85 protein-coding genes and 3 pseudogenes (2 of these 88 running past the window's edge) are annotated in these 115,343 nt (G+C 71.4%); 47 read left to right on the plus strand and 41 right to left on the minus strand.

Features of this window, described 5'->3' with window-relative positions; all coding sequences use genetic code 11:
* Positions 1–1,191 carry the 3' portion of a PQQ-binding-like beta-propeller repeat protein gene (locus ACFYMU_RS23490; protein ID WP_388376375.1) on the plus strand. The gene continues 1,143 nt to the left of window position 1, outside the view, so 1,191 of the gene's 2,334 nt are visible here — the last part of the coding sequence; the start codon falls outside the window, past its left edge; the stop codon is at positions 1,189–1,191.
* A gap of 261 nt (positions 1,192–1,452) precedes the next feature.
* On the opposite strand, the gene ACFYMU_RS23495 is transcribed toward ACFYMU_RS23490, so the two are convergent.
* Genes ACFYMU_RS23495 through ACFYMU_RS23505 form a run of 3 tightly spaced genes read right to left on the minus strand, consistent with a single transcriptional unit; the run spans position 1,453 to position 3,881 of the window.
* Complete coding sequence (locus tag ACFYMU_RS23495; RefSeq protein ID WP_388376377.1) at positions 1,453–2,241, minus strand: enoyl-CoA hydratase/isomerase family protein; 789 nt, start codon at positions 2,239–2,241, stop codon at positions 1,453–1,455.
* On the minus strand, positions 2,238–2,654 hold the full coding sequence (locus tag ACFYMU_RS23500) for a Zn-ribbon domain-containing OB-fold protein (protein WP_388376666.1): 417 nt from the start codon (positions 2,652–2,654) through the stop codon (positions 2,238–2,240). Before ACFYMU_RS23500 ends, ACFYMU_RS23495 begins: the two co-directional genes overlap by 4 nt.
* 24 nt (positions 2,655–2,678) lie before the next feature.
* Positions 2,679–3,881: a lipid-transfer protein gene (locus ACFYMU_RS23505; protein WP_388376380.1), complete on the minus strand. Its 1,203-nt coding sequence runs from the start codon at positions 3,879–3,881 to the stop codon at positions 2,679–2,681.
* A gap of 107 nt (positions 3,882–3,988) precedes the next feature.
* On the opposite strand from ACFYMU_RS23505, the gene ACFYMU_RS23510 reads away from it, so the two are divergent.
* Positions 3,989–5,602 carry a FadD3 family acyl-CoA ligase gene (locus ACFYMU_RS23510; protein ID WP_388376383.1) on the plus strand — a complete coding sequence of 538 codons (1,614 nt, stop codon included), beginning with the start codon at positions 3,989–3,991 and terminating at the stop codon, positions 5,600–5,602.
* A gap of 73 nt (positions 5,603–5,675) precedes the next feature.
* Here ACFYMU_RS23510 and ACFYMU_RS23515 read toward each other — a convergent pair whose 3' ends face one another.
* Positions 5,676–6,302 (minus strand): TetR/AcrR family transcriptional regulator, encoded by a 627-nt coding sequence (locus ACFYMU_RS23515; protein WP_388376385.1) that lies wholly within the window; start codon positions 6,300–6,302, stop codon positions 5,676–5,678.
* A 252-nt stretch (positions 6,303–6,554) separates the two neighbouring features.
* Here ACFYMU_RS23515 and ACFYMU_RS23520 point away from each other — a divergent pair, with 252 nt between their 5' ends.
* The gene (locus ACFYMU_RS23520; protein ID WP_388376388.1) at positions 6,555–7,688 is read left to right on the plus strand and encodes an FAD-dependent oxidoreductase; all 1,134 of its coding nucleotides are present in this window, start codon (positions 6,555–6,557) and stop codon (positions 7,686–7,688) included.
* Between the two features lie 1,078 nt (positions 7,689–8,766).
* Here ACFYMU_RS23520 and ACFYMU_RS23525 read toward each other — a convergent pair.
* The 3 genes from ACFYMU_RS23525 to ACFYMU_RS23535 all read right to left on the minus strand — a co-directional run bounded on the left by ACFYMU_RS23525 (position 8,767) and on the right by ACFYMU_RS23535 (position 10,987).
* Positions 8,767–9,558: a hypothetical protein gene (locus ACFYMU_RS23525; protein WP_388376391.1), complete on the minus strand. Its 792-nt coding sequence runs from the start codon at positions 9,556–9,558 to the stop codon at positions 8,767–8,769.
* 387 nt (positions 9,559–9,945) lie between these two features.
* Positions 9,946–10,158, minus strand: a complete 213-nt coding sequence (locus ACFYMU_RS23530) for a DUF397 domain-containing protein (protein ID WP_388376393.1) — start codon at positions 10,156–10,158, stop codon at positions 9,946–9,948.
* Complete coding sequence (locus tag ACFYMU_RS23535; RefSeq protein WP_388376396.1) at positions 10,094–10,987, minus strand: Scr1 family TA system antitoxin-like transcriptional regulator; 894 nt, start codon at positions 10,985–10,987, stop codon at positions 10,094–10,096. The genes ACFYMU_RS23530 and ACFYMU_RS23535 overlap by 65 nt, the downstream gene beginning before the upstream one ends.
* A gap of 151 nt (positions 10,988–11,138) precedes the next feature.
* On the opposite strand from ACFYMU_RS23535, the gene ACFYMU_RS23540 reads away from it, so the two are divergent.
* Together ACFYMU_RS23540 and ACFYMU_RS23545 are read left to right on the plus strand one after the other, a co-directional pair.
* Positions 11,139–11,357 carry a hypothetical protein gene (locus ACFYMU_RS23540; RefSeq protein ID WP_388376399.1) on the plus strand — a complete coding sequence of 73 codons (219 nt, stop codon included), beginning with the start codon at positions 11,139–11,141 and terminating at the stop codon, positions 11,355–11,357.
* Positions 11,354–11,758, plus strand: a complete 405-nt coding sequence (locus ACFYMU_RS23545) for an ATP-binding protein (RefSeq protein ID WP_388376402.1) — start codon at positions 11,354–11,356, stop codon at positions 11,756–11,758. Before ACFYMU_RS23540 ends, ACFYMU_RS23545 begins: the two co-directional genes overlap by 4 nt.
* 96 nt (positions 11,759–11,854) lie before the next feature.
* On the opposite strand, the gene ACFYMU_RS23550 is transcribed toward ACFYMU_RS23545, so the two are convergent.
* Together ACFYMU_RS23550 and ACFYMU_RS23555 are read right to left on the minus strand one after the other, a co-directional pair.
* Positions 11,855–12,067, minus strand: a complete 213-nt coding sequence (locus ACFYMU_RS23550; RefSeq protein ID WP_388376404.1) for a hypothetical protein — start codon at positions 12,065–12,067, stop codon at positions 11,855–11,857.
* A 211-nt stretch (positions 12,068–12,278) separates the two neighbouring features.
* Positions 12,279–15,221 (minus strand): BTAD domain-containing putative transcriptional regulator, encoded by a 2,943-nt coding sequence (locus ACFYMU_RS23555; RefSeq protein WP_388376407.1) that lies wholly within the window; start codon positions 15,219–15,221, stop codon positions 12,279–12,281.
* 217 nt (positions 15,222–15,438) lie between these two features.
* Here ACFYMU_RS23555 and ACFYMU_RS23560 point away from each other — a divergent pair, with 217 nt between their 5' ends.
* The 6 genes and pseudogenes from ACFYMU_RS23560 (at position 15,439) to ACFYMU_RS23585 (ending at position 23,038) form a co-directional block, all read left to right on the plus strand.
* Positions 15,439–16,695 (plus strand): amidohydrolase family protein, encoded by a 1,257-nt coding sequence (locus ACFYMU_RS23560; protein ID WP_388376410.1) that lies wholly within the window; start codon positions 15,439–15,441, stop codon positions 16,693–16,695.
* A 20-nt stretch (positions 16,696–16,715) separates the two neighbouring features.
* Entirely contained in the window at positions 16,716–17,621 is a 906-nt protein-coding gene (locus tag ACFYMU_RS23565; protein WP_388376669.1) for an LLM class F420-dependent oxidoreductase, read from the plus strand.
* An 8-nt stretch (positions 17,622–17,629) separates the two neighbouring features.
* Positions 17,630–18,406, plus strand: a complete 777-nt coding sequence (locus ACFYMU_RS23570) for an SDR family NAD(P)-dependent oxidoreductase (RefSeq protein WP_388376413.1) — start codon at positions 17,630–17,632, stop codon at positions 18,404–18,406.
* Positions 18,407–18,513: 107 nt separating this feature from the next.
* Positions 18,514–19,632: an LLM class flavin-dependent oxidoreductase gene (locus tag ACFYMU_RS23575; protein WP_388376416.1), complete on the plus strand. Its 1,119-nt coding sequence runs from the start codon at positions 18,514–18,516 to the stop codon at positions 19,630–19,632.
* A gap of 224 nt (positions 19,633–19,856) precedes the next feature.
* Positions 19,857–21,590: pseudogene (locus tag ACFYMU_RS23580) on the plus strand (amidohydrolase family protein); the annotation flags it as partial.
* Entirely contained in the window at positions 21,587–23,038 is a 1,452-nt protein-coding gene (locus ACFYMU_RS23585; RefSeq protein ID WP_388376419.1) for an aldehyde dehydrogenase family protein, read from the plus strand. The pseudogene ACFYMU_RS23580 and the gene ACFYMU_RS23585, both read left to right, overlap by 4 nt.
* Positions 23,039–23,212: 174 nt before the next feature.
* On the opposite strand, the gene ACFYMU_RS23590 is transcribed toward ACFYMU_RS23585, so the two are convergent.
* A complete protein-coding gene (locus ACFYMU_RS23590; RefSeq protein ID WP_388376422.1) occupies positions 23,213–23,608 on the minus strand; it encodes a nitroreductase/quinone reductase family protein in 396 nt (131 codons plus the stop codon).
* 85 nt (positions 23,609–23,693) lie between these two features.
* Entirely contained in the window at positions 23,694–25,214 is a 1,521-nt protein-coding gene (locus ACFYMU_RS23595) for a CehA/McbA family metallohydrolase (protein ID WP_388376424.1), read from the minus strand.
* Positions 25,215–25,417: 203 nt separating this feature from the next.
* Here ACFYMU_RS23595 and ACFYMU_RS23600 point away from each other — a divergent pair, with 203 nt between their 5' ends.
* The 3 genes from ACFYMU_RS23600 (at position 25,418) to ACFYMU_RS23610 (ending at position 31,930) form a co-directional block, all read left to right on the plus strand.
* A complete protein-coding gene (locus tag ACFYMU_RS23600) occupies positions 25,418–28,003 on the plus strand; it encodes a bifunctional FO biosynthesis protein CofGH (protein WP_388376427.1) in 2,586 nt (861 codons plus the stop codon).
* 26 nt (positions 28,004–28,029) lie between these two features.
* Positions 28,030–30,582, plus strand: a complete 2,553-nt coding sequence (locus tag ACFYMU_RS23605) for a tetratricopeptide repeat protein (protein ID WP_388376430.1) — start codon at positions 28,030–28,032, stop codon at positions 30,580–30,582.
* Between the two features lie 232 nt (positions 30,583–30,814).
* Positions 30,815–31,930 carry an ADP-ribosylglycohydrolase family protein gene (locus ACFYMU_RS23610; RefSeq protein ID WP_388376433.1) on the plus strand — a complete coding sequence of 372 codons (1,116 nt, stop codon included), beginning with the start codon at positions 30,815–30,817 and terminating at the stop codon, positions 31,928–31,930.
* A 154-nt stretch (positions 31,931–32,084) separates the two neighbouring features.
* Here ACFYMU_RS23610 and ACFYMU_RS23615 read toward each other — a convergent pair whose 3' ends face one another.
* The 5 genes from ACFYMU_RS23615 to ACFYMU_RS23635 form a co-directional block, all read right to left on the minus strand.
* On the minus strand, positions 32,085–32,870 hold the full coding sequence (locus ACFYMU_RS23615; RefSeq protein ID WP_388376436.1) for an SDR family oxidoreductase: 786 nt from the start codon (positions 32,868–32,870) through the stop codon (positions 32,085–32,087).
* Between the two features lie 186 nt (positions 32,871–33,056).
* Positions 33,057–34,142, minus strand: a complete 1,086-nt coding sequence (locus ACFYMU_RS23620) for a DNA helicase (RefSeq protein WP_388376439.1) — start codon at positions 34,140–34,142, stop codon at positions 33,057–33,059.
* Positions 34,139–35,989: a DrmB family protein gene (gene drmB, locus ACFYMU_RS23625; protein WP_388376442.1), complete on the minus strand. Its 1,851-nt coding sequence runs from the start codon at positions 35,987–35,989 to the stop codon at positions 34,139–34,141. The genes ACFYMU_RS23620 and drmB overlap by 4 nt, the downstream gene beginning before the upstream one ends.
* Positions 35,986–39,111, minus strand: coding sequence for a helicase-related protein (locus ACFYMU_RS23630; RefSeq protein WP_388376445.1), 3,126 nt, complete (start codon positions 39,109–39,111; stop codon positions 35,986–35,988). Before ACFYMU_RS23630 ends, drmB begins: the two co-directional genes overlap by 4 nt.
* A 41-nt stretch (positions 39,112–39,152) precedes the next feature.
* Entirely contained in the window at positions 39,153–42,002 is a 2,850-nt protein-coding gene (locus ACFYMU_RS23635; protein ID WP_388376448.1) for a sigma-70 family RNA polymerase sigma factor, read from the minus strand.
* A gap of 517 nt (positions 42,003–42,519) precedes the next feature.
* Here ACFYMU_RS23635 and ACFYMU_RS23640 point away from each other — a divergent pair.
* The 6 genes from ACFYMU_RS23640 to ACFYMU_RS23665 are packed head-to-tail and all read left to right on the plus strand — an operon-like array spanning position 42,520 to position 59,119.
* Positions 42,520–48,807, plus strand: coding sequence for a protein kinase (locus ACFYMU_RS23640; RefSeq protein ID WP_388376450.1), 6,288 nt, complete (start codon positions 42,520–42,522; stop codon positions 48,805–48,807).
* 29 nt (positions 48,808–48,836) lie between these two features.
* Positions 48,837–51,791 carry a helicase-related protein gene (locus tag ACFYMU_RS23645; RefSeq protein WP_388376453.1) on the plus strand — a complete coding sequence of 985 codons (2,955 nt, stop codon included), beginning with the start codon at positions 48,837–48,839 and terminating at the stop codon, positions 51,789–51,791.
* Entirely contained in the window at positions 51,791–55,951 is a 4,161-nt protein-coding gene (locus ACFYMU_RS23650; RefSeq protein WP_388376456.1) for an Eco57I restriction-modification methylase domain-containing protein, read from the plus strand. The genes ACFYMU_RS23645 and ACFYMU_RS23650 overlap by 1 nt, the downstream gene beginning before the upstream one ends.
* Before the next feature lie 33 nt (positions 55,952–55,984).
* The gene (locus tag ACFYMU_RS23655) at positions 55,985–57,127 is read left to right on the plus strand and encodes an EcsC family protein (RefSeq protein WP_388376459.1); all 1,143 of its coding nucleotides are present in this window, start codon (positions 55,985–55,987) and stop codon (positions 57,125–57,127) included.
* Positions 57,128–57,156: 29 nt separating this feature from the next.
* Complete coding sequence (locus ACFYMU_RS23660) at positions 57,157–57,423, plus strand: hypothetical protein (RefSeq protein ID WP_388376462.1); 267 nt, start codon at positions 57,157–57,159, stop codon at positions 57,421–57,423.
* 49 nt (positions 57,424–57,472) lie between these two features.
* Entirely contained in the window at positions 57,473–59,119 is a 1,647-nt protein-coding gene (locus ACFYMU_RS23665; RefSeq protein WP_388376465.1) for a coiled-coil domain-containing protein, read from the plus strand.
* Between the two features lie 15 nt (positions 59,120–59,134).
* Here the strand turns inward: ACFYMU_RS23665 and ACFYMU_RS23670 are convergent, their stop codons facing one another.
* Complete coding sequence (locus ACFYMU_RS23670; protein ID WP_388376468.1) at positions 59,135–59,329, minus strand: DUF397 domain-containing protein; 195 nt, start codon at positions 59,327–59,329, stop codon at positions 59,135–59,137.
* Complete coding sequence (locus ACFYMU_RS23675; RefSeq protein WP_388376672.1) at positions 59,326–60,192, minus strand: Scr1 family TA system antitoxin-like transcriptional regulator; 867 nt, start codon at positions 60,190–60,192, stop codon at positions 59,326–59,328. The genes ACFYMU_RS23670 and ACFYMU_RS23675 overlap by 4 nt, the downstream gene beginning before the upstream one ends.
* A gap of 196 nt (positions 60,193–60,388) precedes the next feature.
* Here ACFYMU_RS23675 and ACFYMU_RS23680 point away from each other — a divergent pair, with 196 nt between their 5' ends.
* The 3 genes from ACFYMU_RS23680 (at position 60,389) to ACFYMU_RS23690 (ending at position 62,614) form a co-directional block, all read left to right on the plus strand.
* On the plus strand, positions 60,389–60,826 hold the full coding sequence (locus tag ACFYMU_RS23680; RefSeq protein WP_388376470.1) for an ATP-binding protein: 438 nt from the start codon (positions 60,389–60,391) through the stop codon (positions 60,824–60,826).
* Positions 60,827–60,978: 152 nt separating this feature from the next.
* Complete coding sequence (locus ACFYMU_RS23685) at positions 60,979–62,271, plus strand: PIN-like domain-containing protein (protein ID WP_388376473.1); 1,293 nt, start codon at positions 60,979–60,981, stop codon at positions 62,269–62,271.
* Between the two features lie 79 nt (positions 62,272–62,350).
* Entirely contained in the window at positions 62,351–62,614 is a 264-nt protein-coding gene (locus ACFYMU_RS23690; RefSeq protein ID WP_388376476.1) for a hypothetical protein, read from the plus strand.
* A gap of 30 nt (positions 62,615–62,644) precedes the next feature.
* Here the strand turns inward: ACFYMU_RS23690 and ACFYMU_RS23695 are convergent, their stop codons facing one another.
* Together ACFYMU_RS23695 and ACFYMU_RS23700 are read right to left on the minus strand one after the other, a co-directional pair.
* Entirely contained in the window at positions 62,645–62,872 is a 228-nt protein-coding gene (locus ACFYMU_RS23695) for a hypothetical protein (RefSeq protein ID WP_388376479.1), read from the minus strand.
* Between the two features lie 211 nt (positions 62,873–63,083).
* Positions 63,084–63,752, minus strand: a complete 669-nt coding sequence (locus ACFYMU_RS23700) for a tellurium resistance protein (protein WP_388376482.1) — start codon at positions 63,750–63,752, stop codon at positions 63,084–63,086.
* Positions 63,753–63,967: 215 nt separating this feature from the next.
* Between ACFYMU_RS23700 and ACFYMU_RS23705 the strand changes: the two genes are divergently transcribed.
* From ACFYMU_RS23705 to ACFYMU_RS23725, 5 genes are read left to right on the plus strand one after another with little or no spacing between them, the layout of a single operon-like run.
* Complete coding sequence (locus ACFYMU_RS23705; protein ID WP_388376485.1) at positions 63,968–65,395, plus strand: hypothetical protein; 1,428 nt, start codon at positions 63,968–63,970, stop codon at positions 65,393–65,395.
* Positions 65,392–65,895, plus strand: coding sequence for a hypothetical protein (locus tag ACFYMU_RS23710; protein WP_388376488.1), 504 nt, complete (start codon positions 65,392–65,394; stop codon positions 65,893–65,895). Before ACFYMU_RS23705 ends, ACFYMU_RS23710 begins: the two co-directional genes overlap by 4 nt.
* Positions 65,896–65,934: 39 nt before the next feature.
* Positions 65,935–66,600: a VWA domain-containing protein gene (locus tag ACFYMU_RS23715; RefSeq protein WP_388376490.1), complete on the plus strand. Its 666-nt coding sequence runs from the start codon at positions 65,935–65,937 to the stop codon at positions 66,598–66,600.
* Between the two features lie 8 nt (positions 66,601–66,608).
* A complete protein-coding gene (locus tag ACFYMU_RS23720; protein ID WP_388376493.1) occupies positions 66,609–67,772 on the plus strand; it encodes a protein phosphatase 2C domain-containing protein in 1,164 nt (387 codons plus the stop codon).
* Positions 67,769–68,722, plus strand: coding sequence for a hypothetical protein (locus tag ACFYMU_RS23725; protein ID WP_388376496.1), 954 nt, complete (start codon positions 67,769–67,771; stop codon positions 68,720–68,722). Before ACFYMU_RS23720 ends, ACFYMU_RS23725 begins: the two co-directional genes overlap by 4 nt.
* Before the next feature lie 197 nt (positions 68,723–68,919).
* Here the strand turns inward: ACFYMU_RS23725 and ACFYMU_RS23730 are convergent, their stop codons facing one another.
* On the minus strand, positions 68,920–69,183 hold the full coding sequence (locus ACFYMU_RS23730) for a hypothetical protein (protein WP_388376499.1): 264 nt from the start codon (positions 69,181–69,183) through the stop codon (positions 68,920–68,922).
* Positions 69,180–69,533: a DUF6247 family protein gene (locus ACFYMU_RS23735; RefSeq protein ID WP_388376502.1), complete on the minus strand. Its 354-nt coding sequence runs from the start codon at positions 69,531–69,533 to the stop codon at positions 69,180–69,182. Before ACFYMU_RS23735 ends, ACFYMU_RS23730 begins: the two co-directional genes overlap by 4 nt.
* Positions 69,534–69,868: 335 nt before the next feature.
* On the opposite strand from ACFYMU_RS23735, the gene ACFYMU_RS23740 reads away from it, so the two are divergent.
* From ACFYMU_RS23740 to ACFYMU_RS23760, 5 genes are all read left to right on the plus strand, one after another.
* The gene (locus ACFYMU_RS23740; RefSeq protein ID WP_388376505.1) at positions 69,869–72,286 is read left to right on the plus strand and encodes an AAA family ATPase; all 2,418 of its coding nucleotides are present in this window, start codon (positions 69,869–69,871) and stop codon (positions 72,284–72,286) included.
* Complete coding sequence (locus ACFYMU_RS23745) at positions 72,283–72,690, plus strand: hypothetical protein (RefSeq protein ID WP_388376508.1); 408 nt, start codon at positions 72,283–72,285, stop codon at positions 72,688–72,690. The genes ACFYMU_RS23740 and ACFYMU_RS23745 overlap by 4 nt, the downstream gene beginning before the upstream one ends.
* A gap of 101 nt (positions 72,691–72,791) precedes the next feature.
* Positions 72,792–74,618 carry a DUF4357 domain-containing protein gene (locus tag ACFYMU_RS23750; RefSeq protein ID WP_388376675.1) on the plus strand — a complete coding sequence of 609 codons (1,827 nt, stop codon included), beginning with the start codon at positions 72,792–72,794 and terminating at the stop codon, positions 74,616–74,618.
* Positions 74,615–75,826 carry an McrC family protein gene (locus ACFYMU_RS23755; protein ID WP_388376511.1) on the plus strand — a complete coding sequence of 404 codons (1,212 nt, stop codon included), beginning with the start codon at positions 74,615–74,617 and terminating at the stop codon, positions 75,824–75,826. Before ACFYMU_RS23750 ends, ACFYMU_RS23755 begins: the two co-directional genes overlap by 4 nt.
* 40 nt (positions 75,827–75,866) lie before the next feature.
* The gene (locus tag ACFYMU_RS23760) at positions 75,867–78,002 is read left to right on the plus strand and encodes a UvrD-helicase domain-containing protein (protein WP_388376514.1); all 2,136 of its coding nucleotides are present in this window, start codon (positions 75,867–75,869) and stop codon (positions 78,000–78,002) included.
* Between the two features lie 28 nt (positions 78,003–78,030).
* Here the strand turns inward: ACFYMU_RS23760 and ACFYMU_RS23765 are convergent, their stop codons facing one another.
* The 5 genes from ACFYMU_RS23765 to ACFYMU_RS23785 all read right to left on the minus strand — a co-directional run bounded on the left by ACFYMU_RS23765 (position 78,031) and on the right by ACFYMU_RS23785 (position 83,438).
* Positions 78,031–79,692, minus strand: a complete 1,662-nt coding sequence (locus tag ACFYMU_RS23765) for an N-6 DNA methylase (protein ID WP_388376517.1) — start codon at positions 79,690–79,692, stop codon at positions 78,031–78,033.
* 115 nt (positions 79,693–79,807) lie between these two features.
* Positions 79,808–80,665 carry a hypothetical protein gene (locus ACFYMU_RS23770; RefSeq protein WP_388376520.1) on the minus strand — a complete coding sequence of 286 codons (858 nt, stop codon included), beginning with the start codon at positions 80,663–80,665 and terminating at the stop codon, positions 79,808–79,810.
* A gap of 374 nt (positions 80,666–81,039) precedes the next feature.
* Complete coding sequence (locus ACFYMU_RS23775) at positions 81,040–81,231, minus strand: DUF397 domain-containing protein (protein ID WP_388376523.1); 192 nt, start codon at positions 81,229–81,231, stop codon at positions 81,040–81,042.
* A 228-nt stretch (positions 81,232–81,459) separates the two neighbouring features.
* Positions 81,460–82,317, minus strand: a complete 858-nt coding sequence (locus ACFYMU_RS23780; RefSeq protein ID WP_388376525.1) for a helix-turn-helix domain-containing protein — start codon at positions 82,315–82,317, stop codon at positions 81,460–81,462.
* 377 nt (positions 82,318–82,694) lie between these two features.
* The gene (locus ACFYMU_RS23785) at positions 82,695–83,438 is read right to left on the minus strand and encodes a GPP34 family phosphoprotein (RefSeq protein ID WP_388376528.1); all 744 of its coding nucleotides are present in this window, start codon (positions 83,436–83,438) and stop codon (positions 82,695–82,697) included.
* A 227-nt stretch (positions 83,439–83,665) separates the two neighbouring features.
* Here ACFYMU_RS23785 and ACFYMU_RS23790 point away from each other — a divergent pair, with 227 nt between their 5' ends.
* The gene (locus ACFYMU_RS23790) at positions 83,666–86,182 is read left to right on the plus strand and encodes a serine hydrolase (RefSeq protein WP_388376531.1); all 2,517 of its coding nucleotides are present in this window, start codon (positions 83,666–83,668) and stop codon (positions 86,180–86,182) included.
* Between the two features lie 260 nt (positions 86,183–86,442).
* Positions 86,443–88,383 (plus strand): MFS transporter, encoded by a 1,941-nt coding sequence (locus tag ACFYMU_RS23795; protein WP_388376534.1) that lies wholly within the window; start codon positions 86,443–86,445, stop codon positions 88,381–88,383.
* Between the two features lie 43 nt (positions 88,384–88,426).
* Here ACFYMU_RS23795 and ACFYMU_RS23800 read toward each other — a convergent pair whose 3' ends face one another.
* The 3 genes from ACFYMU_RS23800 to ACFYMU_RS23810 form a co-directional block, all read right to left on the minus strand.
* Positions 88,427–89,284 carry a MerR family transcriptional regulator gene (locus ACFYMU_RS23800; protein WP_388376536.1) on the minus strand — a complete coding sequence of 286 codons (858 nt, stop codon included), beginning with the start codon at positions 89,282–89,284 and terminating at the stop codon, positions 88,427–88,429.
* Between the two features lie 84 nt (positions 89,285–89,368).
* Positions 89,369–89,878: a glutathione peroxidase gene (locus ACFYMU_RS23805; protein WP_388376539.1), complete on the minus strand. Its 510-nt coding sequence runs from the start codon at positions 89,876–89,878 to the stop codon at positions 89,369–89,371.
* A gap of 57 nt (positions 89,879–89,935) precedes the next feature.
* A complete protein-coding gene (locus ACFYMU_RS23810) occupies positions 89,936–90,901 on the minus strand; it encodes an ArsR/SmtB family transcription factor (RefSeq protein ID WP_388376542.1) in 966 nt (321 codons plus the stop codon).
* Between the two features lie 77 nt (positions 90,902–90,978).
* On the opposite strand from ACFYMU_RS23810, the gene ACFYMU_RS23815 reads away from it, so the two are divergent.
* Complete coding sequence (locus ACFYMU_RS23815) at positions 90,979–92,244, plus strand: MFS transporter (protein ID WP_388376545.1); 1,266 nt, start codon at positions 90,979–90,981, stop codon at positions 92,242–92,244.
* Positions 92,245–92,306: 62 nt separating this feature from the next.
* On the opposite strand, the gene ACFYMU_RS23820 is transcribed toward ACFYMU_RS23815, so the two are convergent.
* Together ACFYMU_RS23820 and ACFYMU_RS23825 are read right to left on the minus strand one after the other, a co-directional pair.
* A complete protein-coding gene (locus ACFYMU_RS23820) occupies positions 92,307–93,410 on the minus strand; it encodes an SPFH domain-containing protein (protein ID WP_388376548.1) in 1,104 nt (367 codons plus the stop codon).
* 224 nt (positions 93,411–93,634) lie between these two features.
* Positions 93,635–96,088 (minus strand): SpoIIE family protein phosphatase, encoded by a 2,454-nt coding sequence (locus ACFYMU_RS23825; RefSeq protein ID WP_388376551.1) that lies wholly within the window; start codon positions 96,086–96,088, stop codon positions 93,635–93,637.
* A 321-nt stretch (positions 96,089–96,409) separates the two neighbouring features.
* On the opposite strand from ACFYMU_RS23825, the gene ACFYMU_RS23830 reads away from it, so the two are divergent.
* Complete coding sequence (locus tag ACFYMU_RS23830; protein ID WP_388376554.1) at positions 96,410–97,468, plus strand: Gmad2 immunoglobulin-like domain-containing protein; 1,059 nt, start codon at positions 96,410–96,412, stop codon at positions 97,466–97,468.
* Positions 97,469–97,555: 87 nt separating this feature from the next.
* On the opposite strand, the gene ACFYMU_RS23835 is transcribed toward ACFYMU_RS23830, so the two are convergent.
* Both ACFYMU_RS23835 and ACFYMU_RS23840 read right to left on the minus strand, forming a co-directional pair.
* Positions 97,556–97,771 carry a hypothetical protein gene (locus ACFYMU_RS23835; protein ID WP_388376557.1) on the minus strand — a complete coding sequence of 72 codons (216 nt, stop codon included), beginning with the start codon at positions 97,769–97,771 and terminating at the stop codon, positions 97,556–97,558.
* A gap of 283 nt (positions 97,772–98,054) precedes the next feature.
* A complete protein-coding gene (locus ACFYMU_RS23840) occupies positions 98,055–98,273 on the minus strand; it encodes a hypothetical protein (protein ID WP_388376560.1) in 219 nt (72 codons plus the stop codon).
* Positions 98,274–98,570: 297 nt separating this feature from the next.
* Here ACFYMU_RS23840 and ACFYMU_RS23845 point away from each other — a divergent pair, with 297 nt between their 5' ends.
* From ACFYMU_RS23845 to ACFYMU_RS23855, 3 genes are all read left to right on the plus strand, one after another.
* Positions 98,571–99,902 (plus strand): phosphatase PAP2 family protein, encoded by a 1,332-nt coding sequence (locus tag ACFYMU_RS23845; protein ID WP_388376563.1) that lies wholly within the window; start codon positions 98,571–98,573, stop codon positions 99,900–99,902.
* 324 nt (positions 99,903–100,226) lie between these two features.
* Positions 100,227–102,200: an Ig-like domain repeat protein gene (locus ACFYMU_RS23850; RefSeq protein ID WP_388376565.1), complete on the plus strand. Its 1,974-nt coding sequence runs from the start codon at positions 100,227–100,229 to the stop codon at positions 102,198–102,200.
* A 150-nt stretch (positions 102,201–102,350) separates the two neighbouring features.
* A complete protein-coding gene (locus tag ACFYMU_RS23855; protein WP_388376567.1) occupies positions 102,351–102,878 on the plus strand; it encodes a hypothetical protein in 528 nt (175 codons plus the stop codon).
* A gap of 103 nt (positions 102,879–102,981) precedes the next feature.
* Here the strand turns inward: ACFYMU_RS23855 and ACFYMU_RS23860 are convergent.
* Positions 102,982–103,468, minus strand: a pseudogene (locus ACFYMU_RS23860) (TetR/AcrR family transcriptional regulator).
* Positions 103,469–103,609: 141 nt separating this feature from the next.
* Here ACFYMU_RS23860 and ACFYMU_RS23865 point away from each other — a divergent pair.
* The 4 genes from ACFYMU_RS23865 (at position 103,610) to ACFYMU_RS23880 (ending at position 107,232) form a co-directional block, all read left to right on the plus strand.
* Positions 103,610–104,113 carry a hypothetical protein gene (locus tag ACFYMU_RS23865; RefSeq protein WP_388376569.1) on the plus strand — a complete coding sequence of 168 codons (504 nt, stop codon included), beginning with the start codon at positions 103,610–103,612 and terminating at the stop codon, positions 104,111–104,113.
* Between the two features lie 74 nt (positions 104,114–104,187).
* Complete coding sequence (locus ACFYMU_RS23870; RefSeq protein ID WP_388376571.1) at positions 104,188–104,394, plus strand: hypothetical protein; 207 nt, start codon at positions 104,188–104,190, stop codon at positions 104,392–104,394.
* Between the two features lie 1,017 nt (positions 104,395–105,411).
* A complete protein-coding gene (locus tag ACFYMU_RS23875) occupies positions 105,412–106,284 on the plus strand; it encodes a hypothetical protein (protein ID WP_388376574.1) in 873 nt (290 codons plus the stop codon).
* A 294-nt stretch (positions 106,285–106,578) separates the two neighbouring features.
* Positions 106,579–107,232, plus strand: a complete 654-nt coding sequence (locus ACFYMU_RS23880; protein ID WP_388376577.1) for a class I SAM-dependent methyltransferase — start codon at positions 106,579–106,581, stop codon at positions 107,230–107,232.
* Between the two features lie 168 nt (positions 107,233–107,400).
* On the opposite strand, the gene ACFYMU_RS23885 is transcribed toward ACFYMU_RS23880, so the two are convergent.
* Together ACFYMU_RS23885 and ACFYMU_RS23890 are read right to left on the minus strand one after the other, a co-directional pair.
* Positions 107,401–108,624 carry a PP2C family protein-serine/threonine phosphatase gene (locus ACFYMU_RS23885; RefSeq protein ID WP_388376580.1) on the minus strand — a complete coding sequence of 408 codons (1,224 nt, stop codon included), beginning with the start codon at positions 108,622–108,624 and terminating at the stop codon, positions 107,401–107,403.
* A 491-nt stretch (positions 108,625–109,115) separates the two neighbouring features.
* Positions 109,116–110,021 carry an alpha/beta hydrolase gene (locus ACFYMU_RS23890; RefSeq protein ID WP_388376583.1) on the minus strand — a complete coding sequence of 302 codons (906 nt, stop codon included), beginning with the start codon at positions 110,019–110,021 and terminating at the stop codon, positions 109,116–109,118.
* Between the two features lie 108 nt (positions 110,022–110,129).
* On the opposite strand from ACFYMU_RS23890, the gene ACFYMU_RS23895 reads away from it, so the two are divergent.
* Positions 110,130–110,576: a MarR family winged helix-turn-helix transcriptional regulator gene (locus ACFYMU_RS23895; RefSeq protein WP_388376586.1), complete on the plus strand. Its 447-nt coding sequence runs from the start codon at positions 110,130–110,132 to the stop codon at positions 110,574–110,576.
* Between the two features lie 70 nt (positions 110,577–110,646).
* Here the strand turns inward: ACFYMU_RS23895 and ACFYMU_RS23900 are convergent, their stop codons facing one another.
* The 3 genes and pseudogenes from ACFYMU_RS23900 to ACFYMU_RS23910 all read right to left on the minus strand — a co-directional run.
* On the minus strand, positions 110,647–111,186 hold the full coding sequence (locus tag ACFYMU_RS23900) for a GNAT family N-acetyltransferase (RefSeq protein ID WP_388376589.1): 540 nt from the start codon (positions 111,184–111,186) through the stop codon (positions 110,647–110,649).
* Positions 111,187–111,405: 219 nt separating this feature from the next.
* On the minus strand, positions 111,406–111,843 hold the full coding sequence (locus tag ACFYMU_RS23905) for an antibiotic biosynthesis monooxygenase family protein (RefSeq protein ID WP_388376678.1): 438 nt from the start codon (positions 111,841–111,843) through the stop codon (positions 111,406–111,408).
* A gap of 33 nt (positions 111,844–111,876) precedes the next feature.
* A pseudogene (locus ACFYMU_RS23910) lies at positions 111,877–112,188 on the minus strand (RidA family protein); the annotation flags it as partial.
* A 72-nt stretch (positions 112,189–112,260) separates the two neighbouring features.
* On the opposite strand from ACFYMU_RS23910, the gene ACFYMU_RS23915 reads away from it, so the two are divergent.
* Complete coding sequence (locus tag ACFYMU_RS23915; protein WP_388376591.1) at positions 112,261–113,235, plus strand: LysR family transcriptional regulator; 975 nt, start codon at positions 112,261–112,263, stop codon at positions 113,233–113,235.
* A gap of 145 nt (positions 113,236–113,380) precedes the next feature.
* Here ACFYMU_RS23915 and ACFYMU_RS23920 read toward each other — a convergent pair whose 3' ends face one another.
* Entirely contained in the window at positions 113,381–114,268 is an 888-nt protein-coding gene (locus ACFYMU_RS23920) for an SDR family NAD(P)-dependent oxidoreductase (protein WP_388376594.1), read from the minus strand.
* A 256-nt stretch (positions 114,269–114,524) separates the two neighbouring features.
* Here ACFYMU_RS23920 and ACFYMU_RS23925 point away from each other — a divergent pair, with 256 nt between their 5' ends.
* Positions 114,525–115,343 carry the 5' portion of a helix-turn-helix transcriptional regulator gene (locus ACFYMU_RS23925; protein ID WP_388376596.1) on the plus strand. The gene runs 87 nt beyond the window's last position, so the window shows 819 of its 906 coding nt (coding positions 1–819); it begins with the start codon at positions 114,525–114,527; its stop codon lies off the right edge, out of view.

Consider the following 115,343-nt stretch of genomic DNA (forward strand, 5'->3'; position numbering starts at 1 on the left):
GGCGTCAACGGTATGGCCGGGGCCGCCGTCGCGCCGCCGGCCGCGCCCCCCGAGACCGCCTCCGGCTGGCGCCCGTGGCGCTTCCGCATGTCGAACGACGTCTGGGGCACGCCGTCGGTCGCCGACGACCTCGTCTACGTCACCTCCTTCGAGGTGCACGCCCTGGACGTGGCCACGGGCCGCCGCCGCTTCAAGACCCGGGACGTGGCCTGGTCGATGGCGGTCGCGGACGGCCGCATCCACGCCTCCGACGGCCCCACCCTCTTCGCCCTGGACGCCCGGGAGGGCACGGACCTGTGGCGGCTGTCGACGGACGGCTGGGTGTACTCCCTCAAGGCCGACCGCGGCACGGTCGTCACCGGGACGCGCGGCGGCGGCGTACAGGCGTGGGAGGCGTCGAACGGCCGGCGGCTCTGGGAGGTCACCGGCGCGCAGACGGACTTCGAGACGCCGGAGGCCGGACCGGTGCTGCAGGACGGCACGGTGTACGTGTGGCGGGACGCGCGGCTGCGGGCCCTGGAGGCACGCACCGGCGAGGAGCGCTGGTCGTACCCGATCGGGGACGCGGCCTCCTGCGGCGGCGTCCCCGTGCGCCTGACGCCGGCGCCCGACGGCTACGTCTACGTCTCGGCCGGCACCCGGGTCCTGGCCATCGAGGTGTCCAGCGGCCTGGTGCGCTGGCACTTCGAGGCGCCGGCGGTCTTCCTGTGCCCGCCCACCTTCGTCCCCGGCCCCGCCGTCGCGGGCGGCGGCATCTACCTGGCGGACTACCTGGGCACGGTGTACGCCCTGGACGCGGCGGACGGCCGGGACCGCTGGCGCATCGCGACGGAGTCCCGGGCCTCCACCGAGCCGGTGCTGGTGGCCGCCGGGCACGTCCACGTCGGCAGCGGCAAGGGCCTCTACACCCTGGACGCGGTCACGGGCACCCCGAAGTGGCGCTTCCAGGCCGGTGGCGACCTCGTGGGCTCCCCCGCGGTCGCGGAGGGCCGCATCCACTTCGGCTCCATGGACCACCTGCTGTACACGCTGAAGGCCGACGACGGCCGGCTGCGCTGGAAGCTGGCGACCGGCGGCGAGATCACCGGCGCGCCGGTGGTCAAGGACGGCGTGGTGTACGCGTGCAGCAAGGACCGCTGCGTGTACGCCCTGGACGCGGAGAAGGGGACGGGGACGGCGCGGACAGCCTGAGCGGCACGGCCCTGGACGGCCGCCGTGCGGACCTCACGGAAGGGGTTCCGGACGGCGGCCGTCTTCCCTCGACGCTACGCCCCGTACACACGACGTGCCACACGGTGGCGGTTCCCGCCGGCCGACCGAGATACGGGGACGCGGGGAACGCGGGATACGGGGCGTGGGCACGGGGACGCGGGGAATGCGGGAACGGGGACGCGGGGACGCGGGGATACGGGGATACGGGGATACGGGGATACGGGGATACGGGTCCGAGGTCTACCGCAGCCGGAACTCCCCCGCGGCGCCCGCCCGGCGTCCGGCGAAGAGCTCCGCCTGCTTCTCGGCCGGCAGGTTCCCGAGCGCGATGAGCGACGGCGCCTGCGCGAAGGCGTGCGCCCGCGCCGCCTCCTGCGCCGCCCACAGGGCCCGCACGGTGCCCTGCACGCCCTCGGGCGGGTAGGAGGCGATGACGGCGGCGCAGCGCACCGCCGCCTCCACCGCACCCCCCGGCTCGGTCAGCTCGGACACCAGGCCGATCTCGTACGCCCGCCGGGCCGAGACCCGCTCGGCGGTACCCATCAGCGCCATCCGCGCCGCCTCCCCGTACGGCATGCGGTGCGCCATGTGGACGGACTCGTACGCGCTGACCATGCCGTAGGCGGTGTGCGGGTCGAAGAAGGCCGCCGTGGTGTCCGCCACGACGAAATCGCTCTCGCCGAGCAGGTAGAAGGCGCCGCCGCAGGCCATGCCGCGCACGGCGGCGATCACCGGCTTCCACAGGTCGTTCGCCTTCGGGCCGATCCGCAGCAGCGGATCGTCCACCATGTACGGGGAGGTGGGCTGGGGCACGTCCGCGTCGCGGTCGATGCCGGTGCAGAAGGCCCGCTCACCCGCACCGGTGAGCACCACGGCCCGTACGGTGTCGTCGAAGCGCAACGCGCGCCAGCAGTCGGCGAGTTCGGCGGCCAGCGACAGGTCGATGGCGTTCAGCCTCGCCGGCCGGTCCAGGGTGACGACCGCGACACCGGTGTCCCGGTCGGCGGCGATTCGCAGCCCCCCGCTCACGGCCGCTCCAGCACCCACCGGGGCGTTCCGTCCCCGTCGAAGACGACCTGGACCTTCGCGCCGATGCGGACGCGGTCGGGGGGAACCGAGTTCAGGGGCGCGTCGGGACCGGTGACGAGGTTCCCGACGAGCCGGATGCGTGGCGCCTCGGCGAGCTCCACCACGATCACGTTGTACGGCGCCTGCGCCGCGTACGCCGGAAGCAGCGGTGGATGCGGCACGACGTACGACCAGATCCTCCCCTTCCCGCTCGTCGGCTGCCACTCGCTCGCGAACGACTGGCAGTGCGGGCAGCAGGGCCGGGGCGGGAAGCGCGGCTCGCCGCAGTCGGCGCACGCCTGGACGCGCAGTTCGCCCCGGGCGGCGTACTCCCAGAACGGCGCTCCGTCGTCGTCATGGACGGGCGCGAGCAGGGTGTCGGACATGGCTCGGCTCCTTCAGTTCCTGAGCAGGAGGGCGGAGGTGGGGACCCCCTCGCCGGCGGTGACCAGACAGGTGGCGGCGCCCGGGACCTGGGCGGTGCTGGTCCCCCTCAGCTGCTTCACGCCCTCGGTGATGAGGTTGAAGCCGTGGACGTACGCCTCGGACAGCCCGCCGCCCCCGGTGTTGATGGGCAGCCGCCCGCCGATCTCCAGGGCGCCCCCCTCGGTGAACGCCCCGCCCTCCCCCTTGCCGCAGAAGCCGTAGCCCTCCAGGGAGAGCGGTATGAGGGGTGTGAACGCGTCGTAGATCTGTGCCACGTCCACGTCGTCCGGGGTGAAGTCGGCGTGCTTCCACAGATGCCGGGCGGCCGTCCAGGCCGGTCCGGTCAGCGGGTCGTCGTTCCAGTAGTTGACCATGCCGTGGTGCTGGGACGGCAGCCCCTGAGCCGCGGAGTGGACGTAGACGGGGCGGTGCCGGCCGTCGCGGGCCCGCTCGGCGGACACCACCACGCACGCCAACGCCCCGTCCGTCTCCAGGCAGTTGTCGAAGAGGCAGAGCGGCTCGCTGATCCACCGGGAGGTCATATACATGTCCCGGGTGAGGGGCCGGTCGTACATGATCGCGGCGGGATTCTGGTTGGCCCGGTTGCGGCAGGCGAGGGCGATGTTGAACAGATGGTCCCTGGTCGCCCCGTACTCGTGCATGTACCGCCGGGCGAGCATCCCGATCTCGTCCACCGGCCGCAGCAGCCCGAAGGGCCGGGTCCACTGGGCCGGGGTGGGCAGTTGGACGGCCGTGTTCTTCCACGGCCGCGGCCCGCTGCCGCGCTTGCGCGACCGCCAGGCGACGCCGACGGTCGCCTGCCCGGCGGCGACGGCGGCCGCGAGGTGCGCGACGGTGGCGCAGGAGCCGCCGCCCCCGTAGCCGACCTTGCTGAAGAAGGTGAGGTCGCCCAGCCCGAGCGCCTTGGCCACCTCCACCTCGTCGGTCTCCTCCATGGTGTACGAGGCGAGCGCGTCGACCTCGCCGGGCGCGATGCCCGCGTCGTCGAGGGCGGCGAGGATCGCCCGGCACGCCAGCGTCTTCTCGGACCCGTCGAGCCGGCGGGCGAAGGGGGTCTGCCCGATACCGACGATGGCGGTGGCGTCCTTGAGCCCTCCTGCCGCACCTCCTGCCGCACCTCCTGCCGCCCCTGCCGCTGCCCTTGCCGTTGCCATGGAGCACACCTCCGCGCTGGAGTCCTGGCGGCTGACAGGGCGTCAGGTTACAGCTAATCTGACGGACAGTCAGCTATACGTCGGTCGTCATGTGCCGGGAGGTCGTTGTGCGCGGTGACGTCGAATGGGGCAGCATTCCGGCGCTGGTGCGCGGAGCGGCCCGTCGCTACGGCGACACCGAGGCCGTCGTCGAGGGCCGTACCCGGGTCTCCTACGCCGAACTGGGCGCCCGCGTCGAGCGCGCGGCGGCGGCCTGCATCGCGAGCGGCGTCGGGATCGGCGACCGGGTGGCGATCTGGGCGCCCAACACCCTCGACTGGATCGTCTCGGCGCTGGGCGCGGTCTCGGCGGGCGCCGTCCTGGTCCCCCTCAACACGCGCTTCAAGGGCACGGAGGCGGCGTACGTACTCGACCGGAGCCGCGCGAAACTCCTCTTCGTGACGGGCACGTTCCTCGGCACGTCCTACGTGGCCTCGCTGCGGCGCGCGGCCGGCCAGGGACCCGGCGACGGCCCCCTCCCGGCCCTCCCGCACCTGGACCGGGTGGTCGTCCTGTCCGACGACGCCCCGGCCGACTTCCGCACCTGGAAGGACTTCCTGGCGAGCGGGGAGGAGGTCGGCGGAGCGGAGGTCCGGGAGCGTGCCGCGGCCCTCACCGGCGACCTGCCGTCGGACATCATCTTCACCTCGGGCACGACGGGCCGCCCGAAGGGCGCGGTGATCACGCACGCGCAGACCCTGCGGGCGTACGCGATCTGGAGCGACCTCGCGGGCCTGCGCCGCGGCGACCGCTACCTGATCGTCAACCCCTTCTTCCACACGTTCGGCTACAAGGCGGGGATCCTGGCCTGCCTGATGCGGGGCGCGACGATGATCCCGCAGCCGGTGTTCAACGTGGACACCGCGCTGGCGAACATGGCGGCGGAGCGCATCTCCGTCCTGCCCGGCCCGCCGACCCTGCACCAGTCCCTCCTCGACCATCCGTCCCGCAACGCCCACGATCTGTCCACCCTGCGCCTGGTGGTGACGGGCGCGGCCGTGGTTCCGCTGCGGCTGGTGGAACGGCTGCGCGTGGAACTCGGCGTGGAGACCGTGCTGACGGCGTACGGCCTGTCGGAGGCCGGCGGCTTCGTGACGATGTGCCGCCGGGGCGACGACCCGTCCGTGATCGCGTCGACATCGGGCCGGGCGATCCCCGGCACCGAGGTGCGGGTGGTGAACGCGAAGGGAGAGCCGCAGGAGCCGGGGATCCCCGGGGAGGTCGTGGTCCGCGGCTTCAACGTCATGCGGGGCTACTTCGAGGACGAAGCGGCCACGGCACGGGCCCTCACCCCCGACGGCTGGCTCCGCACGGGGGACGTGGGGGTCCTGGACACGTCCGGGAACCTCCGCATCACCGACCGCATCAAGGACATGTTCATCGTCGGCGGCTTCAACGCCTACCCGGCGGAGATAGAGCAACTCCTGGGCCTGCACCCGGACGTGGCGGACGCCGCGGTGATCGGGGTACCGGACGCGCGGCTCGGCGAGGTCGGCAAGGCGTACGTGGTCCGCCGCCCGGGCGCGGTCCTGACGGCCGACGACCTGATCGCCTGGTCCCGCCGGGAGATGGCGAACTACAAGGTGCCGAGGGAGGTCGAGTTCGTGCGGGAACTCCCGCGGAACGCGAGCGGGAAGGTGGTGAAGGCGGAGTTGCGGGCGGGGTCCTCGGCCCGGCGCTGAGACCGGGCGGCGGGGTGGCCCGCACGACTCGACGATCGGCCGTGGTGCGCGGCGGGGCGCCGTCGGCGCTGTGTCATGCCCCGGTCCGTGCCAGTGCGTTCCACCCGTTTTCCAGGAGCTCGAAGGCGCGGGTGATGGCCTGGCGGAGGTCCTGGTGGGTGTGGACCGCGCGGGGAGCCTCGAGGGCGAAGTGGGCCAGGGCGGTGCAGGCGGGGTCGTCCGCCGGGAGGCCGCTTTCCTGGGCGATGACCTCGGCCAGGGCCGCGGTGTGGCGCAGCCACATGTTCTGGACGTAGTCGCGCAGGGCGGGGGTGCTGTTCACCATGTCGGTGAAGGCGGCGAACCGGGCGTCGCCGTCGGCGGTGGCCAGCCGGGCGCGCAGGGCGTGTTCGCGCAGGGCCGCGGGGACGGACTGACCCTCGGGCCGCTCGCGTACGGCGGCGAGCAGGCGGGCCTCCTGCTCGGCGTCCTCGTCGAAGACGAGGGCTTCCTTGACCGGGAAGTGCTTGAACAGCGTCGTGGTGGACACGTCGGCGGCGTCCGCGATCTCACGGATGCCGACCTCGTCGTACCCGCGCTCGAGGAACAGACGCAGCGCGGCGTCGGCGATGGCCTGGCGGGTGGCGGCCTTCTTGCGCTCGCGGCGACCCATCGGTGCGGGGGAGGCGGCTGCCGCGGCGTCGGTCGTGGTGTCGGGCATACCGGGATGCTACCGCTTGGGTGGCCCGACTTCAAAAGTTGAGCTGTTGCACTTATTGGGCTGGTGTGCTTATCTGGCACTGCGGCCACGACGCACCGCCTGGCCTCCTGCCGCCCTCTGCCCGAAAGGCCCGCCCGTCGCGGCGCCGTCCGGCAAGGCCCGGCCGCCCCGGCCACCACGAGCGACCCACTGCCACTCACCTCAGCCGCACAGCGGGCACAGCCCTGCCGTGCGGCACGAACGGAGCCCTTCATGAACACCGCCCCCGCGCCCCGCATCGCCATCATCGGCGCCGGCCCCGGCGGCCTGACCTGCGCCCGCATCCTCCAGCGGCACGGCATCACCGCCACCGTCTACGACCGTGACGCCGGCCCCGACGCCCGCGACCAGGGCGGCACCCTCGACCTGCACGCCGACAACGGCCAGATCGCCCTGCGCGAAGCCGGCCTGCTGGAGGAGTTCTTCCAACTGGCCCGCCCCGAGGGGCAGGAGATGCGCCAGATGGACCCGGCCGGCACGATCCGCTCCCACCACGTTCCCAAGGAGGACGAGCGCTTCAAACCGGAAATCGACCGCGGCCAGCTGCGCCGGTTGCTGCTCGACTCCCTCAACCCCGGCACCGTCCACTGGGGACGCACCCTGAAGACCCTCGGCGGCCCCGCCGAAGGCCCCAGGCAGCTGCACTTCACCGACGGCTCCACCCTCGAGGCCGACCTCGTCATCGGCGCCGACGGCGCCTGGTCCGAGGTCCGCCGCGCCCTCTCCCCGGCCGTCCCCCGGTACACCGGCGTGAGCTTCCTCGAAGCCTGGTTCCACGACGTCGGCACCCGGCACCCCGACATCGCCGAACTGGTCGGAGGGGGCAGCGCCGCCGCAGCCGACGGCGACCGCGGCCTGTTCGCCCAGCGCAACAGCGGTGACCACATCCGCGTCTACATCATCCAGCGCGTCCCTGCCGACTGGATCACCGCCGGCGGCCTCGCTCCCGGGGACACCCACGGCATCCGCGCCCTCCTCTTGGAGCGCTACCGCGACTGGGCGCCCCGCCTGCGCCGGCTGATCGCCGACAACGACGGCCTCTACGTCGACCGTCCGATCTTCGCCCTGCCCGTCCCCCACACCTGGGAGCACAACCCCACGGTGACCCTCCTCGGCGACGCCGCCCACCTCATGCCGCCCCTCGGCGTCGGCGTCAACCTCGCCATGCTCGACGCCTGCGAGCTCGCCCTCGCCATCGCGCACCACGACACCCTCGACGACGCCGTCCGCGTCTACGAGAAGACCATGCTGCCCCGCTCCACGGAGGCGGCCCAGCTCCTCGACGGCGCCGCCGAGCACCTGCTGTCCACCGAGCGGCCCGACTTCGCCGACCACGGCAACCACTGACCGTCCCGCCCGCGCGATCGCCTCCTCCTGACAACCGAAGGTCCGCCCTGCCTCCTCAGGGCGTGCTGAGGGCAGACGAAGCTGTGGGCCAGCCGCATGGGAGAGGGAAAGCCGTGGCGGAGGCGCCCGGGGGTCGGCCGGGGGTTGGCCGGGCGGGACGCATGGTGGTGATGTGGCCGTCGGGGTCGCCCGCTTCTTTGCCAGTGTCGTGCTTCCGCGGCCCGAGTAAAGGGCGCTCCACTCCGCTGCGCTGCGTTGCGCGTCGGCTTCGCCGATCGGCCTCCGGCCGACCCTTGACTCGGCCCGCTCCAGCACGGGGGAGAAGCGAGCGGGCGACCGGGGGAGGAACGGGTGTCCAGGGGGGTGGCACGTCTGTGGGCTGGGCTGTGCCCGGGGGTAGGGGGCGCATCCTCGCCTCACCTGCACGCCGGGCCGTTTCGGCGGCTTGCGGTGGGTGGGTGAATGGGGGCGCGATCCGATCAGGGCGACACGCCGGGCGGTTCGGCGGCGCACGGTAGGTGGATGCCCGGGCCCGGCACATGCTCCCTCACTGGCCACACCAGCCTCATCCGTCGTCCGAATGGCGGTAATTGGAGCGTTTGTCCCATCAGGCGGCCTAGTGGCCATCGCCTTTGGGCCTCCTGCGTGGCACAAATCCTCCAATTGCAGCTCATCGCCACCGACTCAGCGGTCAGCGGTGCCATGTGGGGCACACTTCCGCTCACTCACCGCATGCCGCCGAACCGGCCCGGCGTGCCGCCCTCCTCCGATCGCGCCCCACCCACCCATCCACCGCAAGTCGCTGAACCCACCCGGCGTGCGGGCGAGGCGCAGGTGCGCGCCTCGCCCGGCTCCCGGGCACAGTGCGGCCAAGCAGGCCTGCGGCCTACCCGGGCACCCGTTCCTCCCCCGGTCGCCCGCTCGCTTCTCCCCCGTGCTGGAGCGGGCCGAGTCAAGGGTCGGCCGGAGGCCGATCGGCGAAGCCGACGCGCAACGCAGCGCAGCGGAGTGGAGCGCCCTTTACTCGGGCCGCGGAAGCACGACACTGGCAAAGAAGCGGGCGACCCCAACAGCCACATCACCGCCACTGGGGAGCCGGAGCATGCCCCCACCGGGCCTCGGGCGCCGGCCTGGATGCGTCGGCTGTGAGGGCGGCGCGGATGTCCCGGATCATGTGGGCGGGGCGGTGGAAGACGTCCTCGGCGGTGTAGCGGAGGAGGCTTCGGACCTCGGGGCACTGGAGGATCTGGTTGAAGCGGGCGACGTCGCGGCGGTGGGAGTCGCGGGTGCCGTGGTAGGCGTAGCCCTCGATCTCGATCGCCAGCCCTTTCTCCCGGAAGAGGAAGTCGAGGACGACTCGACGGCCGGCCGGAGTGAGGAGTTCGGCCTGGGACTCGGGGCGGAGCCCGGCGTCGTACAAGCGCAGCCGGGCCATGGTCTCGGCCGGCGAGCCGGCGCGTGGGTCGCACAGCCGAAGCCACGAGCGCGCCCGGACCGCCGCCCTCTTGGGCGTGACCTCGAGGGCGGCGGAGACCGAGTCGAGATCGATGAGCGGCGCTCGGCGGACGCTGCCGACCCGGCGATAGGTGAGGGCCGACTCCAAGGCGACGAGTGCGTCGTCCCTGGGGCCGGTCCGCAACAGGTCGGTGAGGGTGCGTACCGCGCCGGTGACCCGGAGTCCCCGTCGCTCCGTCACCTCTCCCGGGTGGAGGGACGCGCGGTGCACACGTACGTCCTTGGCCGCCGGCCGGTGGATGCGCTCGGTGTCGGTGAACTCCAGCGGCGTACCAGAGGCGGAGGCGGAGGCGGAGGCGGGGGCGGGGGCGAGGGTCTCGATCCGCCACAGTGCGGCCGCGGAACGGTGGCTCACGACGAGTCGGGGAGCCAGAAGCTGCACTGCCCGGAGTCGTGTGAGAAGGTCCGTGGCGCACTCCGGCTCGGTCCAGGCGCCGTTCCTGAGCCGAACCCAGCCCTCGCTCCTGAGCGCCCGCGCTAGGCTCTGCCGCGGCCATCCGGCGTCGACCGCACGCGAGGTGAGGAGGACTCCCCCCTCGGTGAGTTCCCGCAACGCCCTCCGCTCCACGTGCCCACGGTCGCAGAACAGCGGAACGGATCCCAGCCCTGTGGATAAGTGGCCCTTCGGGATGGGGCGGCCGGGAATTGGAGGGCCGGGGGCGGTGGAGGGTGCCCGGCGGAGGGGATTTGGGATGACGGAACGGACGGCCCCCATCCGTTCATGGCCGGCCCCGGGCGAGGGTCAGTGCTTGAGGGAGGCGAGGAAGGGGGCCCAGGCCGGGGTGCTGAAGAGGAGTACGGGGCCGTCCTCGGCGCGCTTCGAGTCGCGGACGGGGACGGCGTCGGGGAGGGCGGGGAGGGGAGCGGCGACCTCCACGCAGTAGCCGCCGTCACCGTTGCTGTGGCTGCTCTTCCGCCAGTGGGCGGTGCCCAAGTCCACGGTGGAGCTTGCCATCCCGGTAGTCCTCCGCTGCCTGTTCGATGATCTCGAGGGACGCGCCCGGTGGCAGAGCGGCGGCCCTGAGGCGATCGTATGCCTTGGAGTACTGCCTCACAGTGCCGGGATCGTCGATGACCTGACCGCTGTACATGCCCTCGGTGTACATGAGGGGCGGGGCGTCATGGAAGGTCAGGAGCCTCGTCGTGCCCATCATGAACGGGTGGGTGTCGCTGTTCCACGGAAGGATCTGTGGAATGAAACGTCGGTGTCGGGCGACTTCGACGATGTGGGCGAGCTGTTCGGCCATCTGCTCGGCGTCGAGGATGGGGCGCAGGAGCACCAACTCGCTCATGACCACCCAGGTTTCCGGACCCGTGGGGTCCTCGAACAACCAGGACCGCTCCCGCCGGGCGGATACCTTCTCCGCCGTCCGTTCCTCGGACTCGCTCGGGTGCGTTGCATGGATGACGGCGCGGATGTACGGCTCCAATTGCAGCGGGCCCGGGATCACGTCGGGCATCCACTCCTCGATGTCCTGAGCGCGATCCTCTAGTTCGAGGACCTCGACGTAGTAGTCGGCATGCCCCTTGGCTCGGGCCTTCCGCACGTCCTCGCAGCGTCGGGCGAAGAAACCGTCGCTCTTCAGTACTCGGTCCACGTGTTCGGCCAGGTCGTGAGGCATGCGCCGTTGACCCCGCTCGATCTCACTGAGGTGACTCAGCCCGTAGAAGCTGCCCTCCGCCAACTGCTGCAGCGTGAGCCCCGCCTGCTCCCGCTTCCACCGCAACTCCTTGCCGTAGAAGCTCGGCACGCTCTCCGAGCCGTCGATGTCCTTGCGCCGCACCCCGGTCCACCCGCCGATTCCACAACTGCCCTGCACACCGAGCCCGGTTCCGCTGTTCGCGTCCGGGAAGGGAAACCCTTTTCACGGTAGGCGACACCGCGTCACTGTGTGAGTGATTCGTCACAGAGAGCACAGGAAGGTGTACGTGACCGTGCCCCCGCAACCCACCCCCTACGACACGACCCTCTGCGTGGAGGAGTTGCGCGCCGCGCTCGCCGCGCACGGCATCACGCTGCCGTCCCTCCGCGTGGACCTGCCGAGCTTCGCGGCCGAGTACCGGGGACCGGCCGGCCTGATCGCGCTCGGCAACTGCAACACCGCCACCGCGCGCAAGCTGGCGGAGGTCCTGCGGAAGGCGGCCGTTCGTTGAACGCCCCCGCACTCCCGGTCCTCCGGCTCGACATGCTCGCCCTCCCGGGCAGCGTGCCCGGACTGCGCCGCGCCGTGCGCGACCACTTGGGCGTGCCGTGCGGCGACGTCCAGCTCTGCGTCACGGAGCTCGTCGGCAACGTCATCCGGCACGTGGGGGAGGGCACCCCGGTGCGGGTCCGCGTGGTCCGTGCCGACGGACGGGTGCGCGTGGAGGTCGACGACCCCGACCCTCGGGCGCTTCCCATCCTTCTCCACGCGTCGCAGGACGACGAGTCAGGCCGCGGCCTGGCGCTCCTGGACGCCGTGGCGCTGCGGTGGGGCGTGCGGCCGTGGGCCGACGGCAAGACGGTGTGGTGCGAACTTGTTCTGGACGGTGCGGCTCCCGGGCATGAGCGGTAGTCCCGCCGGACCGCCGGACCGCCGTGCGCCGGACACACCTCGGCCGCGGCGGCTCCCCTCCGCGCCGCCGCGGCCGATCCCCGTGTACAGGAAGGTCTAGCTGGGGTCGGACGTGATGTGGGTGTTGTCCGGCGTGGTCGTGCCGCCGTCGGCGTCGGTGATGTGCGTGTTGAGCGGTTCGACGTCGGTGCCGGCCTCGGCGTCCGTGATGTGCGTGTTCAGCGGCGTGACCGTGGTGCCGGCCGCGGCGTCGGTGATGTGCGTGTTGTCCGGCGTGGCGATCGGCTCGTCGTTGGTGGTGTCGCTCATGCTGGTGCCTCCCCTTGTTGTTGCTGTCGGACTGCGAGGGCCCACCCGGTCACTCCCCCGTGGGTGACCGGGTGGGCCGCTCGGGCCGCCCAACCCTAAACCGTGAGCGCGGCGGCCTCACCGGCGGTCCGTCTGCCCCCCGACGCGACGGATCGACAAACAGAAGAGTGCCTGATGGCGATAAACGAACGATGAACGTCCGGCGCGCGCGTCACGCGGCCGCGGCGGGAGCGAGCAGCGCCTGCACTTCGGCGGCTTCGGGCGAGTTCAGCCTCTCGAAGATCTCGAGTGCCTCGCGCCAGCAGACCTGGGCCCGCCCCGACTGGCCGACCCTGATCAGGGCCTTGCCGAGAACCGTGAGCACGTTGCCCCGGCGCCATTCTCCGCCGATGCCCCTGAGCATCGCCAAAGCCATCTCGGCGTTGGCCGCGGCCTGTGCGCTGCGGTGGGCGAGGAGGTCCACCTCCGCGAGGCGGAACAAGGTCATGCCCTCCCACAGCCGTTGGCGGCTGGCGCGAAAGACCTGGAGGGCGTCCCCGAGACGGGCGGTCGCATCGGACAGCCGGCCGTTCTTGCTGAGGGCCATGCCCAGCGCGTAGTGGCCGTTCGCCGCCTTCAGCGAGTGTCCGAGGGCCTCGTACATCTCCGTGCCCTGGTGGGCGAGGACCACCGCGCTGTCGGCGCGGTCGGTCGCCAGGTGCAGGCGTGAGAGGTTGCACAGGGCCGCCGCCGTGCCCGACAGGTCGCCGCACGCACGGAAGTCCTTGATGGCTCGTTCCAGGTACTCCTCCGCCTCCGTGTAGCGGTTCTGGTAGAAGGCGAAGGCCCCCAGGATGTTCGCCGCCCAGCAGCAGGGCAGCGGGTCCCCGGACGCCTCGGACAGCCGGAGGACCTCCCGCGCCTCCTGATTGGCCTGGTCGAAGTACCCCGACCAGTGCCGGGCGTTGGCCAGGACGAGGTTGGCCCGGCCCTCCGCGCGGCCGTCGGACAGGGAGCGCGCGGCGTTCCGCAGGGCCGTCGCCGCCGTCTCGTACTCCTTGGAGTTCGCCCCCGACTCCGCCAGGTCCACCGTGGCCCACAGCAGGTCGACGGCGCGCCTGAGCCGGGCACGGTCGGAGGACTGCCGGACGCAGGCGAGCAGGGACACCGCCTCGGAGTAGAGCCAGTCCTGTGCCGCGCGCCGGTCCGGGAAGACCAGCCCGGCCGTACGGGCCGTCTCCAGGTGGTCCACCAGCCGGTCACCGGGCCGCTCGATGGCGTAACCCTCGGCCGCGGTGGCCAGGTAGAAGTCCAGCAGCCGCGACATCGCCGCGTCCCGCTCGCTCGGCGGGTGCTCGTCGCGTTCCGCGCAGGCGCGCGCGTAGAGCCGGACCAGGTCGTGGTAGCGGTAGCGGCCGGGGGCGGCCGATTCCAGGAGGGAGGTGTCCACCAGGGACTCCAGTACGTCCTCGGTGTCCTCCACCGGCAGGTCGAGGACCGCGGCGGCCGCCGCCAGGGAGATGTCCGGGCCGTCCGCCAGGCCCAGCAGGCGGAAGGCGCGCGCCTGCGCCGGCTCCAGTTGGCCGTAGCCGAGTTCGAAGGTGGCCTTCACCGCGAGGTCGCCGGCCTGGAGTTCGTCCAGCCGGCGGCGTTCGTCCGCCAGCTTCGCCGCCAGGACCGACACGGTCCAGGTGCGGCGGGCGGCCAGGCGGGAGGCCGCGATACGGATCGCCAGCGGCAGGAAGCCGCATGCCGCCACCACGTCGAGGGCGGCCTCGCGTTCCGAGGCCACTCTCTCCTCGCCCACGATCTTGGTGAACAGCGCCAGGGCCTCGTCGGGGGACATCACGTCCAGGTCCACGAGGTGCGCGCCCGCCAGGTCCACCATCCGTACCCGGGAGGTGATCAGGGCGGCGCAGCCCTCCGTGCCCGGCAGCAGGGGGCGCACCTGGGCGGCGTCCTTCGCGTTGTCCAGCAGGACCAGGACGCGGCGGCCGTCCAGGACCGAGCGGTACAGCGCCGCGCGCTCCTCCAGCGAGTCCGGGATCGCCGAGTCCGGGGTGCCCAGGGCGCGCAGGAACGCGCCGAGGACCGTCTCCGGCTCGGCCGCCCGGGCACCCGCGCCCTGCAGGTCCACGTACAGCTGGCCGTCGGGGAAGGCGCCGCGGGCCTGGTGCGCCACGTGGACGGCGAGGGTGGTCTTGCCGACGCCCCCGATGCCGGCCAGTGCCGAGACCGCCATGACCCGGCCCTCGGCCGAGGCGAGGACGTCGCTCAGCTCGCCGACGAAGGACGCCCGGCCGGTGAAGTCGGGGACGGTGGCGGGGAGCTGGGCGGGGCGGACGGGGGCCGGGGCGGGCTCGGGTGCCGGGGCCGAGGGCTCCGCCAGGCCCGGGTCCGCCTGCAGGATCCGCTGCTGGAGCTCCTTGAGGCCCTGGCGGGGGTCGACGCCGAGTTCGTCGGCCAGCAGGCGGCGCGTGTCGGCGTACACCGCGAGGGCCTCCGCCTGGCGGCCCGAGCGGTACAGCGCCAGCATCAGCAGCTCGCGCAGCCGTTCGCGCAGCGGGTGCGCGGCCGTCAGGGCGGTCAGTTCCGAGACCGCCTCCGCGTGGCAGCCCTGCTCCAGGTCCATGTCGAGGCGGGACTCAAGGAGTTGGAGGCGCCATTCCTCCAGGCGGGTGCGCTGGGTGTCCGCGTAGGGGCCGGGCACGCCGGCCAGCGGCTCACCGTTCCACAGTGCCAGCGCGTCGTTCAGCGCCCGCCGGGCGTGGCGCAGGTCCCCGGAGTTCTTGGCCTTCTCCGCCTGCGTGGCCAGTTCCTGGGCCGCGGAGAGGTCGAGGGCGCGGGCGTCGTGCAGGCGCAGCGCGTATCCGCCCGACTCGCTGACCAGCACCCCGGGGGAGAGGATCTTGCGCAGCCGGGAGGCGTACGTCCGCACGGCCGCCAGCGCGCGCGGCGGCGGCTCGTCGCCCCACAGCGCGTCGATCAGCTCGGAGGCCGTCGCCGTGCGTCCCTCGCGCAGCAGCAGTGCGGACAGCAGGGCGCGTTGCTGCGGCGAGCCGGTGGCCAGCAACTCCTCCCCGCGCCAGGCGCGCACCGGTCCGAGCAGGCCGAAGCGCAGCGTCGCCGATTCCTCGGGACCCCGCTGCTCCGGCACTCGCGGTACACCGTCCATCGCTGCCCCCTGGCCCCCTGCCGAGACGTTCACAACCAAGAGGCCAGTTTGCCTTGTTCATGGCGGATACGTCAGCCGTGCGAGACGGCGATCACAGGCCGCCGTACGGTGCGTCACAAGGTTCACACATGCTCTCCCCACCTCGGCCGGGCCCTTGCGGAAGCCGAGGAGGCCACGATAGCTGACGGACCGTCAGATCAGCGCTACCGTGACCGGCATGGAGACCTCACGGACCAACGCCGCCTTTCCACGGATCATCTCCGTGGACGACCACACGGTGGAGCCCCCGAACGTCTGGCAGGACCGGCTCCCGAAGAAGTACCGGGACATCGGGCCGCGCATCGTCCGCGCGCCGCTGAAGGAGATGACCTTCCTCGGCGGCAGGTTCGCCCCCGTCATGGGCGGGCCGGGCGACGACGGCCCGCTCGGCGACTGGTGGGTGTACGAGGACCTGCACCGGCCCCTCACCCGGCTGGACACCGCCGTCGGCTACAGCAGGGACGAGATCAAGCTGGAGATCATCACCTACGAGCAGATGCGTCCGGGCTCGTACGACGTCCCCTCGCGCCTCGCCGACATGGACGTCAACCACGTCCAGTCCGCCCTCTGCTTCCCCACCTTCCCGCGCTTCTGCGGCCAGACGTTCACCGAGGCCCGGGACCGCGAGCTGGGTCTGCTCGGGGTGCGCGCCTACAACGACTGGATGGTGGAGGAGTGGTGCGGGCCCGAGGCGCACGGCCGGCTCATACCGCTCACCCTCGTGCCGCTCTGGGACGCCGAACTCGCCGCCGCCGAGGTGCGCCGCAACGCCGAACGCGGGGTGCGCGCCGTCGCGTTCTCCGAGATACCGCCCCGGCTGGAGCTGCCGTCCGTGCACACCGACGCCTGGGACCCGTTCCTCGCCGCCTGTGACGAGACCGGCACCGTGATCGCCATGCACATCGGCTCCAGCAGCACGATGCCGTCCACCTCCGCCGACGCCCCGCCGGCCGTGGGCTCCACCATCACCTTCGCCAACTGCTGCTTCTCGATGGTCGACTGGCTGATGAGCGGCAAGTTCGAACGCTTCCCGAACCTGAAGGTGATGTACGCCGAGGGCCAGATCGGATGGATCCCCTACATCCTGGAGCGCGCCGACGTCGTCTGGGAGGAGAACCGCGCCTGGGGCGGGGTCGCCGACAAGGTCCACCGCCCGCCGTCCGAGCTGTTCGCCGAGCACGTCCACGGCTGCTTCTTCGACGACGCCTTCGGTCTGCGCAACCTCGACGCCATCGGCGTCGGCAACGTGCTGTACGAGACCGACTACCCGCACTCCGACTCCACCTGGCCCAAGTCCCGGGAGGTCGGGGAGGCGCAGATGGAGCATCTGGACGCGGACGTGGTCGACCGGATCGTCCGGCGCAACGCCATCGAGCTGCTGGGACTGACGGAGGACGGCCTGTGGGCCGGGCCGGGCGGGGGTGGTCCCCGGTGAGCGGGCCCCTGCGGTACGGGATGCAACTGCCCGTCCAGTCCCAGAGCGCGATGTACGCCGAGCCCTGGGAGGCGGACGCGGGCGCGGAGGACCTCGTCGCGGTGGCCCGGGCCGCCGAACGCGCCGGGTTCGACTACATCGCGAGCTGCGACCACGTGGCCGTCCCGCGGCGGCTCGCGCCCGCCATGAGCACCGTCTGGTACGACCCCGTCGCCACCCTCGCCCACCTCGCGGCCGTCACCGAGCGCGTGCGGCTGCTCAGCCATGTCGCGATCGTCGGGCTGCGGCATCCGCTGGTGACCGCCAAGCAGTACGCGACCCTCGACCACCTCTCCGGCGGACGGCTCGTCCTGGGCGTGGGGGCCGGGCACGTGCGGGAGGAGTTCGAGGTGCTCGGGGTGGACTTCGGGCGGCGGGGCGCCGTGCTCGACGAGGCGATCGACGCCCTGCGGGCGGCGCTGGGGCCGGAGGAGTTCCCGGAACACCACGGCAAGGAGTACGACTTCGCGGGGCTGGGCCAGCGGCCCCGGCCCGCCCAGCCCCGTGTGCCCGTGTGGGTCGGCGGCTCCTCGCCCGCCGCGGTGCGCCGGGCCGCGCTCAAGGGCGACGGCTGGCTGCCGCAGGGCGATCCGCGCGAGCGCCTGCCCGAGCAGATCGGCCGGCTGCGGCGGCTGCGGGCGGAGGCGGGCATCGAGGACCCCCTCACCATCGGCGCGATCACCGAGCCGCTGTACGTCGGCGAGCCCGGCTGGGACGTCGGGCGGCGGACCGTCAGCGGTGCGCCGGAGGCGATCGCCGCGTCGCTGCGCGCGTACGGCGCGATGGGCGTGCACCAGATCCAGGTGCGGTTCCGCAGCTGCGGCCGCACCGAACTCACGGACCAGATAGCAGCGTTCGGGGCCGAGGTCGCCCCCCACCTTGACTGAGGAGAACCATGGGCAAGCTGGACGGGCGGGTCGTCATCGTCACCGGGGCGGCGCGCGGGCAGGGCGAGCAGGAGGCACGGCTGTTCACGGCGGAGGGCGCCCGGGTCGTCCTCGCGGACGTGCTCGACGACCAGGGCGAGGCGCTCGCCAAGGAGCTGGGCCAGCCGTACGTGCACCTCGACGTGTCGCGGGAGGCCGACTGGACGGCCGCCGTGGCCGCCGCGAAGGAGGCGTACGGGCGCATCGACGGGCTGGTCAACAACGCGGGGATCCTGCGTTTCAACGCCCTGCTCGACACGCCCCTGGAGGAGTTCATGAGCGTCGTCCAGGTCAACCAGGTCGGCTGCTTCCTCGGCATCAGGGCCGTGGCGCCCGAGATCGCCGCGGCCGGCGGCGGCACCATCGTGAACACCGCCTCGTACACCGCGATGACCGGGATGGCGGCCGTGGGCACGTACGCGGCGACCAAGCACGCCATCCTCGGGCTGACCAGGGTCGCCGCGCTGGAGCTGGCGCGGCAGCAGATCCGGGTGAACGCCATGTGCCCGGGAGCGGTGGACACGCCGATGTCCAACCCGGCCCGGCTGGATCCGGACGCGGACCCGGAGGAGACGTCCCGCGCCCTGGACGAGCTGTACCGCAGGCTGGTGCCGCTCGGCCGGGTCGGGCGGCCGGAGGAGGTGGCGAGGCTGGCCCTCTTCCTCACCTCCGACGACTCCTCGTACATCACCGGGCAGCCGTTCGTGATCGACGGCGGATGGCTGGCCGGCGTCTCCATTATCTGACTTGGCGTCAGCTATTGACGCTCCAACCGGGCGGTGCCACAGTCGGCGGCAGCTGGATCTGACGGTACGTCAGAAAATTTGGGATCTCGTGGGGACGGTGAACCTCCTTGGAATTCGGGCTCTTTGTACAGGGATACGTGGGCAAGCGGGCCGAGACCGATCCGCTCGCGGAGCACAAGGCGCTGATGGAGGAGACCGAGTACGTCATCCAGGCGGACAAGTCCGGCTTCAAGTACGCCTGGGCCTCCGAGCACCACTTCCTGGAGGAGTACTCGCACCTCTCCGCCAACGACGTCTACCTCGGCTACCTCGCCCACGCGACGGAGCGCATCCACCTGGGATCCGGGATCTTCAACCCGCTCGCCCAGGTCAACCACCCGGTCAAGGTGGCCGAGAAGGTCGCCATGCTCGACCACCTCTCCGGGAACCGCTTCGAGTTCGGCAGCGGGCGCGGCGCGGGCAGCCACGAGATCCTCGGCTTCCTCCCCGGCATCACCGACATGAACCACACCAAGGAGATCTGGGAGGAGACGATCGCCGAGTTCCCCAAGATGTGGCTCCAGGACGAGTACCAGGGCTTCCAGGGCAAGCACTGGTCGCTCCCGCCGCGCAAGGTGCTGCCCAAGCCGTACGGGAAGTCGCACCCCGCGATGTGGTACGCCGCCGGGTCGCCGCCCTCGTACGCCATGGCCGCGAAGAAGGGCCTCGGGGTGCTCGGCTTCAGCGTGCAGAAGGTCTCCGACATGGAGTGGGTCCTCGAGCAGTACAAGACCGCGATCGTCGAGGCCGAGCCCGTCGGGGACTTCGTCAACGACAACGTGATGGTGACGACCACCGCCGTCTGCGCGCCCACCCACGACGAGGCGATCCGGATCGCGATGAACGGCGGACTGCACTACCTGCCGTCCCTCGTCTTCCGCTACCACGACACCTTCCCGCGCCCGGAGGGCTTCCCCGTCTGGCCCGAGACGCTCCCCGAGTACACCGAGGAATTCCTCGAGCTGCTCATCGAGGAGGAGCTGCTCATCTGCGGTGACCCGGACGAGGTGCTCACCCAGTGCAAGAGGTGGGAGCAGGCGGGGGCCGACCAGCTCAGCTTCGGGCTGCCGGTCGGGATCCCCAAGGAGGAGACCCTCCAGTCGATCCGGCTGATCGGCGAGCACGTCATCCCGAAGATCGACACGGACCCGGTGCACCGCACGACCCGGTTCCGCCAGAGCGCCTGAGCGCCTGAGCGCTCCGCGGGAGGTCCAGTGCATCACCCGCGGGTCCGTCGTGGCCGGTCGCGCAGTTCCCCGCGCCCCCTTCGGGGCGCTGCCGAACCGCACCGGACTTCACCCGGCCCGCCCCGACCGGCCCGACCGGCCCGACCGGCCCGACCGGCCCGACCGGGCCGGGCCGGAGACCGGAGAAACCCACAAGCGGCGCAGAGCGGCCGAAGGAGGAAGGCGTCATGCTCGACCACGTCATCAGGGGCGCGACCGTCGTGGACGGGACGGGCGCGCCCGCCCACACCGCGGACGTGGGCATACGCGACGGCCGCATCGCGGCCGTCGGCCGGATCACGGAGGAGGCCGCGAGCAGCGAGGACGCCGGCGGCCTCGTCCTCGCCCCCGGCTTCGTCGACCCGCACACGCACTACGACGCCCAGCTGTTCTGGGACCCCTACGCGACCCCGTCCCTGAACCACGGCGTCACCACCGTCGCGGCCGGCAACTGCGGCTTCACGCTCGCCCCGCTGAACCCGGCGCGGCCCGAGGACGCCGACTACACCCGCCGGATGATGTCCAAGGTGGAGGGCATGTCCCTGGTCGCCCTGGAGGAGGGCGCCCCCTGGGACTGGCACACCTTCGGCGACTACCTGGACGCGCTGGAGGGGCGCATCGCCGTCAACGCGGGCTTCATGGTGGGGCACTGCGCGCTGCGGCGGTACGTGATGGGAGCCGACGCGGTCGGCGGGCAGCCCACGCCCGAGCAGCTCCGGGCCATGGTCCGGCTGCTCCACGAGGCCATGGACGCGGGCGCCTGGGGCCTGTCCACCACCCAGTCCTCCACGCACTCCGACGGCGACGGCGATCCGGTCGCCTCCCGGCACGCGCGGCCGGAGGAACTGCTGGCGCTGTCGCGTGCCGTCGGCGAGCACGAGGGCACCCAGATCGAGGCGATCGTCGCCGGCTGCCTGGACCAGTTCAGCGACGCGGAGATCGATCTGTTCGTCGAGATGAGCGCGACGGCGGGACGCCCCCTGAACTGGAACGTCCTGACCATCGACGCGGCCGTCCCCGAACGGGTGCCGCGCCAGCTGACCGCGAGCGAGCGCGCGCGGAAGGCGGGCGGCCGGGTGGTGGCCCTGACCATGCCGATCCTCACGCCGATGAACATGTCGCTCGGCACGTTCTGCGCGCTCAACCTGATCCCCGGGTGGGGGCCGATCCTGGGCCTGCCCGTGCCGGAGCGGATCGAGAAGCTGCGCGATCCCGGCGTCCGCGCCGAGATGCTGCGGCGCGCCGCCTCCAAGGAGGCGGGCGTCTTCCGGCGGCTGGCGAACTTCGGGCGGTACGTCATCGGGGACACCTACAGCCCGCGCAACGAGGGCCTCACGGGCCGGGTGGTGCAGGACATCGCGGCCGAACGCGGCCAGGACCCCTTCGCGTGCCTGGTCGAGATCTGTGCCGACGACGGGCTGCGCACGGTCCTGTGGCCGATGCCCCCCGACAACGACCCCGCCTCCTGGGCCCTGCGGGCCGAGACCTGGCGGCACGAGGACGTCATGCTGGGCGGCTCGGACGCGGGCGCGCATCTGGACCGCATGTGCGGGGCCCCGTACACCACCCGCTTCCTCGGGGACTGCCTGCGCGGGCGCGGGCTGGTGCCGTTGGAGCAGGCCGTGAAGATGCTGACGGACGATCCCGCGCGGCTGTTCGGGCTGCGCGGGCGCGGCCGGGTGCGGGAGGGCTTCCACGCGGACCTCGTCCTGTTCGACCCGGAGCGGATCGACGCCGGCCCGGCCACCCTGGTGCACGACCTGCCGGGGGACAGCCCGCGGCTGGACTCCCGGGCGATCGGCGTACGGGCGGTGTGGGTCAACGGCGTCGCGGCGATCCGGGACGACGTGGTCACCGGGGCCGTGCCCGGCAAGGTGCTGCGCTCCGGACGGGACACCAGGACGGTGGGCACCGCATGAGCGACCGGCAGCGGCTGTTCGTCGGCGGCGCGTGGACCGAGCCCGACGGCGGCCACTACGAGATCGTGGACCCGGCGAGCGAGGAGACCGTCGGGTGGGCGCCTCAGGCGTCGCGGGAGCAGGTGCACGCGGCCTGCGCCGCCGCCCGGGAGGCCTTCGGGCCGTGGTCGAGGACGGCACCGGAGGAACGCGCCGCCGTCCTCGCCCGCGCGGCGGACGTGATGCGGCGCAACCTGGTGCCGTACGCCGACCTCGCGCGGGCGGAGAGCGGCGCCACCACCGGTACGGCGCGCGGGATGCAGGTCGGCGTAGCGGTCGCCCGCTTCAGCCGGTACGCGCGCGTGGAACCGGCCGAGGTGCCGCTGCCGCCGCAGATCAACGAGGCGGGACCCTTCGGCCCGGCCGCCGTCATGGGTGCGCTCGCGGTGCGCCAGCCGGTCGGCGTGGTCACCTGCATCACCTCGTACAACAACCCGTGGGCCAACCCGGCCGGCAAGGTGGCCCCCGCGCTGGCCATGGGCAACACGGTGGTCGTGAAACCGGCGCCGCAGGACCCGCTGTCGGTCTACCGCATGGCCGAGGCGCTCCAGGAGGCGGGCGCACCGCCCGGCGTGGTGAACGTCGTCAGCGGCTCCCGTCCCGAGGTCGGCGAGGCGGCCGTGGACAGCCCCGACGTCGACATGGTCAGCTTCACCGGCTCCACCGCCGTCGGGCAGCGCATCGCCGAGGTGTGCGGCCGGTCCATGAAGCGGCAGCTGATGGAGCTGGGCGGCAAGGGCGCGGCCCTCGTCTTCGACGACGCCGACGTGGACGCGGCGGTGGCCGGGATCGGGACCACGTTCTCCTTCTACAGCGGGCAGATCTGCACGGCGCCGACCCGGGTGATCGCGCAGCGGGGCGTGTACGACCGCCTGGTCACCCGGCTCGCGGCCTACGCCCGCCGGCTGCCGGTGGGGGATCCGCGCGAGCGGGCGACGGTGGTGGGTCCGGTGATCTCGGCGACGCACCGGGACCGGATCGAGTCGTACGTCGAACTGGGCCGCAAGGAGGGCGCACGGGTGGTCGCCGGAGGCGAACGCCCGCGGTCGGACCGCGGTTTCTACGTCGCCCCGACCCTCCTCGCCGACTGCGGCCCCGACATGAGGGTGGTCCGCGAGGAGATCTTCGGGCCGGTCGTCGTGGTCGTCCCCTTCGACGAGGAGGACGAGGGGATCGCCCTCGCCAACGACAGCGACTACGGCCTGATCGACTACGTCTGGTCGGGGGACGTGGCCCGCGCCTTCCGCGTGGCGCGGCAGCTGCGGGCCGGGGGAGTGGGCGTGAACACCGTCGGCCGCAACATGGAGGCGCCGTTCGGCGGCTTCAAGAAGAGCGGCGTCGGCCGCGACGTCGGCTCGTACGCCCTGCACGCCTACAGCGAGCTGCAGGCGATCGTCTGGCCGGGGTGAGGGGGAGAGCCCGTGCGGGCCGAGCGGGCCCGGCGAAGTCCGGTGCGGTTCGGCGGCGCCCCGAAGGGACGCGGGGAACCGCGCGGCCGGCCTCCCCCAAGCTCTCCACCACGTTCGAGCAGGGGGCACCCCGATCGGACCCGCGGGTGATGCACCGGACTTGCCGCGGAGCGCTCAGCCGTCCAGGTCCACCCGCACCGTCAGCAGCCGTCCCCCCAGCGCCCGTACCGCCGTGCTGTTGAGGCGGGGCAGCGTCCTCAGCCGGGCCACGGGGTCGTCGTCGGGGAGCAGATGGGCCGTGCCCGTGTGCCAGTGGCCCCGGATGCGGACCCGGACCCGGGGGTCCGCCCGGATGTTGCGGACGTACTGGGACCTCTCGCCGTACTCGGAGACGAGCCAGAACGCGTCGCCGACGCGACGGCCGCCCACCGGGGTGGGCCGCGGCAGGCCCGAGACGCGGCCCGTCGTCTCCAGGAGCGTCTGGAACGGCAGCCGGCGCAGCAGCGGATTGCCGATCCGGCGCTGGAACGCCGAGACCACGCGGTACTTGCGGTCGGGGTTGCGCGTCATGGTCTCCCGCACTCCTCCGGGTCGGTTCCGGGCTCCCAGCAGCATCCCATCCACCCGCCGGGTGAGGTGACGGGCGGGCGCCGCCTCACGCCCCGCCCAGGAAGATCGGGTTGGTGAACGCGGCCAGCGCGCCCGGCAGCGGGCCCGCCGCCGTCTCGTGCCGCAGCTCGGCCCGGACATACGCCGCGTAGGCCGGCGTCGTGTGCCACTCGACGGTGCCCGTCCCGGACACCGGCAGCGGGTCGCCGGTGAACAGCACCCCCTGGTCGGTGACGAAGCGGACGGTGCAGCGGGGCGCGCCCTGCGCCTGGAGGCGGACCGTGACCGGGGTGTCGCGGTCCACCCGCAACCGCTCGCCGATCCCCGCGTGTTCGCCGCGGCCGCCGGACGCCGTGAAGGTCAGGGAGACGTTCTTCGACTCGGCGACGTACGAACGGCCCGCGCGGATGCCCTCCTGGACGGCCTGGCGCGTCAGGTCGTCGGCGAGGACCACGGTCTGCGGGCTGCCCACGGCGTCGGGGTCGCGGTGCGCGTCGCTGTTGCCCATCGCCGGCAGCCACCGGGCGTGCCCGTTGCGCACCGACGCCACCAGCGTGTTGTCCCACTCCGCCAGGGTCACCTCGTCGTCCGGCGTGTAGGGGCCGTTCCACACCTCGACCGCGTCGGCGTCGCCGAAGCCGAACTTCCAGCCGCAGCCGACACAGGTGGCGTGCGGATGGGCCGGCACCACCAGGCCGCCCGCCCGGTGGATCTGCCGGGCGAACCGGCCGAAGCGGTTGTCGCGGGCCCGGTAGCGCCAGTCGACGAACGTGCCGGGGTCGGTGCCCAGCGCCAGCACGTGGCCGTTCCGCGTGGTCACCTCCTCGCCCAGCATGATCAGCAGGTCGTCGCCCGCCTGGTCGGCCCAGTGCGGATGGGAGGAGTGGGTGTTGTGCTCGGAGGTGTTGATGAAGTCGAGGCCGGCCGCCCGGGCCAGCGCCGCGATCTCGGCGGGCGTGCGGCGGCCGTCCGAGTACCAGGAGTGCAGATGGCAGTCGCCGCGGTACCAGGCGCGGCCCCGGCCCTTCGCCCGGGGCGGCGGGTACACGGGTGTGGGCGTCACGCCCGGCTCGCCGTAGGTGAGCGTGACGGTGACCTCGTAGCCGAGCCCCTGGGGCGCCACCGTGTACGGGCCCAGCGCGACGTGCCAGGTGCCGGCGCCGACCGGGCCCGGGACGTAGCCGGGGGTCGCGTCGTCGGCGCGGACGAAGAACTCGGTGCGCGCCCCGCCCGACCAGCCGCGGAAGCCCTCGCCGCCCAGGCCGGTGCCGCGCTCGTCGAAGACGCCGATGTCGAGGGCGTTGCCCGGGGTGCCGGCCGGGACGGACGGCCTGTCGTAGGTGTAGGCGACCCTGATCTCCCGGACGCCCTCGGGGACCTCGACGGGAAGGTAGACGAAATCGGGCGAGCCGGGGGGAAGGGTGCCTCGCACCGTCCTCGTCTCCCGGCCGGCCCCGTCCGCCGCCGGCGTGCCGCTCGCAAAGCTCACGGGTCCCAACGTAAGCGCGGCGGCCGCTCCCGTCACGAACAGCGCGCGTCTGCCGATGCCGTGGTCGTCCTCGCACATGTCTGCCGCTCCCAACGTGTCGGATGACGAGGGTGGTGCAGGGGTGGTGCAGGAGTGCTGCAGGGTGGTGCGCAGCACTCTGGTATTCAGCCGTGAACTGCCGTGCAAGGGAAGTCGATCGGCAGCCACGTGTCGGGGGAACGGCGGGTTGCCGCACGGTTCGGCCCGGTGTGACCTGATCACCGCGAACGTATGCTCGGAGGATGACGACTTCCGCGACCTCCGGAACCGGCCCCACCGAGAACTCCCTGCGTCGCGCCCTCAAACGAGCCCGTGACGGCGTCGCCCTGGACGTCACCGAGGCCGCGGTTCTCCTGCAGGCCCGCGGCGCGGACCTCGAGGACCTCGCCGCGTCCGCTGCCCGGGTGCGGGACGCGGGCCTGGCGGCGGCCGGCCGGCCCGGTGTCATCACCTACTCGAAGAGCGTCTTCGTCCCCCTCACCCGGCTGTGCCGTGACACGTGCCACTACTGCACCTTCGTCACCGTGCCGGGCAAGCTGCGCCGTGCCGGGCACGGGATGTTCATGTCCCCCGACGAGGTGCTGGACGTCGCCCGCAAGGGCGCCGCGCTCGGCTGCAAGGAGGCCCTGATCACCCTCGGCGACAAGCCGGAGGACCGCTGGCCCGAGGCGCGCGAGTGGCTGGACGCGCACGGGTACGACGACACGATCGCCTACGTACGCGCCGTCTCCGTCCGGATCCTGGAGGAGACGGGCCTGCTGCCGCACCTCAACCCCGGCGTGATGTCGTGGACGGACTTCCAGCGCCTCAAGCCCGTCGCCCCGTCGATGGGCATGATGCTGGAGACCACGGCCACCCGGCTGTGGTCCGAGCCGGGCGGCCCGCACCACGGTTCCCCGGACAAGGAACCGGCGGTCCGGCTGCGTGTCCTGGAGGACGCCGGCCGCTCCTCGGTCCCGTTCACCAGCGGGCTGCTGATCGGTATCGGCGAGACGTACGAGGAGCGCGCGGAGTCCCTGTTCGCGCTGCGCAAGGTGGCGCGGGCGTACCACGGCATCCAGGAGCTGATCATCCAGAACTTCCGCGCCAAGCCGGACACGGCGATGCGCGGCACGCCGGACGCCGAACTGGACGACCTGGTCGCCACGGTGGCCGTGGCCCGGCACATCATGGGCCCGAGCGCCTGCCTCCAGGCGCCGCCGAACCTGGTCGACGACGCGTACGAGCGGATCGTCGCCGCGGGCATCGACGACTGGGGCGGGGTCTCGCCCCTCACCATCGACCATGTGAACCCCGAGCGCCCCTGGCCGCAGATCGAGCTGCTGCGCGAGCGCTCCGCGGCGGCGGGCTTCGAACTGCGCGAGCGGCTGTGTGTGTACCCGGAGTTCGTGCGGCGCGGCGAGCCGTGGCTGGATCCGCGGCTGATGCCGCACGTACGGGCGCTGGCGGACGGGGAGACGGGCCTGGCGCGGGAGGACGCGGTCGTGGAGGGGCGCCCGTGGCAGGAGCCGGAGGAGGCGTTCCGGTCGTCGGGGCGCACGGAGCTGCACCGCACCATCGACACGGAGGGCCGCACGGGCGACCGCCGGGACGACTTCGACGAGGTGTACGGCGACTGGGGGGCGCTCAGGGAGGCGGCGGCCCCGGGAATGGCGCCGGAGCGCATCGACACGGACGTACGGGCGGCGCTGCGGACGGCCGCGGACGACCCGACGAGGCTGACGGACGGCGAGGCGCTGGCGCTGCTGCACGCGGACGGGCCGGCGCTGGACGCGCTGTGCCGGGTGGCGGACGACGTGCGCAGGACGGCGGTCGGCGACGACGTCACCTACATCGTCACCCGGAACATCAACTTCACGAACGTCTGCTACACGGGCTGCCGCTTCTGCGCGTTCGCGCAGCGCCGCACGGACGCCGACGCGTACACGCTGTCGCTGGAGCAGGTCGCCGACCGCGCCCGGCAGGCGTGGGGCGTGGGCGCGGTGGAGGTCTGCATGCAGGGCGGCATCCATCCGGACCTGCCCGGCACGGCGTACTTCGACATCGCCCGCGCGGTGAAGGAGAGCGTCCCCGGCATGCACGTCCACGCCTTCTCGCCGATGGAGGTCGTCAACGGTGCGACCCGCACCGGTCTGCCGGTCCGCGAGTGGCTCGCGGCGGCCAAGGAGGCGGGCCTCGACACGATCCCGGGCACCGCGGCCGAGATCCTGGACGACGAGGTCCGCTGGGTCCTGACGAAGGGCAAGCTGCCCGCGGCGACGTGGATCGAGGTGGTGAGGACCGCGCACGAACTGGGCATCCGCTCGTCGTCGACGATGATGTACGGCCATGTGGACCAGCCCCGCCACTGGCTCGGCCACCTCCGCACCCTCGCCCGCGTCCAGCAGGAGACGGGCGGCTTCACGGAGTTCGTGACGCTGCCGTTCGTCCACACCAACGCCCCGGTGTATCTGGCGGGCATCGCCCGCCCGGGGCCGACGACGCGCGACAACCGCGCGGTGACGGCGATGGCGCGGCTCCTGCTGCACCCGCACATCCCCAACATCCAGACGAGCTGGGTGAAACTGGGCGCGGAGGGCGCGGCGGAGATGCTCCGCTCCGGCGCCAACGACCTGGGCGGCACCCTGATGGAGGAGACCATCTCCCGCATGGCGGGTTCGTCGTACGGTTCGTACAAGTCGGTCAAGGATCTCGTCGCGGTGGCGGAGGCGGCCGGCCGCCCCGCCAAGCCCCGCACGACGCTGTACGGCGAGGTCCCGGAGGAACGGCAGCGCGCGGCGACGGCCTCGGACGGGCACCTGCCCCGACTGCTGCCGGTGCTGGACTGACACCCGCGCTGAGAGGAGGCGTACGGATGGCGCAGGCGCGGCCGTCGATGCAGCAGCTCATCCGGCAGCGCAGACGGCGCAACTTCGTCGGCCGCGGCGCCGAACGGGCCGCGTTCCGGGAGAACTTCGAGCTCCCGCCCGAGCACGAACGCCACCGGTTCCTCTTCCACGTGCACGGCATCGCCGGGGTCGGGAAGACCTTCCTCGTCCGGGAGCTGGAGCAGATCGCCCGGGAGCACGGGGCGTTGACGGCGTACGTCGACGAGGGCGTGGGCAGCGTGCCGGAGGCGATGGCGGAGATCGGCCGCCAATGTGCGGCGCAGCGAAGCCGGTTCAAGGAACTCGACCGGTTGCTCTCCGTGTACCGGGAACGGCGGCACGAGGCCGAGGCGGTCGCCCTGGTGGACCCCGAACCCGAGGATCCTTCGGCGGGGACCCTGGCACTGGCGCGCGCCGGGCTGGTCGGCCTCGGCATGGTGCCGGGAGTCGGCGCCTTCGCCGGCGCCCTGGACGCGACCCGGCTCGCCCAGGGCGCCGACCGGCTGCGGGCAAGGCTCAGCGCGCGCTTCCACGACCAGGAGGACGTGCAGCTGGTGCTGTCGCCGGAGCGGGTGCTGACTCCGGTGCTGATGGACGAACTGTCGGAGGCCGCGTCCGCCGTGCCGTGGATCGTCCTGTTCTTCGACACGTACGAGCGGACCGGCCCGTTCCTCGACGGGTGGCTGCACGAGGTGATGACGACCGACCGGTACGGCGCCCTGCCCGGCACGGTCGTCGTGGTGACCGCCGGTCAACGGCCCTTCGACACCGCACGCTGGGGCGGCTTCCGGGACTTCGTGGCGGACGTGCCGCTCGGGCCGTTCACGGAGTCGGAGGCGCGGGGGCTGCTCGCGGACAAGGGCGTGCGGGACGAGCCGGTGGTCGCCGAGGTGCTGCGGCTCACGGGTGGACTGCCGGTGCTGGTGTCGACCCTCGCTCAGACGCGGCCCGCCGACCCGGAGGACGTGGGGGATCCGAGCGCGGATGCCGTGGAGCGCTTCCTGAGGTGGGAGCAGGACCCGGTACGGCGGGGGATCGTGCTGGCCTGTTCGCTGCCCCGGCGGCTGGACGCGGACGTGTTCCGGGCGGTGGTCGAGTGCGACGCGCGGGAAGCCGACGCGCTCTACGGATGGTTGCGGCAGCTGCCGTTCGTCGACCAGCGCGGGGAGCGGGTGCAGTACCACGACGTCGTGCGGGCACCGATGCTGAGGTTGCAGCGGAGGCGGTCGCCGAGGGGGTGGGCGGAACGGCACGGACGGATCGCGGAGGTCTTCACCCGGTGGCGGGAGGAAGCCGAGGCCGGGCTGACCGGCGAGCCGTGGCCGGACGAGGGCTGGCGGGAACTGCGGCTCGCGGAGTCGTACCACTCGCTGTGCCGGATGCCCCGTACCGCGCTGCCCATGGTGCTGGGCGATGTCGTCGACGCCTGCGCCTACGGGGACGACGTGGTGCGGCGGTGGGTGCGGCTCCTGGCCGAGGCGGGCGAAGACGCGGCGGCGGAGACCGTGCGGACGTGGGGGAACGACCTGTCGGAAGCGCTCGTGGGCGGCGGCGTGGCCGACCTGCTCCGACTGCTGCTGAACCGTGCGCGGGGCGACGAGCCGTGGCGGGCGAAGGCGTGGGCGCTGCGGGGTGACGCCCTCGCGCGGGGCGGTGACCACGAGCGTGCGCTGGAGGACTACGAGCGTGCCCTCGCGCTCGACCCGGACCTGGTGCGGGCCCACCGCGCGAAGGCGGTCACCCGGGGTGCGACGGGCGACTACGAGGCCGCGCTCGACGGCCTCGACCGGGTGGTCGCGCTGGAGCCCGACAACGCCTACAACATCATCCTGCGCGGCGAGTACCACCGCGTCCTGCGCCACCACGACGAGGCGATCCGGGACCTGGACGAGGGCATCCGGCTCGACCCGACGAGCGACTTCGCCTGGGCCTCCCGCGGCGCGGCCCGGGAGCGCCGGGGCGAACTCGAGGCGGCGCTCGCCGACCTGAACCGGGCGCTGGAGCTCAAGCAGGACTACTCGTGGGCGTTCGCCCGCCGGGCCCGGGTCTGGCGGGGCCTCGGGGATCACGCCCGGCAGCTGGCCGACCTCGACCGGGCCCTCGCCCTGCAACCCGACTGGGCCTGGGGCCGCTGCGAGCGCGGCGACGCGCTCCGGGCCGCCGGCGACGACGAGGCGGCCCTCGCCGACTACGACCACGCGATCGCCCTCGACCCCGGCTACGCGTCGGCGTACGCCAGCCGGGGCGCGTCCCTGTCCCGCCTCGGCCGCCACGAGGAGGCGCTGGCGGACCTGGACCGGGCCCTGGAGCTGAGGCCGTCCTACGCCTGGGCGCTCGTCCATCGGGCGGCGGTCCACCTGGAGCTGGGCTCCCCCGAACGGGCCTCGGCCGACGCCGGCCGCGCGAGGGACCTGGAGCCGCGGACAGCGCACGGAGATCCCCTCGCCTCGCTCCTCGCCCGGGTCGACGCGGCGCGCGCCGCCGCGCGGACCCGGTCCTCGGAGCAGGCCCCACCGCCCGGCCGGCCGGCAGCGGACTGAACCAGGTCGCCGGACGACCGGCCACGCCGTGGGTCGCCCGGGATCGACGGGCGGCCGGGATCGACGGTCGCCCGGGATCGACGAGCGGCCGGGATCGACGGGTGGCAGCCCACCGGTGACGTACCGGGCATAGTGGTACACAGCTCGCTGACCGATCCGCTCCCTGAACTGACCGTTCCCGTTCGATTACAGTGCTGGACTGGTACCGAGCGGTAGGTGGGAGGAGGCTGTGGTGGCTGCTGCAGCGAACACCGTCTGGGGCCGTACCGAGCAGCAGGACTTCCGCAGCAGGGTGCGCGGGACACTGCTCGGCGTGGCCGTGGGTGACGCCCTCGGCGCACCGCTGGACGGGTTCACCCTGGCGGAGATCCGCGCGGCGCACGGTCACGAGGGGCTCGTCGGCCTCGGGGCAGGACACGGCGGGCGCGGCGCGATCACCCATCTCACCCAGCTCACCCTGTTCTCCGTCGACGGGCTCATACGCGCCCAGGTCCGCCGCGACACCGGCGCCTGGCATCCACCGACCGATGTGCACCGCGCGTATCTGCGCTGGGCGGCCACGCAGCGGGACTGGGGGCCGGACGAGCGCCGCAAGGACGACGGGTGGCTGGCCCGCGAGGAGTGGCTGTACGCCCGCCGGTCCCCGCCGCGCTCCTGTCTGCTGGGCCTCGGCGACGACATCATGGGCACGCTCGACGCGCCGAAGAACCCCGGCGAACCGGGCCCGGAGGCCGCCGCGCGCTCCGCGCCGTTCGGGCTGCTCGTCGGCTGGGAGCCGCAGCTGGTGCTGCAACTGGCGGTCGAGTGCGCGGCGCAGACGCACGGGCACCCCGCGGCGTACCTCGCGGCGGGCGCGTACGCGGTCGTCGTGCATGCCCTGGCGCGCGGCGAGACCCTGGACGGGGCCGTGCAGCGCGCTCTGGCGCTGCTCGCGCCGCGGCCGGGGCAGCTGCCGGTCGCGGACGCGTTGCAGCGCGCGCTGGGCGCGGTGCGGCAGGGCATGCCCACGCCCGAGCGGATCGAGGAACTGGCCGGGGACGGTGGGGCGGAGGGCGTGCTGGCCGTCGCGGTGTACTGCGCGCTGGTGGGGGAGGACGTCCGGCACGGCCTGCGCCTGGCCGTGAACCACGGTGGACCGTCGTCGGCGGCGGGCGCGCTGACCGGTGGGCTGCTGGGCGCCCTGCACGGCGAGACGGCCCTTCCGCCGGCCTGGCTGGCCGAACTGGAGGGCCGCCCCACGATGCTGGTGCTGGCCGACGACTTCGCCATGGAGATGACGCAGGGCGCCGCGCTGCACGGGCCGAGCGCATCGTCACCGGGGTGGCTGGCCAGATACCCGCGGGCGTAGGGGCCGTACCCGTGGGCGCCGCACCCGCGGGCGCGGGCCGCACCTGTGGCCGCGAGCCCGTCAGACCCCGGAGGGGCTGGAGGTGCCCGCTGCAAGGGGCGTACGGGATGCGGGTCCCGCGCGGCCCGGAGGGGAGCTCAGCGGACCGGCCGGGCTATCGCATCAGTTCGCCGGCGTTCACCAGCAGGGACTGGCCCGTGATCGCGCGCGCCCGGTCGGACGCCAGGAACACCGCGGCGTCCGCCACATCGCCGTCCGTGGCCAGGTCGGGCAGCGCCATCCGCTCGGTCAGCCGCTGCTTCACCTCCGCCTCGGGCACGCCCTCGCCGTGCGCCGTGAAGCGCACGTACGCCTCGACGGGCGGCCCCCACATCCAGCCGGGCAGCACGGTGTTGACCCGGATCCGGTGCGGTCCCAACTCCCGCGCCAGCGAGTACATCGCGCTGGTCAGCGCCCCCTTCGACGCGGCGTAGGCCGCCTGCCGCACCTGCGAGGGCGCGGCCACCGACGACTGTGTGCCGATGAACACGACGGAGCCGCCGCACTTCTTGAGGGCCGGCAGGCACGCCCGCGTCATCCGCAGGCTGCCCAGCAGGTTCACATCGATGACCGACTGCCAGGTCGCGAAGTCCGCGTCCTCGAGGCCGCCGAAGTAGCTGTCCCAGGCGGCCACCTGGACGACCGCGTCGATCCGCCCGAACCGCTCGACGGCCAGCGCGGCCAGCGCCTCGCACTGCGTCTCGTCGGTGATGTCCGTCGCCCGGTACGCCGTGTGCGCGCCGTCCGGGTCGAGTGCGGCGGCGGTCTCGGCGAGATGCGTCCGGGTGCGCGCCCCGAGCACCGCGTTGCCGCCGTCGCGCACGACGGCCGCCGCGACCTGGTGCCCGAGCCCCGCGCCGACCCCCGACACGACGACGGTCCTGCCCTGGAGCAGCGTCATCGGACACCTCCCCTTCTCCGCGGCCCGGCTCTGGCGCATTGGCTGACGGACCGTCAGAGTATGGGCGACCGGCCGAGGACGGAAGGGGAACGGCATGGGTGAGGACACACACAGCGAGGTGTACGCGGAACTGGCCGCAGCGGCCCCCGACCGGCGCGCTCGCGAACCCGTCGCGTTCCCGGCCTGTCAGCCGCGCAGCAACGCGCTTGGCCCCACCTGCGCCAACAGCGGCGGCTCGGATGCGCCTTCGTAGGCCAGATGCAGCTCGCGTCGGGCTCGCGTGGTCATGACGTAGTACTCCATGCGCAGCGCGGCCGAGGTGGGATCGGTGGCGGCGTCGGTGTGCGCGTCGGGGATGACGACGGTGTCGAAGCCGAGGCCCTTGGCGCTTCTCCGATGGACCAGGACGACGCCGGGACGGCCGAGGTCCAGGCGGTGGTAGCGGCCTCCCTTCGCATCGGAGGTGTAGAGCTGCGGTTTGAGCCTGGGTGCCTTGTTCTGCAGTGTGCCGAGCAGCGAGAACTGCGTGTGCTTGGAGTGGGCTATCACGCCGATGGTGTGCTGCGGGTGCTGCTTGGCGAGCAGCATCACCAGGTCGGCGGCCCCGCGCTGCGGAAGGCGGTGCAGTCGTGCGGGCGGGCCGTCCCGTTCGGGGATCGGAGGCAGACCGGTTCCGGTGTGGAAGTGGGCCGCGAAGGAGGCGATCTGCCGGGTGTTGCGGTGGTTGCCGTCGAGTTCGTGGCGCGCGCAGCGGCCCAGGCGCTCGGCGATCTCCGCGAGTGTGGAGTTGGTGTCGGTCAGACGCTGGCACTCGTCCGCGTACACCGTCGTGCGGGCTCCGAGCAGTCGGCAGAGGCGGTAGAACTCCGGCGGCAGGTCCTGGCCTTCGTCCACGACGAGGGTGAGTCCGGGCGGCGGGTCGGCGGCCGCGGCCCGCTCGTACAGGGCGGGCCAGTCGAACCAGCCGTCCGCACCGCTGGGCGGTTTCCCGCCGTACCACTCGGTGAGCCAGGCGTGCACGGTCCGCACCCGCACGCTGCGGTCCGCGGGACCCAGGGCGTGGACGGCTCCGGCCAGTGACTGGTGCAGGAGATTGGAATAGGTCAGCAGGACCACCGGCGTTCCGGTGAGGGCGAGCATGACGGCTCGCTGGGTTGCTAGGAGGCTCTTGCCGCTTCCGGGCGGACCGCTGACGAGGTGGTTGCCGTCGAAGGGCAGATCGTCGAGGCAGGAGCGCTGCTCCTCGGTGAGGTCGAGATAGGTGACGGTCACATCTTCTCCACGGCGTCGGCGGCCACGGCGCGGGCCGCGGTGACGATGGACTCCAGGTAACCGGGCACCCGTTCGCCGCCGACGACCAGGGCGCGGTCGAGGAGGGTGTTTCCGGTCTCACAGCTGGTCTCGGGGAGCAGCGCGCAGGCGTGGCAGGCCGCGCGGTTGAGGTTGCCGAAGCCCTGGCCGGTGTGCTCGGCGCAGAGCGGGTCGGCCGAGCACCACGCCGCGGCCTCCGTCATCCGGAGCAGGGTCTCGGCGAGCCGGGGCGGTTCACCTTGCCGGACGAGACCGCCGAGGGTTCCCTCCGCGTCTCCTGCGGCCGTGTAGACGAGGATGCCGTACTGATCCTGCTCAGGGCGCGCGTAGACACGTTCCCGCAGGCTCGCCGTCGTGTAGCCGGATTCGAAGGAGAGCTGGCGGATCAGCAGGTGCGCGAGGGTGTGCAGGAGTACGAATCGCGGGGACAGCTCAGGACCGGTCAAGGTCTCCAGACGGTCCTTCTGGAAGGAGCGGTCGAGGTCGGCTCGCATGCCGGAGATCCGGCGTCGGACCCGGGTGTCCGCTTCCCAGGCGGCGAGTTCGCTCTTGTCCAGGGTGAGGAAGATGCCCTCTCCGAAGACCTCCACGGCGGGCAGCCACCTCAGGAGCCGCGTGGTGTCGGCGGGGACGACGGTGGCATCCGGGGACACCCGGGTGAAGCCCGACAGGACGCGTACCTCCCGGAGCCGGTCGGCGAGGACGATCCGGCCGAACCGGCGGCTGAGGCCCGCCCAGGGGGCCGCGGTCTCGCCAGCCAGACCGAGCGTGGTCTCGCGCAGCGCGAAGTCGCGGGTGGCCGGCGGCGTCGGAGCGGTGAAGGCCGCCCATTCCTCCCGGCTCAGGTCGGGACGGTCGGGAGTACCGGTCCCGGTGGAGGTCGCGGAGGAGACGGGCCGGCCCGTCTCCTCCGCGAGGAGGGCGTCGAGGAGTTGGTCGTCGGCGCCGGTGTCCTCCTGGATCATCGAGCGGAAGACCCCGGCCCGCGGCGAGTCAGCCCCTCTGCACAGCGACACCCACAGATCGTGCCCGCGTATCCGTGCGGCGAGCGCCTCGTCGGTGACGGCCGGTGCGTCGGTCTCGGGGATGTCGAGCGCCGAATGCACGATCGGGTAGTACAGGTTCCCCGCGGTGCGCTGCACCACCTGCACCGGCTTCTCGCACTCCACGGCCTCGCTTGCCCGCTGCCAGGGGTTGCGTCCTGAGCAGCGCATGCCGTGCGTGCCGAGGATGTCCAGCAGGTCCCGGGCCGCTCCGCAGCCCTTCGCGGTGCAGGCCACGGAGAGCGCTTCGAGTCCTGAGGCGCGTTCGGAGACCAGGAAGCGCAGCTTGTCGCGGTCGCCGCACTGCCGGCGCTCGCCCGCGTCCTGCCGGGAGTGGGCCCAGAACCACCAGTCGACATCGCTGAGGTGTCCGGCCTGACAGATCTGCACGAACCGCATGGGCGCGAGTGCCCGCCCCGGCGAGCAGGACGCGCAGCGCGGCGGACGCCCGGGTTTCTCGTCCGCGATGCGCCACCTGGTCATGCGCCGGCAGGAACCGCAGAAGAGCCAGGACGGGAAACGGATGTACGGCGCCCCGGGCGCGTCCGGCGTGTCGAACCGGTCGTTGGCCGTTGCCGGGGCGGCGTAGAAACCGGTCACCCCGAGCCGGGAGGCCAGCCGGGGCGAGTCGACCCGCTGCCTGCCGCGGCTCGGCCAGTCGCCGATTCCGGTCGCGACGAACGACTCGCCCTGGGTGTCGAAGACGGCTCCGACTCCGAAGGGCACCACCGTCTGGGACTGGCGTACCCGCAGTGTGCGGCTCACAGGTCGGCTCCCTTCACCATCACCTGGCATTCCCGGTCGACGTTGCGCATCGAGTTGGGTGTCTCCCAGAGCCCGTATCTCTGCTCGAAGCTCTTGATGAGGTTGGACTGGCCTTTGCCCTGACTGCGGTAGTACAGCTCGCGGCCGTCCTTGCGTGCTGCGCGTGCGGCTTCCTCCCACTCGGCGAGGAGGTCCGACAGCTCCTTGCGGACGGCGTCGCCCGCAGCGGGTTCGCAGGCCTCGGCGCGCGCCGCCAGTTCCGCCACGAGGGCCTCCGCGTCGGGCAGGTGGTGCAGGATCGCCCCCGCCTGGTTCTCCGCGGCGAGGCCGAGGCGGTGCCGGACGAGGATGACGAGAGCGGCGTGCAGGGCGCGGCGCCGCGAGGGCACGGACCACGGAGTGACACTGGTCGGTTCGACATGCCGGTACAGCGAGCGGTGGTACACGTCGAAGGTCTCGTAGTGCGAACGGTCCCGCGGCCTGGTGGCGTTGAAGAAGGTGACGACGAGGCCGGGGACGGCATGCCGGCCGACACGGCTGGTGGCCTGGATGTACTCGGCCGTCGTCTTTGGCTGTCCCTGCATGAGCATCAGTGCCAGCCGCTTCACGTCGACGCCGACGGACAGCATGTTGGTGCAGGGCAGGAAGGACACCGACTCCGGATCGCCCCACGGCCTCTCCAGCCGGTCGAGCAGGACGGGTTGTTCCGCACGCGGCAGGTTGCTGGTCAGCTCTTGCACTTGGTGATCCGTCAACTTCCTCGTCCCCGTGCCGGAATCAAGTCCGGCGAGCTGGGCGGGAATGTCATCGGCCGCGGCGGTGACGGTCCGGCCGAGTTCGCGCAGGCTGTGGTGGTAGGCGACAAGCGTCCAGTAGGCGTCCCGGTGTTCCTCGGGCAGCTCCCACGCGCCCTGCAGCATGGCGGCGGCCACGGCGACGGCGGCGCGGCCCGCCGTGTGTCCCTGGGCCATGACGCCGAGGTAGCGGCGGCCGGGCCGGGAGGTGTCCGGTTCCGCGAAGTACGAGTGGCGGGCGTCGAGCCCGGCGGGCGGGAAGAGCTGGACGCCACCGCCGTAGAGGGCGCGGATCTGTTCCCCCGAGCGGCGGATGGTGGCCGTCGAAGCCACGACCTTGGGTCCGATGCCGTCGGCCCTGGTGCACAGCCCCAGCACGGCGGACTCATACAAGCCGACGGTGGTACCGAGGGGGCCGGTGAGCAGGTGCAGCTCGTCCTGGATGACGAGGGACGGCGGCAGCTGCGTGCCGCCCGCCGCGAAGAGCCGTCCGGCGCGGGGTTCCCATGCCAGTCGGGCGAACTTGTCGACGGTGCCGAGGACGAACGTGGGCGGCCGGTCGTACAGGTGCTCGTCCACCACGGCGACGGGCAACTCGTCGTGGAAGACGCACTCCTCGCGCGGGCAGAAGAAGGCGAAGGAGTCCGCTCCGGCGCGCACGCCGTAGTCACCGATGTCGGGTGACTTGTGGGCGGGCAGGATGCGGGTGCCGCACCAGGGGCAGCGGTCGAGGATGAACACGTCGTCGGGTCGGGCGGCGGCGCGCACGTCGTCGAAGGCCGCACGGGCTCGTTCGTACGTGTTCGGGGTGGTCGTCTCGCCCACCCACAGGCCGATCGAGAAGGGCTCCTCACCGTAGACGGCAGGGTCCGCCCGGCGGAGGGTTTCGAGGGCGCAGACGGTGGTGGCCGCGCGCTGGAACTGTTGCGTGGTGAGCAGGCTCAGGGTGTAGCGGCTGAGGACAGCTGTGCCGCCGCCGTCGGGTTCGCGTCTGCGCAGTGCCATGGTGAAGGCCGCGAGCAACAGGTACGCCTCGGTCTTGCCGCCGCCGGTCGGGAACCAGATCAAGTCGGTGACGGTCCGGTCCCGGTGCCGAGGGTCGGCCACTCCGTCCAGGGCCAGCAGGAAGAACGCCAGCTGGAAGGGGCGCCAGGCGGCGTCCGGAGCCGGTGCCGGGTCCGGGGGTACGGCGTCGCGGCGGGACCGGCGCGTTCCCGCCAGATCCGGGGCGGAGTGGCGCATCTGAAGCGCCATGACGTGGTTGGCGGTGCGGAAGGCGCGCAGCAGTTCGGGCCGGGACGGGTCGCAGAGGGTGCGCACGCCGGACTCGATGCGGGTGACCGCGGCGGCGATACGGTCCAGGACGCGGTCTGCGGCGGCGCGTCCCCACTCGGGGATGTCAGCGTTCAACTGCCCCACGTACCAGGCCCGGTAGTCGGCGGCGAACTCCCAGAGTTCCTCGCGAAGTTGATCGACAGAGACGTCAGCGTCGGCAAGGTGTCCGAGGTTCAGCACCGGGGTGCCGCTGAGTCCCGCTGCCCGTACACCGGGGACTTCCGCCTCCGGCATGACGGCCGCGCGCAGCGTCGTGACCTGCTCTCCCGTGTCGTCGTACCGCTCCTCCACCGCGCAGCCGTGCCCGACGGCGTGGGTGCGCACGTGCCGGTACTGCAGGCGCAGTTCCTGCTCCTCCGGGTCGCGGCTGGCGAGACGGACACTCGGGTACTGGAGCACCCTGCCGTCCACGGGCCGTACCTCCAGTTCCACTTGGAACAACATGCGGTCCCACTGGGCGGCCTTACCGAGGGCCGGCTCGTGCCGGGCCGCGTTGACCAGCGCCACGGTCACCAGCTGGCCGGTTCCGAACGTGCGCCGCCTGACGCGGAGTTCGGCACGCGCGTCGAAGACGGTGACCTCGACGTGGTCGGGGCCGAGGGTGTGCGTCTCGGTCGGCAGCGGGATGCGCTGCCAGCTCCGGCCTCGTTCGCTCGTACCGGAGCGGGTCTCGTAGCGGGCACCGGAACAGCGGATCTCCACGGTGGTGGCGTCGGTGTAGAAGCTGAGGCCGAGCGAGGAGGGCAGCCAGGAATTCACCTCCGGAACCGGGTCGGCGGCGGGAGCGGTGTCCTCGGCCGGCCGCTCCGTGCCGGCACCGTCCGGTTCCTCGGCGGCCAGGTCCAACTGGCGCCGCAGATCGGCGTCCTGGGGATACAGGGTGCCCATCAGGTACTGCCGGTCCGGCGGGGCGTCGAGCGTCTCCTCGGCGCCCCCCGCCGGGCCGACGAGCTGTCTGTGCAGGTAGGCGACGAGTTCCTGTCTGGGGTCCATGCTGTTCCTTCGGAGGTACGGGGAGGTGGGCTGCGCGCGCTTCAGGTCCGGCGCCAGCGGTCCCGGAAGGTAGTGCGGCCGGCGGCGGCTTCCCGCTCGGCGGTGAGCTGTGCCTGGAGTTCGGTGATGCGGGCCCAGGCATCGTGTTCGGCCTGGGCTAGTCGCTGGGCAGCCCGCTGTTCCGCCGCCTCCACCTGTGCTGCTGTGTCCCGGCGGGCCGCGATGAGGGCATGGTCTCGTCGGCTCAGCTCGGCTTCGCCCAGTTGCAGCCGCTCCTCGAGCACCTCGATGCGTGCATCGGTCTCCTCGCGGTAACGACGCAGCCGTCGGTCGCCCTCGTATCCTCGTTGCTCGGCCCGGTCCGCCCGCTGCTCGGCAAGGGTCGCGCGGCGATCCGCTTCCTGCGCCCGCTGGTTCGCTTCGGCAGCCCGCCGCTCGGCCTGATCGGCGCGCAGACGTGCCACGGCCACCTGCTGCTCATCCCGGGAGGCGGAGAGCGTCTCCGCCGCGACGCGCTCCACTCGCTCGGCCATGATCCGCTGTGCCTCGCGGTGTTCCTCCCTGAGCTGCGCGAGCCTCTCCTCGCTCTGCCCTCGCAGATGCCGCTCCTGTCGGAGCAAAGCGGTGTCCAGGCGGCGCAGCAGCGTCTCTTCGAGGGCGTCGAGCTGCCTCTCCGTCTCCGCCTCGGCAGCGGCGACCCGGTCGTCGGCGGTCTGCCGCTCCTCGGCCAGCCGCTCCTGGTGCTCGTGCCGCACGCGTGCCAGCTGCGCCTCGTACGCGTGGCGCAGCTCGGCGAGGCGGTGATCCGCTTCGGCGCGGAGCTTCGCGGTGTTCTCTTCGTCTTCCGGTGACGGGACGCCGTCGGATACAAGGGCCTGTCGCACAGGCTGGTCGTCCGAGGGGCTCGACGAGTCGCCGTCCGCAGACTTCTCTGTCACGCGCGGCACCTCCGCGGCCTCCTCGCGCCTCGGCATTCCGGCGACGAACTCCCTCAGTGCGTCACGTACGGCAAGGCGGGACTCCGTGTTCACCAGCGGCTTCCTGGCCAGGTACGCCGAGGGCGTCAGCCCGACGAGTGCCTCGGACGGCCGTTCGAAGAAGTCCTCGGGTCGGAGCCGGGCGTTTCTCAGCGCGTCGAAGATGCGCTGCAGGACTTCCAGAGCCGTGAGCACCTGGCGGTCCGGCGTCCTACGAGCCCGCGCAGCGCGTACGACGTCCGCCGTGGCCCGCGGACCGAGGATCACCGTCAGCTGGTCCTGTCCGAGCGCCATCAGGGCGTATTCGGCCAGCCAGTCGATTCCTCCATCGAACGTCGTCGACATGTGCACCGCCTTGTCCCAGTCCGCCGTGTACTGCACGGGCTGAAGCTCGCGGGATGCCGCACTCGAAGCCTCGCTCGGCGGGGCAGCCTCAGGAGGAGAAGGCACGCTCGACGGCGAGGGCACCGGAGGCGCCGGCACTGCCGAGGGCGGTGCCGACGCCGCCGTGGGCACCGGAGCCGCCGGCTCGGCGGTAGTGCCGGGCGTCCCCTTTCCCCTGCTCTCCTCTGCCACCGTTGTCTCCTCCTCGGTCCGGGATGGCCGCTCCTCATCCGGCGTGAGCGAGGACAGGGCCTCGAGTTCCGCCTGCGGCTCCTCGCCTCGCTGCGGTTCGTCGACGGCAGCGGCGAGGCCCGCAGCGCCGACGACGGCTGGGTCCGCGCCACGGGCGCGCAGTTTCGTCGGCACGGCCTGCCTCTTGCCCGCGGCCTCCTGCGCGATCCTGCCCTTGTACGCACTGGTGACCCCGGCCATCCGCAGGCGCGCTCTGAATGCCGAGAGGGCCTTGCTCTCCACCTGCCGGATACGCTCCCGGGTCACGCCGAACTCCCGCCCCAGTTCGTCGAGCGTCGAGGGCTCGTCGCCGTCGAGTCCCAGGCGCCGGACGAGGACACGGGCGTCACGCTCGGAGAAGGTGTCCAGGACAGCCATGGCGTCTTCCAGCAGGAGCGTGTTCACCACGTCCTGCTCGACAGACGGCTGGGCATGGCTCTCCCCGATGAAGTCGCCGAGCGTGGTGCCGTCGCCGATGACGCGGTCGAGCGAGTCGGTGCGTCGGCTCAGCTTCCGTATCTCCTCCACCCTCTGCAGGGTCATGTCGCACCGCACCGCCACGTCGGTGGCCGACGCGAGCCGCCCCTGCGAGGCGAGGGCGCGTTCCGCAGCAGCCACCTTGCGCATCTGCTCGTGCATATGGACCGGGATGCGGATGAGGGCGCCCTCGTCCGCGATGGCCCGGGCGAGCTGCTGCCGTACCCACCAGGTCGCGTACGTCGAGAACTTGTTGCCCATCGTCGGGTCGAACTTGCGGGCCGCCCGCATCAGTCCGAGCACCCCTACCTGGAACAGGTCTTCGTAGTCCAGCCCCTGCTCCAGGTAGGAACGGGCGAGCGAGTGCACCAGCCGCAGGTTGTGCAGGACGAGGCAGTCCCGGGCCCGGATCCTGAGGTCGCCGGGCGGCAGCGCGCACAGTTCCGCCTCCTCGGGCTCCTGTGCGACGCGGTCCGCACCGCCGCGCACGAGTACGGCCAGCCCGACCTCGGCCTCCGCGCTGAGGAGGCGACTGTCGGGCCGCGGCTGAACGCGGTCCACGCGCAGCACGGACATGGCGGCCGCCACGGCGTCGGCGAATTCCCCGGTTTCCGGCGGGACCCCCTGCTCAGCCGCCCCCCGCCCACCCTCCGGCAGCGACGAGACCACCTTCGCTGTGGGCTCTTCGGCCCGGGTTTCGGCATCCCTCACCCTTGCCCCGGACCGAAGCTCGTCCGCTTCGCGTGCCGTCAGCCCGGCCAGCCGGATCACTCCGTCGAGCGCCTGGGACGTCACATATCCGTCGACGTCCGTATAGCGCATCAGAAGCGCTAGCACCCGCCCGACACGGGCAGACACATTTTCTTCACGGAATCCTGCAACCTTTTCCGCATCTGGCGAGTCCGCGTCTACATGCACACGTGCGTCACGGACATGCAGACCCAGTCGGGCCAGCTCGCTTCGCAGCCGGTCCTGCTCGACCTGGCCGAGCCCCAGGGGGCGCACGTGCCGTGCGAAGGCCGACTCCGGCACGACGCCGTCCACGGCCGCATGCCTCAATCGAGCCAGCAGCTCCCCGATCGCGACCTTCAAGGCAGGCCCGCCCGCCCCGCCGGCGACTCGATCCTGCATGCCACCCACCCCCCTTCGTTCACGGCGAGATTAAGGGTGCCATGTTGACAATGTCAACGGATGAGCGCCTGTGCAACGCAAGGTGGTTCGTGTACTGTGACGACTGCCTCACTGTCCGTTCTGCCACGATGGGCCGTGCGGCAGCAGACCAGGGGACGCGTTCCGTTCCGGAACCGAGAGAACGCGAGCAGTAGGCAGAGGAGCGGCAGTGAGCCACGAGCTCGTCGACGGCAGATTCCGCATCGGGCGCGTCATCGGCAGGGGTAACATGGGGGAGGTCCACCGGGCCGAGGACCTGCACGCTCCCGAGAGCTCGCCCGAGCGCACCGTCGCCGTGAAGACGATCCTGCGTCGCCGCACCGGAGGCCGGATCGACACCGGCGGCGACACCAAGGCCGTGGAGCGCTTCGCCCGCGAAGTGAACATCATGCGCCTGCTGGAGCACCCCAACCTCACCCGGCTCGTCGCGGGCGGCATCGCCACGGACTGCGACGACCTGCCCTATCTCGCCATGGAGTACCTGGACGGCGAGTCGCTGCGCGACCTCATCGAGGAGGAGTCACAGCTCCCGGTCGCCTGGGCTGCCGCCATCGGCGCCCAGATCGCCGCCGGCCTCGCCGCCGCGCACGCGAAGGGCGTGGTCCACCGCGACCTGAAGCCCGCCAACGTCATGCTCACGCGCGGCGGCACCGTCAAGGTGCTCGACTTCGGCATGGGCAGCATCGTCGATGACCCGGACCAGACCCGCCTGACCAGCACCGGCGTCAGTGTGGGCACCGCCCGCTACATGGCGCCCGAGCAGTGCCAGGCCAAGCAGGTGACCCAAGCCGCCGACCTGTACGCGCTGGGCTGTGTGCTGTACGAGATGCTGGTCGGCGTCCCTCCGTTCACGAGCGAGTCGGCGTACGAGCTCGCCGAGCGGCATGTCCACCAGGAGCCCAGCCCCGTCCGCGCGATCCGCGGCGACGTCCCCGCCGAGCTCGCCCGTCTCGTCGACCGGCTGCTGGCCAAGGACCCGGCGAACCGCCCCGCTGATGCCGTGACCGTACGGGACGCCCTGCTTCCCCTCGCCGTACCGGCGGACGAAACCTGCCTCGTCCCCTCGTGGAGCCAGCAGGACCCGACACTCCCCCTGCGCGAGGCCGCCCCGGCCCCGGTGACCGTCCCGCCGCAGCAGCCCGCCCCGGTGACCGGCTCCGGCGCCGGCATGGACGTCTTCGGGGTCCACCAGAATCTGATCCGCGACTACCGCTCCTTCACCGAGGGCGGCACCGTCATCCGCGACGAGCGCATCAAGGTCTACGTCGAGAAGGACCTGGACGACAAGTCCCAGTGGCCGAACCCCTGGCTGTCGCTGAACCCGTTCTTCCAGGGCGGTGGCACGGTGGTCGAGCTCGCCCAGCAGAAGGTGCTGCACCCCGAGTGCGCCCGCATCTTCCAGGCCAAGAAGACCGAGGGCGGCACCGTCTGCGACGGCAGGCCGCTGCTCCTGCACCGGCACCAGCGCGACGCCATCGACGCCGCCGCCTCCGGGGCGTCGTACGTCCTGACGACCGGCACCGGCTCCGGCAAGTCGCTCTCCTACATCGTCCCGATCGTCGACAAGGTGCTGCACGAGCGCGACGAGGAAGGCCCGAACGCTCCGAAGCGCGTGCGGGCGATCATCGTGTATCCGATGAACGCTCTCGCCAACAGCCAGTTGCGCGAGCTGGAGAAGTACCTTCGCGACGGCTACGGCGCGGGCCGCGAGCCGGTCACCTTCGCCCGCTACACCGGCCAGGAGGACGACGAGAAACGCAAGGAGATCCGCGACAACCCGCCGGACATCCTGCTCACCAACTACGTGATGCTGGAGCTGATGCTGACCCGCCCGGCCGACCGGGCGAGCCTCATCAGGATGGCGCGTGGCCTGGAGTTCCTCGTCTTCGACGAACTGCACACCTACCGCGGCCGCCAGGGCGCCGACGTCGCCCTGCTGATCCGCCGGGTCCGCGAGGCCTGCCAGGCGGAGAAACTGCAGTGCATCGGCACCTCGGCCACCATGTCGACCGAGGGCACGCTGGAGGACCAGCGGCAGGTGGTCGCCGGTGTGGCCAGCACGCTGTTCGGCACCACGGTCCGCCCCGAGCACGTCATCGGCGAGACCCTGGTCCGTGCGACGGGCGAGGCGCCCGACACCGTACCGGCCGAGCGCCTGACTTCTCCCGCCCCGCGCGCCTACGACGACCTGGCGCGCGACCCGCTGGCCCGCTGGATCGAGGACCGCTTCGGCCTCGTCGCGGACGACGCCACAGGCCGCCTGGTACGCCGGTCGCCGACCCAGATCGAGGTCGCGGCACGCGAGTTGCACGAGACGTCGGGCGTCGACGAGGAGAGGTGCGCGAAGGCGATCCGTGCCACCCTGGAGGCCGGCTCGCAGGCGCTCAACCCGCGGAACGAACGGCCGCTGTTCGCGTTCCGCCTGCACCAGTTCCTCTCCAAGGGCGACACCGTCTACGTCACCCTGGAGGACAAGTCCTCCCGTCACCTGACCCGCTCCTACCAGCTCGAACAGCCCGGCAGCGGCGGCAAGTTGCTGATGCCGCTGGCCTTCTGCCGGGAGTGCGGCCAGGAGTACCTGACCGTGTGGCGCACGGAGAAGGACGGCGAGGTCCGCTACGAGGCGCGCCGCGACACCTCGGCGACCGGCGGCCGCCAGGGCGACGGCTACCTCTACGTCGACCACGAGCGCGAGTGGCCGTCCAACGTGCAGTACGCGGTGGACGACCGCCGACTGCCCGAATCCTGGCTGGAGTTGGACGACAAGGGCCAGGAGGTCGTCAAGCGCGCCTACCGCGACCGGGTGCCGAGGGCCGTCACCGTCGACACGTTCGGCCGCGAGGGCCAGGGCGAGCTGAAGGCCGCGTTCATCCCGTCGCCGTTCCTGTTCTGCCTGCACTGCGGTGTGGCGTACGAGCAGACGCGCGGCCGGGACTTCGCCAAGCTGGCGACGCTGGACCAGGAGGGCCGCTCCTCCGCGACCTCGCTGGTCTCGGCGTCGATCGTCCGCTCGCTGAAGTCGGTGCCCGAGGAGGCTCTCGACAAGAAGGCGCGCAAGCTCCTCACGTTCGTCGACAACCGGCAGGACGCCTCCCTCCAGGCGGGCCACTTCAACGACTTCGTGCAGATCACCCAGCTGCGCGGGGCCCTGTACCGGGCGGCCCTGGACGCCGGCGACGACGGCCTGCACCACGAGGAACTGGCTTCGGCGGTGACCAACGCGCTCGCCGTCGCCCCCGCCGACTACACCGGGGAGAGCGAGCTGCCGCCGTCGCTGGCCCGCAACGCGGCCCGCACACTGCGGGACGTGATCGCCTTCCGGCTCTACCTGGACCTGGAGCGCGGCTGGCGCATCACCATGCCCAACCTGGAACAGACGGGCCTGCTGGAGATCGACTACGAGGACCTGGACTGGGTCGCCGCCAAACAGGACCGCTGGGAGGGCACGCACCAGGCGCTGCGGGACGCCGACCCGGCACTGCGGGCCGAGGTCATGAAGGCCCTGCTGGACGACATGCGCCGCTCCCTCGCCATCGACGTGTCGTACTTCCGTGACGACGCCTTCGACTCCCTCCAGCGCGCCAGTGAGGAGCGGCTGGTCGGCCCGTGGGTGCTGTCCTCCGCCGACAAGCCCCGGGTCGGCACCGCCTACCCGCACCCCTCCAGGCGGGGCACGGACCGTTCGAGCCTGTTCCTGTCGGCGCGGGGCAGGTTCGGCAAGTTCCTGCGGCGCACCGACCGTACCTTCCGCGACCTGGACCAGGACGACCTGCAGCTGATCATCGCGGAGCTGCTGAAGGTGCTGACCAAGGCGGGCCTGGTCAAGGAGGTGGAAGTCGCCCCGCAGCGCGCCGGCCGTTACGGCAGGGCGTCTTCCGCGGCCATGACCGGCTACCGGGTGGCCGCCCAGTCGCTGGTGTGGCGCGCCGGCAAGGGCGAGTCGGGCGCGCACGACCCGCTGACCCGCACCTACCAGAGCGGCGACGGCCCGCGCATCAACACATTCTTCCTCAAGCTGTACCGGGAGACCGCCGACGCCCTGTCCGGCCTGTACGCCCGCGAGCACACCGCCCAGGTGTCCCCGGAGGACCGCGAGGCGCGCGAGGAAGCCTTCCGCAAGGCGGAGTTGAAGCTCCTGTACTGCTCTCCCACGATGGAGCTCGGCGTCGACATCTCCGAGCTCAACGCGGTGATGATGCGCAACGTGCCCCCCACGCCCGCCAACTACGCCCAGCGTTCGGGCCGCGCGGGCCGCAGCGGCCAGCCCGCGCTGGTGACGACGTACTGCGCGACGGGCAACAGCCACGACCAGTACTACTTCCGCCAGCCCTGGCGGATGGTGGCGGGCGCGGTGGCTCCGCCCCGTCTGGACCTGGCCAACGAGGACCTGGTCCTCTCCCACCTCCAGGGCATCTGGATCGCCGAGGCCGGCCTGCGCCTGGGCCGTTCCGTCCCGGACGTGCTCGACGTGTCGTACCCGGATTCCGGCGACCGCCCGGACCCGGCCCTGCACCTGCTGCCGGACATCCGGGACGCGGCCCACGACGACGGCGCCCAGCGGCGCACGGTCGACGCGGCACTGCACGTCCTCGGCCCGCTGTTCAGGGACTTCGCGGACACCACGTGGTGGCACGACGACTGGATCGACGACAAGGTCCGCACCGTCGCCGAACGCTTCGACCGCGCCTTCGACCGCTGGCGCAGCCTGTTCCGGGCCGCCCTGGACGACCAGTACGTCCAGAACAAGCGCCGCCTCGACTACAGCCTCACGGAGGGCGACCGCAACCGTGCCAACGCCCGCCGCCGCGAGGCCGAGACCCAGCTGAACCTCCTCATGAACGAGAGCGTCGACAGCAAGTCGGTCCTCTCCGACTTCAACCCCTACCGCTACCTGGCCTCCGAGGGCTTCCTGCCCGGCTACAGCTTCCCGCGCCTGCCCCTCGCCGCGTACATCCCGACGATCGGCCGCCGCCGTGGCGATGGTGACTACCTGCAGCGCCCCCGCTTCCTCGCCATCCGCGAGTTCGGCCCCGGCTCGCTGATCTACCACGAGGGGGCCCGCTACCAGGTCACCCGCATCCAGCTGCCGCCGGACTCCTCCGGCGAGCTGACCACGGGCGAGGCCCGCCGCTGCGCGAACTGCGGCTACCACCACGAGCCCAAGGAACGCGAGGACCGCTGCGGCTTCTGCAACGAGCCGCTGGGCGCGGCGACCTACGGCCTGCTGCACCTGCACACCGTGTACACCACCCGCCGGGAGCGGATCTCCTCGGACGAGGAGGAGCGGCGCCGGGCCGGCTTCCGGCTGGAGACCTCGTACCGCTTCCACGACCACGGCATCCGCAAGGGCCGCCTCAACGCGACGATCGCCGCCCCGGACGGTCAGCTGGCGCAGATCACCTACGGCGACTCCGCGACCGTCCGCATCACCAACACCGGCCGGGTGCGCGCCCGTACGGACGAGCCGCCGGGCTACTGGCTGGACCTGGCCGACGGCCGCTGGATGAAGGACAAGGACGCGGCCGAAGCCGTGGGCGACTTCAGCGAGTTGCCGCCGGTCGACGAGGACGGCAACGAGCGGCGCCGCAAGAAGCGGGTCATCCCGTTCGTGGAGGACCGCCGCAACATCGTCGTCGTCACCCTCGACGAGGCGCTGCCCGAGCCGATCGCGCTCACCCTGATGTACGCCTTGGAACGGGGCATCGAGGCCGCCTTCGAGCTGGAGGATGCCGAACTGTCCAGCGAGCTGCTCCCGCCGGACGACGGCCCCAGGCGCCGCATCCTCTTCATGGAGGCGGCGGAGGGCGGCGCCGGCGTGCTGCGCCGACTCCAGGCCGAGGACGACGCCCTCGCCAAGGCGGCCCGCCGCGCCCTGGAGATCTGCCACTTCTCGGCGGACGGCAAGGACGAGGGCGACGAGGAACACCGCCCGGGACGGGCCTGCGCGCGCGGCTGCTACGAGTGCCTCCTCACCTACGGCAACCAGCTCGACCACGCCCAGATCGACCGGCACACGGTGGCCGGGCTGCTGGTGCGGTTCGCGTCGGCGACGGCGCGGCGGGAGTCGCGCGGCGAGTCCCGGTCGGAGCAGTACCGGCGGCTGCTGGCCGAATCCCCGGCCGCTCCCACGGCCGTCGAGGCGTCGGCGGCCGAACTGGCCGCGCAGGGCGACTTCCTGGGCTGGGCGAAGGTCCGCGGCCTGCGGCTTCCCGACGAGAAGGACGTCTTCCTGACCGACGCGAACGCGGCACCGGACTTCGTCTACCGGCTCCCCGGCGCCAACGTCGCGGTGTTCGTCGACGGCCCTGACACCGAGGCGAGCGCGCTGCGCGACGCCGACGCCGAGGAGCGGCTGTTCGACGCCACCTGGGACGTGGTCCGCTTCCCGCACGGCGGCGACTGGGACGCCATCGCCGCCGCCAACACCCGCTACTTCGGCTCCCCGGCCGCCCACTAGTCACCCATCCAGAGGATTTGAAGATCGCTATGGCATTCACGTACTCCGCCGGATCCCTGGTGAAGGCCCGTGGCCGCGAGTGGGTGGTACTCCCCGAGAGCGAGCCCGACCTGCTCGTCCTGCGCCCGCTCGGCGGCTCGGACGACGACATCGCGGCGGTGTTCCCGTTCGAGCCCGTCGAGGAGGCCCGCTTCGCCCCGCCGGAGCCGACCGACCTCGGTGACCAGCGGGCGGCAGGCCTGCTGCGCACGGCCCTGCGGGTGGGCTTCCGCTCGGGCGCGGGCCCGTTCCGCTCGCTGGCCGGCATCGCGGTGGAGCCGCGCGCGTACCAGCTGGTGCCGCTGCTGATGGCCCTGCGCCAGAAGACCGTCCGCATGCTGATCTCCGACGACGTCGGTATCGGTAAGACCATCGAGGCGGGCCTGATCGCGAGCGAGCTCCTGGCGCAGGGCGAGGCGAGTGGCCTGGCCGTGCTCTGCTCCCCGGCCCTGGCCGAGCAGTGGCAGCAGGAGCTGCGCGGCAAGTTCGGCATCGACGCGGAGCTGGTCCTGTCCTCGACGGTGTCGCGCCTGGAGCGGGGCCTGGATCTCGGCCAGTCCCTCTTCGACCGCTACCCCAACGTGATCGTCTCCACGGACTTCATCAAGTCCACCCGCCACCGTGACGACTTCGTACGCCACTGCCCCGACCTGGTGATCGTCGACGAGGCCCACACGTGCGTGGCGGCCGACGACACCTCGGCGAGCGCCCAGAGCCAGTTGCGGTACGAGCTGCTACGCCGGGTGGCGGAGGACGCCGAGCGTCATCTGCTCCTCGTGACCGCGACCCCGCACAGCGGCAAGGAGTCGGCTTTCCGGAACCTGCTCGGCCTGGTCAAGCCTGAGCTGGCGCACGTGAACCTGGAGTCGGAGACGGGCCGGAAGCTGCTCGCCCAGCATTTCGTGGCCCGCAAGCGGGCGGACGTACGCCAGTACCTCACGAAGGAGGACGGCCTGGCGGACGACTCCCTCGCCGAACGCACCGCCTTCCCCTCGGACCGCTTCTTCAAGGACGAGACGTACAAGCTGTCCCCCGAGTACCGGGCCCTGCTGGACGACGCGATCGCCTACGCGAGCGAGCGAGTCGAGGAGGCGGGCGGCCAGGGCAAGCGTGAGGCCCGTATCGCCTGGTGGTCGGCGATCGCCCTGCTGCGCTCACTGGTGTCGTCCCCGGCGGCAGCCGCGCAGACCCTCACCACCCGCTCGGCGGCGGCGATCGCGGCGTCGGCGGAGGAGGCCGACAAGCTGGGCGCCCCGCTGAACAGCGACGCGGCCGACAGCGACGCGCTGGAAGGCATGGACGTGGCGCCGGGCGCGGAGACGGACGAGGGCCCGGTGAAGTCGCAGCTCGCCGAACTGGCCGAACTGGCAGCGCAGTTGAAGGGCCCGGAGAAGGACCTCAAGCTGAAGGCGCTCATCAAGCACCTCAAGGCGCTGCTGGCCGACGGCTACAACCCGATCGTCTTCTGCCGCTACATCCCGACGGCCAAGTACCTGGCCGAGCAGCTCGCGAACGACCCGGAGACCAAGAAGCGCGGCCCCCTGGGCGCGAAGACGGTCGTCAAGGCGGTCACCGGCGAGCTGTCCCCGCAGCAGCGCATCGAGCGGATCGAGGCGCTGGCGGCGGAGGCCGGCGAGGACGCGGCGGCCCGCCGGGTCCTGATCGCCACCGATTGCCTCTCGGAGGGCGTCAACCTCCAGCACTACTTCGACGCCGTCGTCCACTACGACCTGGCCTGGAACCCCACCCGCCACGACCAGCGCGAGGGCCGCGTCGACCGCTACGGCCAGCGCCGCGACGAGGTCCGCGTCATCACCCTCTACGGCGACGACAACGGCATCGACGGCAAGGTCCTGGAGGTGCTGATCAAGAAGCACCGCCAGATCAAGAAGGACCTCGGCATCTCGGTCTCCGTCCCCGACGAGCTGTCGACGGGCGTGACGGACGCGATCGTGGAGTGGCTGCTGATGCGCGGCCGGGAGAACGAGGACGCGCTGTTCAGCGCGGACGCGTTCAAGGTGAGCACGGCGAAGCTGGACAGCGACTGGAACTCGGCGGCGGAACGCGAGCGGCAGTCCCGCTCCCGGTTCGCCCAGCGTTCCATCCACCCGGAGGAGGTGGCCCGCGAGGTCGCGTCGATCCGGGAGGCGCTGGGCGGTGCGGGGGAGATCCGGACGTTCGTACGCGAGGCACTGGGCGCGCTGGGCGCGGTACTGCGGGGCGCCGACGGCGGTGGCCGCGAGTCCGGGGACTTCACCGCCCAGGTCGGCGGCACTCCCGCGGGCCTGCGGGACGCGCTGGCGCCGGTGGTGGGCGCGGAGGTCGTGGAGAAGGACCGCGAGATCCCGTTCCGCGGCGACCCGGCGGTGGCGCGCGGCGAGGCGGCCCTGGTCCGCACGGACCTGGTGGTCGGCGCCCTCGCGTCCCACGTCCTCAACGCAGCCCTGGACACCCAGGCGGAGGGCGCCCGCCCGGCCCGCCGCTGCGGCGTCATCACGACGGACGCGGTCAGCACGAGGACGACCCTGCTGCTGGTCCGCTACCGCTTCCACCTCACGCTGCCGTCCCGGAGCGGCGAACGGCAACTGGTGGCGGAAGACGCCCGCCTGCTGGCCTTCGAGGGCGCCCCGAAGAACGGGGCGTGGCTGACACCGGAGCAGGCGGCGGCCCTGCTGGAGGCGACGGCGTCGGAGAACACCGACCCGCACTTCGGTGAGCGCACGATGACGCGTATCCTCGGCCAACTCCCTGACATCAACGGCTATCTGGAGACGTACGGCGATGAACTCGCCGCCGAGTTGGACGCGGCCCACCGCCGGGTGCGGGCCGCCTCCGGCGAGATCGTCCGGGGCCTGTCGGTCACCGCCCAGAAGCCCGCCGACATCCTCGGCGCCTACGTCTACCTGCCCGCCGCCGCTTCTGTTCCGGTTGGAGTGTCCGCCTGATGTCCGCCACCACCCGCAACCAGGTGTTCACCGCCGTCCACACGGTCGGGGGGCTGCTGCCGGCTGACATGCTGCTCAGGATCTCGGCGGACGGGGACGTGCCCGCCTCCTCGTCGGCCGACTACGGTCTGCCGTCATCGCGTTCGGTACGGGACGAGGCGGAGCGCAGCTGGGAGTACCTCAAGCCGCTGTGGCGGGAACTGCGCAAGCAGCTGCCGGAGAACCGCGACACGGGCGTGCCCGCCGCCGACCCGACGGGCATCGCCGACACCGACTGGCTGGCCCCGCTCTGGCACGAACTCGGCTTCGGCCGGCTCACTCCCGTGGGCCCCGGGGGCATCGCCGCAGACTCCGACCCGGAGAAGAAGTTCCCCGTCTCTCACCGCTGGCAGCACGCCCTCATCCACCAGACGGCCTGGAACGCCGACCTGGACAAGCGGCCGGGCGGCGCCGGCACGGTCCCGCCGCAGTCAATGCTCCAGGAGTGCCTGAACCGCACCGAGGCCCACCTGTGGGGCGTCCTGACCAACGGCCGCCAGGTCCGCCTGCTGCGCGACTCCAGCGCGCTCGCCACGGCGTCGTACGTCGAGTTCGACCTCGAAGCGATCTTCGATGGTGAGCTGTTCAGCGAGTTCGTGCTGCTGTACCGGGTGCTGCACGCGTCGCGTTTCGAGGTCGCGGAGGGCGCCGCTCCCTCGACGTGCCCGCTGGAGGCGTGGCGTACAGCGGCGATCGAGTCGGGTACGCGGGCCCTGGAGCACTACCGCGACGGCGTCCAGCAGGCGCTGGCCGCTCTCGGCACGGGCTTCCTCCGCCACCCCGACAACACGGAACTGCGAGAGAACCTCGACCCGGCCGCACTCCAGTCGGCGCTGCTGCGCCTGGTCTACCGCCTGATCTTCCTCTTCGTCGCCGAGGACCGCGAGGCCCTGCTGACACCGGACCCGGACGAGCAGGCCCGTGACCGCTTCACCCGTTACTTCTCCACGGCAAGGCTGCGTGAGCGGGCCGTACGCCGTCAGGGCACGGCGCACAGCGACCAGTACGAGGCCCTCCAGCTCGTCCTGAACGCGCTGGGCGACGAACAGGGCCGCCCCGAACTGGCTCTACCGGGCCTCGGTGGCCTCTTCAACACCACCGAGGCCGACGCCCCGCTCCGTGGCGCCCGCCTGGCCAACCGCCACTTCCTGGAGGCGGTACGGCACCTCGCGCGCGTCCGCGACGCGAACTCCGCGCGCTGGCGGTCCGTCGACTACCGGCACATGGGCGCCGAGGAGCTGGGGTCGGTGTACGAGGCACTGCTGGAGCTGGTGCCCAAGTACAGCGCGTCGGAGCGCACGTTCGAACTGGTCGACCGCGCGGGCAACGACCGGAAGAAAACCGGGAGTTACTACACACCCACCGCGCTGACCGAGGCACTGCTCGACTCCACCCTCACGCCCGTGATCGACGAGGCGGTGCGGCGCGGCGAGCGGCGGGCCCAGGACGAGGGCCACGCCGACCCGGCGGACACGATCGTCGAGGAACTGCTCTCCCTCACGGTCTGCGACCCGGCCTGTGGCTCCGGCCACTTCCTCGTCGCGGCGGCCCGGCGCATCGCCAAGCGGGTCGCCTCCGTGCGGGAACGCAACCCCGAGCCCACGGTCGAGGCCGTACGACACGCCCTGCACGAGGTCGTCGCACGCTGCGTGTACGGCGTCGACCTCAACCCCATGGCGGTGGAGCTGGCCAAGGTGTCCCTGTGGCTGGAGGCCATGGAACCGGGCCGCCCGCTCGGCTTCCTGGACGCGCACATCCGCCACGGCAACGGCCTCATCGGGGCCACCCCGGCCCTGATGCGGGACGGCATCCCCGATCGGGCGTTCAAGAAGACCGAGGGCGACGACGAGGGCTGGGCGAAGCAGCTCCTCTCACGCAACGAGCAGGAACGCGCAAACCAGGGCAGCCTGTTCGACCTCGAACCGGAGACCAGGGTCGCCAACACGACCTTCGCGAGGGGCCTGCGCCGCATCACCTCGGCACCGGCGCGGACACTGGCGGACGTGCGGCGCAAGGAGTCGGCGTTCAAGGAGTGGTCGACGTCCGCCGAGTACCTGCGGGCACTGCACCTGGCCGACGCGTGGTGTGCGGCGTTCGTGTGGGTGAAGCGGGAGGACGCACCGCCGGCCATCACGCACCGGGTGTTCCGGGGCCTTGAGGACCCCGAGGGCGACGCGGCCCCGCAGTCCACGCACGACGAGATCGTCCGGCTGCGAGAGCAGTACGCGTTCTTCCACTGGCACCTGGAGTTCCCGGAGGTATTCGGCGTGCCGGAGGGCGATGCGGGCGCGGGTGCCGAGGGCGGTGGGGTCGATCCGGCCACGGGGTGGGCGGGCGGCTTCTCGTGTGTGGTGGGGAACCCGCCGTGGGACAAGGTCGACTTCGAGGACAAGAAGTACTTCAGCGTGGTCGATCCGGAGATCGCGGCAATCTCGGGTACGGCTCGTCGGACGCGGATCGTGGCGTGGGAGGAGGAGCATCCGGTCGAGGGGGCACGGTATCGGGAGGCCCGGCGCACGGTGAAGGGGACGTTTCACTTCGCGGGGGACTCAGGGGTTTTCCCCTTGTGCGGGAAGGGGTTGACGGTCAAGGGCGTCAACTCCCTGCAGACGGATGTCCTATTCGCAGAGCGGATGTCGAACGTCGTTGCATCGGACGGGCGGTTCGGCGTCATCCTCCCCACGGCGATCGCCACCGGCGCGGGCTCGCAGTACCTGTTCTCCGACTTCACGCGGCGCGGGGTTCTGGTCTCGCTGTACGACTTCGAGAACCGGCGGCCCAAGAGTCCCGCGCTACCGAAGGGCGGCAAGTGGTTCGAGAGCGTGCACTCCAGCTACAAGTTCTGTCTACTCTCCCTCACCGGCCGCGCTGCACGGGTGCCCGCCGCTCGTTTCGGCTTCTTTCTTTCCGAGATCACCGACCTCGACAACCCCGAGCGCGTGTTCGCTCTGAGCCCCGAGGATCTCGCCCTCATCAATCCCAACACGGGCACGCTTCCGGTGTTCCGGACTCGCCGGGATGCGGAGCTGACGGCGGCCATCTATCGCCGGATGCCCGTGATGTGGAACGAGGAAAACCGGGGCGGGAATCCATGGGGGATTAAGTTCAGCAATCACTTCAACATGACAGATGACTCGGATCTCTTCCACACTCGTGAGGGCTTGGAGCGGGACGGGTGGCACCTTGATGGCAACGTGTTCGTTCGCGACGATGACCGAATGATGCCGGTTTTTGAAGGCAAAATGGTCCACCACTTCGATCACCGCTGGAACTCCTACCACGGCCTCGGCAACGACGAATACCAACGCGTTCCGATCGACGCCAAGCAGGCCCCGCAAGTCGTGGCTCAGCCTCGCTACTGGATCCAGGAGAAGGGGCTAGTCGCTACCCAGCGAAAGGGAAAGGAATTCAGGGTCCCCGGCGTGTTGGCCCGGCTCGAAGAGCTTCAGTGGCGACACGGCTGGGTGATCGGTTCACGTGATGTCTGCCGCACAACCGACGAACGAACAGCGATCCCGGCGTTCCTTCCCGTGTCCGCCGTGAGCTACACGTTTCCTCTTATGCTGCCGTCGTCATCTCCAGGGCTCGCCGCCGCCTTGGTCGCAACACAGAGCTCGCTGGTGTACGACTACGTTGCTCGTCAAAAAGTCGGCGGGATCCACATGAACCGAATGGTGGTAAAGCAACTCCCCATCCCCACCCCTACCACCCTCGAACCCCACCTCCCCTTCCTCCTCCCCCGGGTACTCGAACTCGTCTATACGGCTTACGACATGACCCCTCTCGCGCGCGACCTGGGCGACGAGGGCGAGCCGTTCCGCTGGGGCGAAACGCGACGTTCCCAACTGCGCGCGGAGTTGGACGCGTACTTCTTCCACCTGTACGGCATCTCGGCCGAGGACACCGACTACATCCTGGAGACCTTCCAGTCGGAGTCGGGCGGTCTGAAGAACAACGAGATCTCCAAGTACGGCGAATTCCGCACCAAGCGGCTCGTGCTCACCGAGTACGACCGCATGGCCACCGCCGGCCTGAGCCTGGAGAAGCCCCTCGTGGACGGCGAGACGTACACCTCGCCCCTCACCCCGCCCCCGGGCCACGGCCCGCGCCACCCCGCCTGACCACTCGCCCCAGCGACAGGAGCGCCACGGACCATGAGTAACCCGCAGGACTCGCAGCAGCCCAGACCGCTGCCCTCGGACTACGAGCTCGACGCATGGCGTGCCATCCAGCAGTTCAAGGGCCGCCCGCTGTCACGGGCGATGAGCAACGCCGGCGAGCAGGTGGCGAACGGCGTCTCGGCTCTCGGCAAGCGTGCCGCGAAGCAACTGGAGAACCACCCCAGGGCGAAGTCGGCGCTTTCGCGTGGACAGGACATCGTCGCCAAGGGCGCTCAGAAGGTCGGCGCCGGAGCGCGCGGAGCCGCCGACGCCCTGCCGGACTGGAGCGGCACTGCTGTTCAGTCCATACGGCAGATGGTGGGGCGGGTCTCACGAGCGGGACTCTCCCCCAAACGCGTGGTGGCGCTCCACACGAAGCGCGGGCACGACGTCGCGTCGCTCTCCGACCTGCGCCGCCTCGACCTCAAGCAGATCGACGCTGTCCGGGGACGCGGGGCGAGCTGGTACTACCCGGCCGCCGCGGCGCTCGCGGGAGCGGGTGCGGGGCTGGTGATCTCCGGAGGAGAGCTCGTCATCGCCGCCTCGGCCGGCGCGGCGTCAGCGCCTTCGGGCGGTGCGATCGCGGGCGCTTTCGCCGCCGATACCGTGGCCGTCCTCGGGCTCGCGTCCCGCGCCGTCGGCCATGTCTCGCTGTTCTACGGCTACGACCCCGAAGAGCCTGCCGAGAAGCTCTTCGTGATGTCTGTCGTCAACGTCGGGACGGCGAGTTCGGCCACCGCCAAGAACGCCGCGATGGCCGACATCTCGCGACTCACCCAAGCACTCTTCCGTGGCAAAGCGTGGAAGGAACTGAACGACGCGTTTGTCACCAAGGTCTCTCAGCAGTTCGCGAAGGCCTTCAGCTTCCGCCTCACCAAGAAGGGGCTCGGCAAGGCCGTACCGGCGTTCGGGATCGTCATGGGAGGCGCCTTCAACTGGACCACCCTGGAGGGAGTCGTCGACGCCGCCGACATGGCATACCGGCGGCGGTTCCTGCTGGAGAAGTACCCACATCTCGCCGACGATGAGGCATCCGTGTCGTTCCCCGACACCGACCCGGACGTCCCGGACGACGCCGACGAAGCGATCAGCCTGCTCGACGAGATAGCCGAGGCAGGCGGACCCGACCTCCACTGACGCGGTGTCCCGGCGGCGGACGTCGCCATGTGACCGCCGGAACGAACGCGATTCAGGCCCCCACCGCGAACCCCACGAACCGCGAACACTCCTCACGTCACCGTAAGGACTGGGCCCAGTACGGCGCGTACCCCACCAAGGAACTGATCCTCGCCGAGTACGACCGCATGACCGCTGTCCGCCTCACCCTGGTGACCCCGCCCGTCGAAAGCGAGAACTACACCTCTCCCGCTCACCCCACTCCCGAGCCACGGGCCCCGCCACCCCGAAAGCCGATCCACAGCCTCTCCAAGTAGCAACCAGGCGGCCGGCCAGCGTTGACCGACCGTGTCGAAGGGACCGCCGATGGAACCTCGCGGCTACCGCATGGTCGTGTCGACCCCGCAGGACTACGTGACCACCTCCGCCCTCACCGAACGCCAGCTGTACGCCTGGCTGGAACAGAAGCGCTACGACACGTCCGCGCTGGACGAGGGCCGCAACGACATAGCCGTGAACGTCACGCTCGACCGTGACTCGGCATCAGGCCTGCGTGGCGCATACACCCGCTGGCGCATGCGCGAGACTCCGTCCCCGCAAGTCGGGACCTGGCAGTCCACGCTCACCATCCGCCGGGACCATCGGGACACCGAGGACCGCACCTGGCTGCAGGTTGACATCGAGCACATGCCGCTGTCTCCCGACAGGCCGCCGACCCGCGCCAACACGCCCGGTATCGCACGCCTCCTCCTCGATTCCCTCGACGCCAGGGACGGCCTCGCCGAGGTGAAGGCGAAGCCCACCTTCATCGAGCCGGAGGACGTCCAGGAGGTCATCGAGGAACTCTGCGACGAGCAGCGCCGCCTCCCCGTCGTCGTCGCCACCGTCCCGTATGGTGCCGACGCCGACGGCTACGCCGAAACCACAGTGGAGACCGCCTGCAAGTACCTCCCCGGCCTCGCCATCCTTTACGTTCTCTCGCCCGAGGCCCAGCCCGCCTTCAACAGGGCTCTCGAATTCCACCCTGTGTTCGGCGGTGGCATCCGCACCTACCTCCCCGGCATAGACCCCGCCTGGAAACCGGACGCCCAACGCCACCCGGTGATGTCACGGCGAACCCTTGAGGCGGACGTACACCGAGCCGCGAAAACCCTCGCTCTCCTTCCTCAACGCCTGGCGTTGCGACAACAGTTGCCCGGCGCACTCGCATCGCTGCCCATCCAGCGCACCAGACCGCGTCAGCAAGCCCACGGCTCCGACCTCGACAAGCTGACCGTCGAGAACAGGACCCTCAACGCACTCCTTGATGAGGCCGAACAGATCGAGGCGACCCGAACGCAGGAGATCAGCGGACTCAACGCGGACCTGGAGAAGGCGGACCGTGCCGCAGATGAACTCCGTGGCGAGAACGAGGAGTTGTACGAGCAGTTCCAGGCCGTCCAGCGCCGCGTCCGCTTCCTGCAGGAACAGCTCAGGAATACCGGCGAGTTCGGAGCCGCCAACGCCGAGCCCCCGGCTCCCGACATCGTCTACCCGGAAACCTTCTCCGACCTGCTCGACCGCCTCGGCGAACTCCCGCACCTCTCCTTCACCGGCAAGCAGAAGATCACCCGCGACCTCGACAGCCAGTCCGTGGACAACTGGCTTCACGTCGCCTGGGACGCTCTCCTCGCCCTGAACCACTTCGCCAAGGCCTCGGCTGACGGCACCGCGGGCGGCGACTTCCTCAGCTGGTGCAAGAGCGAGAAGTCACACGCCTACCCGTTCCCGGCGGCCAAGGTCGCGATGCGCGAGTCGGACACCGTCGCCCGCAAGGACAAGCTCCGCCGGGAACGCATGCTTCGCGTACCCACGTCGGTGGACCCCGCCGGCGAGGTCTTCATGCAGGCTCACCTGCGCATCGGCTCGGGCAACACCATCGCTCCGCGCCTGCACTTCTACGACGACGGACCGGGGACAGGCCTGGTGTACGTGGGGTACCTCGGCTCGCACCTACGCAACACCCTGACCTGACGGGCGCGGTAGGGATCAGGCCTCGGCCACGGAACCCACGAATGCCACGAACTCCGTCCAGTGATCTCGCCCCACGGCGAAGTACGGGCGAGTCACGTCCTTGGAGTCTCGAACGCATATGGCCTGTCCGGTGACGGCGATCTCGATGCAGCTGTCACCCGAGCTGCCGCTGTAGCTGGACTTGAACCAGACGAGTTCCGTCGTGCTCATAGCTCTCCTCGCAGTCGCTCCAGCAGGCCCCGCGAGTCCTGGGGGTTGAGGGCCTGCGAGCGCAGTGTGTCATAGCGCTGCTGGAGGACGCGCACCTCTTTGTGGTCGGAGATCAGCCGGCCGTTCTCCTGTCCTTCGGAGTACGCCAGCCGCCGCCCCTCAGGCGTCTCCAACAGTTGCACCGGACCGTCCATGCAGGCATGGAACTCAGCCTCGGTCCGCATGACCTGGAGCATCACGTTGGGCGGCGACGTCAGCTCCAGCACGAGATCCAACTGTCCCCGCAGCACCTCACGACCCCCCAGCCTGCGCCGGAAGACGGCCTCCTCCACGATGAAGTGAAACGGCACCGTCAGCCGGTCGCGAAGCATCCGCTGCCGCTCCAGTCGCGCCTCGATCTGGGCCTTCGTCTGCTCCTCGGTCAGCAGCGGCAGCCGGTTCTCGAACAGGGCCCGCGCATACCCCTCCGACTGCAACAGCCCCGGCACCAGCCTGCACTCGTACGTGTACAGACTCACCGCCACCCGCTCCAGCCGAGCCCACTGCCGGAACCAAGCCGCAAGCCCCACATCCCCCCGCCCTCGCGTCACGTACTTCGACGACTTCCGTAACGCCCCGGTGTTCCCGAGGAGTTCCTCCGACCGCACCACGTACGACTCGTCGGGCATCCTCCGCCCCAGCTCCACCGACTCCACGGTGTGCCTGGAGAAGCGCACCAGGTCCGCGAACTCGGCCCTGCTGTATCCCGCGTGCTCTCGCAGCGCCTGCTGGACGGCACCCCAGGTCCGCAGACTGTCCGAGGGGTCGGGCTCACGATCCTGCTCACCGCCGACCGACTCCCCGTCGCCGCCGCCGTCGGTCATGATGTCGATGCCGCCCGTCATACGCGGCCACCTCCCGTTCCGTACACGCAACACGCACTGTCTGTCGCCCCACGCCTGACGGCACCCAGCGTGACGGAAGACCTTGCGTACCGTCCACAGAATGTGTCCGTACGCTGACGCACCGTACGGGCGTCACTCCTGGAGCGCGCCCCCACGCGCCCGCCACGGTGGCCCCATGAGCGCAATCCTTCCCCAACCACCTGGCACCGTGGCCACGTTCGCCCAGCGCCTGTCCTCCACCCGTCGAGGAGCCCGTCTCGCACGCCTCCTCGCCACCACTCAGCTCCGCGCCTGGGACCTGTCACCCGAAGTGGCCGAGAGGGTCGAACAGATCGTCGCCGAGCTTGCCGCCAACGCGGCCCTGCACGGCCACGTCCAAGGCCGCGACTTCCGCCTCTCCCTCACCCTCGACACCACGACCGGACTCCTCCACATCGCGGCCACCGACGCCAAGGGCGGGCAACTCTCGGTCGTGCCAACCGACTCGGCGACAGACGGGGAGAGGGGCCGCGGTCTGCTCATGGTCGGCGCGCTGGCCGACCGGTGGGGCACCGAACCGCATCCGCCGGTTGGCAAGACCGTTTGGGCCGAGGTGAGCCAGCGGTCCAGCTGACACGGGACGCCCAGCCCGGCCAACAGAGCGGCGAGAGTTCCGCGTTCACTCCCTCTGGTCGTCTGCGACGCGCTACGGTCCCGGCAGGCGAACACGAAGGGGACGGACCGGTACGCCCCTCGGACGCGGCACACGGCGACGGCGGGGGCGCAGTGACAGAGGACACGACGGCCGGGGCGGACAACCGAGGTCTCTTCGACGACTTCGGTGCCTTCCGGACCCCGACCACCGACGACTTCACCTCCGTGCTGACCCACGGTCTGGTCGCCCCCGACGCCAACGTCCTGCTGAACCTCTATCGGTACACCGAGCAGGCGCGCGGCGACCTGCTGCGCGCACTTGGCGCCGTGGAGGACCGGTTGTGGGTGCCTCACCAGGTCCTTGTGGAGTTCTGGCGCAACCGTGAGAGCACCCTCAGCGACGCACGGTCCTCCGGCGCGCAGGCCGCCGAGGACATGGCCGGTCATGCGGCCCAGGCGGAGCGCACTCTGCGTACCTGGGCCAATCGCGTGGCCCTGCCGGAGGAGGAGACCGACCGTCTGCGCGGTCAGCTGAACGAGGTCTTCGACGACGTGCAGGAGACGATCGTCAAGGTCGGCGAGGGCGAGTGGCAGAACATCACCCACGACACGAGCACCGATCCCGTCATCGCGGAACTGGAGCCCGCGCTCGACGGCCGGGTCGGCGCTCCACTGAGTCCGCAGGACCACGACAAGGCGATCGCGGAGGGCATGCGCCGCGTCGAGAAGCGGCTGCCTCCAGGCTACATGGACAAGACGAAGGAAGGTGTGGGAGCCGCCGCCGACTATCTCGTGTGGGAGCAGATCCTCCGGGAGGCCGGCCGCCGCCAGTGCGACGTGCTGTTTGTGACGGCGGACGTCAAGGAGGACTGGTGGCGAAAGGAGCAGGGTTTCAACCGCGGCCCCCGGCCGGAACTGACCGAGGAGCTCAGGACCCGGGGCGGCGGGCGGCTGTTCATGCTCACTCCCAAGCGGTTCCTGGAGGTCGCCGCGCCGATCCTGGAGTTCGGTCTGCGTGAGGGGTCCGTCGAGGACATCGAACGCGTCGAACGGATCGGGACCGACGACGGAACCTACGGCGGCTGGACGACCGACACGCTCCAGGAACTCTTCGACCGGTTGACCTACGAGAACTACGAGGACAGGGTCGCCGTCATCAAGTACGCCGCCGAGATGGACGGTGTCGCGGACGCCAAGCGCATCTACGACATCTGTCACTACCCCGAGGGCCGCTCCCTCAGAGGCTTCACCAAACCCGTCACCCGCATCACCGGTCTGCTGCGCAACCTGGGCAAGATCCCGGAGTCGGCCGTCCAGGTCCTGAAGGCCGAATACGACGCGGGCCCTGGCCCCGCGTCCGGCTTCTCCGTCCACCCGCTCCTCGTACCACTCGTCAACGAGCTGGGAGACGAGGACGAGTCGTGACCGCCGACCGCCGACCGCCGACCGCCGCATCGCACGGCGCGTAAGCGGCCGGCGAAGCCGCGTTGTTACGCTCCACGCCATGCCTCATGCAGCAGCGCGGGAGATGCGCTCTCCGATCCTGTCGATCCACCCGTACATACCGGCCATTGAGCAACAGGGCGATGTGATCTGCTCCATGGCGTCACGTGGCGATTGCGACCACAAGCTCGTCGCGGAGGTACGCCCCGAGTTCAGCGACGGCACCTCTCCCCGCTGGCGGGTGTGCGGTGAGTGGCTGACCAGCCATCCGTCAGCCATCGCCCACATCACCGCGAACGGCTTCCAGGAATCCGCCACCCCTTGACGGGGCAGCGCCGGAGCCCTGTGCCGGCGACTACGCCAGCCGATATACGGCCTGGCCCGGGTCGGGCCTCACGATCAGACCGTCGTTGGCGAGCTCACGCAGGTTGTGGCGTGCTTCCTTGCCCGCGGCCTCGTCGTTCGTCGGCCGGTACCCGGCGACTCGCAAGGCCAGTACGGCACGTTCGGTGTCCCAGGTGCCGCCCAGTGCCTGGATCACCGCGGCGAGCGCCTGCTTGTGCGTCAGCGGCTTCTCGGTCATCTCACCCTCCCCTTTGAAGACCGTCACAGCATGACACGCGGTGGTAGGGCTCCTGCTGGCCGGGACCGGCTCAGAAGCGGAAACCGAAGAGACCCCCTCCTCGTCACGGCCCTCGCCGACCGCTGAGGCACGGAGCCGTACCCGCTCCCGGGCAAGACGGTCTGGGCGGAACTCGACGGTTGCCGCCCTCATCAGCAGGCGAACCGCCCGCTTACAGAGGGGGCTTGACCCCCGGTACCCACTCGAAGCCGAAGCCGTAGGCCTGGTCGATGAGCTGCTGGTTCGACGACCACGGCCGGGCGGTGAACCAGCGGACCTCTCGCCGCAGGTCGAGGGTGTCGTGCCCCGGGGTCAGCAGGGCGATGGCGCACGAGGTCGCTCCGGCCGGGGAGTCGTCGAGGTGGATCCGCCAGGTGCCGCTCGGCGCGCTGATGGTGACGACGCCTCCGAGGGTCCGGAAATCGGCCGCGCCCTCGTAGATGTACACATAGACGAGGAGCTTGGTGAACTGGCGTCGGTGCTCCAGGCTGACGCGCAGCGTCTCCCCGTCTGAGGTCTCGCCGGTCCGGTCGTCCTGGTCGAGGCTGACGTAGGGCCAGGCGTCGAGATCGCCGAACGCGGCTCCGAGAGGCTGCACGGCGGTACCCATGCCGTCGTGGGTGAGAACCATGCAGCCCAGATCGAGATCGGCCTCGGAGGCGACTGACCAGTTGAGGTTGACCTGGAGGACACCCCGCCCCGCGATCTCGGCTCGTGGTGTCCGCCGGGTGAGGTCGACCGTGTGTGGCGCCGGCTCCCGCGCCGTCCGCCTCTCGGACTCGGCGGGAGACCCGCCTCCGGTCAGCTGGATGACACCCCGCCGCCTGCCGTCACCGCTCAAGGAAGCCCCCCTGGTCCAGCGCTCCACATGACCGCTTCATGCCACGCCGTCCGCCGATGAGATCGTCGTCTATTATGGCGCGCCTGGTGAAGAAGATGTGAAAGTCTCCATCAGTTCGTTCTGCGCGGCAGGGGGCACGCGCCGCTGGTCCCGGCCCGACCGTCGCCGCACTTGGATACGCAAGAACGACCCGGCGTCACCGGGCAGGGGTGGGAATGTTCACGGCGACACAACTCGACAAAGGGGTGACGGCACGTCACCTCGAGGACCTGGCGCAGGATCCTGCGCTCGCACCGCGCGCCGAGGAACTGCGCGCGCTGGCACAGGCTCTCGACTCCACCGACACGCAGGCCCTGGACGCATGGGCCGATCTCGACTTGATGGGGCACTTCGCCCGCCCCGAGAGCGTTGCCAGGCCCGTGGCGGAAGGCCGGGGCGCACGGTTCGACTCCGTGCTGGACTGGGTGCTCGGAGCCCTGGTCTTCCTGCCGCTGCTTTTCACCTGGTTCGGCCTGTGGCAGGCGTCCAGTGCGTACGGGGCGCTCACGGGTGACGACCCCAAGGCCGCGGGCCGGCCGTTCCTGCAGCTCTGGCAGTCCGGGTTTGACGGACACCTGGGAGAGGTCTTCCGGTTCGGGCACGTCGCCGTGGGCGGGTGCCTGACCCTGGCGATGCTGTTCGTTCTCACCGCCGTGCACGGCTACCGGCGTACCGCGGCCGAACGCAGTGCGGAGGAGGCTCGCGGACGCACCCGTGCGGCCCTTGCCCGCCTGGTCCCGGTCCTCACCAGGGCGCAGCTCTCGCTCAACGAACATCGATTCGCCTCCCCGCAGCGCTTCGCGGCAGAGCTCAACTCGGCGGCCGGCCGGCTCCAGCGTATGCAGACCAAGGCCATCGCCACGCAGGAGAAGCTGACCCAGGCCGCCCAGGTGGTGGGTGAGGCCATGGACAAGGCGGAGCAGCGTCTTGCCCAGGCGGAGGCGTACGTGCGGCCGATCGAGCAGGTGGTGTTGCGCATCGAGGAGACCGTGCGGGACAGCGGGACGGCCATCCGGACCGCCGTACAGGGCTTGGACGACCCGGTGACGCAGGCGGGCCGACGGCTTGCCGACGCGGTCAACGGACAGACAGGTGTGCTCGACAAGGCGGCGGGAGAACTGCGCGGGGCTGGTGACGCGATGCGCGATCTCCTCGCCCGTACCGCGGACCGGCTGGAGGCCGCGGTCGGCGCCAACGGCACCAGCGTCCACAAGGCGCTGACCGACGCGGCTCAGCAGGTCGAGGACTCCCTGACGGTACTGGCCGCCTCGCAGCGCGGTTTCACCACCGGCATCGAGGTCGTCGCGGATGTCAACGGCCGGCTGCTGAACGACCTCGGTGCGGTGGCCGAACGCACCGGTGAGGCCGCGGAGGCCTCCCGCGAGGCCCTGCTCGGCATCGAGACCCGCAGCCTCGCCCTGCACGAAGCGGCCGGCCGTTTCACCGACGTCACCGACGCCTTGGTCCGGGCCCTGCGCGAGACCGAGGCGGCGCGGGTCGGGGCGGAGGCGGCGCGGGCGGGGGCCGAGGCGGCCCAGAGGCAGGCCGAGGACGAGCTGCGGCAGGCGAAGGAACTGCGGGCCGGAATCGGATCCGGACGGTGAGCCCGGTGAGAAGAGGGTTCCGCTTCACTCCGCTGCATCTCGCCGGGTGGCTCTTCGCCGACATGCTGCTCGTCCTCGCCCTCGTGTCCATGGGAGACCGGGGCGATCCGCTGGCCGCGCAGGCCGCCACGCGTCCTTCCCCGTCCACCGCGTCCCCCGACGCGGAGCCGTCACCCGGCCCGAGTCCGACTCCGCAGGGTCCTCGGTCGGTGGAACGCAAGCCGGTGAAGGTCCATGTGACGGCGACGGTCGGTGACACGGCAGGCATGGTGGAGCAACTACGAGCCGCCACCGCTCGCTACCAGGGCCGCGCCGCCGCCTTCGTGCTGACCTTCGGCCAGGCCCCCGAGCCCGGTGACGGTCAGGCCTACGCGCGCGAGATCAACAAGTCGCTGCGCAAGGCACGACCCGACATGTTCACCGACGCGACGACGCGGGACTTCTGGAACGGCGGTTCCGCGGGTTCGGCCGACCTGGAGATCTACTTCTACACCCGTTGACGGCTGAGCCGTCACCTACGCCCACGCTCGGGAGAGCTCATGCAGATCCTGCCTTTCTACATGGTGTGCGACGAATCCGGTTCCATGGCGGGAACCGGCGTGGACGCCATCAACTCGGCCCTGCCCGACCTGCACCACGAGATCAGCACCAACCCCAGTGTCGCGGACAAGACCCGCTTCGCCCTGATCGGGTTCTCCACTCAGGCGTCCGTGCTGCAACCGCTCGCGGACCTGAGCGAGCTGACACAGCTGCCGTCTCTGTCGGCGGGCGGAGTGACCTCCTTCGGAGCCGCCTTCGGTCTGCTGAAGGACACCATCGAGAAGGACGTCACGGCGTTGAAGGCGGAGGGCCACGACGTGTACCGGCCCGTGGTGTTCTTCCTGTCCGACGGCATCCCCACGGACGACGGCTGGCGTACGACGCTCAAGGAGCTGAACGGGTTCCGCTACGCCCCGAAGATCATCGCCTTCGGCATCAGCGACGCCGACGCGGCGATCATCACCGAGGTGGCCAACTTCAAGGCGTTCATCCAGCAGGACGCTTCCATCACCCCGGCCGTCGCGCTCCGCGAGTTCGCCTCCAGCCTCACCCGGTCCATCGTAAGTTCGGCGACCAGCATGGCCGCACAGGGCGGGGACGGGTTCCAGCTCCAGGTGGACGAGCAGGTGCCCGGCTTCACCAGCCTCTCCCTGGACAAGCTGTGAGCGGCCCGATGAACCACGACGCATCCCGCGGCGCGTACGACGATCCGGGACATGACCCCCGCCGCACGGGTGGGGCCGCCGATCCCGACGGCCTCGACGCGCACATCGCGGGCCTGCCGTACGGCGTCATGGCACGCGAGACGTTCCCTCGGGTCCCCGAAGCCACCGCGCCGACGGTACCGCCGGCGCGGCAGGCGTTCGCGGAGCCCGAGCCGTTGGCGCAGCCGGAAACGTTCGCGGAGCCCGAGACGGAGCGTCTGCGGGGAGTGCCGGCGCACGTCGGCAATCGCCCTCCCAGCTATCCGCCCCATCCCCTGGGACGACCCTCCGTGCGGGACGCGGACCCCTTCGCGCCCTTCTCACCCGTGGTCCTGCTGGACGGCGCCCAGATCGGGCGGTTGACCGTGCGTGCCGCCTCGGTGCGGGGCGACTCCCACAACTGGGAGGGCAGTTGCCGCCAGGACGCCATGGCGGTGACGCGGATCGGTCCGCCGGAGGCGGAGCTGCTTCTGCTGGCGGTCGCCGACGGCGTGGGCTCCGCGCTGTACTCGCATGTGGGCTCCTACCAGTTCTCGCGCCTGGCAGCCGTCTACCTGGACCGGGAGGCCGAGAGCATCTACGCGGCCCTGTGCGCTCGCAACGAGGACGAGCTTCGGGTCCTGGCCACCAAGGCGGTCGCCGGCGCGGCCGCCGAACTGCGCTCCGGGTGGGCACGTGCCGCACAGCATCAGCCCCGTCCCTACGCCGACCAGGACTACGCCACCACGCTGCACGTCCTCCTGATCCCCACGGACGGGCGCATCCGCGACCGTGTCCTCTTCAGCGTGGGTGACGGTGGCCTGTTCGTGCTGCGTGATGGCCGCTGGGAGCACGGGGACCCGGACGGCGGCGGGGAACTTCTCGACACCCGCACCGAGGCTCTCCCGCACGCCTACCGCAGCGTCAAGGCCACTGTGCTGCGCACCGTGCCGGGGGAGGTTCTTCTGCTGGGCACCGACGGCATCACCAACCCCCTGAGCCAGAAGGACCCCGAGTTCGCACGCCGCCTCGCCGGCGCGTGGGGCGGGCCCGAGGCCCCGTCCTTGTCGGACTTCCTGTGGCAGGCGCAGACACGGGCCAAGTCCTACGACGACGACCGGACCGTCGTCTGTGTGTGGGAGGAGCAGGCATGAGCACCGAGGACGGCGCCGACGTCGCCCGCTCGTCGCTCACGCTGGGGGACCGGGTCGGCAGCGGCGGCCAGGGTGAGGTGCATGCCGTCGGCGACGGGTTGCTGCTCTACAAGGAGTACAAGGATCCGTCCAAGGTCAATGGCCGTGCGCTCGCGGACCTGGTCGCGTTCCGGCAGGGGCTCGGCCAGGCCGATCGGGTCCGCTTCGACGCACTCGCCGCCTGGCCGCTGTGCAGGGTGGTCGATGGCGGCCGGACGCTCGGTTTCCTCATGCAGCGTGCCCCGTCTCCCATGACGTGGCGCACCGCGACCGGGACGACGAAGCTCCTGGAGTTGCAGTACCTGATCCGGCCTCCGAAAGTGGCCTGGCAGGAAGTGTCGCAGCCGACTCCCGAGCAGCGCCGGACTCTCGCGTTGGTCTGCGTCGAAGCCATCGGCTGGTTCCACGACGCCGGACTGGTGGTCGGGGACATCTCGCAGGCCAACGTCCTGTGGTCCCTCACGCCCGAACCCGCCGTCCACTTCCTGGACTGTGACGGCTTCCGCAGGGTGGGGCGTGACGCCGTCCAGGCCCAGGCCGCCACTCCCGACTGGAACGACCCGCTCGCCCCCTCCACCGAGGCGAGTGTCGACACGGACGCGTACAAGACTGCCCTCACCGCGGGGCGCATTCTCGCGCAGGAGCCGTACCTCAGACCGGACCAGGAACTGCGGCCCGTCGCCGGTTGCCTCAACGAGCGTCAGGCCGCCGCAGCGGGACGACTCTTCGCCCAGGCCGCGGGCGAGCGCGGAACCCGGCCCCGCCCGAGCGAGTGGCACACCGCGCTGAGCGACCGCGGCACCATCACCCTGACCGCGGCGGCGCCCCGGCCCCGCCCGTCCGTCGATCACACGGTCCTGGACGGGGTACGTGACCGGACACCGATCGACCTGCGCGCACCCCGCTCGTAGACAGGGATCCGGCGCCACACGGCCCGGATCCCTCCGCTTCCCCGCGCCCCGAGCACTTCCCGCACCCGAAACGGCTGGTCAGGCCCCGGAAACCAGCTCCGACCCGCGGTGGGCCGCCAGGTGTTGTCGTCGATCCGCTGGAGGCGCCTGAACCAGGCATTGCCCGACGAAGACGAGTCCTGACCAGCGACAGGCCCTCACCCGTTCCAGACGATGTTGCAGACGTAGACGCACTCGTGCCGGGGTACGGCGAGGAACTGGATGAAGCCGCGTCCGCCGAAGATCGGGAAGTTCCTCAGCCCGCCGGGTTTGTCCTCCGGCCTGCTCCCCGCCGTCTCGGCGTCGCGGCCCAGCGCAGCGAGTTCGGTGGCGATGCGCTCCACCTCGGCGACCACACCGACGGGGAGTCCGGCGATCAGGTACTCCTCGCTGGGGTTGTAGTCCCACTTCCAGTCGGTCACAAGCCGGCCTCGGCCTCCGCCTCCGCGTGGATCCTCCTTATCTCGGTGATGGCCTCCGCCGGATCCTCCACCCCGCCGCTCACCACGTCCTCCAGGTGACGCAGGCGATCGGCTCGTGAGGGGTAGCGCTGAATCGCGACGAACACACCCCAGGTGTGGACAAAGGTGCGCAGTGGCGCAAGGGACTGGGCCCGCTGAGCACTGGTGGTCGCCTCGACGAGATCACGGACGAACGCCGGCATGCGGCTCGGCGTGAGCTCTTCGACGGCGGCACGCAGGGCGTCGGGGGTCAGGGCGGGCATGGGGATGAGCGGCTCACCGGGCTGCGGCTGCGCGTGCAGTGCGGTCACGGTCGTGCTCCCGGTTCGATGGTAGGCGTCGGCTGCGCTGTAGACGGTACCCGCACCGCGCCGGATCGACGGCCGGATCAACGCAAGGGCATGACCTGATCACGCCTGGTCGCCAGTCGGTGAGCGAGTCACGTCGCACGGAGAGATCACGCTCCGGGTCGGCCGGCCGCCGCTGTTTCAGCCCGGCACCTTCCTTGCGTACACAAATTCGAATTCCTGGAATCCAGCAAATGCGTTGACAGTGCTAACGAGCTATCGACATGCTCAAAGCGCCCACAAGGCGCATCAACAGCCCGCGCGGCCCCTTCTGCCGCGCCCGATGACGGGAACCGACCATGACCGATCAGCCTGCCGCGTCCCTGCGCGACCTCCTCCTCCACCGCCTGCATCACTCCGACCTCGCACCTCAGGTGAAGAAGCTGCTGCGTGAGCTGGTACCCGAGGAGTCGGCCAGAAGCAGCGGTGGGCGAGCCGGGCCCGTGCAGCTCCGGTCCATCACCGCGGCCGGCTGGCGCGGTATAGGTCCGCGGACCACCCTCGAACTGCCGCCCGGGCCCGGCCTGGTCGTCGTCGCGGGTCCCAACGGCTCCGGCAAGTCGAGCTTCGCCGAAGCCGCCGAGACCGCGCTGACGGGACGCAACTCCCGATGGGACGGGCGGCGGGCCACCGACTGGCAGAAGGGCTGGCGCAACCTGCACAGTCCCGATGTCACCCCTGAGGTCTCGGTCGTGCTGTCCGTCGGCGAGCAGGACGAAGCCGTCACCTTGCGGCGGACCTGGCACGGGACCAAGCTCGACGAGGCCCGCACGCGGGTCGAGGGACCGGACGGCTCGGAGCGGAAGCTGGCGGAGGTCGTCGACGCCGAGGCGCTGGACCTCGCCCGGCCCTTCCTGCCGTACAGCGAACTCGGTTCGATGATCAACGGCACACTCGGGGGATTGCACGACGCCTTCTTCAAGCTCCTGGGGCTCGAACTGCTCGCCGAGATCGACGGCCGGGTCAAGGACGTCGTGAGCGAGTGCAAGCAGACGGTCGATCGCGTGGACGCGCTCACCGCGTGGCTCCTCGACGATCTGGGCGCGCTCGACGACCCCCGGGCTCGCGAGGCGGCACAGGCGCTGTCGGGAGCCAAGCCCGATCTCGGCCGGGTGCGTGCGCTGTTGGCAAGCCGTGCCCCCGCCGCCGAGGCCGAGCTGGCCCGGCTGCGGCGGCACGCGACTCTGACCGGGCCGGATCTGGCGGAGGTCGGTGGGGCTGTCGCCCGACTGCGGGAGGCCGCCGCCGGTGCCGAGGAGGCGCGGTACGGCGATGCCGAGGAGGCCCGCCGCATGGCCCGGTTGCTGGAGACCGCGATCGAGCACCGGCGGCGCTCCCGGAACACGGACTGCCCCGTCTGCGGAGCCGAGAACCGGCTGGACCGGGCGTGGGCCGAGCAGGCGCGGGTGGAGGTGGAGCGGCTCCAGACCGCGGCCGCGGACGCCGAGGCCGCCCGGCAGGAGGTTGCGGTCTCGGTTCGGGCCGGACACGACCTCGTACAGCCGGTTCCGGTGTGGCTGCGGGGCGAGAGCTCCCCGCTCGCGGCGGTGTGGCAGGAGTGGGCCCAGTGCCGGGACATCACCCATCCCAGGGAACTGGCGGACCGTGTCGAGCGAGCCGCTGCCGCACTGGACGAAGCGTGCCGGCAGGTGCGCGAGGAGGCCGCCCGGCGGCTCTCCGAGCACGACGGTGCCTGGCAGCCGTTCGCCGTTCGGCTTGCCGAGTGGCTCGGGGCGGCGGAGGCGAAGGAGGCCGCGCTCGACCGGGGCAAGCACGCACGCAAGGCGCGGACCTGGCTGCGGCCGATCATCGACGAACTGCGCGACGAGCGGCTGCGGCCCTTCGCGCGGCGGTCCCAGGAGGTGTGGCAGCATCTGTGCGAGCACAGCAGCGTCACGCTCGGATCCGTCACCCTCGCCGGCACCCCCGGCCGTGGCAAGGTCATCCTCGACGTCTCTGTGGACGACATGTCCGCCCCCGCTTACAGCGTGATGAGCCAGGGTGAGCTGCACTCCCTCGCACTCTCCCTGTTCCTGCCGCGCGCCACGCACGCCGGCAGCCCGTTCGACTTCCTCGTCATCGACGACCCCGTGCAGTCCATGGACCCCGAGAAGGTCGAGGGTCTGGCCCGGGTCCTCGACGCGTGCGCCCAGGACAGGCAGGTGATCGTCTTCACCCACGACACCCGGCTCCAGCAGGCCGTCGCACACCTCGGCATCAGGGCGACCGTCCTGCGCGTGAGCCGCCAGACCGACTCGGTGGTAGGAGTGGAGAGGCTCACCGACCCGGTGGAACAGGCTCTCACGGAGGCGCGGGCCGTCTCCTTGGACCCCAACCTGCCGCAGGACGTGGCCGATCACGTGCTGCCCGCCATGTGTCGGGTGGCGGTGGAGGCCGCCTGTCTGGAGACCGTTCGGCGCAGGCTCCGCGACGAGGAAGGGCTTGGGCTGCGGGCAGTTGAGGAGCGCGTGGAGTCCCTTGAGCGCACCAAGTCGTACGTGTCCCTCGCCCTGCTCGGCGACGAGCAGCAGCACGCCCGTGCGGCCGTCGAGCGGGTCTGTCCCGGAGGATGGACGCTGATCGAGTCCTTCAACTCGGGCGCCCACACGCCCCTGCCGACCGTCGGCGACCGCAAGGATCTCGTCCGCCGGACCAAGGCACTCGCGACGGCGATCCGGAGCAGCACGGGGACTCGGAGCGCCGGAGGCCTCGGATGAGCGCGTCCCCGGAGACCCTTGTGACCGCCGCCGATCGTCTCCTGCTGCCCGAGGCCGGCACCGTGACCACCCTGGGCCCGGGCCAGCGTGCCCGTGCCGCCGCGGTCCTGCTCCGCATGGCGCTCGACCAGGCCCTGGACGCCTACTGGCAGCAGGTCACTCCGTCGATGACGCGGATCGGCAAGCATCGGATGTTGTGCCTGGAGTGGTACGCGGGCCACGACACCGCCCGCCGGTGTCGCACCACCTGGGCGGCGCTCAGCGCGGCATGTCACTACCGCACGTACGAACTCCCCCCGGCGCCGACAGAGATCCAGACCCGGCTGCTGGAGGTGACCTCACTCCTCGCCGCCCTGCGCGGCAGCCCGGGCACGACTTCCGTCACGTCGGCGGGGGGCGCCTGAGGGCGCGTGCCGCGTCACGGTACGTACTCCGCTCGGGGGCGCTCATTGCCAGCGGCGCCCCCTATCGTTCTGGATGAACGCACGGTGCACGAATGGGGGAAATGGTGACCAAGGCCGACGACGGCACACCGTACCCGGAGTTCCGGTTGAAGCTGCCGGGCGGCGGCCCGGAAGCCCGGGGACGGTTGCTGACAGAGAAGGGGACGAACGGCAGCCAGAAGTTCGTCGTCCTGGCCGGGTCTCCGGGGCGGCCGGAGGTGGTGCCGTCCTTCCCCGTGCGCATGCCGTCGTCCTACCGGCTGAGGCAGCGGCTGATCGGCGAAGGGATCCTCACGGAATCGACCGCCTGGCCCGGCTGGCTGGAGACGACACGGGACGTCGAGTGCAACTCGCCGTCGGCCGCCGCAGAGATCCTGGTCGGACGCAGTGCCAACGGATGGCTGGAGTGGAAGACCGCCGACGGCCATCCGCTCTCCGACTACCTCGACCAGGTGTGGTGGGGGCCCAACCGGGCCTGGCTGGTGCGCGGCTCCAACGTCTCCGGCCTCGACCTCGTCCGGCGTCTGTGGCTGCCCGAGGGGCTGGTGACTCTGCGAGTACGTCACCTGCGACAAGGTTTCGAGCAGGGCATCAGCAAGGACCGGCTGCGCACCGCCGTCGAAGAGGACTACGCCTCCACCGCGACCTACAACCAGAAGGTGCAGCTGGTCGAGGAAATGCACATGTTCCTCTCCCGGATGCGGCCTGGTGACACCATGTGCACCATCTCGGGCGGCCGGCTGTACGTCGGCAAGATCACAGGAGACGCCGAGCAACTCGCCTCCGAGGACGGCCGGTCGGATCTGCGCCGGCCGGTGGACTGGGCGGATGACGGGTACGCGTACGAGGACCTGCCCGAGGCACTCCAGCAGAAGCTCTCCGCACAGCATGACGTCGTCGATCTGACCGCGGTGAAGGATCTCATCGACGGTCTGGGGATGAGCGACGAGGACCTGATCGAGGAGGCCGAAGCCGCCGATCGCGACCCGAGCGTGGAGATCCCCGCGCTCACCGCCCGGCGCGAGCTGGAGCTGCCCGAGCCCACGGACGAGTTGGCCGGCGAACTCCTCGTGCACGGGACCGCCTGGCTGCGCGAGGTGCGTGATCTACTCTGGGACGAAAGGCAGTTGGTGCTGTACGGCCCGCCCGGGACCGGCAAGACGTATCTCGCCCTGAAGCTGGCCGAGTTCCTCGGCGGCGGGCCCGAGCAGGTCAAGCTCGTGCAGTTCCACCCCTCGTACGCCTACGAGGACTTCTTCGAGGGCTTCCGTCCGCAGGAAGACCCGCAGAGCCGGGAGGTCGCCTTCCGGCTCACCGCCGGCCCGCTGCGTGAACTCGCCGATCTGGCCTCGCGCGAGGGCAACCGGCACATCCCGCACTTCCTGATCATCGACGAGATCAACCGCGCCAACCTGGCGAAGGTCTTCGGCGAGCTGTACTTCCTGCTGGAGTACCGCAACAAGTCGGTCCGGCTGACGTACTCCGGTGACGACTTCGCGCTGCCGCCCAATCTCTTCGTGATCGGCACCATGAACACCGCCGACCGGTCGATCGCCCTCGTCGACGCGGCGATGCGCCGTCGCTTCGCCTTCGTCGAACTGTCCCCGCGCACCGAGCCGACGAGCGGGCTGTTGCGCCGCTGGCTCGCGCGCGAGGGCCGCGCTGCCGAGCCGGCCGACCTGCTCGACGCGCTCAACTCCCGTATCGACGATGCCGACTTCCGTATCGGGCCCTCGTATCTGATGAAGGCCGGTGTCTATCGGGAAGGCGGCCTCGAGCGGACGTGGCGGACCAAGATCCTGCCGCTGCTGGAGGAGTACCACTACGGGGAGGGCGTGGACATCGAGAAGCGGTACGGTCTGGCGGCTCTGCGGGACTCGCTCGGGTGACGCACGTCATCGAACTCGTCGAGCACGCACCGGCCGTGGGCGTCGCACTGCCGGACGCGGTCGGACGAGCGCTGGCGGCCGGGGACATCCTGGACGCGGCTCCCGATCCGTACGTGCCCGGGCGCTGGTCTCTGCGGGCCGGCAGCAAGGTCGGTGCCGTGGCGGTTGCGGTGCCGGGGGGCGACGGGCCAATCACCGTACGCGTCGCTCCCAAGGTTTCCATCGCCCGGCTGTTCTTCCTCCTCGGGTACAGCCTCGACCCCAAGGGCGGCTGGCGGGACGGGGAGGTCGGTGTCAGCGGGTACCGCGATCTGCTGCCCGCGCTCGCCCATGCCGTGGAGCGGCAGATCGACCGGGCCCTGCGGCAGGGTCTCCTCCAGGGATACCGGGCGACCGAGGAGACCTCCCTGGTCGTACGGGGCCGCATCCGGGAGGCCGATCAGATACGGCGGCGGTTCGGAGCGACGCTGCCGGCGGAGGTGGAGTACGACGAGTTCACCACCGACATCGCGGAGAACCGCTTGCTGCGTGCCGCCGTCGAGCGCTTGCTGCGGCTGCCCGGCGTACCCCACGATGTGCATCGCGGACTGCTCCACCAGCGTGCCCGCCTGGCCGATGTCACCGTGATCGTGCGCGGTCGGCCGCTGCCCGCCTGGCAGCCGAACCGGCTCAACTTGCGCTACCAGCAGGCCCTGCATCTCGCCCGCACCGTCCTGGAGAACGCCTCCGTCGAGCACGCGCCCGGCGGGCTGCGCGTCGACGGGTTCCTGTTCGACATGAACAAGCTCTTCGAGGACTTCGTGACGGTGGCTCTGCGGGAGGCCTGCCGTGGTCTCGGGCACTCGGCGCGGCTGCAGGATCCGCACCACCTCGACGAGGGGGCCGCGATCCGCATGAGGCCCGATTTCGTGCTGTACGGGCCGGACGGCGCGCCGTGCGCCGTCGTGGACGCCAAGTACAAGGCCGGGAAGCGGGACGGGTTTCCGGACGCAGACCTATACCAGATGCTCGCCTACTGCACCGCCCTGGGCCTGCGCGAAGGCCACCTGGTGTACGCCAAGGGCAACGCGCCGCACGCGGCCCACACGGTGCGGCACGCGGGCATCGTCATCCACCAGCACGCCCTCGACCTCGACCAGGAACCCTCCGGGCTGCTCTTGGACGTGGAAGCGGTGGCCGCCCGGTTGGTGAGCACTCCGCGCGTATGATCGACGACTGAGTGTCCGTTCAGGGTGGGGAGTGCGCCTCGTGCCGCAGCTCGCGTTCGCCAACAGCTTCTGGGAGAGCTACGACATCCTGGAGAGGCCCGTCAAAGCCGGCGTACGCAAGGCGATGCAGAAGTTCCAGCAGCTCACCGTGCCCGAACTGCAGGCGGACAAGGGGCTGCACCTGGAGTCCGTGGAGAACGCGCGCGACCCACGCATGCGGACCATCCGCATCAACGATTTCTGGCGGGGCGTGGTCCTTGCCCCGGACGACGGAAGTGACGTCTTCCTGCTCGTCAACGTCGTGCCCCACGACGACGCCTACACGTGGGCCGCGAAGCGGCTGTACACGACGAACTCCGCCACCCGGGCGCTGGAGGTCCGCAACGTCGCGGCGATCGAGCAGCTGACCCCGGCCCTGGAGAAGGCCGCTGTGGCCGCCGACTCGCTGCTCTTCGCGAAGTTCTCGGACACGGTGCTGCGCGAACTCGGCGTGGACGACCAGGTACTTCGGGCCGTGCGGACCATCGTCGACAAGGCACAACTGCGGGCCTTCGAGACGCTGCTGCCGGAGGACCAGTGCGAGGTGCTGCAGTACCTGGCCGAGGGGTTCAGCCCCGAAGAGGTGTACCGGGACGTGGTTGCCGTCCGGCGGCCCGTCGACGCCGGGCCCGACCCGGACGAGAGCCTGGCCGTCGTCATCGCCAACACCACGAGCCGCATCACCCTGGTCACCGGCCCGGAGGAGCTCGCCGACATCCTGGAGAAGCCGTTCGCGGCCTGGCGGGTGTTCCTGCACCCCTCGCAGCGCCGCGTCGCCTATCGGGTGTCGTACGGTGGCCCGGTTCAGGTCACCGGCGGCCCGGGGACCGGCAAGACGGTCGCGGCACTGCACAGGGTCAAGCACCTGCTCACCCGCTCCCCGGACGCCCGCGTCCTGCTCACCACGTTCACCAATGCCCTGGCCGCCTCGTTGCGGGAAAACCTGTCCGTCCTCCTGGACGATGACGATTCGCTGCTCACCCGCGTCGAGGTGACCACGGTCAACGCCTACGCCCACGGCATCGTGACCCGTTTCGACGGCCGGGTGCCCTCCCCGATCGGCGACCGGGAGGAGCGGCAGGTGTGGCAGCGGGTCGTGAAGAAGCTCGGCCTGCCGTGGACGGAACAGTTCCTGGCCCAGGAATACCGTCACGTCGTCCTCGCCCAGGATCTGCGCACTCTGGACGACTACCGCGCGGCCTCCCGACGCGGTCGCGGCAGCGCGCTGTCGCCGACCAGGCGGGAGCAGCTGTGGCCGGCTGTCGAGCTGTTCGAGTCCCTGCTGCGCGACCAGAAGGTCACCACCCACCTCAAGGTATGCGCTCGTGCGGCCGAGCTTCTGGCTGCCTCCTCACCCACGCACGACCACGTCGTGGTCGATGAGGCGCAGGACCTGCACCCGGCCCAGTGGCGCGTCCTGCGCGGCGCGGTGCCTCCCGGCAGCGACGACCTGTTCATCACAGGGGACCCGCACCAGCGGATCTACGACTCGAAGGTCTCACTCGGTTCGGTGGGCATCCCGGTGGCCGGGCGCACACACCGCCTGCGCATCAACTACCGCAGTACGGAGGAGATCCTCGCCTGGTCGACGGGCATCCTCACCCCGGTGTCGGTCGACGACCTGGGCGGCGAGGGCAGCGACACCCTGGCGGGCTACCGGTCGCTCCTGCACGGCCGCAGACCGCAGGTGAACGGATACGGCTCGGAGCAGGCGGAGATCGCGGCACTCGTCGAGCGCGTCGAGCGCTGGATCGCGCAGGGCATCCGGCCGTCGGAGATCGGCGTGTGTGCCCGCTTCAACGTGCTGCTCGACAAGGCGTACGACAAGCTGACCACGGTCCGGGTGCCGGTGGTCCGGGTCAGGAACAGTCCGGGGCCGGATGCGAACGGGGTACAACTGGCCACCATGCACGCCATGAAGGGGCTGGAGTTCCGCTGTGTCGCCGTCCTCGGCGCGACGGCGAGTGCGCTTCCCTTCACCCGCGAAGTGACGCCGGCTTCCGTGGACGCGCTGCAGCACGACTCGGACCTGCTCCGGGAGCGCTGCCTGCTGTTCGTGGCGTGCACACGGGCACGGGAGGCGTTGACGGTGTCGTGGAGCGGATCGGCCAGTCCGTTCGTTCCACAGGCGGGGTGACCTGCATCCGTAGCTCTGTGACTGCTTGTCAGTCTCCTGGTGCGAGGGCCCCGTTGCCGAGGCCGTCCCGCGCCAGCGCCGCCGCCTGCTTGCTGAGTTCGGCCACCTTCTTCGCTCGTTCCTCGAACTCCTGCAGTGCGCGGAACGCCGCCCCGTACCGACGTTGTTCGGCGATGTCCATCTGCGGGATGCGGGCCCCCTTGCCGTCGAGCCGGTAGCTCCCGCTGGCGCTTGTGGACCGGCGGGTGTTCGCCGCGCTGCGCAGAAAACCCTGGAGATAGTCGGTGTCGAGCTGATCGCTCACCGAGACCGGCTCCGGATCGCCGTACTCGACCAGCCCGGCACGCGCGAGGTCGGCGACACTGACGGATGGGCCCTCCAAGGCGCTGAGGCCGATGCCTCCCATCAAGGTCGGCAGCAGGTCGGCCAGCAGCCATACCTGCTCGGCCAACTCCCGACGCAGAGCCCGGTACTCGGTCACGTAGTCGCGATGGGACTCCTCGACATGACGCCCGGGTGTGAGATCCACGGCGTCGTCGAGGAGTTCGATCAGAGGTACGTCCGCCGTCTGGTCGGGCCCCGGCTCCAGCGGTCCGTCCGGATCGTTCGCCGTGAGGTCGACCATGCGTACTCGTGAGACAGCGTCATCCGGGGACTGTGGGCGCCGCAGATGCCAGAGGTGCACGGGGAGGGCGTGCGAGGCAGCGCTCCCGGGTGGGAGGGCGATGACGTCTGTGAGGATGCCGCGCCGCACAAGCTCGGCCCGGATACGGCGGCCGGCCTTGCGGTAGGCGACCGAGGCGGGCATGACCATGAGGACGCGCCCGCCCGGCGCGGTGTGCGCGTAGGCGTGCTGCAGCCAGGCGAGTTCGCCTTCGGCACGCGAGGGTGTGCCAAGCTCCCACCGGGGGTCGAGGAGCAGGTCCTCGCGTCCCCAGTCGGTGGATCCGACGGGCGGATCGCAGACGACGAGATCGGCCTTGAGGTCCGGCCAGCGGTCGTCGCGCAAGGAATCCCCAGTGGCGATGGCCACGTCGGCGCGTCCCGTGAGATCGGCTCGCAGCTGCGCGAATCGAGCACTGCGGGCGTCGGCCTCCTGACCGTACCTCGTCGGCCCGTGCTCGGGTCCGACGGTCAACAGGAGTGTTCCGATACCGCACGCAGGGTCGAAGAGGGTCGCGTCAGCGGGCACCTCGCTGACGAAGTGCCGCACCGCCTGGACGATACGTGGCGAGGTGACCTGGTCGGACCCGGCCCGGCGTACGGAGTCGGTGAAGCGTTCGGTAAGCGCGTTCACCACGTCACCGGGTGATCCACTCTCGCTGAGCTGCCGCACCAGTCGTACGGCGTCCGTCGGCAGAGCTTCCGGAGCCTCGCCCTTGGCACCGGCGAACAGTTGGGCGACATCGGCGAGCCCGCCGATCATGTGGTCACCGTAGGTCGCTCGCAGGGCTTGCCACAGCTGCACCTCCACGGAGACGTCCTGGCCCTTGCGCTGCTTGTCCAGCCACGTCTGCACTGCGGCCAGGTCGAACAGCGGACTGTTCGCACCCCCGCCTGCGGGCGAGGGAAAGTCCTCGTACCGCCGCCTCCAGTTGGAGACTGCGGCACGCGTGACGCCGGCGAGCCTGGCGATCTCGGATCCGGTGACAAGCGGTCCGCCGACTGGCGAGGCGGGATGGTCTGCCATGGGTATCACCGTACACGGACCCCACGGCCCTATCAATCAACCTATCATGTTGACAATGTACACGAACCTAAGTCCGATGCGGGGTGTGAGTGCAAGCCGAGGGCATCCGACGGGCTCATCGCAACTGGTCCACGTATCGGTCCGTCCCGGGCACCGTGGGGATGAACGGTGCGACGAACTGCACGTTGCCCAGCCCCGAAGCCGCCACGTCTGAGTGCAGGTCCGCGAAGTGCTCGCGCCAGGTGTCACGGGGGTCATGCTGGAGGAACCACAGCAGGGTCAGCCGGGTTCCGACCCCCTCCACCTGTTTGACGTAGGCCATTCGGTCCAAGGGTAGGGGTGTCGGCGTGAAGAGGGTCACCATGGCCGCGGGTGAGCCCGCCAGCCGTTTCGGGAGGTGGTCGTCGCGTAGCCAGGCGAGCAGTTCCGTGCGCTTGGCGGGGGAGGCGGCGTCGATGACCTGGATGACGAGTCCGGCGTAGGGGTGGTCGAGGGCGTGGATGTCGCGCGGGCCGTGGTCACCGTCGCGGTAGACGGATGCCGCGTGGTCCTGGAAGGCGGTGAAGACATGCGTGCGGTCCTGGAAGACCCGGTGGTCGCGGTTGAGGCGCTTGTTGATGCCGACGGTCCACCGCATGTGGTCGGCGTAGCGGCCCGCGGTCATCCAGTAGACGGATATGTAGCACCCTGCCGTCACCGGCTGCGCGACGGCAGACTTCTCGGGATAGCGCAGGAGTTGCAGCTCTCGCGTGGCGACCCAGCGGCGGCCCGCGTACATCCACGGCATGGCCATCGCGCCAGCGATGAAGTGGTCGTCTTCGTACCAGCGATTGTACTCGCGTTCCCGGCCGAGGTGCGGCTCGACCATGGTGATGAGGGCGTGTCCGAGGTCGGCTCCATAGGGGCCGACGGCTGCCATTTCCGCATACATGTGGCTGCGGGTTTCGTCTGCGCGCGGCGCATCGTCTGTCATGGGTCCGGTTTAGCTGACGAGGTGTCAGTTCGGGAAGAGGGGAGTGTTCGTTCGACTCCGCCCGAAGTTCAGTGATCATGCGTCAAACCGGCAGACGAATCAACGACCACGCCCCGCCGTGCGCAACGGACCACTCGCCTGTCGCCAGGGCCTCTGTGTGGTCGACCCGGTTGCCGCCGAGGCGCCTACGGGCGGGTGGCGAAGGCCTGATCGCGGACTGTCTCGCGGGTTTGTGCACAGGCTCTGCGGAACGGTCGGCGGCGGGCAGGGCCGAGCCCCCTCGGCCGGGACGGCGGCCAGTCGAGAGGGCTCTGTCGGTGTTCTGGTGAGTTGTCGGTCGTGGCGGTGACCGAGGGTCGGTCCCGATCCTTCCCTTACGCCTTGACCGACGCCACGAAGGCGTTCCACGCCTCGGCGGGAAACGCCAGGACGGGACCCTCGGGGACCTTGGAGTCACGTACGGCGAGCGCCGCCGTGGTAGGCGACTTCACCTCGACGCACGCGCCGTTTCCTGTGGAATAGGAGGACTTTGTCCACGTTGCCGTGGCCCCCTGAAGAACTGCCATGTCTACTCCGGTAGCCAGTTGCTGAGTTGCTGTCACCGCTCCGTGGGTGCCGGACGGCATCCGCGACGCGATTCGCGCCAAGTTGTTTCACTGATGGCGTGATCGAAGCTACTCGTCAACATCCCTGTCCGGAGCAGTTGTTCACTCGACCGGATGGCATATTCCAGGTGGACCTTACGCCCGCAGCTTTCGCTGGTGTAAGATCCGCCGTTCCCCGGCGGAGGAGGCTCAGCGCGCGTACGTCTTCGCCGCGTCCGCGATGAACTTGCGGGACTGGTCCACATTCAGGGCCTGCGCCCGCAGGTGCTCGTACATCACCGAGTACTTCTGCACGTCGTGGGCCTTCTCCAGGTAGAGGTCGCTGGTGACGCCCTCCAGGTACACCACGCTCGAGTCGGCCGCGTCGGCGAACTCCAGGATGGCGTACTGCCCGTTGAGGCCGGGGTGCGCTCCCACCTCGAACGGCAGCACCTGCACGGTGACGTGCGGGAGCTGGGACATCTCCGTGAGGTGCTCCAGCTGTTCCCGCATCACCAGGTTGCTGCCCACCACCCGGCGCAGCGCGGCCTCGTCCAGCACCGCCCACAGCCGGAGCGGGTTGTGCTCGGCGGCGATGCGCTCCTGGCGCCGCATCCGCACCTGGACGCGCTTGTCGATGTCGGCCGGCGAGGTCTCGGGGAGCGCGCCCTGGATGAGTGCCTCGGCGTAGGCGCGGGTCTGCAACAGGCCGGTGATGATCTGGGGTTCGTAGACCCGCAGCGACTCGGCGTCGGTCTCCAGGCCGATGTAGACGCTGTAGGGGATGTCCCCGAACGCGTGCCACCAGCCCTGCTGGCGGGAGTCCCGGGCCATCTCCATCAGGGAGTCGACGACCCGCTGGTCCTCGACCTCGTACACGCCGCACAGGTCGCGGACGTCGCGCTGGCTGATGCTGCGGCGGCCGTTCTCCAGACGGCTGATCTTCGACTGCGAGACGAGAAGCCGTTCGGCGACCTCTTCGGCCGTCATGCCCTTGAGCTCACGGAGCCGGCGCAACTCCTGGCCCAGCCGGCGTCGCCGGACGGTGGGATTGACATTGGACGCCACAGGACGTGCACCTCCGGCTGCGTGCCTCTACTTTGCGTATCTGCCGCTGAGCAGATTGCCACCAAGGTGCTTCCTACCGCTGGGAAACGGCGGATATGCGGTGTCCGCAGGGAATCGGCCGTTCCTCGGCCGCTTCACGGCCGGAAGGCGGCCGCGTGGATGTGCCGCGGCACGCCCGGTGGTGCGCATGCGGCGGCGCGGGGCGGTGAGGCCGTGCCGTCGTCCGGACGTACGGTCTCACCGCCCCGCGCGGGCCTGCGGCTCCCGAACGGGTCTCGGGACGGCTGCGCATGCCGGCTCATGCGCCGGCCGCGGTACCGGACCCGCCGGTCCGGTCGGTGCTTCTGTCGTGGTCCTGAGGGCCGGGGGACGGCGGCTCAGTGGGCCACGACGCGCGCCATGGAGCTGCGGTGCGGCTGCATCGGAACACCGCGGGCGGGTTCCGTCGCGGTCCTGGCCGGGCGGCCGGGCGAGGCGGGCCCGCGGCGGGGCTGTGCCACGGCACCGTTCTGGACGTCCATCACGGCGTGCGCCACGAGGCCGCCCATGGGGTCGTGCCTGATCAGATCCCGTAGCCGGGAGCGGGACGATCGTCCCTCGTTGCCCGGGTACAGGTGCTTGCCGAGACCGACCGCGTGGGCCAGTGCGGCGAGGGCCGCGGTCCGCGGGTCCGGCGGAACGCCGGTGCGGATCGCGGAGTCCAGCCGGGCCCTGATCTCCCGGCTGATGGCCGTGTCCGTCGCCTGGTAGCGAGTCGTCGGCAGCACCCCGCACATCTGGCCGGCCACGGCCTGGACCATGCCGCACCGCTCCAGATGTGAAAGGTAGGTCTGGCGGAGCCCGAGACGGGGCCCGCCGATCCAGTGGACGGCCCGTACGGGAGCGCCACGCCTGCGCAGCAACTCCAACGCGCTGTCCAAAGTCGGATCTCCGGTCGGCCGTGGCACCACCACGGCGATACGATCCCCGTCTGGGGCTATCCGTCCGGCCAGCGCCAGCTCCACTAGCTGTGCTCCGGCCAGACCGAGGTCGAGCGACTGCGGCTGCGCAGTGGTACCCGTGGTCGGGTCCAATGCCAGCAGCAGAAGCTCTTCCGGAAGTGTTCTGCGGCTCCTGCCCATCCATGCCTCCCCGCGTGGATGAATGACAGGGTGACCCCTCTCACATTGGTCTGTCGAGGGTGCGTGACCGGAATGTAGTGGAACCGGTAGGTATGTCGTTCTCGTCTAGCGCAGGGGTCAACCCCTCACACAGGACACTGATACATGGTTCGGACAGCAGTGTCCGGTGGCGGTTCACGGTTCGGCAAGGCGCGCGAGCGAGTGCGTAGCGCACGGAGGAGGCATCGGTGGCGGGCGAGTCCCCCGACAGGTCGAAGCAGCACGAGTCGTCGGTGGAACCGACGCCGGGGAGCGGGGCCCCGGTTCCGGAACCGGCCACGGCCGCCCGTGACCCCCGGCTCGCGCTGGCCGGCGAGAAGGTGCGGGCCGACAGGGCTACGGCGGTGTTCTCCACGCGCGCGCTGAAGGAGGCCCACGGATCCGCCGGTTCGGCCGTGGACGCGGCCGGGGCGGGCGGCGTCGCGGCGGACGGCGCCGGCGCCGAGGCGCCCAACCCGCCCGCGGCCGACGGGGCTTCCGGGGAGTCGCCGGCCGACGGCGAGGAGGAGGCGGCATCGAGGAAGGCCGAGGCCGAGGCCGAGGACGGCTCCGATGCCGAAGTCGGCTCCGATGCCGATGCCGATGCCGATGCCGATGCGGAAGCTGAAGTCGACGCCGACGCCGACGCTGATGCCGAGCGCGCGGCCGCCGATGCCGAGCCCGCGGCGGAGGGGGAGTCCGAGGGCGACCCCGAGGACCAGGCCGAGGACCAGGCCGAGGGCGAGCCGGAGGACGAGCCGGAGACGGGCGCGGACGCCTCCGAGCCCGAGGACGCCCCCAAGCCCCCTGTCGACCAGCCCACCGCCGTCTTCAAGGCCGTACGCCCGCCCGTCGTGGATCAGCCCACGACCATGCTCAAGCTCAGCGACGCCACACCGCCGGGCAGGACGGGCAGGGCGAGCGAAGAAGAGAAAGCCCGCGAAGCGGGCAAGGGGGACAAGGAAGACAAGGAAGGCAAGAAGGGTGCGGTGGACGCGGTCACGGACCAGGCTGCCGCCGCACCCGAGGACAAGCGTCCCGGCAAGCCCGCCGTCGACCAGCCCACCACCATGCTCAAGCTGGGCGCCGCCAAGCCGTCGGACAAGGCCCCCGCCACGGACGGCAGGGCTCCCGGCACCACGGACGGCAAACCCGCCCCCACGTGGGCCAAGGCGTCCGCACCGGCGGAGGGGAAGCCCGGCGGTCCGGCCTCCGACGCGAAGTCCCCGCAGAAGCCGGACGCCGAGCCCCCGGCCGAGCCCCCGGCCGAGCCCCCGGCCGGGCCCCGCTCCGAGCGCACCAGCAAGTTCGTCGCGCTGAAGCCGCTGGACGAGCCGGCCCCGCCGAAGCCTCCGACCCCGGCCGCCCCCGCCGAGGCGACCACCGCACTGCCCCGGGTCGGCCCCGAGCGCACCACCCAGCAGCCGCTGCCGCCGAAGCCGCCGCTGGACCTGCTCGCCGAGCTGACGAACACCCCGCCGCCCCCGGAGACGCCGATCCGCACCCTGGTGCGGCGGATCAAGATCTGGACGCCGCTCGTCGTGCTGCTGCTGATCGTCTTTGCGATCGCGCAGGCGGTGCGTCCGCTGCCGGCTCCTTCCCTCGCGCTGACCGCCGACGCCACGTACACCTTCGAGGGGGGCAAGCTGGCCCTGCCCTGGCCGGGGCAGGGCCAGTCGGCGATCGAGGTGGACGGCGTGGGCGTGGTCGGTACGGAGGGCAGTCAGGCCCCGAAACCGATCGCGAGCGTCGCCAAGATCATGACGGCCTACGTCATACTCCAGGAGCACCCGCTCAAGGGGGACGAGGGCGGCGAGAAGATCACTGTCGACAAGCAGGCCGCGGACGAGTCGAAGAGCGAGGACGAGTCGACGGCTCCGATCTCCGAGGGGCAGGAGTTCACCGAGCGGCAGATGCTGCAGCTGCTGATGATCCCGTCCGGGAACAACGCGGCGCGGCTGCTGGCCCGCTGGGACTCCGACAGCAAGACCTTCGTCGGCAAGATGAACGACGCCGCGAAGCGGCTCGGCATGACGAACTCGACGTACACGGACCCGAGCGGCCTGGACAAGTCGACGGTGAGCACGGCGGTCGACCAGCTCAAGCTGGCGAAGGCCGTCATGAAGAACGAGGTGTTCCGCAGCATCGTGGGCATGGCGAAGGCGGACGTCCCGGGCGTCGACAAGACGATCTACAACAACAACGACCTGCTGGTGAGGCAGGTCGGTGTGATCGGTCTGAAGACGGGTTCGTCGACCCCGGCCGGCGGCAACCTGGTGTGGGCGGCGACGAAGGTCGTCGGCGGCACGACGCGCACGGTCTACGGCGCGGTCCTCAACCAGGACGCCCACACCGGGCGGGTCTGGGACAGCCTCCAGCTGGCGCTGAGCAACAGCCAGAAGCTGATCGACAAGGTGCAGCAGAGCCTGACGGTCGCGACGGTGGTGAAGAAGGGCCAGGTCGTGGGGTACGTGGACGACCAGCTCGGCGGCAGGACCCCGGTGGTCGCCGCCGCGGACCTGAAGGCGCTCGGCTGGCCGGGACTGAAGACCGGCCTGTCCGTCCGTGACGGCGGCACGGTGCTCCCGCACGAGGCGAAGACCGGCACGGTCGTCGGCGAGCTGGCGGCCGGCGACGGTTCGAGCAGCGCGACGACGGTCAAGGTGGCCCTGCAGAAGGACCTCACCGAACCGGGCTACGGAGCGAAGTTCACCCGACTGGGCTGAACCACCCACCACGAGGCCCGGTGCCACGCGGCGCACCCCGTCGGCGGAGCCCCCACCCGGGAGCCCGCCGGCGGGGTGCGTGCTAGCGTCGCGAGACCGGAGCGGGCCGCGAGCCGGGGCTCTTGGGCCGGGAGTCGCCGCGGAAGGACCACCGCGGTCCGGTGACGACCGGTGACGGACCTCTTGCGGAGGCCCGGGCACGGGGCGAGAACGGAAGACACGGGGCGAGAACACGATCGGGACACGGGGAGTGCCTTCAGGTGGCGACAGCGGAGCCGACACACGCCGACGACGCCGATCCGGGCCGTCACACCGGCCCGCGAATACCGCCGCGCGCGCCCGCCGGCGCGATGCGGCAGGCGTCCGCCGCGTCCCGCGGTGACGATGCCCGGCCCCCGGCCGGGGACGCGGCGGTACGGCCCCGCCTGCGGACCCGGCTCACCCGCCTGAGGTCGTCGCGCGGCGCGGCCCTCGCCCGCCGTCACCCCGTGCTGTCCGTCACGGCCCTGGCGGGAGTGCTGCACCTCGTCTGGTTCTTCACGTTCGCGAACAGTGGTGGCGACCTCGCGGCGCAGGACGCCTGGGCCGAGTTCGTGGGGCGGCACCCGGACTCGGCGTACAACCTCGCCTGGTACGGGGGCATGCACCCGGTGTCGTACAGCGTGGTGTCGCCGTATCTGATGTCGATCCTCGGCGTCCGCACGACGATGATGATCGCGGGGACGGTCTCGGCGGGGCTGCTGATGCTGATACTCATCCGCAACCTCCCCCACTCCCGGCTCCGCCCGAGCACGGAGACCCCCGTGGGGCTGCCGTGGTGGCCGGCCCTGGCCGGGGTGTTCGCGCTGGTGTGCAACGCCATCTCGGGGCGGGTGACGTTCGGCCTCGGCATGGCGTTCGCGCTGGGTGCGACGGCGGTCGTGTTCTGCTGGCCGCACCGCTGGCGCTACAAGCGCTGGGCGAAGGCGCTGTGCGCGGCGCCGCTGGCCGGGGCGGCGACGGCCGCGTCCCCGGTGGCGGGCCTGTTCGTCGGGCTGGTCGCGGTGGCGCTGTTCCTGCAGAAGCGCCGGCCGGGCGCCTGGGCGCTGGGCCTCGCGCCGTCCCTGGTGGTCGGGCTGTCCGCCTTGCTGTTCCCGTTCTCGGGGACGCAGCCGATGACGTGGGCGTCGGTGATCCTGCCCTTCACGTACGCGGTCATGGTCTTCCTGCTGGTCCCCAAGGCGTGGAAGACGGTGCGGACCACGGCGGCCGTGTACGGGCTGTCCGTGCTCCTGGTCTGGCTGATCAGCTCGCAGATCGGCACGAACATCTCCCGGCTGCCGATGCTGTTCGGGGGGGTCGCGCTGGTCGCGGCCCTGCCGTTCGCGGTGCCGCGCAGCAGGCAGTGGTACGCGGTCGTGTTCGCGATCGTCGGCTTCACCGGCTGGATCGGCTTCAAGACGGTCGACGACATCGTCCACACGACGCCGGCGGCCTCCTGGGCGCGCGAGCTGGCGCCGCTGGTGAACCAGCTCCAGGTCGTCGGCGCGGAGAAGGGCCGGGTGGAGGTGGTCCCGGCCCGCTCGCACCGTGAGGCGTCGGCCCTGTCCCCCTACGTGAACCTGGCGCGCGGCTGGAACCGGCAGGCGGACATGGAGCGCAACCCGCTCTTCTACGACGACACGCTCAACTCCGCGAACTACCACATGTGGCTGCGGCGCTGGGCCGTGCACTACGTGGTGCTGCCCAAGGACGAGCCGGACGGGGACGGTGGCGAGCGCGAGCGCGAACTCGTGCAGCGCGGCATGCCGTACCTCCGGCAGATCTGGGGCGACGCGAACTGGCAGCTGTTCGCGGTGACCGACCCCACACCGCTGGCAGATCCCCCGGCGGTCGTCGACCGGGCGGAACAGGGCGAGCTGACGATCGAGGTGAAGAAGGCGGGCCGCGTCCTCATCCGCATCCCGTACTCGCCGTGGCTGGGCCTGGTCGACGAGCAGGGCAAGGGCGTCAAGCCGCCGCAGGAGACGACGGAGTCGAAGCACCGCGCGGAGGGCGCCCCGAAGACCTTCGACAACGTCAACGGCTGTCTGCTGGAAGCCCCCGAGGACGCGTCCGGCGACAAGTGGACGGAACTGCTGGCCCCGGGGCCGGGCGTCTACCGCCTGGGGGCGCCGTACCAGCTGCCGCGGGGCACGCCCTGCCCGGAGGAGCTGCGGTGAGGCGGTGGCGAGGGGGAACCCGCCCCCTCGCCACCGCCGCACGTCACTTCACCGGGAAGGCCACGTCGCACACCGGGTCCTGGGGACCCGCCGCGCCCCAGTCCGCGAAGTACACCTCGCGGCACGGCCCGTCCTGCTCCAGCCCCTGCTGGGCGGTCCACGCCTCCACCGCCTCGAAGGCGGCCAGGATCTGCGGATGCGCCACCTGAGCCTTCGTGATCCGTGTGTACGCGAGCCGCCGCGCCGGCTCGACCCGCACCCGGGTCTCGCCCGCCCGGCCCCTGCCCTGCGCCCAAGCCTGCGCCGCAGCCGCGTCGGCCACCGGGAGGCATGCCTCCGCCGGGCCGTCGCTCTCCTGCGACACCTCCGCGTGGTAGACGACGAACGGTGCCCCGGTCGCCCCGCCGCACCGCTTCGCCGCCTCCTCCAGCCGGCCCAGCGACGCGGTGATCCAGGCCGGCAGCTCGTCCGCCAGCGTGTGCCGTGTCTCGGTGATCAGCACCTGCTCCGGCACGTCCACCGTCTCGACCACGAACTTCCCGTACATCTCGGAGCTCCTTCCCGACAGTCGTCCACGGAGGTAGTCGGCGAGGGTCCGCTGCGCGGCGATCCGTTCCTCGACCCCGGCCCAGTAGTCGGCGAGGAGCGCGGACGCCCGTACGCCGTCCGACTCGCCCGCCTCCACCACCTCGGCGATCCGCGCGAGCGGCATGTCGAGGCGGCGCAGCAGGGCCACCGTGCGGGCCCGTCCGACCTGGTCGGCCCGGTAGTAGCGATAGCCGCTCGCCTCGTCGACGTGCGCGGGCGCCAGCAGCCCCAGCCGGTCGTACAGCCGTAGCGCCTTCGGCGACAGCCGTGACCGTGCGGCGAACGCACCGATGGTGAGCAGATCCTCGTGCACCCTGCCGTCCTCCGTCACCGGGCGCCTTCCGCCCGGTGACGGGAACGCTGCCGTCTGCCCCAGGGGCAAGGTCAACCGGGAAGCTCAGGCGAGGTTCTTCTCCACCGCCGCCAGGACCTCCGCCGCCTCCGGTTCCGTCTGCGGCGAGAAGCGGGCGACGACCCGCCCGTCCCTCCCGATCAGGAACTTCTCGAAGTTCCAGCGGATGTCCCCGCTGTGCCCCTCGGCGTCCGGGAAGTCGACGAGGCGCTCGTACAGGGCGTGCCGGCCCTCCCCGTTCACCTCGGTCTTCTCCGTCATCGGGAAGGTCACGCCGTACGTCGCCGAGCAGAACTCCGCGATCTCCTCGGCGCTGCCTGGCTCCTGCCCGAGGAACTGGTTGCAGGGCACGCCGAGCACGGTGAACCCGCGCGGCCCGAACCGCTCCTGCAGCCGCTCCAGACCCGCGTACTGCGGTGTCAGCCCGCACTTGGAGGCCACGTTCACCACGAGGACGGCCCGGCCCGCGTACTGGGAGAGGTTCGCGGAACCGCCCTGCAGGGCGCCGATCTCGACATCGAGGACCGAGCCCGCACTGTTGTCCGTAGTCGTCATGGAGCGGATGCTAACGCCGCGGGGACGGTCGTGGGGTCCCCGGCGCATGACGAGCCGTCAGCTCCGCTGTGCCGTCACCAGTACCTCACCGGCCGCCGTACGGGAGTACAGCACCGACCGCCCCGTCCGCCGGCGTTCCACCAGCCGGGCGTCCAGCAGCACCCGCAGATGGCGCCCCACCGAGCCGAGCCCCTGCCCGGTCACGGCGACCAGGTGGCTCGTGCTCATGGGGGAGTCGAGGAGGACGAGCACCCGCGCCCGCGCCGGCCCGAGCAGTGCGCCGAGGCTCGTCGGCACCACCGCGCCCGGACCGTGGGCCAGCGCGCCCGCGCACGGATAGACGACCGCGTACCGGTCGGGTTCCTCCCAGGACACCCACCCGGTCTGCGGGGTGACGGGGACGAAGAGCAGCTCGGCCCCGGAGATTTCACGCGGCGGGTACTCGTGCAGGTTGACCTGGAGCCGGTTCCCGCCGAGCCAGCGGGTCCGGCCCGGCCGCAGGGTGTCCAGCGCGGCCGCCCAGCCGCCCCGGCCGAGCTGCGCCGTCCGGGCCACCACATCGGCCTCCAGCACGCGCCGCCGCCGGTCCCAGTACGGCGCCACGGCCTCGGTCCACACATGGGTCAGCAGGTCCGCCGCGCGTGCGGGCAGGTCGTCGCGGTCCAGCGGGGCGGGGAGCGGCCCGCGCAGCGACACGGTGAGGTGGGCACGTGCCTCGTCGGGGCAGACCGCGCGGACCCGCTCCACGCCCTCCTCGAAGCTCTCCCCGTCCCGTGGGGTGGGGGTGAGGAAGTCGGCGATCCAGTCCCTGCCGAGCCCGCTGCGGACGAGCAGCGCGGCGACCGGGTCGGCGGCCAGCCGCCGGCGGTGGCCGGGCAGGTGGGCGTCCAGCCAGGCGCGCTCCCCGGGATGCGAGGCGGCGCCGGTGTGCAGCAGCTTCAGGCTCGCGAAGACCTCGGCCAGCGGCGACAGGACGAAACGGCTCGCGGCCAGGGTGTCGGCGTTGACGTACCACAGGCCCATGGCGGCAGCCCCTCCCGGAGTTTCGCGTGTACGCGAAACACTAACGGCCGCCCTCGGCGCCCGCTCAGACTCCGCGCATGCGCAGCTACTCCGACCTCTTCCGCACCCGCGAGTTCACCCCGCTCTTCCTGTCCAGCGCGCTCCACACGGCCGCCTCGACGCTCGGCGGCCCGGCCCTCGGCACGCTGGTCTACCGGGCCACCGACTCCCCGCTGCTCTCGGCGGTGAGCATGTTCGGCCCGCAGCTGGCGCAGGTCGTGGGTGCCACGACACTGCTGTCGGCGTCGGACCGGCTGCCGCCGCGCGTGACGATGGCCGGCATCGCGTGCGTGTTCGCGGCCGGTACCGCGGCGACGGCCACGCCCGGCCTGCCGGTCGGGGCGGTCTTCGCGCTGCTGTTGCTCCTCGGCCTGGTCCAGTCGCTCGGCGGCGGGGTCCGCTGGGGTCTGCTGAACGAGATCCTGCCCAAGGACGGCTATCTGCTGGGCCGTTCGGTCTTCAACATGATGAACGGCCTCATGCAGGTCACCGGTTATGCGACCGGCGGCCTCCTGATCGCGGTCCTGTCCCCGCGGGCGACCCTGCTGGTGGCGGCGGCGCTGTACCTGGCGTCGGCCGTCGGCATCCGGTGCGGGCTGACCCGCCGTCCTCCCCGCGCCTCCGGTCGTCCGTCCGTCGCGCGGACGTGGCGCACCAACGCGCTGCTGTGGTCGTCCCCGCCGCGCCGGACGACGTACCTCCTGCTGTGGGTCCCGAACGGCCTGGTGGTCGGCTGCGAGTCGCTGTACGTCTCCTACGCGCCCGACCGCGCCGGTGTGCTGTTCGCGTGCGCCGCGTTCGGCATGCTCGTCGGGGACGTCACGACGGGCCGCCTGCTCCCGCCCGCCCTGCGCCGCCGCCTCGGTATTCCGTTCCTGCTGCTCCTGGCGGCCCCCTACCTGCCGTTCGCGCTGCACCCCACCGTGCCCGTGGCGGCCGCCTGCGCGGCACTGGCCTCGGTCGGCTTCGGCGCGAGCCTCATCCAGCAGGAACGCCTGATGTCCCTGACCCCTCGGGAACTGAGCGGCCACGCCCTCGGACTGCACTCGGCGGGCATGCTCACCCTGCAGGGCGTGAGCGCGGCACTGGCCGGAGCGGTGGCCGAACTCACCACGCCCGCGACGGCGATGACGGTGATGGCGGCCGCCTCGGCCGGGGTGACGCTGACCCTGGCGGCGACGGGCCGCCGGCACCAGGAGCGCGGCGGTGGTTCCGAGACCTCGGGGGAACGGGGTGCCCGGCCCGACCGCCCCCGGAACGAAGGCGGTTCCTCGCGCCGGGGTGCGGTGGCCGGCCTGGAGTGAGGCGCCGGCTCGCAGCGGGTGGGGGCCCGCCGCGTGGGCCGTGCGGCGGGGCGGTGTCGGGCTCAGGCCGGATCGGCGTACGGCTGGGGCGCGGGGGCCGGCACCTCCCCGAGGCGGGGGTCGTGCGCGACGCCCGGGAGGGCCGCCGGCCGGTCACCGGCGGAAGCGTCCGCGCCCTCGGCCGGGGCGGTCGGGGGGTGCACGGGTGCGCTCGTGCCCTCGGCGGGAGTGCCTGTGCCCTTCGCCAGGGCGTTCGTGCCCTCGGCGGGAGTGCCTGTGCCCTTCGTCAGGGCGTCCGTGCCCGCAGCGGGAGCGCCTGTGCCCTTCGTCAGGGCGTCCGTGCCCGCGGCGGAAGCGTCCGTGCCCTCGGCCGGGGCCGTCGGCCGGTCGGCCTCCTCGTGGCCGAGCTTGCGGGCCGCGCGGTCGAAGTACCGCAGCAGCTCCACCGGGAACGGCATCACGAGCGTCGAGTTCTTCTCGGCCGCCACCTCCACGACCGTCTGCAGGAGCCGCAGCTGCATGGCCTCCGGGGTGTCCGACATGATGCGGGAGGCGTTGGCGAGCTGCTGTGCGGCCTGGAACTCGCCGTCCGCCGTGATGACGCGCGCCCGCCGCTCGCGCTCCGCCTCGGCCTGCCGGGACATGGACCGCTTCAGGGACTCCGGCAGCTGCACGTCCTTGATCTCGACCCGGTCGATGTGCACGCCCCAGCCCGCCGCCGGGCTGTCGATCATCAGGGCGAGCCCCTCGTGCAGCCGCTCACGGTCGGACAGCAGGTCGTCCAGGTCGCTCTTGCCGATGATGGACCGCAGCGAGGACTGGGCGACCTGCCCGACGGCGAACATGTAGTCCTGGACCTCGATCGTGGCCCGTACGGGGTCGGTGACCCGGAAGTAGACGACGGCGTCGACCTTCACCGAGACGTTGTCCCTGGTGATGCCCTCCTGGGTCGGGATCGGCAGGGTCACCACCTGCACGTTCACCTTCCGCATCCGGTCGGCGAACGGGATCAGGAATGTGAGACCCGGCTGCCGGTAGTGCGGCAGTGCCTTCCCCCAGCGGAACACGACCCCGCGCTCGACCTGGTTCACCACCCGCATTCCGCTGCGCAGCAGGAGCAGGCCCAGCACGGCCACCAGCACGACCGCGACGACGGCGCCTTCCATGGGACTTCACTTCCCTCTCAGGGTGTCGATGAGTGCCAACCAAGTGGACACCTCGGGAAGGACCGGCGGATGCGTCCGGGGCGTCAGGAGTTCGTCAAGAACCGGTGCGTTCACCGGCCGCCGGAGGCGCCCCGGGCCGCCACGACCGTCCGGGCCGCCGTCCTGAGCGTCCTGACCGTCCTGAGCGCCCGGGTCGCCGTCACGACCGTCCGGGCGCGCCGCCGTCACGACCGCCGGATCGCGCGTCGCGTTCGTGCGTCGGGGAGCTCGATCTCCGCCCAGATCGTCTTGCCGGCCGCGTGATGGCGCGTCCCCCAGCGCTCGGCGAACTGGGCGACCAGCAGCAGCCCGCGGCCGCCCTCGTCGAACGTGCGGGCCCGCCGCAGATGCGGGGCGCTGCTGCTGCTGTCCGAGACCTCGCAGATGAGCACGACGTCGTGGATCAGCCGCAGCCGGATGGGCGGCTGGCCGTACCGGATCGCGTTGGTGACGAGTTCGCTGACCACCAGTTCGGCGGTGAAGGCCGCCTCCTGCAGTCCCCAGGCCGACAGCCGGGCCAGGGCCTCCGCCCGGGCACGGGCCACCGCCGCCGGGTCGGACGGCAGGTCCCAGGTGGCGACCTGGTCGGTGTCGAGGGCCCGGGTACGGGCGACGAGCAGGGCGACGTCGTCCTGCGGCTGCGCCGGGAGCAGGTTGCGGATCAGGTCGTCGCAGAGGGCCTCCAGCGAAGCGGGGGGCTCCTCCAGGTGCCGGCGCAGCTGTGTGAGCCCTCTGCCGACGTCGTGCTTGGCCCCCTCGATGAGACCGTCCGTGTAGAGGGCGAGCAGACTGCCCCGGGGCAGTTCCCACTCGACCGCCTCGAAGGGCAGACCGCCCACGCCCAGCGGAGGGCCGGGAGAGATGTCGATGAAGTCCGCCGTGCCGTCCGGGGTGACGACGGCGGGCGGCGGATGGCCCGCGCTGGCGGCCGAGCAGCGGCGCGAGACGGGGTCGTAGACCACGTACAGGCAGGTGGCGATGAGGTCGGTGGAGATCTCGAAGTCCGGCTCCGGCTCGGCGGTGGGCTCCTCTTCCGCCGCCAGATGGGTGACGAGGTCGTCGAGGTGGACGAGGAGCTCGTCCGTGGGAAGGTCGACGTCCGCCAGGGTGCGCACCGCCGTCCGCAGGCGTCCCATGGTCGCGGAGGCGCGCAGGCCGTGGCCCACCACGTCCCCGACGACCAGCGCGACCCGGGCGCCGGACAGCGGGATCACATCGAACCAGTCGCCCCCCAGACCGGCCCGGGTACGGGCGGGCAGATAGCGGTAGGCGACCTCGACCGCCTCCTGCTCGGCCAGCCGGCGGGGCAGCAGACTGCGCTGGAGGGCCAGCGCGGTGTTGCGTTCGAGGGTGTACCGGCGGGCGTTGTCCACGGCCACGGCGGCGCGTGCGCCGATCTCCTGGGCGAGCAGCAGGTCGTCCTCCTCGAAGGGCTCGGGGCGCTGGTGGCGGACGATGACGGACACACCGAGGGTGATGCCGCGGGCACGCAGCGGAATGACCATGATCGAGTGGATGCCGAACCGCCAGACCACCCCGGCCCGCTCGGGATCGGCGACCTGCCAGTTCCTGATGGCCTCGTCCAGCGTGCGGTGCAGCGAGGCCCGCCCGGTCGCCAGGACGCGGACGGGGGGCGCGGTCTCCGGGTAGTAGTCCACGTCCCCCGGCCGGATCACCGCCTCGGGCGCACCGGGCAGGACGGACTGCTGCGCGGCGCGGCGCAGGGCGACGGTGCCCGAGGCGGACGGCACGGGCTCGACCCCGCGGAACAGGGAGTCCAGCAGGTCGATGGTGACGAAGTCGGCGAGCCGGGCCACCATCACGTCGGCCATCTCCTGGGCCGTGCGCATCACGTCCAGGGTGCTGCCCACCTGCGTACTGACGTCGTTCAGCAGGGCCAGCCGCTCCCGCGCCCAGTACTGGGCGGTGACGTCGAGGGCCGTGACCTGCACGTGGGGCGTCTCCCCGTTCGGCGCGGTGAGCGGGGCCACGGTGACGGCCCAGATCCTCGGCGGGGCCCCGGGCCGGGCGCTGCCCCGCACCTGGAAGTCCGCGGGCTGCCCTGTCCCGAACACCTGGCGCATGCCCGCCTCGACCGTCCGGCAGACGTGGGGCGGCAGGATGTCGGTGACACGCCGGCCGCGCATCTCCTCCTCGGTGAGGCCGAGCTCGCGGGTGGCTCCCGCGCTCGCCCGTACGACCCGCAGCTCGCGGTCGTACACCATCAACGGCAGATGGCACTGCTCGAACCCCTCCTCCGCCGTCGCCCGGTCCGCCGGCGGCTGCTCCGGCACCGTGGCCACGATGAGCTGCTGCGCCCTGCCTTCGCCGTCGAACGAGGGGTACGCCCGCAGCCGCACCTCCACCGGCCGGCCGTCCCGGTGCCGGAGCGGGGTCGTCCCGCCACGCCCGTCGAGCGCCGCGGGACACCCCTTCGCGATCTCCGAGTCCGGACCGAGCAGATCGGTCAAGGGGCGCCCGACGACCTCCTGGTACGGGTAGCCGAGCAGCCGCTCGGCGCCCGCGCTCCACCCCGTCACGATCCCCTGGGCGTCGACGACCGCCGTGGCGGAGCCCGCCGGCTCCGGGAGCATGCCGGAGCCGTTGCCGGGTGTGCTGGCACCGTGCATGTCGATCATCGCCCATCCTGCCCCCGCGGACGCCGGGCCCGGGACGGTGCCGCCGAGTCCGCCGAGTCCGCCGAGTCCGCCGAGTCCGCGGAGCCCGCCGAGCCCGAAGGCCGGGCCCGCCGCGCCGACCCTCTCCCCCCACTTGTACCGTCCTTCGCCCGCACTCGCGCGTCGTGGCACCGCGCCGCCGGGCACCGCGGACGGGCGATCGCGGTCCGGGCCGCCGGCCGGCCGCTCCACCGGTGCCGGACGGACCTGCGGTGCGGGCCGTACGACCCCTGGAGGGCCGGCCGCGGTGGGCATTGGCTGGTGGTGTCGGAGGAGGCCGCCATGAACACCAGGACGTCCGCCGGACGGAGCGCCGCGCACCCGCGCCGCACCGCCCCGCACCCGCCCCGCACCGCCACGCCCCGGGGCCGCACCGCCCCGCACCCCCGCCGCCCGGCCGCCCTTGCCGCCGTCGCCCTGCTCGTCGCCTCGCTGGCGGCCGGCTGCGGGGGCGGGAACGGAGGAGGGACGACGACCGGGCCCGGGGCGGACGCCTCACCGCGCACCACCGACGGCACGAGCGGCGGCACGTCGCAGGCGCCCGGCGACGGCGGCACCTCGCGGACCGGCCCCCCGTCGACCGGGGCCGCCCCGAGCACGCCCGCCGGCACCTCGCCCGCCCGGCCCCGCCAGGTACGGGTCTCGGCCTACTTCCTGCACGGGGAGCAGGTGTCGCCCGCGCCGCGCCAGGCGACCGCTCCCGGCACGGCCGCGGGGGCGCTTCGCGCACTGCTGGCCGGACCCACCCCGTATGAGAAGCGGTACGACCGCACCACGGCGATCCCCCGGGGCACCGTGCTGAACTCCGTCGCCGTGCACGGCAGGACCGCCACGGTCGATCTCTCCGGACGCTACGACGACGGCGGTGGCAGCCTCTCCATGCGCGCACGGATCGCGCAGGTCGTCTTCACCGCGACGCAGTTCCCGTCCATCCAGAAGGTGTCGTTCGCACTCGACGGCAAGCCGGTCACCGCGCTGGGCGGGGAGGGGGTCGACGTGCACCGTCCCCTCGGGCGGGCCGACTTCGAGGACCTGACCCCGGCGGTTCTGGTGGAGTCGCCGCTGATCGGCGACACGATCCACAGCCCGGTCCGGGTGCGGGGCAGCGCCAACACGTTCGAGGCCACGTTCCGGCTGAGGATCAAGGACGCGGCCGGGACGACGGTCGCCTACCCGTATGTGACGGCGACCTCGGGCACCGGGACCCGCGGCACCTTCGACGTGACGATCCCGTACCGGACCGCGCACACCGGCACCGGCCGGCTGATCGCCTCGTACGACTCTCCCAAGGACGGGCGGCCGGTGATCGTGGACACGATCCCGCTGACGCTGCGGCGGTGACAGCGGCCGGCGCCCGGCCAATGTCACCGCCGAACCGCCGGCGGGCCGGGCGCCGCGACGCTTCCCGCACCGCGCGCATCGCCCCGTTCAGGGCAGGGCGATGCCGTCCAGCTTGCCGTTCTTGGCGTCGTCGACGAGCGAGGAGAACTGGTCGGCGCTCATCCGGATCCGCTGACCGAAGTCGTCGGTCAGGACGATGCGGCGGTCGGCCGGGGCGGTCGGGTCGACGAACAGCTGGGGACAGCCGCAGTTGCAGTTTCCGCAGAAGGTTGCCACGGGCTCCAGCCCGCCGATGTCGGCCATGCTTCTCCACCTCCAGGGAGTGCGGCGCGCCGGTGCCCGGACCGGCCTCCGCGGGGACTGCCCGGGACATACCCGACGCGGGACGGGGGGACGCATGCCCCGGCCGGGCCCCGGGAGCGTGGTCACCGGCCCGTGTGCCGCCGTGCTCCGCTGCCCGCTTCCGGTGCTTCGTCCCCGGAGGACGAGTCGGGAACCGGGCGACTGCGCCATCCGACTCCTGGGAGGGAGGCCGACGGGCAGAGCCGGGCAGAGCCGGGCGTGCGGAGCCGGCGACCCGGCGACCCTAGGCGGTGTCGCTCCAGTCGTAGGGCCCGCCGCCGCGCCACTCGATCAGCTCCGGGTCGTCGATGGCGCGGTCCTCGGAGGGCAGTCCGGCCTGGTGGAGGAGCTCGAACAGGTCGAAGAGGCTGTGGGCGGTGCCCACACGCTTGCCGTGGATCGTCACCTGCCGCCCACCGTCCGGCGACGGCGGGGACACGACCACAGGAGGGTGCTCGTCCATGGCACCACCATGCGCCGCAACCGTCCCGCCTGCAGCTTGGCGGGCCCGATATCCGGCGGCCGGAAACGGATCGGTCATGTCGTGGCGGATGCTGAAAAACACAATTCAGGGAAACCTGCGGTGCACTCCTATAACATGTTCGAACTCACGAACGCCCCCATCACCTGTTCTTCACCGGAAAGCCATGCCATTCAGCACGAAAAACAACCTAGTTGACTCAAACCTAACAAACCGGTCATATCAGTGATATCCATAAAGGGCAGAGTTTCGTTCTCCGCATGGCGTCAGCCGCGGGTGATGCTGGGGATCGCGGCGGGCGTGGCCGCCCTCGGATTCCTCCTCGTGCTGGAGCTGGTCGCGCGTCGCCATGGGATACGCGGGCCGGTCGCCACTCTGGCGCGAGAGGCGATATTCCCTCCCAAGTCGGGTTTCCTGTTGTACGCCGGAATGGCGTTGATGCTGGTGGTGTGCACCTGGCGGCAACGGTTCATCGCGCTCGGCGCCGCGATCGGCATCGATTTCGTCTTCTTGCTGGTCCGGTGGGCGGCAGACGTCAAGGTGACCGAAGGGCACCCCTTCGGCAACGGCGCCTTCTGGGTCGTTGTGGTGTACGGGACCATCACCGTCACGCGCCGCACCGGCGAGGAACGCGTGCTGCTGCTGAAGGGCCTCGGGCTGGGCCTGCTGCTGGTGGTCGGCCGCAAGGTCGGCGACACCTGGCTGGTCCTCACCGCCAAGACCCGCCCCATGGTGCTCGACCCCTATCTGGAGACCGCCGATCACGCGCTGGGCAACCCGTCGTGGGTGGTGGGCCGTATCGTCACGGCCGCCGGACCGATCGGCTTCAACCTCCTCGACTTCGTCTACGGTCAGCTCGCGGTGGCCGCGGTCGTCATCGCGCTGTACCAGCTGCGCCACGTGGCGGTCGAGCGCCGCTTCCCGGGCCACTACCTGGTGCGCACCTTTGTGGCGATCGGCCTTCTCGGGCCGCTCGTCTACATGATCTTCCCGGTGGTCGGACCGGTCTTCGCCTACGGGAACGGCACCGAGCACTGGTCGGCGGTCAGCCTGTGGTCGCACCCGCAGCCCACCGAGCAGCAGTGGGCGGTGGCCGACCTGTGGCCGGAGGCGTCTCCGGCGCTCCGGGCCCCGCACCCCGTACCGTTCGACGGGATCACCCCACGCAACTGCATGCCCAGCCTGCACACGGCGTGGGCCACCGCGATCTTCATCCATTCCCGGAAGGGCTCGAAGTTCTTGCGAGGCGCAGGCACCTTCTGGCTGATCGCCACGCTGACCGCGACGCTGGGATTCGGTTACCACTACGGCGTGGACCTCCTCGCGGGCGTGGTGTTCGCGCTCACGATCGAGGCGGCCCTGCGTGCGCACGACCGCGGCTGGGATCGATCGGGGACCCGGTTGGTCGCGCACGGCGTCACGGTCTTCGCCGCGCTCCTGGCGTCGTACCGCTATCTGCCGCTGGAGATGGCCCGTCATTCGTGGTTCTACGGACCGCTCCTCGTGCTGGCGATGACCTCGGTGGTCTACGCCTACGTACGGACCACCAGACAGTGGGAGCCGAGCGTCGAACCGGTGCGGCACCCGGAGCCGAGCCCGGAACCTGCGTGAACCGCACGACGTCGCTCGTGTGCTGAGCGCTCGGGGCCGGCGTGGCGCCCGCCGGCCGCCGCGCCGGAGTGCGCCGCGCCGGAGTGCGCCGCGCCGGAGTGCGCCGCGCCGGAGTACTGCCGCGCCGGTGTGCCGCCGCGCCGGAGTGCCGCCGCAGAACTGCCGCACTCCGCCATATTCCGTTCCTCAATTGTCACTGGCATGCCATACGCTGCCTTCCTCGGCAGCGTCCGCACACCCGTCGTCGGTGTGAGGGGGGACGCACGGCCTACTTGTCTTCGCCCGGTGACCAACGGGCTGCTTCTGTGGGGGTTTCACATCACTATGCGCAGGCGCACCATCTCGACCGCGACCGCACTCGCGGTCGTGTTCAGTTCCGCGGTCCTCGCCGTGGGCGCCGCCGTACCGGCCGTGGCCGACTCGGCCCGGACCCTTGCGGTGAAGTCGGTCGGCGACATCGTCGTGGACGGCGCCCACCAGCGCGTCTACGTCTCCGACCCGACCGGCGGCAAGATCGTCGTCACCGACTACACGGGTGCCGTCAAGGCGACCCTCACCGGACTGGCCGGAGTGACGGGCCTGGCGCTGTCCGCCGACTCCGGGCAGGTGTACGCGGCGGTCAAGGACAGCGACCGGATCGTCTCGGTGGAGACGCAGACGTACACCCGGACCGCGAGCTATCCGCTGGAGGGCGCGGACGCTCCGGTCGACGTGGAGGTCGTGGACGGCCGCATCTGGTTCGGCTACGGCTCGAACCTCGGGTCGCTCGACCTGTCCGCCGCCGAGCCCGTCGTACGGCTCGACCAGAAGGGCGACGCCGGTTTCTTCAACGGTCCGATGCTCCTGGCCTCCGACCCGGCCGTGCCGGGCGTCCTGGTGGCCGGGACCGGTGGCACGCTCGCCGTGTACGACGTCTCCGCCGACGGGGCCGTGCTGCGGGCGAAGGGCAGCATGGACACCGGCGTCAAGCAGCTGGACCTGACGCCCGACGGCAAGCAGATCCTCACCTCGTGGGACGGCACCGGCTACGGCTACGGCTTCCCCGCCTACTCCACCACCGACCTGACCGAGGTGGCGAGTTACCCGACCGACGCCTATCCGAACGCCGTGACCGTCGCGCCCGACGGCACCATCGCGGGCGGCAGCGACTCCTCGTACGACCCCGACGTGCACATCCACCGGCCCGGTGACCCCACGCCGACGCGGGAGTACGACTTCCCCAACACCGGCAACAGCAGCGGCGCGGACACCCTCGTGGCCGGAGCGCTCGCCTGGGCGCCGGACGCGAGCCGCCTCTTCGCCGTCTCCGTGAACAGCTACGGCACGTACAGCCTGCGCGCCCTGACCGACCCGACCAAGGAGCTGCCCACCCTCACGGTGTCGGCCCCCGCGACCGCGGAGCGGGCCAGGAAGCTCACCGTCACCGGCAGGCTGACCTCGAAGACGCTGCCCGCCGCGGGCACCGGCCTGAAGGTGACCCGTACGGACATCGAGTCGCCGGACGGCAAGGCGCTGGCCGCCGTCACGACGAAGGCCGACGGCAGCTTCTCCCTGACGGACACCCCGCCCGCCGGCGGCAAGGTCACCTACAAGGTGTCCTACGCGGGCGACGCCGCGCACGCCGCGGCCGCCGGCTCGGACGCGGTGCAGGTCTCCCGCAAGGCGACCGCGCTGACGCTGAACAACAACGGCAAGCTGTACTCGTACGGCCAGGACGTCACCTTCACCGCGCACCTCGGCGCCACGTACAAGAACCGCACCGTCGCGATCTACGCGGACCCCTTCGGCTCCGACAAGCCGAAGAAGCTGCTGAAGAAGGCCAAGGTCAACTCCAGCGGCAACCTGTCCGCGACCGTCGACATGACCCGTGACACCACGGTCACCGCCGTCTTCGACGGCGACGCCCGCAACGCGCCCAGGACCGTGAACTCGACCGGGTACGCCAAGGCGAAGATCACCACCTCCGTCGCCAAGCACTACAGGACCGGCAAGATCGGCTCCACGACGTACTACTACTTCCGCAAGAACACCGACCCGGTGTTCACCACGACGATGAACTACTACTCGGGCCGCCAGCAGCGCTTCCAGCTCCAGGTCTACTACCAGGGCTCCTGGTACGACTCGGGGTCCGAGTACTTCGCCCTGGGCACCAACGGCAAGTCGGCCGTGCGGCTGGAGGCGCCGGGTGAGTCCGGCATCCGGGCCAGGATGCGCTCGTCGTACATCAACGGCTCCTCCGGCGACACCGTCAACTCCACGACCCACGGCGCCTGGAAGTACTTCACCTTCACCAACTGACCCCGGCCCCGGACCCGATGACAGATCCGGTGCGGCTCCCGAACTCACGGGGGCCGTACCGGCGGCGGCGTCGCACGCGGGGGATCGCGGGGGTCACCGCCGGTCCGGATGCGGGATCCTGGGCCCGAACGGACCGGAGGGAGACGCAGCGTGGCTGTCCCGTGGGGGCTCCTGATATCCACCGCCGGGGGCATCGCCGCCACCGTGGTCGGTGTCATCGCGGGTGGTGTCGTGGGGCGGCGCAGCCAGAACCGCCAGCGGCTCCAGGAGTCGCGGACCACTGCCTACGAGAGGTTCCTCCAAGCGTTCGGCGCGGTGGAAATGGAGCTTCGCGAGGCGTTCGTCGACAGACGCGCACCCGCCGTCGTCCGGGGACCGTTCAATGCCGCTCTGCAGTCGATGTCCCTGGTGGCAAGCCGGGATGCGATGAGGGCGGCCGAACGGATCTGCGACCTCATCGAGGAGTTCACGATCCTCTTCCACGGCCGGCAGCCGACGGATCTGGAAGAACTCCGGCCGATTCACGGAGGGTTGTACGAGGCGCACGTGAGCTTCGTCAACGCGGCCCGCCGCTCGCTCGATCCCGCTCAGGAACACCTCGTACAGGCGCTGGGCGGACCGTCGGCCTGGCACGGGGTGGAGTCCGCCTGGGCCCCCGGGAACGGGACGGCGGAATAGGGCCGTCCGTCCTTGCCGCTGTGCGGGCTGCGCGCGTACGCGGTCTCGTGCGAACCCGGCCCCGCGATCGAACGCCGCGGTGCCTCCGCGGGCCGGGTGGTTCTCAGGCGAGCGGCCAGTTGCGCAGGGCGGCGTCGGCCATCTCCTGGAGTTCGTCCCGGGCGACACCGCTCGCGGCCTGCACGGCGATGCCGAACGCCAAGGTGGTGACGTAGTGCGACAGGAGTCCCGGATCCGTCTCGGGAGGCAGTTCACCTTCGTCGACGGCCCGCTGGAACCGCGTGGACGCCCTGGACGCCCAGGCAGCCCTGGGGACGGGCCGGGCGGGTGGTGGTGCGGATGGCGCCGGCCAGGATCGCGGCGGCGACGCCGAGGGCGCTCGGCTCCTCGAGGGCCCGGGTCAGGCGGGCGCCGGGGCCCTCGGCGTAGCGCTCCAGGGCCTTGCGGAACAGTTCCTCCTTGTTGCCGAAGGCCGCGTACATGCTGGTCGTGGAGACGCCCGTCGCTTCGGTCAGGTCGGCCTCGACCGCCTCCACGAACGGCGCCCGGCCGACCGGGTTCGCCCGGTCGGGCGAACCCGGCGGAGGCAGCCCACGGACGGCCCGGCTCCGAACCACTCGACGACGGGCGGGGCGCGCCCCCCTGACGGCGGATCACATCCGACCCCTGAGGTGGTAGATCCTCTCCGTGACGCACGGTCGGCGTCGGACACCCAGCCTTCGGGAGGCACCATGCGCGTACTGCCCCAGCTGACAGTCACGGTCACCGGGATCGCGGCCGCTCTGCTGTTCACCGCCGGGGTTGCTTCGGCGACCGGCACGCCGTTGACCCAGGCCGAGGCGGAGGCGCGGCTGATCTCCCACGGCATCACGGCCAGATCCCCCGGCGGCTGCACCGACAGGAACAACCCGCGCTGCGTCTCGTACGAGGGGATCCTCAGCGGCACGGTGGACGCGGTGATCGACCTCAAGAAGGCCAGCGGCCTCGCGACCCTCGTCATCGTCGGCGGCACCGAGACCGGCCACGGGGCGGACGGCGAGTACAGCCACGCCAACGGCTACAAGATCGACCTCCAGCCCAGCCCCGCCCTCGACGCCTACATCAAGCGCACCTACCAGTACGTCGGCCTCCGCGACGACGGCTTCCCGATGTGGAGGTCCCCCTCGGGCGACCTCTACTGCGACGAAGCCAGCCACGCGGGTCTCCCGACCCACTGGGACATCGTCTACCACTAGTGCCCCGGGCCCGTCAGCCCGGGCGGTACGGCCTAACGGCGGCGCAGGCCCGGCTCTTGCGCGATCATGGGCTCATGGAATCGTGGACGGTCCGGCACTTCTCCCAGGCCAACCCGGCAGGAGCCGGTCAGGACGACGTGCCTGCGCTTCTCCGCAGGGTCGCGGACACCCTCGAGGGCCTCGGCCCGGTCGAGGTTCAGGACGTCGTCATGCACACCGAGATCACCGCGGACGGCCTCTGGCCGAGCCTCACGGTCTACTTCCACAAGGCTGACGACTGACCGGGCCGTGCCCGAATCGGGGTCTTCCCCCGGCTTGCCCGCTTCGCGCACCCCCGGCTCCGGGAAACTGGAGCGCTCCTCCTGCTCGTGAGCGCGGCCTCCGCTCCCCGTCGCCGCCCGCGGCCGGCCCAGGCGCCGGTCGCGGCCACCGGGTGGACGGTGTAGTCGCCGAGGAGGTCGGCGTAGACGTCGACGGAGGCCGAGCCCCGGCGGTTCGTCGCGGTCGGCGCGATGCGCGGGACGGCCGTCGCTCTCGACTTCGTGGAGAAAGATGGAGACGACGGCGAGGGATTCGACACGGAACCCGGCCGTCTGGCGCGCATCGCGCCCGTGGCGTACACCACCCGACAACACACAAAGCCGGGGAAAAACGCACCGTTGATCACGCTTGAGGCCGTCTCGGAGCGGGAGCCCCTGCCTGGTCACCATGTGACCCTCGCAGCCGTGCGACGAGTTCATGGCGCTGGTGACAGCGCTGCTGATCGACCTGACGATCAAGCGCCTGTTCGGCGCCTGACAGGGCCACGGCCCCGACGGTAGGACGCCGGGGCCGCGGATGCTGCGGGTTCCTCCCGAGCGGGTTGGCCCTGTCGGTCGTAACGGTGTCGGCAGGGCCTTCCTGTCGCACAAGCCTAATCGCACGCGCCGCGTTCACCGACGAGGCGTGCTCCTCGACAGCACCGGGCCCACTGCCGCTGGGTATCGGTTCCGGCTGGGGGAGGGTGAGCTGCTGCCACCTGCCCAGTGGTTCGAACTCTCCGACAAGTTCCGCTTGACTACGCCGAGTTGAATTACAGTGACACTATGGCATTGCCCGCCCAGGGAACCCCGCCGGCGACTGGTGATCCGGCGGCCGCTCCTCCCGCCGCACCGCGCATCCACGACGGACAACGGCCAGGCACGAGAGCCGCACTGGTGCCCGTGGCCATCACTCTCGGCCTCCTCGGAGTCGCCGGGTTCGGTACGGGCGTTCTGGCCCGGTACCGAGGTGGGGAGACACCTCAGTCCCGCGCTTTCATGCATCAGCTCGAATTCGGCCTGTGGAGTGCTCTGATCGGCGTCTCGCTCGCGATCTGGGTAGCCGTGGCCGGGGTTGCCGGACAGGCACTTCTCGATCGCTGGCGTCCTGCCCGATTCCGCCCTGGGGGGCGTGCCCTTGCCGTTCTCGGTACCGGCATGCTGACCTTCAATGCAGTGATCTTCTCCTCCCTGCGCTTCTTCTTGCGCAGTACCAGTCACAGCCAGAGCGCCCCCGTTCCGCTGGACGGCATCGTCTGGCGAATGACGGTACTGGTCGTCCTGGGCCAGTTGTGCGCATTGCCCGCCCTGCTCGGCCTGTGGGACGTGCAAGCACGGCTCGTCGAGCTGGCCCGCAACCGGCGTATGCCCGGGACGACGGTGACAGTCACCGCACCGACGTCCGCACCGCTCCCTACGGATGTGCCTGCGGACGGGCTGCGGACGTTGGAGCGGCTCTGGAAAGACACCATGAAGTACCTCACCTGCGCCGCCCTCATCATCTCGACCGCAGTGATCAACACGGGTGCGCTGCGGAACTCTCTCCTCGCGCACGAGAAGAGGACACCAGGCTTCGACGTCGACTTCCCGGCCGGGCACGTCCTGCTCTACGGCGCGTTCTTCAGCGTTCTAGTCGCGATGATCTTCTTGCCGGTGATGCTGCAATGGCGGGCAATGGCCCACCGGCTCGTCGAGACCGCGTTCCCCTTGCCCAGCCCCGACCGGCTCACCCCCGAGTGGCTGGAGAGACGATCGGCACTCGTCTCCTTCCTGCGGCTCGACCTGTCCCTGTCGAAGCTGCTCTCCCCCGCGCTGGGCATTCTGGCCCCGCTCGGCACGAGTGCTCTCAGCCTTGTCCTGCCGGGGAGTTGACCGCGATCCTCTTGATCACGGTCAGAGAACCAGAAGACGCGGTGGCAGCGTCGGAACGGCCTGTGGCCTGGACTGAATCGGCGGAGCCGGTCGCAGGATTCGGATCTGCGACACCCGCATCAGGGGTTCGATCGCCCCGGGCTCAGGGACCTCGGACGCTCGGCGCGTGAAGCCGCCACGGGTCGCCCGGTGTTCCCTTCCTGCTGTTTCACAGCCCGGGCGGCGGTGGATGCCGCGCAGGCCAACTCAAGGTCGGGACACGGCTTGTCAGTTCTCCGGGCTAGGGTCGCCCGCATGGCTGCGCCCTCTTTTCTGACCGCCGTCCGCGAGTCGTACGACACGGTCGCCGCCGATTACGTCGAACGCGTCCCGCCTCCAGCCGCGATGGACCCGCTGTCACGCGCGATGCTGGCGGGGTTCGCCGAACTCGTGCGGACGGCCGGTCCGGGGCCGGTCGCGGACCTGGGGTGCGGCCCCGGCCGCGTGACGGCGCACCTGGCCGGGCTGGGGGTGCCCGCCTTCGGCGTCGATCTGTCGCCGAAGATGATCGGGCTGGCCCGGCACGCCTATCCGAACCTGCGGTTCACCGAGGGCTCGATGACCGCGCTGGAGATGGGGGACGACGAGCTCGGCGGCATCCTGGCCTGGTATTCCACCCACCACACGCCACCGCAGTGGCTGCCGACGGTGTTCGCCGAGTTCCACCGCACGCTCGCGCCCGGCGGCTACCTGCTCTGGGGAGACTATGTCGGCGACGAACGGCTGCAGCCGACCCAGGGCTATGGCCGTCCGGTGTCCTACGAGTCGTACCTCCTGCCCCTGGACCGCATGGCCGGCCTGCTGGAGCAGGCCGGACTCGTCGTCACCGCGAGGCTGGAGCAGGAGCCCGGCGGACGGGTGAACAGACCGCACGCCTGCCTCCTGGCCCGCAAGCCCGAAGGGACCTGACGCAGTTTGTCGCGGGGGCTCGCATGGGCTGCCGCGTCGCGGCGAAGGCGGTCAGGGTCCGCTGGCAGGCCGGATGTTCCGGCAGCACGGGGCTCGGCTTCTCGGCGAGGCCGTCCGCGAAGCCGACAACGGTCTGCCCCGGTTTCTGGTGGTCGGGCGACCGGACCCTCAGTCGAGTTCGGCGAGGTGGTCGGCGGTGCCGCCGTTCCACTCGATCATGAAGAGGGTGGCGTCGTCGCTGGTGAGCCCGCCACGTTCGCCCTTCAGCGTGTGGGAGAGCTGGCGCAGGTCCGCCCGCACCCCCTGCGACGGCTCCTGCCCAAGGCGGTTGATGCAACGGACGAGGCGTTCCTCACCGAACAGCTCCCTGCCGTTGACGTGCTCCTCGATGATGCCGTCGGTGTAGCACAGCACCCGGTCGCCCTTGCGGAGTATGTGCTGTCTGGCTCGGGGCGCCTCGGCGCCGAAGCCGAGGGGCAGCGTCGTCGCGCTTTCCAGTTGCCGCACGACCCGGCCCTCGCGGATCAGCAGCGGCGCGGGGTGGCCCGCGTTGACCAGTTCCAGCTCACCGGTGGCGATGTTGATGTGCATCAGCTGCGCCGTGACGAAGTGGTCGGGTCCGAACTGTCGGGCAATGGCGTTGTCCATGAACATGTACTTCTCGGCCAGGCTGACGAACACGCGCCGGGCATGCCGGTAGGCGCCGATGGCGACGGTCGCCATCGCGGCGGCGTCCAGGCCGTGGCCCATCGCGTCGATCACGGCCGCGTGCAGGATGTTGTCGTTGAGGGCGTAGTCGAAGCTGTCGCCGGCGACGCGGTAGGCGGGCTCCAGGATGCCGGCCACCGAGACCTGCGGAATGGACATCGTCAGCGGTGGCAGCAGGCTCCACTGGATCTCCGCGGACACGCTCATCGGCTCCCGGCGTCGGGCCAGGAAGAACTGGTCGGTGTAGGCGTTCTTGGTGACCAGCATGTCGCCGACCAGGCCGGCGAGCCTGCTCAGCAGGCGCCGGTCGTCGTCGCCGACAGCGTCCAGGGTGAGGGCCATCACTCCCACCTGATCGCTGCCGTCCAGCAGCGGCAAGTACATCCGGACGCCATGGGCCTGCTTCACCTCGACGACCTCCGCGCGCAGGAAGGACCGGCCGGCGGGGGAATCAGACACCGGCTCGGGCTGGCTGACGTGCAGCTTCCTGCCCGGCAGCGGCACCAGCAGCTCCTGCCCGTAGTCCTGGAGCAGGATGGAGACGTCCCGCCCGCCGATCCTGGCCACCTCTTCCGCGATCAGGGGGGCAATCAGCTGCGGCGGCAACATCCGCGCCCGATCCAGCAGCACCCCCAGCAGCCGCTCACCGAAGCCTTCCGACCGGTCCACCGCACCGTCTGCCATGGCCCGCCTTCTTTCACCTCTTCCCGCCCGTATCCGGCTCACCGCCCTCGTCGGCGCCCCGGCCGTGCTGGAGAAACAGGAGGGACAGGTGGCTCACGGGACCCCCGCCTCCGCCCTTCACAGCTTGCCCGCTCGACCTCGCCCCGGCCAGCCGAGCCGCCATTACCCTCACGGGACGCTGCGGCCCGACGACGGCACCTGCTCCATCGGCGGCGTGCGGCGGCGTACGCCGCGTTGTCGCCCGGTCGCGCAGAGGGGCTCCCGATTCGGCTGCCGGAGGCGTGGCCCCCGATTCTGCTGCCGAGTGGCCAGGGCGGCCGAAGGCCGGCGCGCAGCGCCGCCGCGGGCGCCCTTGGCCGGCCTGCACGGCCCGCACGCTCCACGAGCGAGCGGGCCGTGCGGGCCGGGTCGGCAGCGCGCGTGACGCTCGCTGAAACTCCCACTTGGTTGAACAGCGGACCGAATGGGGCGGCGAGCAGTCCCGGCCGTCTTCAAGGATTCACATCAGTGCCCAGGTGGGCGGTGAGGAAGCGGGCGGCGCGGTCGAGTGCGGCGTCCGCCTCGTCGAGGCGGCCGTAGTGGAGCTGGAAGACGTGGGGGAGGCCGGGTCCGACCTCGAGGGTGACCTCGACGTCGTCCGCGCCCGCCCGGCCGGCCAGCCGGACCGCGTCGTCGAGCAGCACCTCGTTCGCCCCGACCTGCACGAGGAGCGGGGGCAGGCCGGTGAGGTCGGCGAACAGCGGGCTGGCCAGGGGATGGGCACGGTCGGTCGTGCCGAGGTACAGACCGGCGTAGGCGCGCAGGTCGGCTTCCATGAAGATGGGGTCGGCGTCCTCCTTGGAGCGGGTGCTTCCGCCGGCGAGGGTGAGGTCGACCCAGGGGGAGAAGACGGCCACGGCGGCGGGTTGCGGCAGCCCGGCGTCCCGGGCCGCGAGCAGGGTGGCGATGCTCAGGCCGCCACCGGCGGAGTCGCCGGCCACGACGAGGTCTCGTGGATCGGTGCCCGCCGCCAGCAGCTCGCGATAGGCGGCGAGCCCGTCGTCGACGGCCGCGGGGAAGGGGTGCTCGGGCGCCAGCCGGTAATCCACCGACATCGCTCGCAGCCCGGCGCGGCGGGCCAGTTCACCCACCAGCCCCGCATGGGTGTCCGGTGAGCCGATGACGTAGCCGCCGCCGTGCAGGTAGAGCAGTCGGCCGTGGCCGGAGACCTCGGCCGGCTCCAGCTCCAGGGCCGGGCGGCCGCCGAGGACGGTCCTGCGGGTGACCACGCCCTCCGGCGCGGGCCGGGCGACGGCTGCGGCGAAACCACTGCGCTGCTCCTCGGGAGTGGGCCGCGTTTCGTCGCGCGGGGCGGAGCGGAGCATGGCGTCCAGGGCATCGCGCTGCTGACGGGACATGTCGGGCCTCCATGGGTCGGGATGCGAGGATGGATTCCTGGGAATCCATCTGCCTGGGTCCAACCGGATTCCAAGGAAGATGATTCCCTGGAATCTACTGGAGGTTTTGTGAGCCACGTCACCCCGATCTTCACCGACCTCGTCCGTGTCGAGACCAGGCTCTACAACGCGGTGAGCGCCCGGCTGCGCGCCGAACAGGGGCTGGGGCTCGGCCAGTTCGAGCTGCTGGAGATCATCGACCGCGTGCCGGGGTGCCGCGTGCTCGACATCGTCGGCGAACTGGCGATCACCGTGGGGGCCGTCAGCAAGGCGGTCGACCGGCTGGTGGCTGCCGGCTGGTGCGTGCGGGTCGCGCACCCCCAGGACCGCCGCTCGTCCGTCCTCCGCCTCACGCCCGAAGGGAAGGAGCAGTTGGCCGCTTCCCGCCCCCTCGTCGAGAGCGAACTCGTCTCGCTGACCACGGCCGTTCCCCCCGACGATCTGACCCGCGTCGCCTCGACCCTGGCCGCCCTTCGCGCCACCCTCGAGGCGGGCTCCCACGGCCGGCCGGGCTGAGGAGGCATGGCAACGGACGCCGAACCGAGCCGGATGCGGACAGGGCTCCAGCGGGTGGCCGCCCGGTCGATCAGGGGCGGTTCAGACCCCACGTCTGCAGGGCGTAGGGCCGCCCCTTCTCCTCACCCCTGATCAGCGGTACGTCGAGCAGCCTGAAGCCCGCCTTGGTGGCCACGGCGACGCTGGCGGCGTTCTCGGCCTCCAGCTCCAGGATCACCCGCTCCGCGCCCAGTTGCTCGAAGGCGTACGCGGCCATCACCCTCACCGCCCGCGCCGCCAGCCCCTGGCCGCGGTGCGCAGGGCCGACCGCATAGCCGAGCTCGGGGCCCCCGGGAGTACGCCGCAGCATCACCTCGCCGAGCGGCGCGCCACCGTCGACGGTGATGGCGAGCAGGATGGTCGTGCCCTCCGCTCGCAGCTGCCGGTCCCGGTCCAGTCGTGCGCGGGCGGCCGCTTCGTCGAAGGGGGAGACGATCGGCGTCCAGTACGCGATGTCGGGATGGTCGAACAGCTCCGGCATCGCGGCCAGATCCGCCTCCGTCCAGTCGCGGAGAACGAGGCCCTCCCCCGAGAGCTCGATCCGCTCGGGAAAGGACGTGGTGCTGCTCATGGTGAGGGACCTCCTTGGCCTGGTCAGGACAAGGCAGGGTAACCAAGGGCAGGCAAGGGCTCACCGGTATTTGCCGGGAACTCTCCAACCCGGGACGTGGTGTCCGCCGCCACCGCCGCCACCGCTGGCACCGCCGGCACCGCCGGCACACCGCCGGTACACCGCCCCGTTCGGCGCGAGCGTGTGGGGCGGGACGGTCGCCGAGGCGGCTTCGCCCGGTCAGCCCGCTGTCGGGCTCTGCGGGTCCTCCGCTCGCGTGAACCCGTTGCTCCGTTCCACCTTCGCCACGTGCAGCGTGTAGCTCTGGTACCACTGCGCTCGACCGCGGTGCTGCGCCGCGCGGTGCTCGGCGTTGGCCCGCCACTCCGTGAGGGCGTCGGCGTCGCGGAAGTAGCTGACGGTGATGCCCAGCCCGCCAGGAGTCTGCGCATGGTCCGTCCCCAGGTACCCGGGGACGTCCTTCACCAGCTCTTCCAGGCGCGCGTCGGTCTCGCCGTAGCCGCTCTGGTCCTGGGTCCGCACCGTGGTGAAGACAGCCGCGTAGTAGGGGGGTTCATAGGCCCCGACGGGCACGACGGGTGCTTCCGGGCGATCGTTCGGGGCGCCACCGTGAGACGGGATGCGCCGCCGCGCGTCCACCTCGATCTCGATCTTCATCCGCGGGTCGGCGAGCCCGCACACGATCATGGTGGCGGCCGGCCGGACATCGCCGAAGCAGCGGCGCAGGACCGGCCAGCAGGGCTCGAAGTCCGCGCGGTCGGTCAGGAGGTAGCGCACGCGCACCACGTCGGCGAAGGTGCACCTCGCCTCGGCCAGTGCGGCCTCGATGTTGCGCAGGCACTGCTCGGCCTGCTCCACCACGTCGTCGGAGATCGTCATGGTGGCGTAGTCGAACCCGGTCGTCCCGGACACGTGCACCCGGTCGCCGTCGACCACAGCACGGGCGTAGCCGATCTCGCCCTCGAAGGTCGAGCCGCTGAGGATCGCGCGTCGCTCTGTCATGCGCCGAACGCTAGATGACCGGCATCGACACGTCTAATACGGCCGCTCGCATGCTCTGATATCTCTGGGCGTATGGAGCGCCCCGAACTCCCCCTGCCGCAGCTGCACGCCTTCGTCGTGCTCGCGGAGGAACTCCACTTCGGCCACGCGGCCGCCCGTCTGGGCATCGCCCAGCCGCCGCTGAGCCAGCAGATCCGCCGCCTGGAGGACAAGGTCGGCCACGTGCTGTTCACCCGCGCCCCGGGGCGCGTCACCCTGACCCCGGCCGGCTGCGAACTGCTGCCTGCTGCCCGGCGGGCACTCACCGACCTCGCGGACGGCCTGGCCGCGGCCCGGGCCGTCGGCAGTGGCCGCGCCGACTGCCTGCGGATCGGCTTCGCCGCCTCCCTCGCCCTGACGATCCTGCCCGGCCTGCTGCGCACCTTCCGCCATCGGTTTCCCGGCGTGCGCCTGGAGATCCACGAGATGACCACCGCTCCGCAGATCGCCGCCCTGCACGACAAGACCATCGACATCGGCCTCCTGCGTGAACCCCCTGCCGACGAGACGGAACTCGGCTTCAGGACGGTACTCAGCGAGGGTTTCGTGGCCGTGCTGCCGTCCACCCATCCCCTGGCCACCCAACGGACCGTACGGCTTGCGCAGTTGGCGGACTCGTCCTTCGTGCTGCTGCCCCGCGGGGCCGGGCCGACACTGCACGACCAGATCGTCGGCCTGTGCACCGCTGCGGGGTTCACCCCGCAGGTCGTCCAGCACGCGGTGGAGTGGCAGACGGTGTGCGCCCTCGTGGCAACCGGGCTGGGCGTCTCCCTGGCCCCGGCGAGCATCCGACGCATCCGCCTCAAAGGCGTCGCCTTCCGCACGATCGAACCCGGCACGGCCCGCACACGCGTGGCCGTCGCCTGGCGCGAGAACGACCGCAATCCCCTGGTCACCCGCCTGTTGGCGACCATCAGCCAAGACCCGCCGGACAGCCCCGGGACGCTTCGAGGCGTGGACCCTGCTCAGGACAGCGAGAAGGCGCCACCCTCTCCCCGGCGGGGGTGAGGACGGCGCCCGCCGAGCACGATGCCCGAGGTCGCGCCGGTGCGGTGCTCGGGAGGATCGGGTCGATCCGCTGGGACCGTGGTGTGCAGGTGTGCAGGTGTGCAGGTGTGCAGGTGTGCAGGTGCGCACGGTCAGGCGCGCACGGTCAGGCGGCAGCGGGCAGATCTGCTCCGGTGCCGGTCAGCCGGGCGGTCAGGGCCCACAGTCGGGCCGCAGCGCTGGGGTCGAGGGCGGCCGCGGCGGGCCTGCGGACCTCGGGGTGGCCCTTCAGACCCCCCGGTCCGCTCGGGCCGACGTAGGAGTTGCCGGGCAGGTCCTGCGTGGCGGCGTACAGCGACGGCAGGGCGCCGTGTTCCGCATCGTTGAACAGGAAGCCCAGGACGCGGGTCACCTTGCCGGCGGCGGAGCGGCTCGCCAGGTTCGTCGCGGCGATGCCGGGGTGCGCGATGAGCGACCTGGCCGGGCTGCCGGACGCGGCGAGGCGGCGTTGCAGTTCGGTGGAGAACAGCATCAGGTTCAGCTTGGAGTCGTTGTAGGCGGCCGTGGCGTTGTAGCGGCGGTGCCGCCCGGTGAGGTCGGCCACGTCCCTGAGATGCGTCCTGCCCATCCGGTGCAGCTGGGAGGAGACGGAGACGACCCGGTCGGTGATGTGGGGCAGGAGCAGGTTCGTCAGCACGAACGGCCCGAAGTAGTTGGTCGCCAGCTGCAGTTCGAACCCGTCGGCCGTACGGCTGAGCGGTACGGCCATGATTCCCGCGTTGTTGACGAGGACGTCGATCGCGCCCGACCAGTGGGCCGCGAACCGCCGGATCGAGGCGAGGTCGGCGACGTCGAGCTCGCGTACCTCGGTACGTCCCCGGAACGTGTCGGCGACCGCCTGTCCCCTGGCAACCGACCGGACGGCGAGGACGACACACGCGCCCGCGCGGGCCAGTTCCCGGGCGGTGATCAGGCCGATCCCGCTCGTTGCGCCGGTGACCACCACGGTGCGGCCCGTCATGTCGGGCAGATCGGCCGCGGTCCATTTCGTCATGGTGCTTTCCCTCCGTTCCGGCGCAGGCCGGTGGGGCCGCGCGCACGCTCTCGGGCCTCCAGGGCCACGGCCGTCCAGTCGACCCGGCGCCGGGGCACGGAACAAGGACGCGCTCATCCACTGATCGACAGGCCGTGGATAACCATCGGCTCCCCGGCCACACTGGTCGGGACGGGAGAGCCCGGCGCGGCGGCGGTGCGGACCGGCCGGGACCAGGAGCCCGGCGCGGCGGTGCGCCGCGGCAGGAAGAGGGACCATGGACCGCTCGCAGTTCGCTGAATTCCTCCGCTGCCGCCGCGAGGCACTGCAGCCCGAGGACGTCGGGCTGCCGCGCCGGCCCCGGCGCCGTGCCCGAGGTCTGCGCCGGGAAGAGGTCGCCGAACTATCCGGTATGTCCACCGACTACTACGCCCGACTGGAACGGGGGGCGGGCCCGCAGCCCTCCGAGCAGATGATCGCGGCGATCGCCCGCGGACTCCGCCTTTCCCTGCCGGAACGGGATCACCTCTTCCTGCTCGCCGGTCATGACACACCCCGGCGCAGCCTGCGCGCCGACCACATCGGTCCGGGGCTCATGCGCATCCTCGACCGGCTCCAGGACACCCCGGCACAGATCATGGGCAGCCTCGGCGAGACGCTCGTCCAGACCCGTCCGGCGATGGCACTGCTCGGCGACGAGACCCACCACACCGGCCCGGCCAGGAGCGCCGTCTACCGCTGGTTCACCGACCCCTCCTCCCGGCTGATCCACCCGGCATCCGACCACCCGGTGCACGGACGCATCTACACCGCCCAGTTGCGGCGCGCCGCCGCCCGGCAAGGCCCGCACTCCCCAGCCGCAGCGCTCGTTCGCCGGCTCCTCGACGAGAGCGAGGAGTTCGCGGTCATCTGGAACGAGCACCAGGTCGGCCTCACCCACACCGACGCGAAACGCTTCGTCCACCCCGAGGTCGGCGAACTCACCCTGCACTGCCAGACGCTCCTCGACCCCGACCAGGAACACGCCCTGCTCGTCTTCACGGCCACACCCGGCACGGAGAGCCACGACAAACTGAAGATCCTGGAGGCCGTCGGC

Source organism: Streptomyces sp. NPDC007264, assembly GCF_042869095.1.
Taxonomy (GTDB): Bacteria; Actinomycetota; Actinomycetes; order Streptomycetales; family Streptomycetaceae; genus Streptomyces.

Bases quoted from the DNA above. Each gene is read 5' to 3' on its own strand.
- ACFYMU_RS23530 (WP_388376393.1), bottom strand. From the start codon at position 10,158: ATGGCAAGCTCCACCGTGGACTTGGGCACCGCCCACTGGCGGAAGAGC.
- ACFYMU_RS23520 (WP_388376388.1), top strand. From the start codon at position 6,555: ATGAACACCGCCCCCGCGCCCCGCATCGCCATCATCGGCGCCGGCCCC.
- ACFYMU_RS23850 (WP_388376565.1), top strand. From the start codon at position 100,227: ATGCGCAGGCGCACCATCTCGACCGCGACCGCACTCGCGGTCGTGTTC.
- ACFYMU_RS23785 (WP_388376528.1), bottom strand. From the start codon at position 83,438: ATGGGCAGGAGCCGCAGAACACTTCCGGAAGAGCTTCTGCTGCTGGCA.
- ACFYMU_RS23715 (WP_388376490.1), top strand. From the start codon at position 65,935: ATGCAGATCCTGCCTTTCTACATGGTGTGCGACGAATCCGGTTCCATG.
- ACFYMU_RS23505 (WP_388376380.1), bottom strand. From the start codon at position 3,881: ATGGCAACGGCAAGGGCAGCGGCAGGGGCGGCAGGAGGTGCGGCAGGA.
- ACFYMU_RS23635 (WP_388376448.1), bottom strand. From the start codon at position 42,002: ATGCGCTATACGGACGTCGACGGATATGTGACGTCCCAGGCGCTCGAC.
- ACFYMU_RS23830 (WP_388376554.1), top strand. From the start codon at position 96,410: ATGAACACCAGGACGTCCGCCGGACGGAGCGCCGCGCACCCGCGCCGC.
- ACFYMU_RS23670 (WP_388376468.1), bottom strand. From the start codon at position 59,329: ATGAGCACGACGGAACTCGTCTGGTTCAAGTCCAGCTACAGCGGCAGC.
- ACFYMU_RS23875 (WP_388376574.1), top strand. From the start codon at position 105,412: ATGCATCAGCTCGAATTCGGCCTGTGGAGTGCTCTGATCGGCGTCTCG.
- ACFYMU_RS23845 (WP_388376563.1), top strand. From the start codon at position 98,571: ATGCTGGGGATCGCGGCGGGCGTGGCCGCCCTCGGATTCCTCCTCGTG.
- ACFYMU_RS23590 (WP_388376422.1), bottom strand. From the start codon at position 23,608: ATGACGCGCAACCCCGACCGCAAGTACCGCGTGGTCTCGGCGTTCCAG.
- ACFYMU_RS23885 (WP_388376580.1), bottom strand. From the start codon at position 108,624: ATGGCAGACGGTGCGGTGGACCGGTCGGAAGGCTTCGGTGAGCGGCTG.
- ACFYMU_RS23585 (WP_388376419.1), top strand. From the start codon at position 21,587: ATGAGCGACCGGCAGCGGCTGTTCGTCGGCGGCGCGTGGACCGAGCCC.
- ACFYMU_RS23810 (WP_388376542.1), bottom strand. From the start codon at position 90,901: ATGGGCCTGTGGTACGTCAACGCCGACACCCTGGCCGCGAGCCGTTTC.
- ACFYMU_RS23680 (WP_388376470.1), top strand. From the start codon at position 60,389: ATGAGCGCAATCCTTCCCCAACCACCTGGCACCGTGGCCACGTTCGCC.
- ACFYMU_RS23750 (WP_388376675.1), top strand. From the start codon at position 72,792: ATGGTGACCAAGGCCGACGACGGCACACCGTACCCGGAGTTCCGGTTG.
- ACFYMU_RS23805 (WP_388376539.1), bottom strand. From the start codon at position 89,878: ATGACGACTACGGACAACAGTGCGGGCTCGGTCCTCGATGTCGAGATC.
- ACFYMU_RS23695 (WP_388376479.1), bottom strand. From the start codon at position 62,872: ATGACCGAGAAGCCGCTGACGCACAAGCAGGCGCTCGCCGCGGTGATC.
- ACFYMU_RS23605 (WP_388376430.1), top strand. From the start codon at position 28,030: ATGGCGCAGGCGCGGCCGTCGATGCAGCAGCTCATCCGGCAGCGCAGA.
- ACFYMU_RS23865 (WP_388376569.1), top strand. From the start codon at position 103,610: ATGCGCGTACTGCCCCAGCTGACAGTCACGGTCACCGGGATCGCGGCC.
- ACFYMU_RS23880 (WP_388376577.1), top strand. From the start codon at position 106,579: ATGGCTGCGCCCTCTTTTCTGACCGCCGTCCGCGAGTCGTACGACACG.
- ACFYMU_RS23515 (WP_388376385.1), bottom strand. From the start codon at position 6,302: ATGCCCGACACCACGACCGACGCCGCGGCAGCCGCCTCCCCCGCACCG.
- ACFYMU_RS23720 (WP_388376493.1), top strand. From the start codon at position 66,609: ATGAACCACGACGCATCCCGCGGCGCGTACGACGATCCGGGACATGAC.
- ACFYMU_RS23615 (WP_388376436.1), bottom strand. From the start codon at position 32,870: ATGACGCTGCTCCAGGGCAGGACCGTCGTCGTGTCGGGGGTCGGCGCG.
- ACFYMU_RS23690 (WP_388376476.1), top strand. From the start codon at position 62,351: ATGCCTCATGCAGCAGCGCGGGAGATGCGCTCTCCGATCCTGTCGATC.
- ACFYMU_RS23765 (WP_388376517.1), bottom strand. From the start codon at position 79,692: ATGGCAGACCATCCCGCCTCGCCAGTCGGCGGACCGCTTGTCACCGGA.
- ACFYMU_RS23820 (WP_388376548.1), bottom strand. From the start codon at position 93,410: ATGGAAGGCGCCGTCGTCGCGGTCGTGCTGGTGGCCGTGCTGGGCCTG.
- ACFYMU_RS23900 (WP_388376589.1), bottom strand. From the start codon at position 111,186: ATGAGCAGCACCACGTCCTTTCCCGAGCGGATCGAGCTCTCGGGGGAG.
- ACFYMU_RS23565 (WP_388376669.1), top strand. From the start codon at position 16,716: ATGCAACTGCCCGTCCAGTCCCAGAGCGCGATGTACGCCGAGCCCTGG.
- ACFYMU_RS23905 (WP_388376678.1), bottom strand. From the start codon at position 111,843: ATGAAGATCGAGATCGAGGTGGACGCGCGGCGGCGCATCCCGTCTCAC.
- ACFYMU_RS23725 (WP_388376496.1), top strand. From the start codon at position 67,769: ATGAGCACCGAGGACGGCGCCGACGTCGCCCGCTCGTCGCTCACGCTG.
- ACFYMU_RS23675 (WP_388376672.1), bottom strand. From the start codon at position 60,192: ATGACCGACGGCGGCGGCGACGGGGAGTCGGTCGGCGGTGAGCAGGAT.
- ACFYMU_RS23740 (WP_388376505.1), top strand. From the start codon at position 69,869: ATGACCGATCAGCCTGCCGCGTCCCTGCGCGACCTCCTCCTCCACCGC.
- ACFYMU_RS23665 (WP_388376465.1), top strand. From the start codon at position 57,473: ATGGAACCTCGCGGCTACCGCATGGTCGTGTCGACCCCGCAGGACTAC.
- ACFYMU_RS23705 (WP_388376485.1), top strand. From the start codon at position 63,968: ATGTTCACGGCGACACAACTCGACAAAGGGGTGACGGCACGTCACCTC.
- ACFYMU_RS23825 (WP_388376551.1), bottom strand. From the start codon at position 96,088: ATGATCGACATGCACGGTGCCAGCACACCCGGCAACGGCTCCGGCATG.
- ACFYMU_RS23550 (WP_388376404.1), bottom strand. From the start codon at position 12,067: ATGAGCGACACCACCAACGACGAGCCGATCGCCACGCCGGACAACACG.
- ACFYMU_RS23650 (WP_388376456.1), top strand. From the start codon at position 51,791: ATGTCCGCCACCACCCGCAACCAGGTGTTCACCGCCGTCCACACGGTC.
- ACFYMU_RS23595 (WP_388376424.1), bottom strand. From the start codon at position 25,214: ATGTGCGAGGACGACCACGGCATCGGCAGACGCGCGCTGTTCGTGACG.
- ACFYMU_RS23870 (WP_388376571.1), top strand. From the start codon at position 104,188: ATGGAATCGTGGACGGTCCGGCACTTCTCCCAGGCCAACCCGGCAGGA.
- ACFYMU_RS23835 (WP_388376557.1), bottom strand. From the start codon at position 97,771: ATGGCCGACATCGGCGGGCTGGAGCCCGTGGCAACCTTCTGCGGAAAC.
- ACFYMU_RS23815 (WP_388376545.1), top strand. From the start codon at position 90,979: ATGCGCAGCTACTCCGACCTCTTCCGCACCCGCGAGTTCACCCCGCTC.
- ACFYMU_RS23655 (WP_388376459.1), top strand. From the start codon at position 55,985: ATGAGTAACCCGCAGGACTCGCAGCAGCCCAGACCGCTGCCCTCGGAC.
- ACFYMU_RS23600 (WP_388376427.1), top strand. From the start codon at position 25,418: ATGACGACTTCCGCGACCTCCGGAACCGGCCCCACCGAGAACTCCCTG.
- ACFYMU_RS23920 (WP_388376594.1), bottom strand. From the start codon at position 114,268: ATGACGAAATGGACCGCGGCCGATCTGCCCGACATGACGGGCCGCACC.
- ACFYMU_RS23630 (WP_388376445.1), bottom strand. From the start codon at position 39,111: ATGGACCCCAGACAGGAACTCGTCGCCTACCTGCACAGACAGCTCGTC.
- ACFYMU_RS23890 (WP_388376583.1), bottom strand. From the start codon at position 110,021: ATGTCCCGTCAGCAGCGCGATGCCCTGGACGCCATGCTCCGCTCCGCC.
- ACFYMU_RS23840 (WP_388376560.1), bottom strand. From the start codon at position 98,273: ATGGACGAGCACCCTCCTGTGGTCGTGTCCCCGCCGTCGCCGGACGGT.
- ACFYMU_RS23570 (WP_388376413.1), top strand. From the start codon at position 17,630: ATGGGCAAGCTGGACGGGCGGGTCGTCATCGTCACCGGGGCGGCGCGC.
- ACFYMU_RS23770 (WP_388376520.1), bottom strand. From the start codon at position 80,665: ATGACAGACGATGCGCCGCGCGCAGACGAAACCCGCAGCCACATGTAT.
- ACFYMU_RS23555 (WP_388376407.1), bottom strand. From the start codon at position 15,221: ATGGACGGTGTACCGCGAGTGCCGGAGCAGCGGGGTCCCGAGGAATCG.
- ACFYMU_RS23915 (WP_388376591.1), top strand. From the start codon at position 112,261: ATGGAGCGCCCCGAACTCCCCCTGCCGCAGCTGCACGCCTTCGTCGTG.
- ACFYMU_RS23645 (WP_388376453.1), top strand. From the start codon at position 48,837: ATGGCATTCACGTACTCCGCCGGATCCCTGGTGAAGGCCCGTGGCCGC.
- ACFYMU_RS23560 (WP_388376410.1), top strand. From the start codon at position 15,439: ATGGAGACCTCACGGACCAACGCCGCCTTTCCACGGATCATCTCCGTG.
- ACFYMU_RS23775 (WP_388376523.1), bottom strand. From the start codon at position 81,231: ATGGCAGTTCTTCAGGGGGCCACGGCAACGTGGACAAAGTCCTCCTAT.
- ACFYMU_RS23745 (WP_388376508.1), top strand. From the start codon at position 72,283: ATGAGCGCGTCCCCGGAGACCCTTGTGACCGCCGCCGATCGTCTCCTG.